At 40.7% G+C, this 113,763-nt stretch carries 128 protein-coding genes, 1 tRNA gene, 1 other RNA gene and 4 pseudogenes (1 of these 134 only partly in view); 21 read left to right on the top strand and 113 right to left on the bottom strand.

Annotation, left to right across the window (positions count from 1 at the left end):
- From ACUW6H_RS07730 to ACUW6H_RS07715, 4 genes are all read right to left on the bottom strand, one after another.
- On the bottom strand, positions 1-478 hold the 5' end (the start) of the coding sequence (locus ACUW6H_RS07730; RefSeq protein WP_454363645.1) for an ISL3 family transposase. 845 nt of this gene lie to the left of the window's left edge; 478 of the gene's 1,323 nt are visible here — the first part of the coding sequence; the start codon lies at positions 476-478; its stop codon lies off the left edge, out of view.
- A 159-nt stretch (positions 479-637) separates the two neighbouring features.
- Positions 638-2,296 carry a mercury(II) reductase gene (gene merA / locus ACUW6H_RS07725; RefSeq protein ID WP_454363644.1) on the bottom strand — a complete coding sequence of 553 codons (1,659 nt, stop codon included), beginning with the start codon at positions 2,294-2,296 and terminating at the stop codon, positions 638-640.
- A 28-nt stretch (positions 2,297-2,324) separates the two neighbouring features.
- Positions 2,325-2,717 carry an Hg(II)-responsive transcriptional regulator gene (merR, locus tag ACUW6H_RS07720; RefSeq protein WP_454363642.1) on the bottom strand — a complete coding sequence of 131 codons (393 nt, stop codon included), beginning with the start codon at positions 2,715-2,717 and terminating at the stop codon, positions 2,325-2,327.
- A gap of 303 nt (positions 2,718-3,020) precedes the next feature.
- Positions 3,021-4,331, bottom strand: a complete 1,311-nt coding sequence (locus tag ACUW6H_RS07715; protein WP_454363640.1) for a hypothetical protein — start codon at positions 4,329-4,331, stop codon at positions 3,021-3,023.
- A gap of 296 nt (positions 4,332-4,627) precedes the next feature.
- Here ACUW6H_RS07715 and ACUW6H_RS07710 point away from each other — a divergent pair, with 296 nt between their 5' ends.
- From ACUW6H_RS07710 to ACUW6H_RS07675, 8 genes are all read left to right on the top strand, one after another.
- A complete protein-coding gene (locus ACUW6H_RS07710; RefSeq protein ID WP_454363638.1) occupies positions 4,628-5,059 on the top strand; it encodes a sigma-70 family RNA polymerase sigma factor in 432 nt (143 codons plus the stop codon).
- A gap of 147 nt (positions 5,060-5,206) precedes the next feature.
- Entirely contained in the window at positions 5,207-5,521 is a 315-nt protein-coding gene (locus tag ACUW6H_RS07705) for a hypothetical protein (RefSeq protein ID WP_454363636.1), read from the top strand.
- A complete protein-coding gene (locus ACUW6H_RS07700; RefSeq protein ID WP_454363634.1) occupies positions 5,521-6,597 on the top strand; it encodes a cell division protein FtsK in 1,077 nt (358 codons plus the stop codon). Before ACUW6H_RS07705 ends, ACUW6H_RS07700 begins: the two co-directional genes overlap by 1 nt.
- On the top strand, positions 6,597-7,289 hold the full coding sequence (locus ACUW6H_RS07695) for a hypothetical protein (RefSeq protein WP_454363632.1): 693 nt from the start codon (positions 6,597-6,599) through the stop codon (positions 7,287-7,289). Before ACUW6H_RS07700 ends, ACUW6H_RS07695 begins: the two co-directional genes overlap by 1 nt.
- Positions 7,290-7,452: 163 nt before the next feature.
- Positions 7,453-8,103: a replication protein gene (locus tag ACUW6H_RS07690; RefSeq protein ID WP_454363630.1), complete on the top strand. Its 651-nt coding sequence runs from the start codon at positions 7,453-7,455 to the stop codon at positions 8,101-8,103.
- On the top strand, positions 8,100-8,360 hold the full coding sequence (locus tag ACUW6H_RS07685) for a hypothetical protein (RefSeq protein WP_454363628.1): 261 nt from the start codon (positions 8,100-8,102) through the stop codon (positions 8,358-8,360). The genes ACUW6H_RS07690 and ACUW6H_RS07685 overlap by 4 nt, the downstream gene beginning before the upstream one ends.
- Before the next feature lie 90 nt (positions 8,361-8,450).
- Positions 8,451-9,716, top strand: coding sequence for a tyrosine-type recombinase/integrase (locus ACUW6H_RS07680; protein ID WP_454363626.1), 1,266 nt, complete (start codon positions 8,451-8,453; stop codon positions 9,714-9,716).
- Between the two features lie 187 nt (positions 9,717-9,903).
- A complete protein-coding gene (locus ACUW6H_RS07675; protein ID WP_454363624.1) occupies positions 9,904-10,425 on the top strand; it encodes an HXXEE domain-containing protein in 522 nt (173 codons plus the stop codon).
- 36 nt (positions 10,426-10,461) lie between these two features.
- Here the strand turns inward: ACUW6H_RS07675 and ACUW6H_RS07670 are convergent, their stop codons facing one another.
- The 11 genes from ACUW6H_RS07670 to ACUW6H_RS07620 all read right to left on the bottom strand — a co-directional run bounded on the left by ACUW6H_RS07670 (position 10,462) and on the right by ACUW6H_RS07620 (position 23,129).
- Positions 10,462-11,709 carry a toxic anion resistance protein gene (locus ACUW6H_RS07670; protein WP_454363622.1) on the bottom strand — a complete coding sequence of 416 codons (1,248 nt, stop codon included), beginning with the start codon at positions 11,707-11,709 and terminating at the stop codon, positions 10,462-10,464.
- Positions 11,710-11,730: 21 nt separating this feature from the next.
- A complete protein-coding gene (locus tag ACUW6H_RS07665; protein WP_454363620.1) occupies positions 11,731-12,537 on the bottom strand; it encodes a hypothetical protein in 807 nt (268 codons plus the stop codon).
- Positions 12,538-12,756: 219 nt separating this feature from the next.
- A complete protein-coding gene (gene rpsD, locus ACUW6H_RS07660; RefSeq protein ID WP_000092756.1) occupies positions 12,757-13,368 on the bottom strand; it encodes a 30S ribosomal protein S4 in 612 nt (203 codons plus the stop codon).
- A gap of 202 nt (positions 13,369-13,570) precedes the next feature.
- Positions 13,571-14,605 carry a sensor histidine kinase gene (locus tag ACUW6H_RS07655; RefSeq protein ID WP_454363541.1) on the bottom strand — a complete coding sequence of 345 codons (1,035 nt, stop codon included), beginning with the start codon at positions 14,603-14,605 and terminating at the stop codon, positions 13,571-13,573.
- On the bottom strand, positions 14,602-15,300 hold the full coding sequence (locus ACUW6H_RS07650) for a response regulator transcription factor (RefSeq protein WP_000751223.1): 699 nt from the start codon (positions 15,298-15,300) through the stop codon (positions 14,602-14,604). The genes ACUW6H_RS07655 and ACUW6H_RS07650 overlap by 4 nt, the downstream gene beginning before the upstream one ends.
- Before the next feature lie 80 nt (positions 15,301-15,380).
- Positions 15,381-17,915, bottom strand: coding sequence for an SSURE domain-containing protein (locus ACUW6H_RS07645; protein ID WP_454363539.1), 2,535 nt, complete (start codon positions 17,913-17,915; stop codon positions 15,381-15,383).
- Between the two features lie 158 nt (positions 17,916-18,073).
- Positions 18,074-18,739: a potassium channel family protein gene (locus ACUW6H_RS07640; RefSeq protein ID WP_454363537.1), complete on the bottom strand. Its 666-nt coding sequence runs from the start codon at positions 18,737-18,739 to the stop codon at positions 18,074-18,076.
- Positions 18,740-18,752: 13 nt separating this feature from the next.
- A complete protein-coding gene (locus ACUW6H_RS07635; protein WP_454363535.1) occupies positions 18,753-20,132 on the bottom strand; it encodes a TrkH family potassium uptake protein in 1,380 nt (459 codons plus the stop codon).
- Positions 20,133-20,165: 33 nt separating this feature from the next.
- A complete protein-coding gene (locus ACUW6H_RS07630) occupies positions 20,166-20,930 on the bottom strand; it encodes a nucleoside phosphorylase (protein WP_454363533.1) in 765 nt (254 codons plus the stop codon).
- Positions 20,931-21,055: 125 nt separating this feature from the next.
- Entirely contained in the window at positions 21,056-22,288 is a 1,233-nt protein-coding gene (locus tag ACUW6H_RS07625) for a carbohydrate-binding domain-containing protein (protein WP_454363531.1), read from the bottom strand.
- Positions 22,289-22,565: 277 nt separating this feature from the next.
- A complete protein-coding gene (locus tag ACUW6H_RS07620; RefSeq protein WP_454363529.1) occupies positions 22,566-23,129 on the bottom strand; it encodes a sugar O-acetyltransferase in 564 nt (187 codons plus the stop codon).
- 175 nt (positions 23,130-23,304) lie between these two features.
- On the opposite strand from ACUW6H_RS07620, the gene ACUW6H_RS07615 reads away from it, so the two are divergent.
- From ACUW6H_RS07615 to ACUW6H_RS07605, 3 genes are read left to right on the top strand one after another with little or no spacing between them, the layout of a single operon-like run.
- Entirely contained in the window at positions 23,305-23,613 is a 309-nt protein-coding gene (locus ACUW6H_RS07615; RefSeq protein ID WP_454363527.1) for a rhodanese-like domain-containing protein, read from the top strand.
- Positions 23,614-23,633: 20 nt separating this feature from the next.
- Positions 23,634-25,289: an FAD-dependent oxidoreductase gene (locus tag ACUW6H_RS07610; RefSeq protein WP_454363526.1), complete on the top strand. Its 1,656-nt coding sequence runs from the start codon at positions 23,634-23,636 to the stop codon at positions 25,287-25,289.
- Entirely contained in the window at positions 25,279-25,575 is a 297-nt protein-coding gene (locus tag ACUW6H_RS07605; RefSeq protein WP_454363524.1) for a rhodanese-like domain-containing protein, read from the top strand. The genes ACUW6H_RS07610 and ACUW6H_RS07605 overlap by 11 nt, the downstream gene beginning before the upstream one ends.
- A 40-nt stretch (positions 25,576-25,615) precedes the next feature.
- Here ACUW6H_RS07605 and ACUW6H_RS07600 read toward each other — a convergent pair.
- The 16 genes and pseudogenes from ACUW6H_RS07600 to ACUW6H_RS07525 all read right to left on the bottom strand — a co-directional run bounded on the left by ACUW6H_RS07600 (position 25,616) and on the right by ACUW6H_RS07525 (position 39,184).
- Positions 25,616-26,106: pseudogene (locus ACUW6H_RS07600) on the bottom strand (prolyl-tRNA synthetase associated domain-containing protein).
- A 42-nt stretch (positions 26,107-26,148) separates the two neighbouring features.
- A complete protein-coding gene (locus ACUW6H_RS07595; protein WP_096405797.1) occupies positions 26,149-26,406 on the bottom strand; it encodes a metal-sensitive transcriptional regulator in 258 nt (85 codons plus the stop codon).
- A 196-nt stretch (positions 26,407-26,602) separates the two neighbouring features.
- Entirely contained in the window at positions 26,603-27,145 is a 543-nt protein-coding gene (locus ACUW6H_RS07590) for a DUF3592 domain-containing protein (RefSeq protein WP_096405796.1), read from the bottom strand.
- A gap of 69 nt (positions 27,146-27,214) precedes the next feature.
- Positions 27,215-27,862: a hypothetical protein gene (locus ACUW6H_RS07585; RefSeq protein WP_454363891.1), complete on the bottom strand. Its 648-nt coding sequence runs from the start codon at positions 27,860-27,862 to the stop codon at positions 27,215-27,217.
- Positions 27,863-27,888: 26 nt separating this feature from the next.
- The gene (locus ACUW6H_RS07580; RefSeq protein ID WP_454363521.1) at positions 27,889-28,557 is read right to left on the bottom strand and encodes a hypothetical protein; all 669 of its coding nucleotides are present in this window, start codon (positions 28,555-28,557) and stop codon (positions 27,889-27,891) included.
- Positions 28,558-28,672: 115 nt separating this feature from the next.
- On the bottom strand, positions 28,673-29,341 hold the full coding sequence (locus ACUW6H_RS07575) for a hypothetical protein (RefSeq protein ID WP_454363519.1): 669 nt from the start codon (positions 29,339-29,341) through the stop codon (positions 28,673-28,675).
- 1 nt (position 29,342) lies between these two features.
- Positions 29,343-29,915 (bottom strand): hypothetical protein, encoded by a 573-nt coding sequence (locus ACUW6H_RS07570; RefSeq protein WP_454363518.1) that lies wholly within the window; start codon positions 29,913-29,915, stop codon positions 29,343-29,345.
- Positions 29,916-30,228: 313 nt separating this feature from the next.
- A complete protein-coding gene (locus ACUW6H_RS07565; RefSeq protein ID WP_454363516.1) occupies positions 30,229-31,083 on the bottom strand; it encodes a VOC family protein in 855 nt (284 codons plus the stop codon).
- Between the two features lie 107 nt (positions 31,084-31,190).
- The gene (locus ACUW6H_RS07560; RefSeq protein WP_454363514.1) at positions 31,191-32,228 is read right to left on the bottom strand and encodes an aldose epimerase family protein; all 1,038 of its coding nucleotides are present in this window, start codon (positions 32,226-32,228) and stop codon (positions 31,191-31,193) included.
- A 145-nt stretch (positions 32,229-32,373) separates the two neighbouring features.
- Positions 32,374-33,369 (bottom strand): tagatose-bisphosphate aldolase, encoded by a 996-nt coding sequence (gene lacD, locus ACUW6H_RS07555; RefSeq protein ID WP_454363512.1) that lies wholly within the window; start codon positions 33,367-33,369, stop codon positions 32,374-32,376.
- 10 nt (positions 33,370-33,379) lie between these two features.
- On the bottom strand, positions 33,380-34,546 hold the full coding sequence (locus ACUW6H_RS07550; RefSeq protein WP_454363510.1) for an SIS domain-containing protein: 1,167 nt from the start codon (positions 34,544-34,546) through the stop codon (positions 33,380-33,382).
- Between the two features lie 229 nt (positions 34,547-34,775).
- Complete coding sequence (locus ACUW6H_RS07545; RefSeq protein WP_004239567.1) at positions 34,776-35,180, bottom strand: PTS sugar transporter subunit IIA; 405 nt, start codon at positions 35,178-35,180, stop codon at positions 34,776-34,778.
- 3 nt (positions 35,181-35,183) lie between these two features.
- On the bottom strand, positions 35,184-36,005 hold the full coding sequence (locus ACUW6H_RS07540) for a PTS system mannose/fructose/sorbose family transporter subunit IID (RefSeq protein WP_000185285.1): 822 nt from the start codon (positions 36,003-36,005) through the stop codon (positions 35,184-35,186).
- Positions 35,992-36,897, bottom strand: a complete 906-nt coding sequence (locus tag ACUW6H_RS07535) for a PTS mannose/fructose/sorbose/N-acetylgalactosamine transporter subunit IIC (protein WP_000616995.1) — start codon at positions 36,895-36,897, stop codon at positions 35,992-35,994. Before ACUW6H_RS07535 ends, ACUW6H_RS07540 begins: the two co-directional genes overlap by 14 nt.
- Before the next feature lie 26 nt (positions 36,898-36,923).
- Entirely contained in the window at positions 36,924-37,400 is a 477-nt protein-coding gene (locus ACUW6H_RS07530) for a PTS sugar transporter subunit IIB (protein WP_000156956.1), read from the bottom strand.
- Positions 37,397-39,184, bottom strand: coding sequence for a glycoside hydrolase family 35 protein (locus ACUW6H_RS07525; protein WP_454363506.1), 1,788 nt, complete (start codon positions 39,182-39,184; stop codon positions 37,397-37,399). Before ACUW6H_RS07525 ends, ACUW6H_RS07530 begins: the two co-directional genes overlap by 4 nt.
- 321 nt (positions 39,185-39,505) lie before the next feature.
- On the opposite strand from ACUW6H_RS07525, the gene ACUW6H_RS07520 reads away from it, so the two are divergent.
- Positions 39,506-40,222: a GntR family transcriptional regulator gene (locus ACUW6H_RS07520; protein ID WP_454363504.1), complete on the top strand. Its 717-nt coding sequence runs from the start codon at positions 39,506-39,508 to the stop codon at positions 40,220-40,222.
- A gap of 304 nt (positions 40,223-40,526) precedes the next feature.
- Complete coding sequence (gene strH, locus ACUW6H_RS07515) at positions 40,527-44,558, top strand: LPXTG-anchored beta-N-acetylhexosaminidase StrH (RefSeq protein ID WP_454363502.1); 4,032 nt, start codon at positions 40,527-40,529, stop codon at positions 44,556-44,558.
- 54 nt (positions 44,559-44,612) lie between these two features.
- Here the strand turns inward: strH and purB are convergent, their stop codons facing one another.
- The 28 genes and pseudogenes from purB to ACUW6H_RS07375 form a co-directional block, all read right to left on the bottom strand.
- Positions 44,613-45,911, bottom strand: coding sequence for an adenylosuccinate lyase (gene purB / locus ACUW6H_RS07510; protein ID WP_454363500.1), 1,299 nt, complete (start codon positions 45,909-45,911; stop codon positions 44,613-44,615).
- Between the two features lie 23 nt (positions 45,912-45,934).
- Positions 45,935-46,702 carry a restriction endonuclease gene (locus tag ACUW6H_RS07505; RefSeq protein WP_454363498.1) on the bottom strand — a complete coding sequence of 256 codons (768 nt, stop codon included), beginning with the start codon at positions 46,700-46,702 and terminating at the stop codon, positions 45,935-45,937.
- A 23-nt stretch (positions 46,703-46,725) separates the two neighbouring features.
- Positions 46,726-48,531, bottom strand: a complete 1,806-nt coding sequence (locus tag ACUW6H_RS07500) for an AAA family ATPase (protein ID WP_454363497.1) — start codon at positions 48,529-48,531, stop codon at positions 46,726-46,728.
- On the bottom strand, positions 48,521-48,769 hold the full coding sequence (locus ACUW6H_RS07495; protein WP_454363495.1) for a phosphoribosylaminoimidazole carboxylase: 249 nt from the start codon (positions 48,767-48,769) through the stop codon (positions 48,521-48,523). The genes ACUW6H_RS07500 and ACUW6H_RS07495 overlap by 11 nt, the downstream gene beginning before the upstream one ends.
- Positions 48,770-48,778: 9 nt before the next feature.
- The gene (gene purK, locus ACUW6H_RS07490; RefSeq protein ID WP_454363493.1) at positions 48,779-49,870 is read right to left on the bottom strand and encodes a 5-(carboxyamino)imidazole ribonucleotide synthase; all 1,092 of its coding nucleotides are present in this window, start codon (positions 49,868-49,870) and stop codon (positions 48,779-48,781) included.
- A complete protein-coding gene (gene purE / locus ACUW6H_RS07485) occupies positions 49,857-50,348 on the bottom strand; it encodes a 5-(carboxyamino)imidazole ribonucleotide mutase (protein WP_454363491.1) in 492 nt (163 codons plus the stop codon). The genes purK and purE overlap by 14 nt, the downstream gene beginning before the upstream one ends.
- A 31-nt stretch (positions 50,349-50,379) precedes the next feature.
- Positions 50,380-50,496, bottom strand: a complete 117-nt coding sequence (locus tag ACUW6H_RS07480; RefSeq protein WP_454363489.1) for a phosphoribosylaminoimidazole carboxylase — start codon at positions 50,494-50,496, stop codon at positions 50,380-50,382.
- 94 nt (positions 50,497-50,590) lie between these two features.
- Positions 50,591-51,853, bottom strand: coding sequence for a phosphoribosylamine--glycine ligase (gene purD / locus ACUW6H_RS07475; RefSeq protein WP_454363487.1), 1,263 nt, complete (start codon positions 51,851-51,853; stop codon positions 50,591-50,593).
- Between the two features lie 176 nt (positions 51,854-52,029).
- The gene (locus ACUW6H_RS07470; RefSeq protein ID WP_454363485.1) at positions 52,030-53,007 is read right to left on the bottom strand and encodes a DUF4435 domain-containing protein; all 978 of its coding nucleotides are present in this window, start codon (positions 53,005-53,007) and stop codon (positions 52,030-52,032) included.
- Between the two features lie 78 nt (positions 53,008-53,085).
- Entirely contained in the window at positions 53,086-54,459 is a 1,374-nt protein-coding gene (locus ACUW6H_RS07465) for an AAA family ATPase (RefSeq protein WP_239665095.1), read from the bottom strand.
- 126 nt (positions 54,460-54,585) lie between these two features.
- The gene (purH, locus tag ACUW6H_RS07460; RefSeq protein WP_454363483.1) at positions 54,586-56,133 is read right to left on the bottom strand and encodes a bifunctional phosphoribosylaminoimidazolecarboxamide formyltransferase/IMP cyclohydrolase; all 1,548 of its coding nucleotides are present in this window, start codon (positions 56,131-56,133) and stop codon (positions 54,586-54,588) included.
- An 18-nt stretch (positions 56,134-56,151) separates the two neighbouring features.
- Positions 56,152-56,775, bottom strand: a complete 624-nt coding sequence (locus ACUW6H_RS07455) for a hypothetical protein (protein WP_454363481.1) — start codon at positions 56,773-56,775, stop codon at positions 56,152-56,154.
- Between the two features lie 38 nt (positions 56,776-56,813).
- Positions 56,814-57,368, bottom strand: coding sequence for a phosphoribosylglycinamide formyltransferase (purN, locus tag ACUW6H_RS07450; RefSeq protein ID WP_454363479.1), 555 nt, complete (start codon positions 57,366-57,368; stop codon positions 56,814-56,816).
- Positions 57,365-58,387: a phosphoribosylformylglycinamidine cyclo-ligase gene (gene purM / locus ACUW6H_RS07445; protein ID WP_454363477.1), complete on the bottom strand. Its 1,023-nt coding sequence runs from the start codon at positions 58,385-58,387 to the stop codon at positions 57,365-57,367. Before purM ends, purN begins: the two co-directional genes overlap by 4 nt.
- A 214-nt stretch (positions 58,388-58,601) precedes the next feature.
- Positions 58,602-60,044, bottom strand: coding sequence for an amidophosphoribosyltransferase (purF, locus tag ACUW6H_RS07440; protein WP_454363475.1), 1,443 nt, complete (start codon positions 60,042-60,044; stop codon positions 58,602-58,604).
- 161 nt (positions 60,045-60,205) lie between these two features.
- Positions 60,206-63,931 carry a phosphoribosylformylglycinamidine synthase gene (locus ACUW6H_RS07435; protein WP_454363473.1) on the bottom strand — a complete coding sequence of 1,242 codons (3,726 nt, stop codon included), beginning with the start codon at positions 63,929-63,931 and terminating at the stop codon, positions 60,206-60,208.
- Between the two features lie 56 nt (positions 63,932-63,987).
- Positions 63,988-64,056, bottom strand: a pseudogene (locus ACUW6H_RS07430) (phosphoribosylaminoimidazolesuccinocarboxamide synthase); the annotation flags it as partial.
- A gap of 76 nt (positions 64,057-64,132) precedes the next feature.
- Positions 64,133-64,840 (bottom strand): phosphoribosylaminoimidazolesuccinocarboxamide synthase, encoded by a 708-nt coding sequence (gene purC / locus ACUW6H_RS07425; protein WP_454363472.1) that lies wholly within the window; start codon positions 64,838-64,840, stop codon positions 64,133-64,135.
- A gap of 168 nt (positions 64,841-65,008) precedes the next feature.
- Entirely contained in the window at positions 65,009-66,358 is a 1,350-nt protein-coding gene (gene comB, locus ACUW6H_RS07420; protein WP_454363470.1) for a competence pheromone export protein ComB, read from the bottom strand.
- Between the two features lie 12 nt (positions 66,359-66,370).
- Complete coding sequence (comA, locus tag ACUW6H_RS07415) at positions 66,371-68,524, bottom strand: peptide cleavage/export ABC transporter ComA (RefSeq protein ID WP_454363468.1); 2,154 nt, start codon at positions 68,522-68,524, stop codon at positions 66,371-66,373.
- Between the two features lie 165 nt (positions 68,525-68,689).
- Positions 68,690-68,884, bottom strand: coding sequence for a hypothetical protein (locus ACUW6H_RS07410; protein WP_454363466.1), 195 nt, complete (start codon positions 68,882-68,884; stop codon positions 68,690-68,692).
- Positions 68,885-69,092: 208 nt separating this feature from the next.
- On the bottom strand, positions 69,093-69,281 hold the full coding sequence (locus ACUW6H_RS07405) for a hypothetical protein (protein ID WP_049519176.1): 189 nt from the start codon (positions 69,279-69,281) through the stop codon (positions 69,093-69,095).
- Between the two features lie 9 nt (positions 69,282-69,290).
- Complete coding sequence (locus ACUW6H_RS07400) at positions 69,291-69,458, bottom strand: class IIb bacteriocin, lactobin A/cerein 7B family (protein ID WP_096405760.1); 168 nt, start codon at positions 69,456-69,458, stop codon at positions 69,291-69,293.
- A gap of 17 nt (positions 69,459-69,475) precedes the next feature.
- Complete coding sequence (locus tag ACUW6H_RS07395) at positions 69,476-69,664, bottom strand: class IIb bacteriocin, lactobin A/cerein 7B family (protein WP_454363463.1); 189 nt, start codon at positions 69,662-69,664, stop codon at positions 69,476-69,478.
- A gap of 443 nt (positions 69,665-70,107) precedes the next feature.
- Positions 70,108-70,344: an acyl carrier protein gene (locus ACUW6H_RS07390; protein ID WP_454363461.1), complete on the bottom strand. Its 237-nt coding sequence runs from the start codon at positions 70,342-70,344 to the stop codon at positions 70,108-70,110.
- Between the two features lie 5 nt (positions 70,345-70,349).
- Complete coding sequence (plsX, locus tag ACUW6H_RS07385) at positions 70,350-71,342, bottom strand: phosphate acyltransferase PlsX (RefSeq protein ID WP_206284117.1); 993 nt, start codon at positions 71,340-71,342, stop codon at positions 70,350-70,352.
- Complete coding sequence (recO, locus tag ACUW6H_RS07380; protein ID WP_454363459.1) at positions 71,339-72,109, bottom strand: DNA repair protein RecO; 771 nt, start codon at positions 72,107-72,109, stop codon at positions 71,339-71,341. Before recO ends, plsX begins: the two co-directional genes overlap by 4 nt.
- Positions 72,106-73,275, bottom strand: coding sequence for a pyridoxal phosphate-dependent aminotransferase (locus ACUW6H_RS07375; RefSeq protein ID WP_454363457.1), 1,170 nt, complete (start codon positions 73,273-73,275; stop codon positions 72,106-72,108). The genes recO and ACUW6H_RS07375 overlap by 4 nt, the downstream gene beginning before the upstream one ends.
- A 151-nt stretch (positions 73,276-73,426) precedes the next feature.
- Here ACUW6H_RS07375 and ACUW6H_RS07370 point away from each other — a divergent pair, with 151 nt between their 5' ends.
- Positions 73,427-74,437, top strand: a complete 1,011-nt coding sequence (locus ACUW6H_RS07370; protein WP_454363455.1) for a YeiH family protein — start codon at positions 73,427-73,429, stop codon at positions 74,435-74,437.
- Positions 74,438-74,465: 28 nt separating this feature from the next.
- On the opposite strand, the gene ACUW6H_RS07365 is transcribed toward ACUW6H_RS07370, so the two are convergent.
- The 8 genes from ACUW6H_RS07365 to tadA form a co-directional block, all read right to left on the bottom strand.
- On the bottom strand, positions 74,466-74,903 hold the full coding sequence (locus ACUW6H_RS07365; RefSeq protein ID WP_454363453.1) for a CoA-binding protein: 438 nt from the start codon (positions 74,901-74,903) through the stop codon (positions 74,466-74,468).
- 119 nt (positions 74,904-75,022) lie between these two features.
- Positions 75,023-75,991: a ribose-phosphate diphosphokinase gene (locus tag ACUW6H_RS07360; protein WP_000010174.1), complete on the bottom strand. Its 969-nt coding sequence runs from the start codon at positions 75,989-75,991 to the stop codon at positions 75,023-75,025.
- Between the two features lie 214 nt (positions 75,992-76,205).
- Positions 76,206-76,700, bottom strand: a complete 495-nt coding sequence (locus ACUW6H_RS07355) for a beta-class carbonic anhydrase (RefSeq protein WP_172842365.1) — start codon at positions 76,698-76,700, stop codon at positions 76,206-76,208.
- Positions 76,701-76,772: 72 nt separating this feature from the next.
- On the bottom strand, positions 76,773-78,134 hold the full coding sequence (gene radA, locus ACUW6H_RS07350; RefSeq protein ID WP_096405749.1) for a DNA repair protein RadA: 1,362 nt from the start codon (positions 78,132-78,134) through the stop codon (positions 76,773-76,775).
- Positions 78,135-78,147: 13 nt separating this feature from the next.
- Positions 78,148-78,663, bottom strand: coding sequence for a histidine phosphatase family protein (locus ACUW6H_RS07345; RefSeq protein WP_172842364.1), 516 nt, complete (start codon positions 78,661-78,663; stop codon positions 78,148-78,150).
- 1 nt (position 78,664) lies between these two features.
- Entirely contained in the window at positions 78,665-79,108 is a 444-nt protein-coding gene (locus ACUW6H_RS07340; RefSeq protein ID WP_096405746.1) for a dUTP diphosphatase, read from the bottom strand.
- Between the two features lie 54 nt (positions 79,109-79,162).
- An RNA gene (gene ffs, locus ACUW6H_RS07335) (signal recognition particle sRNA small type) lies at positions 79,163-79,261 on the bottom strand.
- 32 nt (positions 79,262-79,293) lie between these two features.
- Positions 79,294-79,761, bottom strand: a complete 468-nt coding sequence (tadA, locus tag ACUW6H_RS07330) for a tRNA adenosine(34) deaminase TadA (RefSeq protein WP_096405661.1) — start codon at positions 79,759-79,761, stop codon at positions 79,294-79,296.
- Positions 79,762-80,041: 280 nt separating this feature from the next.
- Between tadA and ACUW6H_RS07325 the strand changes: the two genes are divergently transcribed.
- Together ACUW6H_RS07325 and ACUW6H_RS07320 are read left to right on the top strand one after the other, a co-directional pair.
- Positions 80,042-80,191 carry a hypothetical protein gene (locus tag ACUW6H_RS07325; protein ID WP_173390505.1) on the top strand — a complete coding sequence of 50 codons (150 nt, stop codon included), beginning with the start codon at positions 80,042-80,044 and terminating at the stop codon, positions 80,189-80,191.
- A 142-nt stretch (positions 80,192-80,333) separates the two neighbouring features.
- Positions 80,334-80,513 (top strand): helix-turn-helix domain-containing protein, encoded by a 180-nt coding sequence (locus ACUW6H_RS07320; protein ID WP_084881505.1) that lies wholly within the window; start codon positions 80,334-80,336, stop codon positions 80,511-80,513.
- Positions 80,514-80,615: 102 nt separating this feature from the next.
- On the opposite strand, the gene ACUW6H_RS07315 is transcribed toward ACUW6H_RS07320, so the two are convergent.
- The 40 genes and pseudogenes from ACUW6H_RS07315 to ACUW6H_RS07120 form a co-directional block, all read right to left on the bottom strand.
- The gene (locus ACUW6H_RS07315) at positions 80,616-81,620 is read right to left on the bottom strand and encodes a GH25 family lysozyme (protein WP_454363448.1); all 1,005 of its coding nucleotides are present in this window, start codon (positions 81,618-81,620) and stop codon (positions 80,616-80,618) included.
- Positions 81,621-81,629: 9 nt separating this feature from the next.
- The gene (locus ACUW6H_RS07310; RefSeq protein ID WP_454363446.1) at positions 81,630-81,908 is read right to left on the bottom strand and encodes a phage holin; all 279 of its coding nucleotides are present in this window, start codon (positions 81,906-81,908) and stop codon (positions 81,630-81,632) included.
- 14 nt (positions 81,909-81,922) lie between these two features.
- Positions 81,923-82,204, bottom strand: coding sequence for a DUF7365 family protein (locus ACUW6H_RS07305; protein ID WP_015997071.1), 282 nt, complete (start codon positions 82,202-82,204; stop codon positions 81,923-81,925).
- 9 nt (positions 82,205-82,213) lie between these two features.
- Entirely contained in the window at positions 82,214-82,849 is a 636-nt protein-coding gene (locus ACUW6H_RS07300; protein WP_454363444.1) for a hypothetical protein, read from the bottom strand.
- A gap of 2 nt (positions 82,850-82,851) precedes the next feature.
- Positions 82,852-83,052: a hypothetical protein gene (locus ACUW6H_RS07295; RefSeq protein ID WP_454363442.1), complete on the bottom strand. Its 201-nt coding sequence runs from the start codon at positions 83,050-83,052 to the stop codon at positions 82,852-82,854.
- Positions 83,033-86,473: a phage tail spike protein gene (locus tag ACUW6H_RS07290; RefSeq protein ID WP_454363440.1), complete on the bottom strand. Its 3,441-nt coding sequence runs from the start codon at positions 86,471-86,473 to the stop codon at positions 83,033-83,035. Before ACUW6H_RS07290 ends, ACUW6H_RS07295 begins: the two co-directional genes overlap by 20 nt.
- The gene (locus ACUW6H_RS07285) at positions 86,474-87,196 is read right to left on the bottom strand and encodes a phage tail protein (protein ID WP_454363438.1); all 723 of its coding nucleotides are present in this window, start codon (positions 87,194-87,196) and stop codon (positions 86,474-86,476) included.
- Positions 87,190-89,943: a phage tail tape measure protein gene (locus ACUW6H_RS07280; protein ID WP_454363436.1), complete on the bottom strand. Its 2,754-nt coding sequence runs from the start codon at positions 89,941-89,943 to the stop codon at positions 87,190-87,192. Before ACUW6H_RS07280 ends, ACUW6H_RS07285 begins: the two co-directional genes overlap by 7 nt.
- Positions 89,944-90,221: 278 nt before the next feature.
- On the bottom strand, positions 90,222-90,641 hold the full coding sequence (locus ACUW6H_RS07275; RefSeq protein ID WP_070837058.1) for a hypothetical protein: 420 nt from the start codon (positions 90,639-90,641) through the stop codon (positions 90,222-90,224).
- A gap of 11 nt (positions 90,642-90,652) precedes the next feature.
- The gene (locus ACUW6H_RS07270) at positions 90,653-91,231 is read right to left on the bottom strand and encodes a major tail protein (protein ID WP_454363434.1); all 579 of its coding nucleotides are present in this window, start codon (positions 91,229-91,231) and stop codon (positions 90,653-90,655) included.
- An 11-nt stretch (positions 91,232-91,242) separates the two neighbouring features.
- Complete coding sequence (locus ACUW6H_RS07265; RefSeq protein ID WP_454363433.1) at positions 91,243-91,566, bottom strand: hypothetical protein; 324 nt, start codon at positions 91,564-91,566, stop codon at positions 91,243-91,245.
- Positions 91,563-91,922 (bottom strand): HK97 gp10 family phage protein, encoded by a 360-nt coding sequence (locus tag ACUW6H_RS07260; RefSeq protein WP_454363431.1) that lies wholly within the window; start codon positions 91,920-91,922, stop codon positions 91,563-91,565. The genes ACUW6H_RS07265 and ACUW6H_RS07260 overlap by 4 nt, the downstream gene beginning before the upstream one ends.
- A complete protein-coding gene (locus ACUW6H_RS07255) occupies positions 91,919-92,218 on the bottom strand; it encodes a phage head closure protein (RefSeq protein ID WP_454363429.1) in 300 nt (99 codons plus the stop codon). Before ACUW6H_RS07255 ends, ACUW6H_RS07260 begins: the two co-directional genes overlap by 4 nt.
- Positions 92,205-92,486: a phage head-tail connector protein gene (locus tag ACUW6H_RS07250; RefSeq protein WP_042902961.1), complete on the bottom strand. Its 282-nt coding sequence runs from the start codon at positions 92,484-92,486 to the stop codon at positions 92,205-92,207. Before ACUW6H_RS07250 ends, ACUW6H_RS07255 begins: the two co-directional genes overlap by 14 nt.
- A gap of 2 nt (positions 92,487-92,488) precedes the next feature.
- Entirely contained in the window at positions 92,489-92,779 is a 291-nt protein-coding gene (locus ACUW6H_RS07245) for a hypothetical protein (protein ID WP_454363427.1), read from the bottom strand.
- An 11-nt stretch (positions 92,780-92,790) separates the two neighbouring features.
- Positions 92,791-93,954, bottom strand: a complete 1,164-nt coding sequence (locus tag ACUW6H_RS07240; protein ID WP_454363425.1) for a phage major capsid protein — start codon at positions 93,952-93,954, stop codon at positions 92,791-92,793.
- Positions 93,939-94,529 (bottom strand): HK97 family phage prohead protease, encoded by a 591-nt coding sequence (locus ACUW6H_RS07235; RefSeq protein WP_454363423.1) that lies wholly within the window; start codon positions 94,527-94,529, stop codon positions 93,939-93,941. The genes ACUW6H_RS07240 and ACUW6H_RS07235 overlap by 16 nt, the downstream gene beginning before the upstream one ends.
- Positions 94,513-95,715, bottom strand: coding sequence for a phage portal protein (locus ACUW6H_RS07230; RefSeq protein ID WP_454363421.1), 1,203 nt, complete (start codon positions 95,713-95,715; stop codon positions 94,513-94,515). Before ACUW6H_RS07230 ends, ACUW6H_RS07235 begins: the two co-directional genes overlap by 17 nt.
- Positions 95,716-95,734: 19 nt before the next feature.
- Positions 95,735-97,510 (bottom strand): terminase large subunit, encoded by a 1,776-nt coding sequence (locus ACUW6H_RS07225; RefSeq protein ID WP_454363419.1) that lies wholly within the window; start codon positions 97,508-97,510, stop codon positions 95,735-95,737.
- The gene (locus ACUW6H_RS07220; protein WP_045763065.1) at positions 97,503-97,892 is read right to left on the bottom strand and encodes a P27 family phage terminase small subunit; all 390 of its coding nucleotides are present in this window, start codon (positions 97,890-97,892) and stop codon (positions 97,503-97,505) included. Before ACUW6H_RS07220 ends, ACUW6H_RS07225 begins: the two co-directional genes overlap by 8 nt.
- A gap of 110 nt (positions 97,893-98,002) precedes the next feature.
- Positions 98,003-98,329, bottom strand: a complete 327-nt coding sequence (locus ACUW6H_RS07215) for an HNH endonuclease (RefSeq protein WP_454363417.1) — start codon at positions 98,327-98,329, stop codon at positions 98,003-98,005.
- Between the two features lie 117 nt (positions 98,330-98,446).
- Positions 98,447-98,686 carry a hypothetical protein gene (locus ACUW6H_RS07210; RefSeq protein WP_454363415.1) on the bottom strand — a complete coding sequence of 80 codons (240 nt, stop codon included), beginning with the start codon at positions 98,684-98,686 and terminating at the stop codon, positions 98,447-98,449.
- Positions 98,687-98,850: 164 nt separating this feature from the next.
- Positions 98,851-99,393 (bottom strand): site-specific integrase, encoded by a 543-nt coding sequence (locus ACUW6H_RS07205; RefSeq protein WP_033585091.1) that lies wholly within the window; start codon positions 99,391-99,393, stop codon positions 98,851-98,853.
- A gap of 192 nt (positions 99,394-99,585) precedes the next feature.
- Complete coding sequence (locus ACUW6H_RS07200) at positions 99,586-99,987, bottom strand: transcriptional regulator (protein WP_454363412.1); 402 nt, start codon at positions 99,985-99,987, stop codon at positions 99,586-99,588.
- The gene (locus ACUW6H_RS07195; RefSeq protein ID WP_454363410.1) at positions 99,984-100,322 is read right to left on the bottom strand and encodes a helix-turn-helix domain-containing protein; all 339 of its coding nucleotides are present in this window, start codon (positions 100,320-100,322) and stop codon (positions 99,984-99,986) included. The genes ACUW6H_RS07200 and ACUW6H_RS07195 overlap by 4 nt, the downstream gene beginning before the upstream one ends.
- Positions 100,313-100,564 carry a hypothetical protein gene (locus ACUW6H_RS07190; protein WP_454363408.1) on the bottom strand — a complete coding sequence of 84 codons (252 nt, stop codon included), beginning with the start codon at positions 100,562-100,564 and terminating at the stop codon, positions 100,313-100,315. Before ACUW6H_RS07190 ends, ACUW6H_RS07195 begins: the two co-directional genes overlap by 10 nt.
- On the bottom strand, positions 100,564-101,091 hold the full coding sequence (locus ACUW6H_RS07185; RefSeq protein WP_454363888.1) for a DUF1372 family protein: 528 nt from the start codon (positions 101,089-101,091) through the stop codon (positions 100,564-100,566). Before ACUW6H_RS07185 ends, ACUW6H_RS07190 begins: the two co-directional genes overlap by 1 nt.
- 224 nt (positions 101,092-101,315) lie before the next feature.
- Entirely contained in the window at positions 101,316-101,603 is a 288-nt protein-coding gene (locus tag ACUW6H_RS07180) for a hypothetical protein (RefSeq protein ID WP_454363406.1), read from the bottom strand.
- Positions 101,604-101,613: 10 nt separating this feature from the next.
- A complete protein-coding gene (gene ssb, locus ACUW6H_RS07175; protein WP_454363404.1) occupies positions 101,614-102,030 on the bottom strand; it encodes a single-stranded DNA-binding protein in 417 nt (138 codons plus the stop codon).
- 86 nt (positions 102,031-102,116) lie between these two features.
- Positions 102,117-102,440: a 3-dehydroquinate synthase gene (locus ACUW6H_RS07170; RefSeq protein WP_454363893.1), complete on the bottom strand. Its 324-nt coding sequence runs from the start codon at positions 102,438-102,440 to the stop codon at positions 102,117-102,119.
- Positions 102,437-102,586 carry a hypothetical protein gene (locus ACUW6H_RS07165; RefSeq protein ID WP_180364490.1) on the bottom strand — a complete coding sequence of 50 codons (150 nt, stop codon included), beginning with the start codon at positions 102,584-102,586 and terminating at the stop codon, positions 102,437-102,439. The genes ACUW6H_RS07170 and ACUW6H_RS07165 overlap by 4 nt, the downstream gene beginning before the upstream one ends.
- A 14-nt stretch (positions 102,587-102,600) precedes the next feature.
- The gene (locus tag ACUW6H_RS07160; RefSeq protein WP_454363402.1) at positions 102,601-102,867 is read right to left on the bottom strand and encodes a hypothetical protein; all 267 of its coding nucleotides are present in this window, start codon (positions 102,865-102,867) and stop codon (positions 102,601-102,603) included.
- A 1-nt stretch (position 102,868) separates the two neighbouring features.
- Positions 102,869-103,360, bottom strand: a complete 492-nt coding sequence (locus ACUW6H_RS07155) for a MazG-like family protein (protein ID WP_247942306.1) — start codon at positions 103,358-103,360, stop codon at positions 102,869-102,871.
- A 215-nt stretch (positions 103,361-103,575) separates the two neighbouring features.
- Positions 103,576-104,350: pseudogene (locus ACUW6H_RS07150) on the bottom strand (DNA methyltransferase).
- A gap of 21 nt (positions 104,351-104,371) precedes the next feature.
- Positions 104,372-105,046 (bottom strand): DNA-methyltransferase, encoded by a 675-nt coding sequence (locus tag ACUW6H_RS07145; RefSeq protein ID WP_454363400.1) that lies wholly within the window; start codon positions 105,044-105,046, stop codon positions 104,372-104,374.
- Positions 105,046-105,237 (bottom strand): hypothetical protein, encoded by a 192-nt coding sequence (locus tag ACUW6H_RS07140; protein ID WP_454363398.1) that lies wholly within the window; start codon positions 105,235-105,237, stop codon positions 105,046-105,048. Before ACUW6H_RS07140 ends, ACUW6H_RS07145 begins: the two co-directional genes overlap by 1 nt.
- Positions 105,237-106,106 carry a phage replisome organizer N-terminal domain-containing protein gene (locus tag ACUW6H_RS07135; RefSeq protein WP_454363396.1) on the bottom strand — a complete coding sequence of 290 codons (870 nt, stop codon included), beginning with the start codon at positions 106,104-106,106 and terminating at the stop codon, positions 105,237-105,239. The genes ACUW6H_RS07140 and ACUW6H_RS07135 overlap by 1 nt, the downstream gene beginning before the upstream one ends.
- 14 nt (positions 106,107-106,120) lie before the next feature.
- Complete coding sequence (locus ACUW6H_RS07130; RefSeq protein WP_084911229.1) at positions 106,121-106,330, bottom strand: hypothetical protein; 210 nt, start codon at positions 106,328-106,330, stop codon at positions 106,121-106,123.
- Between the two features lie 80 nt (positions 106,331-106,410).
- Positions 106,411-106,668 carry a hypothetical protein gene (locus ACUW6H_RS07125; RefSeq protein ID WP_049543927.1) on the bottom strand — a complete coding sequence of 86 codons (258 nt, stop codon included), beginning with the start codon at positions 106,666-106,668 and terminating at the stop codon, positions 106,411-106,413.
- Between the two features lie 12 nt (positions 106,669-106,680).
- Entirely contained in the window at positions 106,681-107,394 is a 714-nt protein-coding gene (locus tag ACUW6H_RS07120; protein ID WP_454363393.1) for an ORF6C domain-containing protein, read from the bottom strand.
- Between the two features lie 59 nt (positions 107,395-107,453).
- Between ACUW6H_RS07120 and ACUW6H_RS07115 the strand changes: the two genes are divergently transcribed.
- Positions 107,454-107,663: a hypothetical protein gene (locus tag ACUW6H_RS07115; RefSeq protein ID WP_454363391.1), complete on the top strand. Its 210-nt coding sequence runs from the start codon at positions 107,454-107,456 to the stop codon at positions 107,661-107,663.
- A gap of 11 nt (positions 107,664-107,674) precedes the next feature.
- Here ACUW6H_RS07115 and ACUW6H_RS07110 read toward each other — a convergent pair whose 3' ends face one another.
- Both ACUW6H_RS07110 and ACUW6H_RS07105 read right to left on the bottom strand, forming a co-directional pair.
- Positions 107,675-107,905 (bottom strand): hypothetical protein, encoded by a 231-nt coding sequence (locus ACUW6H_RS07110; protein ID WP_454363389.1) that lies wholly within the window; start codon positions 107,903-107,905, stop codon positions 107,675-107,677.
- A gap of 3 nt (positions 107,906-107,908) precedes the next feature.
- The gene (locus tag ACUW6H_RS07105) at positions 107,909-108,118 is read right to left on the bottom strand and encodes a helix-turn-helix domain-containing protein (RefSeq protein ID WP_454363387.1); all 210 of its coding nucleotides are present in this window, start codon (positions 108,116-108,118) and stop codon (positions 107,909-107,911) included.
- A gap of 303 nt (positions 108,119-108,421) precedes the next feature.
- On the opposite strand from ACUW6H_RS07105, the gene ACUW6H_RS07100 reads away from it, so the two are divergent.
- The 4 genes from ACUW6H_RS07100 to ACUW6H_RS07085 all read left to right on the top strand — a co-directional run bounded on the left by ACUW6H_RS07100 (position 108,422) and on the right by ACUW6H_RS07085 (position 110,957).
- The gene (locus tag ACUW6H_RS07100) at positions 108,422-108,787 is read left to right on the top strand and encodes a helix-turn-helix domain-containing protein (protein ID WP_454363385.1); all 366 of its coding nucleotides are present in this window, start codon (positions 108,422-108,424) and stop codon (positions 108,785-108,787) included.
- 12 nt (positions 108,788-108,799) lie between these two features.
- Entirely contained in the window at positions 108,800-109,183 is a 384-nt protein-coding gene (locus ACUW6H_RS07095) for an ImmA/IrrE family metallo-endopeptidase (protein ID WP_454363383.1), read from the top strand.
- Between the two features lie 44 nt (positions 109,184-109,227).
- Positions 109,228-109,635, top strand: a complete 408-nt coding sequence (locus ACUW6H_RS07090; RefSeq protein WP_015997028.1) for a DUF4429 domain-containing protein — start codon at positions 109,228-109,230, stop codon at positions 109,633-109,635.
- 173 nt (positions 109,636-109,808) lie between these two features.
- Entirely contained in the window at positions 109,809-110,957 is a 1,149-nt protein-coding gene (locus ACUW6H_RS07085) for a tyrosine-type recombinase/integrase (protein WP_454363381.1), read from the top strand.
- 264 nt (positions 110,958-111,221) lie between these two features.
- Here ACUW6H_RS07085 and ACUW6H_RS07080 read toward each other — a convergent pair whose 3' ends face one another.
- From ACUW6H_RS07080 to ACUW6H_RS07065, 4 genes and pseudogenes are all read right to left on the bottom strand, one after another.
- Entirely contained in the window at positions 111,222-112,508 is a 1,287-nt protein-coding gene (locus tag ACUW6H_RS07080; RefSeq protein ID WP_096408773.1) for an adenylosuccinate synthase, read from the bottom strand.
- Positions 112,509-112,753: 245 nt separating this feature from the next.
- A complete protein-coding gene (gene comW, locus ACUW6H_RS07075; protein ID WP_096405660.1) occupies positions 112,754-112,987 on the bottom strand; it encodes a sigma(X)-activator ComW in 234 nt (77 codons plus the stop codon).
- A 341-nt stretch (positions 112,988-113,328) separates the two neighbouring features.
- Positions 113,329-113,489, bottom strand: a pseudogene (locus tag ACUW6H_RS07070) (transposase); the annotation flags it as partial.
- 197 nt (positions 113,490-113,686) lie between these two features.
- Positions 113,687-113,760 (bottom strand) — tRNA-Asn (locus tag ACUW6H_RS07065).
- Positions 113,761-113,763: the final 3 nt, after the last annotated feature.

Genomic DNA, 113,763 nt, shown 5'->3' with positions numbered 1-113,763 from the left:
GTCTACGGATAATATGTATCTCGTCTATCCCAAGCCACTTAGGAGTTTCAAACTGGTATTCACGTTCTTTGAGTGCCACATAGTCCTTAAAAACGTTCCTAATGGTTTTCTCGTCAACACCAACGCTTTCTGCGACTTCTACAAAGGTCTTAGACATGGATTGCTCTTGAATGGACTTTAAAAGCCTTTTGGTCATACTACGCTTTTCATCTACAGATATTAGGCGTTCCCAGAAGGTAGATCCGCATTCACGACACTTGTATCGTCTACGGTTCAATTGTAAGCCCACTCGCTTTAAACGAATGGGCAAATCCATAATTAGTTGATTTCTTGAACTGTGTTTGTACAACTTGTCAAAACCACATTCAGGACAACGTTCAGGTGGTCCGACTGCTTCAACTTTAAACATCATATCGGTTTCATTTTCTTGTGGCAGTTCTATTGTTTTAATGTCTGGTAGGGATAATAAGTCTGACATATTATTCATCCTTTATTACTCTGCGGTGTTAAGGTATCAATTATAGATTTGATGTCGAAATCATCAGTGTTAAATTATTTTTGTGACCACAAATGCACTTAGAAAATCCCTTAAAGCATTAGCTGGTTCACTTGAATAGGGAGTTGTAAAAAAGTTCCCTTAGCCTGCACAACAAGATAATTTCGAAATATCTTTATCGAAAGTTAGGACAGCCAGCTTCAATCCTTCTGCCATTGTTAGATATGGAGCCATCGTTTCTCTCAGATCTCCAACAGTTAAACCGAATTTCACAGCTAATGTTGCTGCATAAATTACGTCTCCTGCGTTTTCTGCCACTACATGCGCCCCTAACACTTTCAATGTTTTCGCGTCTGCCACTAATTTGAAAACACCTGTTGTTTCCCGATTAACGAGCGCTCTTGGAACAGCATCCAACGGCAATACCGATGTTTTCACTTCATATCCTTTTTCTTTTGCCTGTTGCTCCGTTAAACCAACCGTTGCAATCGATGGAGAAGTAAACGTAACGCCTGGAACCACTTCTAAATTGACCTTTTGATTTAGTCCTCCGATTGCATTACGAGCAGCAAGTCCACCTTCATAAGCAGCTACATAAACAAATTGGGGACCGAGAGTGACATCTCCAGCTGAATAAATTCGGGAATTGGTCGTTTTAAGATAATCATCAATGACAATTTCACCACGGGAACCAACTTCAACGCCTGCTGCATGTAAGTTTAATGATTCTGTATTTGGTTTTCTTCCAGTGGCAATTAGCAATTGTTCTGCTTCAATAATTCGCTTTTTACCATTTATCTCAACATGAACTTTTTTAATGTCTCCATCTTGCTCAACTCGTTCATAGGTTGCACCTGTTACTAAATTAATTCCCTGTTCTGTTAAGGCCTTAGTAATGGCTTCTGAAATTTCAGGATCGTATTCTTTTAATAGACGCTCGCTTCTTTGAATCAAAGTGACTTCTGACCCGAGGTTATGAAATAGTTGTCCTAATTCCATGCCGATATATCCTGAACCAATTACGGTAAGACGATTTGGAACCTTCTTTAATTCCAATAAGCTAGTGCTTGTTAAATAATCTACTTCATCTAATCCGGGAATATTAGGTGCAGTTGAAGAAGCACCTGTAGCTATTAAAAATCTTTTGGCTGTGATTTGATTGCCATTTACTTCAACTGTATTTTCATTTACGAATTTTGCTTCACCTTTTATTAATTCAAAACCATAATCATCAATTAAATTCACATATTTTTCATTTCGCATCTCGGTTACTAAATCATTCTTTTGTTTTACTAATGGCGCTAAATCAACATTTGAAGCCGAAGTGTGTAATCCCACAAATGGATTATTTTTTGCTAGATGATTGATTTCCCCTGCTCTTAATAAGGTCTTAGAAGGAACGCATCCGACATTAACGCAAGTTCCACCCACCGTTCCACGCTCAATCATAGCCACTTTTGCGTTCAAAGTAACGGCTTCAATGGCAGATGAAAAGGCAGCTCCACCAGAACCGATGATGATGTAATCATAATCATAGTTACCTTCATCATTTAAACTTACATCTGTCCTTTTTTCCGATTGCACTTGTATTTCTTCTGCTTCGCCCGGTTGATATTGTGCGTCAGTAATCGCTGTTTTCGCGATATCAATGTCTACATCATACGGTAGTTCAAACAGTGCTTCTCCGCGACGATAACTAGACTTAATATTTTTAGCACCTATCTTTTCAAGTGCTGATTCTACGTGTTTTTCACAACCCGTACAAGTCATTCCTGAAATGTTTACCTTAAATTTATTCATAAAAAAGCTCCTTTCGTTAATTAATCTCTCATGTTAATGTTTCTATTATTGGACACGAATGTAATTTCTTTTCATCTGGACATCGTTGTTTTAAGCCGTCTAACATAGTTTCAATTCGTTTTAAATCCTCTATTTGTTTTTGCACTTCCTTTTGTTTTTTAGAAACAAATTCGAACATATCTTGACAACGAACTTCATCTTTATCTACAACACCAAGTAATTTATAAATCTCGCTTAAAGAGAAACCAAGTTCCTGTATTCGTTTAATAAACCCAACACGCTTAACGTCATCATATGAATATATCCGATAACCAGCTTCCGTTCGGTGAGGTTCTTGTAATAAATTTTTTCGCTCGTAATATCTGATTGTTTCTTTATTAACTCCACATTTATCTGCAAACTCACTAATGCGATAAATCATCTTATTTCACCCCCTGAATATTATAAACCATGTACCATAGTACACGGTCAAGTAAATTGGACTATTTTATTTTTTTCCCAAAGTATCACTCGTATGTGATTGATACTTTTATATAATACTATTGATTATCCTAACATCCCACCAGAAAATCCGATTTAAACACCAGTTGTTTTTAAACTATTAAGAAAGTAATTCCACTATATATTCCGAAGACCCTTTGTTACTTATAAATCTCATAATCAATGCAAAATAATTTGAATAAATTATAATACAACATAGTTTATTATCGAAAAACATCTTAAATTATTTGTGTTTAAATTTTCTACTCTCTGTTGAAATATAACTATCTGGATGTTGTTTTTTATACATCTCTTTATTTAAATCATGAAACTCTCCATAAGATTTAACTGTTTCTTTGATTAGTTTTCTTAAACAAGACAGATTCCCATTTTGAAAATAATCGAGTATTTCTTCTCCATGTTCATATTTTTTAACGTATCCAAGATAGTTCCCATCCCAATGGGCATTATCTTCTATTTCACTTTGATATATCGTTAACTCCGTAAGAATACAATCTATATAATTTATTATCCTAGTTGCATGAAGCAACTTTGCTTCATCATCATAAAATTTTTCATCTTTATTTTTATCTTCAAGTATTGATAAAAATATTTCTTCCTCTGGGGAACAATAAATATCCATATACTCCAAGCGACCAGAATCAATTATAGCTTTTTGAATCTCTGTCATTTTTCTTTGTATTGAAATAATAGAATTCAAACTATAATATTCTACATCGATAAATTTATCTACATACTCTTCTAATTTATCCTTCAAAACATCATCATAGTAGGACATTAATACGTTTTCTATTTTTGCTAATCGGTTCTCACCTTCATATTTGACAGGAAAGTTTGAGTTATAGTATTGAATAAAATTTTCTATGTCTATCGAAAAAATATTACCATTATGGAACAAGTAAAATCGATTAATAAACCTAAAAACTCCAGTCATTAGAAGCTCCCAGTGATCCCTAATTAGTATTTGATAAATTTTCTTCACATCATTTACATCTATCATCAATTTTTCAAATACTATGTTCAGTGGAACGTATCCTAAAACTAATCTCCATAAATTTTCATCGTACTTTTCATATAGAATATCAAGAACAAACGCAGTAGGGAAAAATTTGTCTAAGTAATGCTGCTCTTTTGAACTTCCGAAAAAAATTTCATCATAAGATTCATACATTAGATTACTTTTTCGGAATCTGAGCAATTCATCTTTTCTTAAACCTACACTAGATTTACAAGGATTAAATTTACAATTATTGTAAATATCTATTATTGTCGTCGGAGTAAATAGATAAGGATTTTTTTTATTAATTTTACCACTTCTAATTTGTCCTATTAACGGAGCGTTAGTCGGACAAATTTCTCGGTTAGATAACATGGGATATCTAGGTTTTGGTTTCTTTTTATTTTTTCTCCCATATTCCAAAAAAAATTCTGTATTAGCTATTTCCCGACGTTCTTTGTTAATAGCATCAATCTTACAATCAAGTCTTATAGAAGCGGACTCTATTAAGTATTTTTTACAATTCTTAAATTTCATTTTTTCAAAAACGTGGTATTTTTTCGACTTTCTTTTTTGTTATTAACCATAATTATACCACGTTTTTCTATTTATAATTTTAATAAGAGGTAGTTTTACCTCAAAAATTTACAGTTCTTTTTGATGCGCATCAAATAGACGGATTGAAACTGATATGACGATATGATAACAATGATTATATCTTGCATAGAATTGTTTCGCCGTTTCTTTGGTGTGCCATCACCATCTTTCGGCATTCGATGTTTGCTCATAAATGTTTCTTTCTATCTAATTTGGACTGTTAGAAAAGAGACAACATGGGAAAAATTGAAGAACGTCGCAATACTAAACTGCTAGAGGCCGCCAAAAAGAATGACTGGAAAACAGTATCACATTTGCTTGATCAAACGCTTTCTAATCTTGAACGAAAAGACAGACAAAATCATTTATGTAGTTTAAGTATATTAGTTGTAACTGAAGGGAAAGATACAGAACTCTTAGATTTATATACTGATAACACGTATAACCCACTTGAACAATTGCTGGTCAACGAACGCAATGAATATCTAGTTAATGCATTATCTAAACTCCCTAAAGATGATTTTCATATCTTTTTAGGAAAAGCGCTTTATGGAAAATCTGATTTACAGCTGGCTAAAGAAACATCTTTCAAGAGTCATAAAACAGTTAAAAATCATTATGAAGCTACTTGTAAACTTTTGAAGGAGGAGCTAGGAAAATATTTATAAAAAATTATTTGCAGGAATTACCAATTTCCTGCTTTTTTTCTCCTAATAGATAGGAGGTAAGAAATTATGATTTAGCGTAAACCCATATCAGGACTATAAATGAAAATATTATTTCAAATTAAAAAAGAAAGATAAATGGTGAAATCTATGAAAACACGTAACCGTAAAAATGGCTATTCCGCCAACACAGCTAAGCAATATGTTGATCAGAAGCAAGCGACTCATTGCTTGAGTACTGAATTTGAACCGCAAATCAAGTTTGAAGATGGTCAACCAACTGGCGAGATTATCGGTCACAAAGCCTGGTTCTCTCAAAAAGGGTTGCCACCGTTTCAAGTGAAATTTGAATCTGAAGTTGCTCTTCCGTCTTATCTAGCGATGGTTGACTTTGATGGATTAGAAGCCTGTGAGGTAGGCTACAATGTCTATTTCCGTGCGGATGGCATTAAAGAGGTCAAATAATGACTACTAAAGAACTTGCTCAGTATTTGCTCCAAGCCCTAAATATGGGGCTTGGCAGTATTATGGAGGGAGAAACAAGCTATACTAACTCTTTTACTATAAAAAATATGCAAAATGGTTTTCTATTTATCCCACGATTACCGGCTGGATATATCATTGACGATGAACTTTATCAGAAGATTTTTCTGATTGCTAATGCAGCTCTTTATCCTCGTTTTACTCTCCTTAAACAAAATTCAGCATATTTTGTGGCATTAGATACAGATGACATTCATGTCCAGCGTGGGCTCTTCTTTCCTTGGAAAAACGGTATATCTGAACGCCTAGTAATTTCTGATTTAGAAGAATTCGTAGGTAATCAAAAAGGGAATTTTATTCCAATCATGAAAAATCTTACTCTTGACTACAACAAAGTAACTTCGATGGCTATTGCAGGAAACAGCGGTTCTGGTAAGTCTTATGCTCTGACCTATTTTATGACTATGCTCAAAAATATTTCTGACTTGATTATTGTGGATCCTAAGTTTGATACACCTAGTCGTTGGGCCCGGGAAAATGGATTTCCTGTTCTCCATCCTCAAAGAAATCGATCTAAGTCAGATTTTGTATCAGAGATAAATGAAAATCTAAGTTCATGTTTGAATCTTATCCAAGAACGTCAAGAAATTCTCTATGATAATCCAGATCAAGAGTTTAAACATTTAACTATTGTAATAGACGAAGTTCTCGCGCTTTCTGAAGGTGTCAATAAAACGATAAAAGAATCTTTCTTTTCCCTCTTATCCCAAGTTGCACTTCTCGGACGAGCGACCAGAGTACATCTTTTATTAGTTAGTCAGCGTTTTGATCATAACACAATCCCGGTCTCTGTTCGAGAACAAATGAATGTACTCATTCAAATTGGGAATATCAACCAAAAAACAACACAATTTTTATTTCCAGATCTGGATCCAGAAGGGATTGTGATTCCTATTGGGAAAGGTACAGGATTAATTCAAATTATTGATAATGAGCATCCTTATCAGGTGCTACCTTTACTGTGCCCAACGTATTTTACTAAAAAAGGAATTTTATAATGCAAAAGGCTTTTTATCAAAAGACATTTAACATAATACGATATTTGTCTATTTATGCAATTCTCAGTATCGTCTTAAGTTTCACTTTCCACATCTTGATTTTTTTGCTTAACAATGAAATTTTTTCCAAAAGAGTTACTATAATCCAAAGTAAGCTACATTTGATTTCTATGCTATTATTATTAATCGGCATTTTACTGTTTATGCTACTTTCAACTTTATTAATAATTGAGCTGATAGATAGGTATAAAACAGATAAAATATCTAATTATATTGAATCAGTGAAACAAACTATGAGATTACGTTATTTTTTAATACAACACGAAGCTTCATCACCTTCTGCAAATAGTTTTCAAAGAAATCAAATTTTACGGGATTTCAATAAATCACTCTCAAATTGTATTGTTGATGTACGAAATGAGAGTGTCATAGTTGCTCTAAAATATCCTGCATCTCAGCAATCACAGCAAATTTTTAGAAATATGGAATCACATGTTAAGGAAGAAATCTCGAATTACAATCCTAAATTCTATTTTCATCTCCAGAGAGAATTGGAAATAGACTGTTTTACAAAGGTTCAAAAAGATAGTGAAAATAGAGTGTTTGACACACGTAGTGAATGTCAAACACACTCTATTTTCCAAAAATATTTATTCCTATTGGGGCTACTACGACAGCCCCCAATAGAGTAGTAATCAATAATCAAAAGGTTTGATTGTTGCATTTAAATATTAGTAATAGGTGAAAATGATGTTAAGCTACAAATCATCTGACAAATATTTCTCACTATTGAATAAAGGGAGTCCCTATAAATGAATAATAGAGAAAATTAAATCAATAAAAGAGGAAATTTTTATGACTAAAATTAGACGTGCTAGTAAGTGGACCTTCTTACTTTATAAAGATAGTATGCCAGAAAACTATCTAGATATTCTTGAACGTATGCGAACTCCATACGCTTTGAGTCCTTGGCATGACAAAGATGTAAACAAAGAAACGGGAGAATTTAAGAAACCTCATAAACATGGTGTGCTATTCTTCGATTCTCTCAAGAGCTACTCTCAAGTTTCTGAATTGTTGACTGAAAATTTGAATACTCCAGCCCATATTGAGATTGTGATGTCCCCATCAGGGTTGTATAATTATTTCACACATGCAGATAATCCGGAAAAAACTAGATATGATGTTAATGATATTGAATGCGGTTGTGGATTTGATCGAGAAAAATTTATTTTAGAAAATGATCATGAATTCTTCTTAGCTCAGGCACTTGATGTGATTGATACAATGGGATTTGTAGAATTTGGTAGTTTAGTAAGCTATGCTCGCGCACATGATCCTAATCTTTTGCGGTTGATCATGAATAAGAGCTATTTCTTTTCAAGGCTTATCGATTCAAAGAGGTATAGTAACTACGAAAAACAATATAAAGAACTTGAAAAGAATAAGTTACGTCCACGACTTAAAAAAACTCAAAAAGAACGGAACGGAGAGCTAGATAGGTGAATTCTAGTGAATTAACAAAATTGAACCAAATTGAAAATTTATTAACTATTTTGTTGAGTCTAATTCAACGTTATAATCAAAAGAGTATGTATTGTAATATTTTAACTCAGAAAGAACTACTTTCTATTCTTCATATTTCTCCCAACACTTTAAAAACTTGGGAAATGACAGGGCTAAAAAGATTAGAACCACCGATTGAGGGAACTAGAACCATTTTTTACAAAATGGAGGATGTGCTGAACTATTTAACTCCCTAATTATAAAATTGTGCTAAAATAGTAATATCACATGGAATAATGTGAGGTTGTTATTTTAGCCTTTTATATATCCGAATGTGAAAGGCTACTATGCAGAAAGAAACTATCATTCATAACAATCGAAAAGTCATTAAAACTACCAAGAGTAATGGAACTATTAGCTATACGCAACGTGGTGTGTATATTGGTGTAGACGTCAAAACTGGAAAAAAAGTTACATCCTCTATAACTGCTAAAACTCTAAAAAGTCTTGATAGGAAAATCATTCAAGCTCGACTTGAATTTGAAGCGAAGGGTTCAACTTTAAAAGAGACTTTGTTGATTAATAACTTCGAGGAGTTAGCTGAAGCCTGGTTTGTCAGTTTTATAACTTGGGTGACTTCTCAGAATACGATCAATCGAGTTCGAAGTTATCTTGATACCTATATCATCCCGAAGTTTGGTGAATATAGACCTGAAGAGATAAAATCTGCAGATATTCAGATTTGGGTTAATAAATTAGCTCAACAATCTAAAAAGTCAGTTGAATCAGGTGTTAAAAAATCCAAAAAGGGACACGCAAAAGATTTCGGTGCAGTTATCTATAAGCTTAGTGATATTTTTGATTATGGAATCACGAATTTCGAACTTTCTCATAATCCAGCTCGAACAGTAAAAATCCCTCCAAAACCGAAGGTGGTAAAGGAGAGAATTATGGTATTGCATGGAGATGACTTGGCTACTTGGCTGAACTATCTTGATACTCTTCCTGATACTCGAGCAAATCGACGATTCAAAGTTATCTGCGACACGCTGTTAGCTTCTGCGCTTCGAATCAATGAACTTCTTGCTTTATCAATCCATGATCTCGACTTTGATTCCAATGAAATCATCGTTAACAAGACGCTGATGTGGAAAGCTGGAAATAAGAAACTTGGGATTAAGGGTGAGATTGTTTGTAAGAGCAGTGCCAAAACTGATTCTGGTAACAGAAGAGTTGCAGTTCCAAGACAAGTTTTGGATAACTTGAAAGCTTTTCATGCTGAGATGAGTGATTACTTTGCGAGTCACGATTTACCAACTGTGGATCTAATTTTCCCGACAATTTACGGGAACTATATGTGTGACAGAAATGAACGTGCAACGCTTAAAAAGCGTTTGACTGAGTTGGGACTACCAAACTATGGTTTTCACCTTTTTCGTCATACACATGCTTCTTTGATGCTGAATGCTGGTGCGAACTGGAAAGAACTCCAGATAAGAATGGGACATAAGTCGATTAAAACGACTATGGACACTTATGCTGAATTGGCACCGAAAAAGAAAGCAGAAGCAGTTGAAATCTACCTCAAAGAAATTGCAAAATTGACGGCTTAGCAAAATGACTACATTTATGACTACATTTTCTATAGAACAATCTAAAAACGTTGATATAACGGCGTTTAAAGGGTGCTAAAATAACATTCACAACCTTTACAGAGGTTAAATAAGCATAACTCAAAACGCCTTACTGGGCGTTTTTTGCTTTATTGGCTGGCAGTCTATAGCTTTTCAGGAGAGATTTATGGCATTTTATCTTTGGATGTTTCCTCTACTTTTTATCTTTCACGATATGGAAGAAATTATCGGTCTTGTCCCTTGGATTCATTTCAACGAAACCTTGCTGGCCCAAAAGGCGCCAACTATTCTCAAAATCCACAAAGGAGTTACAACAGAGGGATTTGCCCTCGCTGTTTTTGAGGAATTCATCCTTGTCTTGTCCATGACTTTCTTAGCGTATTTTAGTCAATCTAGAGTTTTCGAATTAATTTGGTTAGGGGGATTTGTGGCCTTTTCACTCCATCTCTTGCTCCATATTGGACAATCAATTCTTCTCCGTAAGTATATTCCTGCTCTGATTACTTCTATCCTTTGTTTTCCTGTCAGTGCTTATTTGATTACAGACATCGTACATTTGTGGCAAGTTTCGACTAGCGAATTTTTCCTATTTTCACTGGTCGGTTCAGGAATCGTCGTCATCAATCTCCTCTTTGCTCTCTGGCTTGGGAAAAAGTATTCCACCTGGCTTGTTCACAAAAACGAATAAAATCCCCTGCAAATCTACATTGCAGAGGATTTATTTTTATTCTTGTACTTCTTTCTGAGCAGCCTTTCCTTGGTCTAGAAGGGCTTGGACGATTTTTTCATCGCGGAGTTTAACAGAGTCGTTGATCATTTCTGCAGATTTGACGATGGTTGTTTCTAGTTGAGCACGTTTCTGGCGGCCCAACTCAATGGCAGCAACGATACCTTGGTTTTGAGCGACTAGACTTTCAGCAAGTTTAGTAACCGATTCAACAGCTACTGTTGGACTTTGAGCAATTCGTTCCATCTGCGGAATCACTTCCTTGCTGGTTTCAGCTAGCATCTGAAGGGCAGCATTGTTGGCATTGACAATGGCATCTGCCACGACACCTGATTTCATCGATTGTTGCAAAATACCAAGTTGGGCAATCGAAAGCTTCATGGTTGGAATGGTATTGCGACGAAGCATGCCCAATTTTTGGCGCATATCCGATGAAACTTTGACGAGATTACGCATTTGTGGAGTCGTCGTCCAAGCTACGTAAAGGCGGCTAACATACTCTGTATGTTGTTGTTCCAGTGTATTGACCACTTCTGCCATACGAGCTAATTCTTGGGCCTTGGTTTGATATTCTATCGTACTTGAATCTAGTTGATCTACTTGAGTCTTCAATTCTGCAGCGCGATTCCCAGCTTCTGCCTGACTGGCCTCGATAAAGGAAATAACTCCCACTAGATTTTCAATGGATTTGGTATTGTCCTCAATCAGCATTTCAGCAGAAACAATATTTCGCGCCAGCACATCTTCTTGCTTGACCACAGCAGCAGCCATACCATCTAGCTTTTGCTCAACTGTTTTTGAGTCAAAATAAAATTCTTGCAGACTGTTCTGACTTTTTTTAAACAATTTTTGCAAAAAGTTTGGCTTTTCTTCCAATTCTGCAATTTCAGCATTTTTGTATTTGGCTACAAAACCTTGGAGTTCACGGTTGGTATTTTTCAGCAAGTCATCCACCTGCGGAATTTGCAGTTTCTTCTGCTCGGTCAAGATACGGTTAACGGTACCATTGACACCTTCCACCGCTGATTGACCAAAGTCCAAGAGAGCATTTTGGTCTGTGACAAACTGATCTACCAACTGAGGCACGCGCCCCTTAATCTGCTCTTGTTGCTCAGGACTTAGCTTTTCAAGAAAAGTGATCGTCTGGGCTGAGCCTGTATTGGTCTCGATGATTTCGGTTGTCTTGTCCACTTTGGCCACTGTATTATTAGCAATCTGATCAATATCAAAATTAAATTCTGTCATGGTTACTCCTTTGTGTCTACCCTATTCTTTGCGATCTTTTCCTAAGATACGCAGGCTAATATCAAAATCGCGCATATCTGTTTCATTGAGCTCTCTCAAAACTTGGTCTAGCTCAAGGTCAAATTGTTCGATAGCTGCTTTAGCTTGTTCCAAGCGTTCTTCCGCCCGATTATAATTTTTGGGATTTGCCTTAATCTTTAAATAGCCCTCTAAAATCGTTTGGAATTTCTCCATTTTTAAACTATGAATAGCCGTCAGCTCTTCTTTGGCTCCAACATCCGAAGACTCGATTTTGTCGAGAATCGCTTGATGGTCCGCAGCAATATTTGCCAAGGTCTGAGACAATTCAGGCGCCAATTCTTCGGGCTCCTTATTGTCGATGTCTACCAGACTCTCTCTTTCTAGTCGCTCTAGCTGGACGTCTATGGTCGCCCTTACTGAACGAACCTTTTTATCAATGCGACTATAAACAGCTTCGTCAATATAAGATTTTAAACGATTGGCCTCTTGATGAATTTCTTGAAGTTCAATCAAGACCTGATTAGCTAGGCTTTTATAGGCTGCTGATCCTTTTTCAGACAAGGTCTCTTCTAACTGCTGGATATCTTTATCGGTCTGACGAATCCGCGCTTTTAAAAGCTCAATCTGATCTTCCAAAGAACGATCCTTCAAGAGAGGATAACGCCAACGCTTATAGACTAGATAAGCCCCGAAACCTATCAAGCCACAAATTGCCAAAGGCAGAGCTACCTGAACCAAGAGACCTAGTAAAAACAAGCCACCCCAGAAATAAAGGCATCCTTTCAATAATACATTACCCGATTTCATAAACATTCCTTATCTTAAGTTTATAAATCTATTTTAGCACAAAAGCTGAAAATGAGGGCGGAAAAGTCAACTAAAACACGGATTTCTTTACACTATAACTAGAAAGATTCTCGATGACTAAAAGCACTCCTTCCGACAATGCCCAAACCCAGAATTCAACGGTTTAAGACAAAGCAAAAAGCCCATAACCATGGGCTTTTCGTAAGATATTTCTTAAAATTAAAGCATTTTGTTGTAGAATTCAACGACAAGCGCTTCGTTGATTTCTGGGTTGATTTCGTCGCGTTCTGGCAAGCGAGTCAATGAACCTTCCAATTTCTCAGCGTCGAATGATACGAATGCTGGACGTCCAAGAGTAGCTTCTACTGCTTCAAGGATAGCTGGAACTTTCAATGATTTTTCACGAACTGAGATCACTTGACCTGGAGTTACGCGGTATGATGGGATATCAACACGTTTTCCGTCAACAAGGATATGACCGTGGTTTACGAATTGACGAGCTTGACGACGAGTAGTCGCAAGGCCAAGACGGTAAACAACGTTATCCAAACGACGTTCCAAAAGAAGCATAAAGTTGAAACCTAGGATTCCGCCTTTGATTTTTGTAGCTTGTACGAACAAGTTACGGAATTGTTTTTCACCTACACCGTAAGTGAAACGAAGTTTTTGTTTTTCAGCCAATTGCAAACCGTATTCTGACAATTTAGAACGGTTGTTTGGTCCGTGTTGTCCTGGTACGTAGTTACGACGTGCCAATTCTTTACCTGTACCTGTAAGTGAAAGGCCAAGGCGACGAGCTTGTTTCCAAGATGGTCCTGTATAACGTGACATATGTATGTCCTCCTGATATAAATAATATTTCGGTGGAAATAGTCACTTAGAAAGCCCTGATTCGTGCAGATGCCCTTCGCCTAAACAGCCAAGGTTACTTGTCATAAGACACCTGTTGACGAGCTTCATGCTTTCCTGCTGCTATTTCACACAAAGGCTATTGTACCATGAAAAGCTAGATTTGTAAAGGGATTTTACAGCTTTATTTCAAATTGAGGCTGAATGTAAACTTGCTTCCTAAGCCATACTGACTTTCTGCTGTGATTTCGCCACCAAGCTGATGGGCTAGTTCGCGTGCAATCGCAAGACCTAAGCCATGTCCACCTGTCTTCATATTGCGCGAAGTTTCTACACGATAAAGTCGTTTAAAGATCTTTTCCAAATCCTCAGGAAGGATCCCCTGACCCTCGTCTTTCACACTGATTGTCAGCTCTTGTTCTGTTAATTGGGCAAGAACCTCGATTCTGGTTCCTGGTTCTGAATATTTAAAGGCATTGTTTAACAAATTGACTAGAATGCGAGAAAGTTTGTCAGAATGGCTCTTGATTTTCGCTGACTCAGGTGATACTTGAATGTAAACATCCCGCTCCTCTTGTTCAATCTGGAGTTGAAATTCACTCATTGACTCAATCAGCAACTGATCTAAAAAGACCTCTTCGACTTCTTCATCAGTAGTAACTTGAGGTTGGGTGTTCAGAGTCAAAACATCCAATTCCTCCACTAGCTTGTTTAGACGCTCAGTTTGCCGGCCAATCGTGGCTAAGTAGTGGAGCCGCTCCTCTTCCTTGATCACTCCATCTAAAATTCCCTCCACAGTAACCTGAATGGAGGTAATGGGAGTTTTAATATCGTGAGAGAGTTGCGCAATCATCATTCTCTTTTCTTGCTCGCTCTCATCAAGTGATTGAAAGGTAGCCTGCAAATTGTGAGACATGTCATTAAAAGCCTGCCCCAGCTCTTGAAATTCTAATGGGCCCTTGGTTTCGATTTCTGTGCTGAAATCCTTGCTTGCTATATCCTGAGCTTGTTTTTTCAAATGTTTCAGAGAAGAGAACACAGGCGACAAAAGAAAGATGCTCACTGCAGCGCCAATGAAACTAGCAATCAAGGTCATTCCAACTAGAAAGTAAACTTCACTTTTCTCAATCAACATTCGTTGGACTGCCCAGAAAACGACCAAAATCGTTAGTAGAGTCGACACTAGATACCCCACTAAAATATAGTTTTTTAATTTCATTTTCTACCTCTTGGTCTTTCCATCTTATAGCCCAAACCCCAGACAGTTTTGATAGCGGGAGCATTTGAATTTGTATACTTGGTCAACTCTTGCCTCAAAGCATGGATATGAACATTGAGTGTATTGGTATCATCCACATAGTCCTCTTGCCATACCTTCTCGTAAAGTTCCGTCTTTGAAAAGACTCTCTCGGGATTGCTGGCTAATATCCATAGAAGTTCAAAGGATTTTACTGTCAATTCCAATGGTTGCTCCCCAATGCGAACCTCATGAGTCACATGGTTGATTACCAAGTCACCAAACTCGATCTGTTCGGTCTCTCCTCCACGGCTAAGGCGACGCAAGATATTATTCACTCTTAAAACCAATTCGCGTGGGCTAAAGGGTTTGACTATAAAATCATCTGCCCCCAAACTTAATCCATAAATCTTATCCTGTTCGCTTGTCTTAGCAGTTGTAAAGAGGAAGGGTTGATCCGGAGCGATATATTGAACTTCACTGATAAAATCATAGCCATCCATATTGGGCATCATGATATCTGTGATAATGAGGTCGATAGATTTTTTTCTGAAAAGTTCTAATCCCTCCTTACCATCATGGGCGACCAAAACATCGTAACCTGCCTGTATAAGATAGCGGTTTTGAATATCTAGAATATCTATCTCATCATCAACCAGCAAAATTGTCTTTTTCATCTGACACTCCTTCGATAAAAACAGTGTTATACTTGCTTTAGTATAACACTATTTTCCCTAATGTTTAAGTGATTTGAATCTTAATCTTCTCGTTTGGTTGTCAAACCTAAAAGTCCAACAAGACCTGCCAAGGCTAGACCAAAGATACCAAGCCCAGCTGTAGCTGTTTTAGCTTCCCCAGTATTTGGTAACATCGCTTTATCATCTTTTTTCATCATATTAGCCATTGGGCTAGAAGCTGGTTGATCTACTTTCATATCTGACATATGGTGATTTGTACCCATCATACCCTCAGTCATACCTGTAGAGCCTGTTTCAGAAGGCTTCGTATTCATCTGACCTTGTTGAGATGGTATTGTCGCCATTTCTTTTCCACGAAGTCGAATCGTTACTTGACGAGTAGCAATCAGATTGGTCAAATCAGGTTTGCCGTCTTTAGAACCATACACTTTGACAGTAGCTTGGTAAGTGTGAGTGCCATTGGCACGAAGTTGGTCTAGAAGGGCTTGTCCTTCTTTGCCTGTCGTGTTGCCATTCAAATCCACTTCGTAGAAATATTGGCCTTTAGCCAAGCCTTCAAGTGGCAATAGAGCAGGATTTTTAGCTATTCCATTGTCTGACCATGGGGCTTTGTCTGAGGCTTTTAACAAGAGGCGAGTCAACATACCATCTCCACCAAAAGCTTCGTATGGAATAACTTGGTTGACACCGGCCAAGAATGGACCTGGAACATTTGCTTTGTCAAGGTAGCTAGCTGGGACATCAATCATGTCTTTGACATTGTTAACAACAGAGTCTTTAACCTGATTTGGTGTGGTTGAAGCGTTCAAATTAACAGTCAAATCTTTAGTCGCTACCAGATTAGTTAAGTCAGGCTTGCCGTCTTTTGAACCGTACACCTTGATGGTGGCCTTATAACTTTGAGTGCCGTTTTGTTTTAAGAGGTCAAGAAGCTCTTTATCAGATTTTCCTTGAGTTCCGGCCAAATCCACTTCATAGAAGTAGAGGCCTTTGCCCAATTTTTCTACTGGTTGGAGGGCGGGATTTTTAGCTGTTCCATTGTCTGACCATGGGGCTTTGTCTGAGGCTTTTAACAAGAGGCGAGTCAACATACCATCACCACCGAAAGCTTCGTATGGAATAACTTGGTTGACACCGGCCAAGAATGGACCTGGAACATTTGCTTTTTCAAGGTAGCTAGCTGGGACATCAATCATGTCTTTGACATTGTTAACAACAGACTCTTTAACCTGACTTGGTGTGGTTAAACCATTCAAATTAACAGTCAAATCTTTAGTTGCTACCAGATTAGTTAAGTCAGGCTTGCCGTCTTTTGCACCGTACACCTTGATAGTAGCTTTATAGCTTTGAGTTCCATTTTGTTTCAAGAGATCAAGCAACTCTTTATCTGATTTTCCTTGGGTGCCTGCTAAATCCACTTCGTAGAAGTAAAGGCCTTTGCCCAATTTCTCTACTGGTGGGAGAGCAGGATTTTTAGCTGAGCCGTTGTCTGACCATGAAGCCTTGTCGGATGCTTTCAAGATAAGGCGTGTTAACATGCCATCGCCACCAAAAGCTTCGTATGGAATGACTTGGTTGACACCAGCTGTAAATGGTCCTGGGAAATTAGCTCTATCCAAGTAAGAAGCTGGGACATCTACTGTATCTTTGGTGTTATCAGCCACACCTTTTTGCACTTCAGCTGGGGTGGTCAAACCATTCAAGTTGACATCCAAATTTTTAGTCGCTACCAGATTAGTTAAGTCAGGTTTGCCGTCTTTTGCGCCGTACACTTTGATGGTAGCCTTATAGCTTTGTGTACCATTTTGTTTCAAGAGGTCAAGCAGCTCTTTGTCTGACTTACCTTGAATACCTGCCAAGTCTACTTCATAGAAATAGAGACCTTTGCCTAATTTTTCTACTGGTGGGATAGCAGGATTCTTAGCTGTTCCGTTGTCGGACCATGGAGCCTTATCAGATGCTTTCAAGATAAGGCGTGTTAACATGCCGTCACCAGCGAAGAATTCGTATGGAATGACTTGGTTGACACCAGCTGTAAATGGACCTGGGAAATTAGCTCTATCCAAGTAAGAAGCTGGGACATCTACTGTATCTTTGGTATTGTCAGCCACACCTTTTTGGACTTCAGCTGGAGTAGTCGCTGGTTGCGCTTCACTGGCTTCAAGGTCTTGTCCAGAAACTGTAGACTCAGGACTTTCCACAGGTTTAACTGCATCTTCTGTTTGTTTCTTAGAGTCAGGTTGTGCTTGCACTTCTTCTTTTGGTGCTACTACCGGCTCTTTAGCAGTTGCGTCCGCTTTTTCTGAAGAGCTTGTGGTATCCACACTTGCTTTAGGTGTTGGAATAGACTGTTCTGAAGGAAGAGCTACATCGACTGCTTTTTTGAGAACCTCTGCTGGTAAGTCGCTCTTTTCACTCACCGAAGTTGCGTCTGGCACGACTTGGGTAGGAGTCGGATTGACGACATCAGCACGCGCAGAACTTGGTTGACCAACTAGGACAAAGAAGCCACTGGCCACAACAACTGAAGCAACACCGACACTGAGACGGCGAATAGACCAACGAGTATATCTCTGATTTGGATTGAATTTCATAGGATTCTCCTTAGAGTTTTCTTTTTTTTTGATGACTCTAGTATAATCTCCTAAAATTAAAAAGGATTAAGAAAAAGTTAAAATTTTTCTTAAATCCCTCTTATAAAATACTTATATTGACTCGTTAATTATTAGGAAAGAGAGTAGCCCTTCCTCTCCTACTCACTCAGTTCAGCCAGGGTATCCAGATGTTGGTTATTAATGACGGCCATGATATAGGCATCTGCCTGCAAGAGGTCATTGGGTCCGAATTGGACATCCAGAGGAGCATTTTCGTAGGCACGAAAACCTAGTACGTTGAGGTTGTATCGCCCACGTAAATCTAGCTGACTAAGGCTTTTACCTGTCCATGATTGGGGGATTTTCATCTCGACAATCGATATATTCTTATCCAGCTGAAGGACGTCTACGCTGTTATGAAAGAGGATTGTCTGTGCTAATGAGCGTCCCATTTCAAACTCTGGTGAGATGACTGCGTCCGCACCAATTTTTTCCAACACCTTTTTAGCTGTATGGCTTTTGACCTTGGCAATGACGGTCGGCACTCCTAGACTCTTGCAGTGCATAACCGCAAGAACACTGGACTCTAGATTTTCACCTGTTGCGACGACTACGGTATCACAGGTGTCAATCCCCGCTGATAGAAGGAGTTCTTCATCCGTGATATCTCCAACTACTCCACGCGCCAGCACAGGTTCAAATTGATTAATGCGTTCCTCGTGGTCATCAATAGCGATGATATTCATGTCATGCTTGGCTAGGGCAGCCAAAACACTGCTCCCAAAAATTCCCAAGCCTAAAATTCCAATTGTCCGATCTGACATCGTTCTTCCTTTCTTATCCGATAGTGATATCTGCTTTCATATAGTGAATCGTATCTTTCTTGTCTGGCTGGTATTCCGCTACACTGACCAGTAGTGTCAAGGGACCAATACGGCCGATAAACATCAACAACATAACGATACTGAGGGCCAACTTACCTAACTCCGGCGTTAAATTTGCCGTCACTCCAACTGTCGCAAGGGCTGAAATGGTCTCAAACATGAGGTAAATAAAACGCGGATTTCCCTCTGCTGTTATCCCTAGTAGGATCAAGCCCAGCAAGAAGGTTAGCAAGAAAATAATAAAGACACTGAAAGATTTTTGCACGGTTCGGGGTTCAATGGTCCTCCGAGCAACATTGGCATGAGGCAAGCCCAATAGTTCACTACGAGCAAAGACCAACAAGACAAAGAAGGTCGTAATCTTGAGCCCCCCTGCTGTCCCTCCAGGTGCCCCGCCCAGAAACATCTGCAGGATGTAGATCAGTAAGGTAACTGGTCGAGCCTGGGTGTAGTCAATTGAAGCAAAGCCTGCCGTTCTCATGCTGACGGTCTGGAAGAAACTAACCAGCAATTTCTCTGGAGCGCTGAGATTTCCAATCGTTCCAGGATTGTTCCACTCGATTAAGAGAGTCGATACGGTTCCAAAGAGTAAAATTCCCGCCGTTAAAAAGAGAACCAACTTGGTATGGAAACGCAGACGGCGTTTTTTCTTTTTCCCAAACTGGGTCGCTAGGTCAAACCAGACCATAAATCCTAGACCACCTGTGATAATCAAGCCTGCAATCACTAGATTGATCAAGGGATCCGTTTGAAAGGCTACCAAACTCGTACTTCCAAAATTATCAAATCCAGCATTACAGAAGGCTGAAACAGCCAAAAAGATAGAAGTTAACACCCCTCGTCCCCATCCAAATTCAGGAATGAAGCGAAAACTCAGGAGAAAGGCACCGATTCCTTCCACCAAAAAAGTCGTCAAAAAGATCGAGCGGATAAAGTCCTTTAAGGACTGGGTTTCTCCATAACTGAAACTTTCTTGAATGGTCTCACGACCACGAAGGCTGAGCTTTTGCTTGCCTTGGATATAAAAGATTCCGATAAAGGTCATGAGCCCCAATCCACCGATCTGGATCAAGAGCATGCAAATCAACTGGCCCCATATATTGTAAGTAGAGGCTACCGGCTGGGTAAAGAGCCCTGTCACACAGACCATAGACACAGTCGTAAAGAGATGGTCAAAGTAGGTCGCTTGTGACGTTCCTGCTTGCACAAAGGGGAGGCTTAAAAGGAGAGAACCCAAGAAGATTACTAGAGCAAAACTTAAAAAGATGCGACGAGCTGGCGATAAACGTCCCAGATTCGTCTTGATTTTTTCCAAAAAAGATTTGAATAACATAACTACATTCTACCATAAAAACAGCAAGAACACTCACATGTGGTGCACAATGGCAAGACAGAGTTCGAGTGCCTTATCAAAAGCTTCTGAGCCCCAGTCACGACTGTCGTAGTTGTCCAGATCTGCCAAGGAATCTGCGGTAAAGAGCAGTTCTCCCCAGACAACCCCACGTAGTTGGGCAACTGCCGCAAGAGCAGAGCACTCCATCTCCACAACAGCACAGCCTTCTTCCTTGCGATAGGCAACCTTTTCAGCTGTCTCTCGATAAAAACCATCTGTCGTCCAGGTCATGACCTCCTCGTAAGGAATGCCTCTTTGCTCCAAGACTTGCTCAATGGCAGAGACAGCCTCAATCTGCATCTCCATATAACGAGAAGGCGCTACATAATGGTAGCTGGTCCCCTCATCTCGCAAAGCGCGAACAGGAACTAGAAAGGCATTTTCCTCTATATCGGCTAGGACTCCACAAATACCAGTGGAAATGATTTGCTCCACACCATAGCCAATCAACCAATCCATAAACTGGGCCGCTGGGGCAGAACCAACGGGCGCTTGGGCCAGACAAATCTCCTCGTCCTTGTAGTTGATGACATATACTGGATAGGTTTTGGTGGCCGAAACGAACTCACCAACACAGTCCGCCCCTACTTCCTGAGCATAGCGGTCAATCTCCTCCTCCAAAAATGCATAGATACACTTCTTTGGCAACTTCAAGTCTAACCCCTCATGTGTTGGCATAAGGACCGCTTGGGGGTTATCATCAAACTCTAAAATAGGAATCGCATGCTTCTGAATCATCGCCCACCTCCTCTAATTTTGTACTATTGTATCAAAAACTGACGGAGTGTCAAGGAGTTGTCTTTACATTTCCTCTAGTAACAACACAAAAATCTCCCTTCTCTCTCGAGAAAGGAGAATTTTGCTTATCCTTGTCCGCCAGGGGCTGGACCGTCACCTTGAGGAGCTCCATTCGGCCCACCGCCTCCAGGCATAGAATTGACGATTTCCGTTTGTTTCTCACCGTTGAGATAGATGTCCCCACCTGTGTAGGTCGCAGTTCCATCAAAGTCAAAACCTGTTTGACCAATCATTTTAATGGTTCCGCCGGTGACAGTGATATTCCCATTCGAGTCGATTGGGTCTGTATCTCCTTGACCAACTTCTACAGTCAGGTTCCCGCCATTCATGGTGAAGAAGATTTCACTTTGTTGGGCATTTTTGTTGGCCGCATTGACTCCATCATCTGTTGAATAGATGCTAATATCCCCTCCGTTGATAGTGATGGATTTCCCTTCAAGTCCTTCTGTCGAATTCTTGACAGTGTAGGTCCCACTATCGATGACGAGGTCTCCAGAAGCATGGATGCCATCATCCCCTGCTGTAACGGTAATCTTGTTGTTAGATAGGTACATGGTTCCGACTGAAGTATCTTCATCATTGTCCACCTTGACTCCATCTTCTTTGGCATCGATAGTCATGGTCGTACCAGTGATGTTGAGCTCATCATTGACATTAAAGGCATCGCCAACTGCGGTGATGTTATAGGTTCCACCCGTGATGTGGAGGGTGTCGTTGGCCTTAATACCATTATTTTTCTTTCCTTCTACATTAAGAGTTCCTTTCCCGTTGATGGTTAAATCCACCTTAGAAAAGAGAGCTGCATCGGCTTTTTCGTCACTGTTCGAGCTTGAGTCAGAGAGACTGTTGGTGGTCCCTTCTGCCAGAGTCAGGTAGACATGCCCAGCTGATGTCGCAGATATCGCTGCATTGGTGTTGGTCATGGTGACACCTTTTAGGACTAGGTGAACATCTGCCGACTCATCTGCCTCGACCTTGATCTGCACTCCGTCAGACTGACCTGAAATCACATAGGTGCCAGATTTTGTGATGGTCACTGTTGAGCCAGAGACTGTTACCCCATCTCCAGAGACATTTGCAGATGAGCCAGATAGCTCAATCTTAGAAGCTGTGCTTTCATCATAAGAAGTATCATAGTCCTTCTCAGTAAAATAGGAAGTTTGGTTTGTCTTTGTTGAAGTTGTTGCATTATTTGTCGTTGCATTGGTATTAGATGTAGTTGTTGACTGGGAACATGCTGCCATCAGCACCATTGCCGTTAAACTCGTTGCGAGTAGGGTCCATTTCTTTGATTTCATACCTTTTTCCTCTCCTTCGTATGATATAGCTAGACAGTCTACAGAAGATCCCTGAAACAAAACTAAAACTTTTCTGAAAGTTCCCTTAAATTCAGTTTCACTCAGTATTCTTTTGAAAGGGCTACTAGAAACAATTTGAGAGTACTAAAATGCATTTAATAGTTTTTAAAAGCAACATCCCCAAGTGCGATGTCGCTCTATTCAAAAAAGCCAAAAAGAAGAAAAATCTATAAGACCAAGATAAAGATTACAAAAAGAACAGTCCCAGCTGTTCTTTTTAATTTTCTTTCACAGGGATTTCCTTGATAACTCGCGCAGGATTGCCAGCTAGGACAACATTATCTCCGAAGGATTTGGTAATCACAGATCCAGCTCCAGCAACGACATTATTGCCCAGTGTCACTCCAGGAAGGACAATGACGCCACCTCCAGCCCAGAAATTGTCACCGATGGTGATGGGCTTGCCATATTCGACCCCTAAATTTCGTTCATGCGGATCCAGTGGATGGAGTGGGGTTAAAAACTGACAGTTGGGGCCAAGCATAGCATTGTTACCGATGCGAATCGGACAAACATCTAGCATGGTCAAGTTCCAATTAGAATAAAAATTTTCCCCTAGATGGATATTGATTCCATAATCGACCACCAGGCGTGGATTGACATAGAGATTTTCTCCAGTTGAACCAAACCAAGTCTTGATAATCTCTGCCCCTTTCAAGGGATCTAACTCCTGGTTGAAGGCAAACTGTTTTTGGCGAGAAGCCTGCGCCAAGGTCCGTAATTCAGGATCCGACGGACGGTAAGGCTCCCCTGCAATCATTTTCTGGTATTCACTGGTCATCTTAATACCTCACACTTAGTTTGAGGCCATCATATCAAAAAGACTTTGAAAGGTCAAGAATAGCCTGCTTTCTAGGCTCTCGAAACTAATTCCCTCCCAAGTCAAAACAACTTACTTGACAAAAGTTTGACTTCATGGTTTAATATACCCCATAAGGGTATATTTGGAGGTGCCTATGTTTCACTTATTATTTACAAAAATTGACAGTATTTCGACCAGCGAGTTAGAAGCTAAACTCAGAGAACCGATTCAGCTACTGGATGTTCGGACGCCTATGGAATTTCGTAGAGGTCATATCAAAAATGCCAAGAATGTCCCTCTATCCGAAATCGGATCTTATGCACCAGCGACAAAAGAAACACTCTATGTCATTTGTCATTCTGGTGTGCGAAGCAAACTAGCTGCGAAGAAGCTAAAGAAAAAAGGCTACGATGTCATCAATGTACGAGGCGGTATGAGCGCTTGGACAGGTAAGGTCATCTAGAAGCATAAAGGAGAAAATCAATGAAAATTATCATTGTCGGGGGAGTTGCAGGCGGTATGTCAGCAGCAACCCGCCTCAGACGTCTCATGGAAGACGCTGAAATCACTATTTTTGAGAAAGGTCCCTTTGTTTCCTTTGCAAACTGCGGACTTCCTTACTATGTTTCAGGAGAGATTGCAAATCGTGATAGTTTATTGGTCCAAACTCCTGAAAGTCTCAAAGCACGCTTTAATCTCGATGTGCGACCATTTCACGAGGTCATCAGCATTTCGCCAGCAGAACACACTGTGACCGTACGCCATGATGGACAGGAATTCACAGAAAGCTACGATAAGTTGATCCTCTCCCCAGGAGCTAAACCATTTGTTCCTAGCATTGAAGGTTTGGCAGAAGCTAAGAATGCCTACACGCTTCGCAATGTTCCCAATCTTGATGAAATTATGGTGGCCTTGGACAATCATTCAAAAGAAGCTGTCGTTATCGGTGCAGGCTTTATCGGGCTTGAAATGGCTGAAAACCTGGCCAAACGTGGATTGCAAGTTACCATCATTGAGAAAGCACCCCATGTCTTGCCACCATTAGATCACGAAATGGCAGCCTTTGTCCAAGCAGAATTGCTGGCAAACGGCGTTCGCGTTATCACTTCTCAGTCTGCGACTCGATTTGAAGACCAAGGAAAAGTCATCGTTCTCGAAAACGGTCAAAAGATCACTTCTGACCTCACCATCCTTTCTGTCGGTGTTGAGCCTGAAAATGGACTGGCTAAAGCTGCGGGGATTGAACTGGGACTTCGTGGTGGAATCCTGGTCGATGAACATTACGAAACCAGTCAAAAAGATATTTTTGCAGTTGGGGATGCCATCGTCGTCAAGCAAGAGATTACGGGCCAAGACGCCCTCATCTCTCTTGCTTCTCCTGCCAATCGTCAGGGACGCCAAGTGGCGGACATCATCGCAGGACTTGGTCGTACAAACAAGGGAAGTATCGGCACTGCGATCGTTCGTGCCTTTGATATGACAGCTGCTTCGACTGGTCTCAGCGAGCGTATCCTTAGCATGAATCAACTTCCTTACAAGGCACTTCATGTCAGTGGAAAAGACCACGCCGGTTATTATCCTGGCGCTACTGATATGACCTTGAAGCTCCTCTTCGAACCAAACACTGGAAAAATCTATGGTGCCCAAGGAGTTGGGAAGAAAGGTGTTGACAAGCGAATTGATATCCTAGCAACTGCTATCAAGGGAAATCTCACCGTCTTTGACCTACCAGAGTTAGAGTTTACCTATGCGCCACCTTTTGGTTCTGCCAAGGATCCCGTCAATATGCTGGGCTACGCAGCCTTGAACCTTATCGAAGGTCTCAGCGACAATATCCAGTGGTACCAACTAGAAGACGAACTGGCTGCTGGAAAGAAATTCCTAGACGTGCGGACCAGTGGCGAATTCCAAAGTGGTCGACTCAAAGTCGACACCATCCACATTCCCCTAAACGAACTACGGGAACGCTTGGACGAACTGGACAAGAACCAAGCCTACATCGTTAGCTGCCACAGTGGTTTGCGCAGCTATATCGCAGAGCGTATCCTCAAACAAGCAGGATTTACCGTCCAAAACCTTGACGGCGCTTATTCACTATACAAAATGGCTAAGCCAGAAGGAGTAGAATATGCTAACTAATATCAGCATGGCTGACTTTTATGAAAAATATCAACATGAAAATCTAGATCTTATCGATGTCCGTGAAGTACATGAATTCCAAGCAGGACATGCACCGGGTGCCAAAAATCTTCCGTTAAGTACCTTGGAGCAAGGCTACAAAGAACTCAAACCTGACCATGAATACCATGTCATCTGCCAAGGAGGAGTGCGTTCTGCCTCTGCCTGTCAATTTCTCAGCGCCCAGGGCCTCATCGTTACCAATGTAGAAGGTGGTATGAATGCTTGGCCCGGTCAAGTAGAATAAGCAAAAAACCGATTAAGTTCCTTAATCGGTTTTTTCGTTTTTACAACTCAATGATATGGGGCTCGTAACCAATCGCTTCTAAAAAACGAAGCAAATCTACGGTATCCAAAAAGAGGGTTTTCTCGTTGGTATTGGGGTGAAAACTCATCCGTTTTTCCGACATGATTTCTTTTTCGAAATAAACTTGAATGTCCTTGTCGGTATTGTTGAGCAAGCCAAAAGGCGAAACAACTCCTGCGGGCAAGCTCATTTTTTCAAACAAGCTCTCAGGCGAGGCCATCCGAATTCTATTAGCTCCTATTAGTTCTTTCAAGAGGTCCATATCCAGACGCTTTTGATCATCCATGATTAGCAGATAATAGGCTGTTTTTCTTTTTTGTTTGTGAGAAACATGGTCTTGGTACGGATACCTTCGATTTCCTCGATAAAACTATCTGCCTGCTCCGTGGTTAAGGCCGGCTCGTACTCCACGATTTCAAAGGGTCTATCTAGCCCATTTAGTATTTCTACTACTTTTTCGTATGCTTCCATCTTCTAGCCTCCCTTATCAACTTGATAGTCCCCAAAAGTGGGTTATTTTCGTTTGATTAGGTACTGAACAGCCTTTTCCAAGCGTTCCTTTTGAGCCTCAGGGTCCTCTAGCGGTTGGTTGATGCAAGCAGTGAGATTTTCGGTAATCATCATCTCAATCACGCGCTCAACACTGGAGCGCACTGCAGTCAACTGGGTAATGATATCTGCGCAGTCACGATCTTCTTCTATCATCTTTTGGATCCCACGCAACTGGCCCTCTGAACGTTTCAGGCGTGTTATATACTTTGAGTTTGTCATTGATTTATCCTTGGTCACTTTTTCTTCATTATATCTCGAATAAGGTTCTTTGTCAAAATTCTCATCCTATCTGTCTTTATAGGAGACAACCTTTTCTTTGTATTGGCTAGAAAAGATTACTGAGCAGGAAAAAGGAGAACTAAAGCTGTTCTCCTTGAAGCATAATCGGGACATCAAGTTTCCGATTAGTTATGCCTTATATCTTGGACAAAAAGGCTAGGATTACTATCCCATAGACCAGGACTAGGGCCAGTCCAAATCCGATACCAAACCACTTGTAAAACTTGTCCATGCCGCTGTAACGTTCGACATAGGCCCTGGTCGGCTTGTCTGGATCATACCAGACCGTTAGCTCCGAATGAAGGGGGAAATGGGTCTGCATCAAGCTATCAAAGGAAACAAAGGAGTTGCTGTAGCGAGTGATGGAAGGCGCCAGCATTTCTTCCCTTGTATAATCATTTGAAACCTTAGTAGGCCCCCACGGAGTCGTGACCGTTTTGATCATAAAATACTGCAAGGTTTTCTTATAAGTAAGCCCATCCACCGTGTATTCAACGATAGGTGGATAACCCTCACGAAAACGACTATAGCCAACAACCGTTCCCTCTACAGATGACTGGGCAAGCCGTACCATCTTCCGTTCTCGAAGATAGAGGTAGAGAAAGGTGCCGCATACAAACACAAAAGATAGGAGAGTGACGACTGTCCCAACTATCAAACCAATCATTTCTTTAGTCATATGAACTCCTCCAGTTATTCTATAGAGTGAAAGCCCAAAGAAGGAACTCGTCCAGAATCGACATCGAATCTACTCTTCGGATTTTTCTTTTGACTGTTTTTCTCTTAAATCTTTCACAGATTTTGATATGATATCTCTCACCTGTTCGTCAGTAAGTCCTGGAATCTGGTAATAAGGATTATTGGATTCGCTTTTTGACGGCTTTGTTCCTGAACTTTCGGTTTTAGAACTTTGTTCAGTCGAAGACGAGGATTCCGACTCTGAGGAACTGGATTCTTTGGTCTTAGAAGAGCTGGACGACTCAGGCTCAGAAGACTTGGATGTTTCAGGCGCTTTAAAATCAATCTTAGGCAGCTTGTCTACTTGGTTCACCTTTACGTTCGACTGTTTCACAGGTTTATAGAATAGCCCAAAAGACAACAGCAAGGCTATCAAGATCCCAATACCAGCCAAGGTTCTTTTATTGGCTTCTGCTGAAGGAACTTTTACTCCCTTTGTACTGAGTTCTTTCCATTCCGGGTGCTCTTTTTCTATGGCTTTTTTCTGTCTCCTAAGAGGACCAAGTAGAAAATGATTAAAAGGCACAATCGTTACCATAGCCACCGTTACAAGCGGGACATAATTGGAATGACTTGATACCAGTAGAACATCGAGTATAGCGAGAAGAATGAAGAGGAAACGCCCCACAAACTTACGAACTTGATGCTCTTTTTTGATCTACAAATATCTCTCTTGTGACATTATCATTCCCTCTTTTCTATTTCTTCCTTAAATATCACTTTCCCCTGTTCATACTTTCGCACAGCTAAGAGCCAGCGGATTGGATTGTTTTGGAATAAGAAAAGGTACAACAAGGCAGGAAAGAGACCTATCAATAATGAAAATAAAATTTGTGCGTCAAATTCATCCTGATTTATAAATGAATTTATAATATTTAGTATGGTAGCGATTCCTATAAATGCTATAAATAGAATTACTAACTGTATTATTAAAAAAACTATCATTTTTGCAAACGTCGCTTTTTTCTCACTAAAATTTTCCCAAAGCAGATTTGAATAAACGGCTTTCGCGAACTGTTGAGAACTTGCCCCCTGAACCTGCTTCACTTCTTTATACAAGGCCTCTTCCATCATCCATATAAAGCCAAAGCAGACAAAGAACTGGGTAGCGATATATGGCGGAACCATCCAGCTGCTGTATCGAAAACCTGAAAATGCAGGTATAGCTACTAATCCTCCGATAATACCCAAAAAAACAAAAGCAAACATCAAAGGAATAATAGCACTATTGGTCTTCCTAGCCCCTTCTGTATTTAACAAGGCGCTCTTATCTGCTACAAGAGCTTCTCTCGTTCGCGTATTATAGTAAACGGCCTTATCACCGCTCTGTCCAATAAAAATTATTTTTCTCATATAAAATCACCACAGTTTCCACCAATCACTATAATCAGAAACTTCAATTTTATCATAGGTTGTTGATAAAACATCACCAACCACTGGTAATGGTACTAGCGTTTCTCTCGTGTTTCTAGTTCTTCTCTTCCCCAAATATCACTTTCCCCTGCTCATACTTCCGCACGGCTAAGAGCCAGCGGATTGGATTGTTTTGGAATAAGAGCAGTACGACACTAATTGGGACGATCGTTGCTCCGATTGGTACCATGAACATGGACGGCTCAAACCATTCATGTTCATAGTAGGGAATGAAGGTCCCAGGTATGGCAAAGAACACAACAATAACAAAAACAAATAGAAGAACGAGGATAACAAATAGATACAAGATGATTTTATCGACTGTTGGTTCCTTATCTGGTGACTTCCTCCAAAAAGTACTACTTTCAACCGCATCTTTAAACTGTTCTTCACTTGCTGGGACAAGCGACTTAGCCCCACTGTAGAACAGTTTTTCAAATCCATAAACACTTCCGATAAAAACGAAAAGGATTGCGGCTAAATGGATCGGAGCCATCCACTCACTCAATCTAAAGGGCGCTATCAAGGAACGAATCCAAATACTGATGACAGCAACTAGCAAGAAAGCAAAGAAGAGAAGCCAAGGCCACTTGGATTTCTTTGAACTGATAGCACCATCAGTGTCTGAAACGGTGCTAGATTCTGTCGTTAAAGCCTCTCTCGTCCTTGTGTTATAGTAGACGGATTGCAGGCTTCCTTGACCTATATAAATGATTTTTCTCATCTTACATTTCTCCCTCTTTCCCTCGGCTACCGTCCTGTAATGTCTCCATCAGCTCTTTGAACAGTCGTTTGCGTGTTTTCATCCGAAAATCATAGACTATATATGTAAGAATACCAATCCCTAACATGTACATAATTAAAAATTGAAAATCAGAAACAGCCAGATAACGATAGGCTGAAAAAATCGTTATTAAAACAAAAATGTAGCCAACTACTGTCAACGCCCTAGATTTTCTCCTAAGGGTTTTGATATTGGCTTTTGTCAGTCGAACTTTTCTAAATCTATCTGTCTTCATGTTGCGTCGAGTAGATTTGGCAAGGAGAATGGTCCCGAAAATTAAAAACAGAGACATCAAGATAAAGAAGATCAGATTGAAAGGGGAGGAGACATCTCCAAAGGTTTGGTTGAGCAATTTCGACAGCCGTTGCAAGGAATAGATTGCAATAGGAGCTGCAATGGCTGAATAATTCATGCCTTGTTTTACACTATAGAATACTTGATTCTTCAGATCATAATAGATAAAATAGTCCTCCAGAGGCCCCATACTGATTAATTTTTTTACACTTGTGTCCATCTTATTTCCCGTCTCCTAAACTCAATACGGATGTTCAAACAGAGTTCTACTTTCTCTTAAAAGCATCGTGACAACGATTGCGAGCAGTCTAACCGATTTTTCGGCATTTGCCTTTCTAGAGAAAGAAAAGTTTATTAGTATTATAGCATGAACCCCCAGAAAAGGTAAAATATCCCCGATAGATACATTGGCTAGAGTCAAAGAAGGCTTCGTCATTTCATACAAAAGCGAACAAGTCCGCGTTCTAAAAACAGAATGCGAGCTTGTCCGCCTTTTTCTATGTCTCTAAAATATATGATATGTTTTCCTCGTCTCATCGTTCCAAGCGAATGCGGGTCACAATGCCGTCTGGATCTACAAGATCCAACTCACTCGAATGTATCCACTTGATTGTTGCTTCTATCTCTTGCGCTTGCTGAACGATGGCTAAGAGTTCTTCCTTGCTTTCGACCTCAAGGACGTAGTAGGCCAAGCCAGGCATGCCTGCCTTACGTGGAGCCAGATTTTTTCCTCCCCATTCATTGACTGCTAAGTGATGGTGGTAGTCCCCAGCTGCAATCCAACTAGCACTAGGGATGCTAAATTTATCCTCTAGCCCTAACACCTTTTGATAAAACTGACTCGCCGCGCGACTATCCTTAACTGATAGATGGATATGCCCCATTCTCGTCCCTTCAGCTAGGATAAAGGGATCTACCTTTTCCCCTAACTCATAGATATCCTGAGCCGCAAGGGCCTCTGTCACACCGATAATGCGGCCGTCTTCTCGAATATCCCATGAGGAAACTGGTTTATCACGGTAGAGTTCAATGCCATTTCCTTCCAAATCCTCCAGATAAAGAGCCTCACTGTATCCATGATCTGCACCCCCGACCAGAGGAATCCGCAAATCACTTAGGTGTTTCAAGACATCTGCCAAGGCTTTTCGTGTCGGCAACAAAATCGCCAGATGGTAGAGCCCATAATGCTCCCTTACTTCGCCAGCCTTTTCTGTCGCAATCAAGTGAACCAAGGCTTTTCGACCAAGTCCCAAAATTGCTTCTGTCTCTGTTTGGGATAAAATCTCCAAACCAATAATCTGGTGATAAAAAGCCGTTTGACTCGTCAAATCCTTAACATTTAAAACCGCCTCCGCTAGGTAAATGTGGCTTTGGTATGCATAAGTCATCGGGTGTCTCCTTTTTGTTGTAACTTTATTAATTACATCAATTATACACTATTGAAATAAAATGTCAACGAAGACAACTCAAAAGAGCTGGAAACCAGCTCTTCTTTTTATTTAACAACAAGCTCGTAGCGAGTTTTGCTGGTAAAGGTTTGCCCTGCTTTGAGAATGACTTGGTCTTTGAAGTCACTGTGAATGGCATCTGGTAAAGCTTGCGCTTCAAGGGCAATGCCATTGTGCTGTACCATTGGCTGACCTCCTATGATGACACTCTCATCCACAAAGTTTGCTGTGTAGACCACAAAGCAAGGGGCCTCTGTCTTGAAAAGTAGGAAACGACCTGAGTTTTGGTCATAAAGGAAACCAGCATTGTCATGACCTGCAGGAAGGGCAAATGGGTGATCCAAACCAGATACCAGCTGGATTTGCTCATCGTCCTCTGAAAAGATATCCTTGAGCAAAGCACCATTGTAGATGTGTTTCACCACATCGCGATCAGCATCTGAAGTTTTTGCTGGCACACCGTCGGGAGCGATTGGGTAAATGCCCTCCGTATTTAGCTGGAAGACATGACGGTCAACTGTCTGCGTAAAATCACCAGACAAGTTGAAGTAGCTGTGATTAGTTGGATTGACCAGCGTATCCTGATCTGTCGTCACCTTATAGCTGACTTCGTAAGCACCAGTTTCTTCCAAATGGTAGCTAATCCAAATCTTAAGATTACCAGGAAATCCTCCTGTCCCGTCTGTACGCTCTGTGTAGAGAGTCAATCCATGGTCGCTCACCTCGACCAATTCAAACAAGCTCGAATCCCAACCTGTTGAACCACTGTGATTACAGTTGCTAGCGTTGTTGACTTCAAGATTATAGGTCTGACCATTGAGCTCAAATGTTGCACCTGCAATACGGCCCGCTACAGGACCTACACTTGCTCCATGCTTGGGACTATTGCCTACATAGCTAGCAAAATCATCAAAACCCAAAATCACATTGGCAAAATTTCCAGCCTTGTCAGGTGTGACATAGCGCAAGATGGTCGCACCATAAGTCATAACTTCAAGCTGGTAACCACCATCAGTCTCAAAGCGATAGGCCAAGACATCCTTGTCCTCATGATTTCCAAATACACGCTCTGTGTATGCTTTCATTCTTCTCTCCTTTGATCCATTTCTCTCAAGTAAACAAACCATAGAGAGTGTATGCACCATCTATGGTTGTAGTTTCTATTTTCAGAATCCTTTGTCAGAAAATCTAAGCATTTGCTTAACAAAAAGGGATTCTTCTATACCTGTTTTATGCTTCTACACGTTCTTTCCATGAAGTCGCTGTTGTTTGAAGAACCTTGTTGAGTTCGTCAATGTTCTCAAATCCAGTTGTACGCAACCATTCACGAGCTGCTGCTTCACCGTCTTTGATGTAGGCTTCAACTGATCCAGCCCATGTTGCACGGCCGCAAAGAACGCCGTTGAAGTTTGCGCCTGATTCGTGGGCAAAGACTAGTGTTTCTTGGAAAAGCTTAGCTGATACACCTGCACTCAAGTAGATGTATGGAAGATTTGTTGCTTCGTCTTGAGCTTTGAAGAAGGTTGCTGCTTCTTCACGTGTATGAACGATTTCACCATCGCCAAAGCCTTCAACGTATTTGACGTTGACTGGAACTTCTACTTTCAAGACATCGATGTTAAAGCGTGGGTCTGAGAAGACCTTCATAGCACCAATAACCTTGTGTGGTTTTACTTTTGCGTATTCTGCAGAACCTGCGTCAGCGATTTTTTCATCGTAAGCCAAGATTTCAAGGAAGAATGGAATATCTTCCGCCACACACTCAGAACCGATACGTTCGATGTAGGCTTGTTTTTCTTGGTTGAGTTCGTCAGCGCTGTCTACGTCATAGTAAAGCAAGAACTTAACAGCGTCTGCGCCTTGTTCCTTGATGCGTTTTGCAGACCAAACATCCAAGCAGTCAGGCAAACGTTTGGTGCTTGTTGTATCGTAACCAGTTTTCTCATAAGCAAGGAGAAGACCAGCATTGGCATCAAGCGCTTTTGTAGCTGGAAGACCATACTCAGGGTCAAGAAGCATAGATGATGCGTATTTTGTCAATTCATCTGCAACCAAGACTTTAAGTTCTTCCATTTGAGCCACTGTTGGCTCTTCTGTTTGGAATTGAGCCATGAGGCGTTTCAAAGCGCCACGTTGGTCAAAGGCAAGAGCTGAGATAATGCCGTTCTCGTCAGAGAGTTTTTGCAAGCAGGCTACTTTATTGGGACTTAATTGTAATTTACTCATAGACACTTCCTTACTTTTGATAGTCATGAATGATAACACCTTGTACCACACGGTTTACTGTACCTGTAGGAGACGGTGTATCTGGTTTGTTTTCCACTTTCAGCGAAGTCAAAAGGGCAAAGAGTTGGGCATAAACGATGTAAGGGAAGACACGGTAAATATCATTCAAGACTCCACCACAGCCAAGAGCTACTTCTTTGACATTTTCAAGACCAAAGGCTTGATCACTCAAAAGAACGACACGACGAGCAATCTGGTCACCAGCCACTTCACGAACCAAGTCCAAGTCATACTTGCGAGTGTAGTCTGTCGTTGTACCAAAGACCAAAACAATTGTATCTTCGTTGATCAGTGATTTTGGACCGTGACGGAAGCCAACTGGACTTTCATACATAGTCGCCACTTGACCAGCTGTTAATTCCAAAATCTTGAGCTGAGCTTCATGAGCAAGGCCAAAGAAAGGACCAGCACCTAGGTAGATAACACGGTTAAAGTCAAGATCAACCAGCTCTTTGACATCTGCTGCATTGTCTAGAACTTTACGGGCAAGACTAGAAACAACTTCAAAACGTTCAGCTTTAACAACAAATTCTGTAGGATCAAAAACCAAGAGCGCTGTCAACATCATGGACGTAAAGCTAGAAGTCATGGCAAACCCAGCGTCATTAGAAGCAGCCGGTTGCAAGAGCAAGAGATTGCGGTCATCGCCATGGGCTTGAAGAGCCAATTTTCCATCTGCAGCACATGTAATAGTCACTTGATAGAGGTCATCAACCAAGGCTTTAGCCAAATTAACTGTTGCCACACTTTCAGGTGAATTTCCGCTACGAGCAAAGGATACAAGGACAGTTGCCACATCTTTTTTCAGATAGGTTTCTGGATTTGCTACGATATCTGTTGTCGCAATGGCATTAAAGTTCCATTTGCGCTCGTCATAGACTTCCTTAAAGTATGTCACCAAGGTATCTCCCACATAAGCAGAAGTCCCAGCACCTGTCAAGATGACCTTGATATAGTCATGTCTATCAGCGATACCTTGCAGAAAGGCTGCAATTTCTTCACGTTTCGCTTGATAGACTTCAAAAGCTTCTTTCCATACATCAGGCTGTTGGTAGATTTCACGAGTCGTGATTTCTGCACCCAGTTCAAGTAATTCTTCTTTTGTGTAATTTAGCATAGAGTTCCTCTAATCTATTGTTGTTTCATTCCTATTGAAAATATGGGAATGAGAGTGACTCCCATTCCCATGTATATTCTATACAAGCTGTTCTAACGATTTTCACGTTGTCACATCTTATTGAATTGAGTTCCAACTAAAATCTTGGGGGAAAAAGACCGATTATCGTCGGAGCATCGCTCCGTCCTCCTATCGCCTATTTTCCCTGTGATTTTTACGTTGTCACATCTTATTCATCTTCGTCATCATCGAAGCCCGCTAACAGATCATTGACTTTTACAATGCTTTCTGCACCACGGCTCTTATAGTCCGCATCTGCACCTGTAAGGCTAGCATTGATAAATTCAATCACCATTGGCAGATTCATTCCTGCGTAGAGTTCCACGTTGCGACCTTCCATAATCAAGCGGCTCACCACGTTACATGGTGTACCACCGAGAAGATCTGCAAAGACTAGGAAATCATCCAATCCTTCGATAGCAGCTTCAAATTTTGCAGTAAATTCTTCTGGACCATCTTCTGGAAGAAGAGCCACTGCATGAATGTTGTCTTGTGGACCCATAATCATTTCCGTGCTACCTTTAAGTTCTTCACAGAAACGACCATGACTCACCAAAATTAACGATTTCACCATAAATTATGCGCCCATTCCAAGCAAGAATTTACCGATGAATGAAAGACCTACTGCAAGAACGATAATGATACCGATCGCTTTAGTAGAGTTCATACCTTTCTTACCAAGCAACCAGAAGATAAAGGCAGTAAAGATTGCTGGAAGCAAGCGTGGGAAGATTGAGTTCAAGATGTCTTGGAAATCAATCAATTTTTCACCGATTGGCAATTTGTAAGAAATCTCAAAGTTGATCATTGTTGCTACAAGAGCACCCATCATGAAGACACCAAGTACAGATGCAGCATCAATCAAAGCTGTCAAAGTACTTTGCATGTTGTTGATAAGGTTAACCCCTTCTTTGTAGGCAAATTCCAATTGTTTCCAACGGAAGATGTCATAAGCAACTGCAACTGCGATCCAAAGGAAGATACCCCATGGTTGGCCAGCGATAGCCATAGTTGCTGCGATAGATCCCATGATAGCAGGTACAAGTGAACCAAAGATTGTGTCTCCAAGAGGAGCAAATGGTCCCATCAAACCTGTCTTGATACCGTTAACAGCATCTTTTGAACCTACGCCATCTTTTTCTTCCATGGCAAGGTCAAAACCAGCGATAATTGTGTGGAAGAATGGAGAAGTATTGAAGAATTGAGTATGAACTTTCATCATTTCTTTCAATTCAGGAGTTCCATCCCCATACATTTTACGCAATTGAGGCAAGATCATGTAAAGGTAACCAGAAGCTTGCATACGCTCATAGTTCCAACCTAATTGGAAAGTAAACAAGCTACGTTTGTTGATTTGATTAAAATCTTCTTTTGTAAGTTTGTAATTAGAATTCGTCATCTTCGATTTCCCCACTTTCTGATGGTGTAGAAGGTGCTGCTACAGCTACTTTTTGGCTGTTCTTAAAGTGAACAACTGCAAGGAAGATACCTACGATAGAGATACCGATCATAGACAAACCTTTGAAGTTGTTAGCAAAGCCAATCTTTTCAGCAACATCAGCAGGAAGAGTACCAAGGATACCCGCAACAGCTCCACCAAGACCTGTTACATATGAGTAAAGAACAGTCAACATAGCTGTCAAACCGAATCCCATTGCAAGGTAGTGAAGGTTACGTTTAACTGGAAGGTAACGAAGCAAGATTGCAAATCCGAGACCTGGAAGCATACGTCCTGCAAGTGTCAAACCGTCTGCAACCCATTGGTATTCCTTAACAAGGTTTACAACACCTTGTACGAATTCTCCACCAAAAGCAAGAGCGAAGAATACTGGAAGGGCACGTGAAAGAGCCCAAGGCACTGCACCAAGTAGGTAGTTGCGCTCGATTCCTTTATAGTCAAAGCGTTCGATTGCAGCATCAATACGGTGTGCAAAGAAAGTAGTAGTCATACGTCCAAGAACGTCGAAGTATGTCAAAAGTGCTGCTACTGGTACAGCGATTGTTGTGATCGCAAGATCTGTATCAATACCTTGAGAGATAGAGAATGCTGTTGCAAGAACCGCACCAGAAGTTGCGTCGATACGAGAAGCACCACCGAAGGTACCAACCCCGAGAACGAACAACTGCAAGCTACCACCGATAAACAAACCAGTTGTCACATCTCCCATGATCAAACCGGTAATGAAACCAGCGAATACAGGGGAACCTGCAGATGAAACGATTGTCAACTCATCACAGATTTGATAAGCTGAGTACAAAGTGAGAAGTAAAATTTGCCACCATTGTATCATAACAATGACCTCCTAAAAATTTTTTTCTATTTTAATAAACTCAAAAAGTCTGATACGGGATCGTTTGGAACCATTTGAGCAGTGAGTTTCACACCTTTTTCTGCCAGTTTGTGGAAGTCTTCCACATCCTTATCTACCACGTTGATAGAACGTGTGATAGGGCGAGTTTCTGGTGTTTGAGACATATTGCCGACATTGAGTGTTTCAAGCGGAACGCCTGCTTCAACCAAACCAAGGAAACGGTCTGGTTTACGTGCAACGATAAAGAGACGTTGGCTATCGTATTTACCAGCAAGGATATTCGCTGCCGCTTTCTCAATTGGCAAGATACTAAGTTTCACACCTGGTGGTGTAGCAAGTTTCAAGCCACTCTTTTCAATATCGTTGTTAACGACTTCATCGTCTACAACCATAATGCGCGAAACGTTTAGTTTCCCTGCCCAAAGATTGGCTACTTGACCGTGGATCAAACGTCCATCGATACGGCATCCTACAATTGTCATAAGTTTTCCCCCTTTATGTGTTTTAGTGTAGGTTTACGAGTTAAATGAATCTCTTCTTTATATTCACCTTCAGTTTCAAAGATGATAATGCGGTTATCACCTTGCTTGAGATAGCTATGAGGGATATAAAGTGAGAGGGTCGGGCCGACATTCCAGAAACGTCCTAGGTGACGCCCGTTGACAAAGGCAACTCCCTTACCAAACTCAGATAAATCTAAGTAGGTATCCTTAGGCTCTTCAACGGTGAAGTCGAAAGCGTAAAAGGCCGGTTGTCCTTCTGTCCATCCTTTTGAAAAATCAATTTTCTCAGGATTATCCAATGGAAGTGGATATTGTTTCCAATTTAACATGAAGTGTAGATCCTTACAGACACCTGTACGAATTCCTTTACGTTGCGTATCTGCCAAGAACTTATGTCCGTAGTTAACACGCCCCATATTTTCGACCAAGATGTCAATCTCTGAAAAACCTTCTCGATTTCCCTGACAGTAGATATCTTCACCAATTTCTGTCTGGTATTGAGTGGCAATCCATTGACCATCTACATAGAGTTGAGCTCGGTCACGTCCATCGATGATACGGAGACGTTCCTCTTCTGCATCCCAACTTGCTTCGGTACGATAAAGAAGGTAGCCATAACTTTGACCAAGTTCTTCCATCGCTTTTGGATAGAGGCTTTCAGTTGGACTTGCCAAGCTATCCAGAGTTTCAAACAAGGAAACTTTTTCGACTAGTGGAATGGATTCCATTTCCATGCTTTCCTTGTAAAGTGGTTCCAACTGTGGATACTCTGGGAAGTGTGTTGCCATCATCTTCTTGACTGCTAGGTATTTAGCAGTTGGATTTCCTTCTTCATCGAGAAGGGCATCATAATCGTAAGATGTAACTTGTGGCAAATCTAGAGTTCCTCGAGCCGAGCAACCATTCATGAAACCAAAGTTTGTTCCGCCATGGAACATATAAAGGTTGATGGAGCCTTGCTCTAACACCTCTCGAACAGCTTCTGCCAACTCTTTTGGATCACGCGTGATGATTGGTTCTTTCCAACGGTTGAACCAGCCATCCCAGAATTCCATACACATGAGGGGCCATTTTTTGCCATACTCATCAAAGAATTCTTGCATCTGTGAAAAGTTATAAGGAGCCTTAGAGCCGAAGTTTCCTGTCACAAAGAGGTCATCTTCAATCAAGGTTCCAGCTTTCAGAGTAGCCCTCCAAGGACCGTCTGAAGTAAAGAGTGGGCAATCAATCCCTCGTTCTTCCATCAATTTTCGAATCGCTCTCAGATAAGACTTATCTTCTCCATAAGATCCATATTCATTTTCGACTTGCATCATGAGAATGTTTCCGCCATTTTCCAACAAGCGAGGCACAAGCCTTGGTAATAATTGGTCATAATAGCGAGCAACTGCCTCAACATAAGCCGGATCGGATGAACGGATTCGCATGTTCTTAGTTAAGAGCCAAGCTGGTAAACCACCGAACTCCCATTCCGCACAGATAAATGGAGACGGACGCACAATGGCGTAGAGACCCAAATCCTGTGCGATTTGGAGGAATCTCTCCAAATCCATAGCACCTTCAAAATTAAACTCACCTTCAATAGGTTCATGTAAATTCCATGCTACATAAGTCTCGACTGTATTAAAGCCAAGCGCTTTTAAGTTGTAGAGCGAATGATACCAATCCTCCGCTGGAATTCTAAAATAATGAATGGCGCCGGACAAAATCTTGAACGGTTTTCCATCTAAATAGAAATCGTCCTCAATTTTAAATCTTGTCATGTTACTACCTCTGACTAATTAAGTTTGCGCTTTCATTTATTATAATATTAAATATAATCAAATATTTTGCATTTGTCAATAGGTTTTAGAAAATTCTTTAAAATTTTTCTATTTTTTTACTTACCGTTTACCGAAACTATCAAAAAATCGCATGAAAGTCGTTTTTTTATGTATGATAATTCACAAGGCTAGAAAATGAAATTTTTTACATGTAACATAACATCTTTAGTCGATTATTTTAATTTTTTTTACCTAAATACTACTATTTTCTAAGTATTTGTGGTAAAATCAAGGTTGGAGAAAGAGAATCGAGGTGAAATTATGGCTATTCCAAAATACCAATATATTAAAGATGAATTAAAAAACAAAATCATCTCAGGTCAATTTGCGAGTGGAGATAAATTTTATACAGAAGCAGAATTGATTGCGATGTACGATGTTAGTTCGATCACCGTTGTTCGTGCTTTGAATGACCTTGCAAAAGACGGCTATATTGTCCGTCAACAAGGTAAAGGAACTTTCGTTTCACGTGCACGTAAGCACAAACTCGTTGAGTTTTCAGATGTTGAAATCTTTGAAACCAAAGACGATAAAGTTACTGTCCTTTCTATCGAGCGCGGAAACAAGCTTGAATATTTAGAGAAACTCGGCCTACGTGGAGATCAATTCTACTATAAGATTGAACGTATTCGTCAAACAAATGACGTTACATACATCTACCACACATCTTATGTTCCTGAACAATATATCAATGCCAACTATCCAAATCTTGATTATTATAGTTCTATCTATAAACGTTTCAAATTGGATTACCGCATTCACATGAGTGATGAGCATTTTGAGGAAATCAACGAGATTGCCTTTCCAACACCAGAGCATGCTGCTTCTGCACTTGGAATCGATACACAATTCCCAACTGTCTTCCAAACCAAGACTACAAAACTTGAGGCCACTGGCCAAGTCCTTGCCTATAGTGAAACTTATAAGCGAGCAGACTACTACAAAATCAAATTCATCTCATGTAACCGAGGTCATTAAGAAAAAGCCTGAGCCCAGCTCAGGCTTTTTCTGTATTTATTATAGCACGAGAAAGAAACTATGAAAATGCCATGAAAGGTTCTTATTTAATTAGTAGCGTTTTTACTAAAAACAAGTTAAATACTTGCTTCATTTTTCCTTCTATCTTTATCTTTTATTGGCAATTTTCTCCTAAATCTTATGTTTTCCTCCATTTATTATAGTTCTTATATAAACCCTATTGACATTTTACCCCTTAGATAATAAAATAAAATTGGTTTTACGTAAACGCTATCATATGCGATAACAACAAGGAGGTTTTGTCATGAAACTAGAAAAGAAACAGCGCTTCTCCATTCGTAAATACGCGGTTGGAGCAGCTTCTGTACTTATAGGATTTGCTTTTAGCGCACAAGTCGTAGCTGCCGACGGGATTACTCCAGCTCCAACAGCTGAGGAAACCGTTCAAACTGTCCAGGAGAGTCCTCAAGCAGTCAAAGAAGCTGTAGATTCCAAGGTTCCAGAAAAACTGGAAGAAAAGGCTGAAGAGCCTATAAAAGAGGATGTCAAAGAAGACTCGGAGGCTCCTCATACAGTTGCTCCAAAAACGGAAGAAACAACTGCACCAGCTGTGACAGAAAATGCTAGTCCTACTCCGACTACTGAGAAAGAAAGTCCTGCTCCAACTGAAGTTCCTGCAGAAAACTCTCCTTCAGAAAAGAAAAATGAAGCAGCCACACCTGCAGTAACCACTCCTAACACTGAACGAGCAGCTCAGGTAAATGAAAAACTGGCTAAAAGAAAAATGATCTCAATTGATGCTGGACGCAAGTACTTCTCGCCTGAGCAACTCAAAGAAATCATCGACAAAGCCAAACACTACGGCTATACGGATCTTCATTTACTAGTTGGAAACGATGGCATGCGTTTCATGTTGGACGACATGACCATCAAAGCCAATGGCAAAACCTATGCAAGTGATGATGTCAAACGTGCGCTCGAAAATGGAACTGATGCCTACTACAAGGATCCAAACGGCAACCACTTGACAGAGAGCCAAATGACGGACTTGATTAACTATGCTAAAGATAAAGGTATCGGACTAATCCCAACCGTTAATAGCCCTGGGCACATGGATGCCATTTTGCATGCTATGAAAGAACTAGGCATCCAAAAACCTAACTTCAACTACTTTGGTAAGGAATCTGCTCGTACCGTTGACCTTGATAACAAAGAAGCTGTTGAGTTTACCAAAGCCCTGATCAACAAGTATGCTGCTTACTTCGCTGGCAAAACTGACATCTTCAATATCGGACTAGACGAGTACGCTAATGATGCTACAGATGCCAAAGGATGGAGCGTTCTTCAAGCCTATAAATGGTATCCAGAAGATGGATTCCCTGACAAGGGTTATGATAAATTTATCGCCTACGCCAATGACCTTGCTCGCATCGTCAAATCTCACGGCCTCAAACCAATGGCCTTTAACGACGGTATCTACTATAATAGCGACACTAGCTTTGGAACCTTTGACAAAGATATCATTGTTTCTATGTGGACTGGTGGATGGGGCGGTTACGACGTCGCTTCTTCTAAACTTCTAGTTGAAAAAGGTCACCAAATCCTTAATACCAACGATGCTTGGTACTATGTTCTCGGACGAAATGCCGACGGCCAAGGCTGGTACAACCTGGACCAAGGACTCAATGGTATCAAGAACACTCCAATCACTTCTGTACCAAAATCTGATGGGGCTACTATCCCGTTCATCGGAGGTATGGTAGCTGCTTGGGCGGATACCCCATCTGCACGCTATTCACCATCACGCCTCTTCAAACTCATGCGTAGCTTCGCAAATGCTAACGCTGAATACTTTGCTGCCGACTATGAGTCTGCTGAGCAAGTCCTTAAAGAAGTTCCAACAGACCTTAACCGCTATACTGCAGAAAGCGTCGCAACTGTCAAAGAAGCTGAAAAAGCCATTCGCTCACTCGATAGCAACCTCAGCCGTGCCCAACAAGATACCATTGACCAAGCAATTGCAAAACTCCAAGAAGCTGTTAGCAATTTGACCTTCACACCAGAAGCTCAAAAAGAAGAAGACGCGAAACGCGAAGTTGAAAAACTTGCCAAGAACAAGGTGATCTCAATCGACGCTGGACGTAAGTACTTCTCAGCTGAACAACTCAAACGTATCATTGATAAAGCTAGTGAACTTGGATATTCTGATGTGCATCTCCTCCTAGGAAATGACGGACTTCGCTTCCTACTTGATGACATGACTATCACTGCTAACGGCAAAACCTATGCAAGTGACGATGTCAAAAATGCCATCATTGAAGGAACAAAAGCTTACTACGATGATCCAAACGGAACCACTCTTAGTCAAGCAGAAATCACTGAATTGATTGAGTACGCAAAATCAAAAGGGATTGGACTCATCCCAGCGATCAACAGCCCAGGTCACATGGATGCCATGCTTGTCGCTATGGAAAAATTAGGTATCCAAAACCCTCAAGCCAACTTTGACAAGGTCTCTAAAACAACCATGGACCTTGAAAATGAAGAAGCGATGAACTTTACAAAAGCCCTTATCGGCAAGTACATGGACTTCTTTGCGGGCAAGACTAAGATCTTTAACTACGGTACAGACGAATACGCTAATGACGCTACCAACGCTCAAGGTTGGTACTACCTCAAATGGTATGGACTCTATGGCAAGTTTGCTGAATATGCCAACACTCTTGCTGCTATGGCTAAAGAAAGAGGCCTTCAACCAATGGCCTTCAACGATGGTTTCTACTACGAGGACAAGGATGATGTTGAGTTTGACAAGGATGTCATCATCTCTTACTGGTCTAAAGGATGGTGGGGCTACAACCTTGCATCTCCACAGTACCTTGCAAGTAAAGGCTATAAATTCCTTAATACCAACGGAGACTGGTACTACATTCTCGGTCAAAAACCAGAAGATGGCGGTGGCTTCCTCAAAAAAGCTCTCGAAAATACCGAGAAAACTCCATTTAATCAACTAGCATCAACTAAATACCCTGAAGTTGACCTTCCTACTATTGGTAGTATGCTTGCTATCTGGGCAGATAGACCAAGTGCTGAGTACAAGGAAGAAGAAATCTTTGAACTCATGACTGCCTTCGCAGATCACAATAAAGACTACTTCCGCGCTGACTACAATGCTCTCCGTGAGGAACTTGCTCAAATCCCTACTAACTTGGAAGGATACAGCAAAGAAAGTCTCGATGCTCTAAATGCAGCTAAAGAGGCTCTCAACTACAACCTCAACCGCAGCAAGCAAGCTGAGTTAGACGCTCTCGTAGCCAAACTCAAAGCAGCCCGCCTAGGCCTCAAACCAGCAGCAACTCACTCAGGAAGCCTCGATGAAAACGAACTAGCTGCCAATGTTGAAACCAAACCGGAACTCATCACAAGAGCAGAAAAGATTCCATTTGAAGTTATCAAGAAGGAAAATCCGAACCTTCCAGCTAAGCAAGAAAAGATTGTCACACCAGGTGTAGATGGCGAACGCACTCATTACATCTCTGTCCTTACTGAAAATGGTAAACAAACAGAAACCGTTCTAGACAGCCAAGTAACCAAAGAACCTGTGACCCAAGTGGTTGAAATCGGTGCACCTATTACCCACAAAGGGGATGAAAGCGGCCTTGCTCCAGCTGCCGAAGCGAAACCAAGACTGGATATACAAGAAGAAGAGATTCCGTTCACTACTGTGACACGTGAAAATCCACTCTTGCTCAAAGGGAAGACTCAAGTCGTTACTAAAGGCGCTAACGGTCGTCGCATCCATTACTACTCTGTGAGCACTAGTGCTGACGGTAAGGAAGTGAAAACTCTTGTAGATAGCCTTGTGACCCAAGAAGCAGTGACCCAAGTTATTGAAGTCGGAACCCTTGTAACCCATGTAGGAGACGAACACGGTCTTGCTCCAGCTGCAGAAACAAAACCGAGATTGGACATTCAAGAGGAAGAAATTCCATTCACTACTGTGACACGTGAAAATCCTCAATTACCAAAAGGACAAACGCAAGTTGTTACTAAAGGAGCTAACGGCCACCGTACTGCCTTCTACTCTGTAAGCACTACTGCTGATGGAAAAGAAGAAAGAACTCTTGTCAATAGCGTGGTAACACAGGAAGCAGTCACTCAAGTTGTTGAAGTCGGCACTGCCGCTGAGAAAGCTGAGCAAACTGCACCAACTACTGCCAAAGCAGATGAAAAACAACTCCCTGCAACAGGAAGTCAAGACTCTGCAGGCTTGGTCGCAGTAGGACTTATGGCCACACTAGCAGCCTACGGACTGACTAAGAGAAAAGAAGACTAAACCTCTTCGATAAGCATACAAAAAAGCGAGATTCAATCTCGCTTTTTGTTATGATTAGTCACCAAGTCCGATACGTTCAAAGATATCCTCTACTCGTTTGGTGTAGTATGCTGGGTTGAAGATTTCATCAATCTCCTCTTGAGTCAGGCGTGATGTCACTTCTGGATCTGCTTCCAGAAGTGGTTTGAAGTCTACTTGGTTGTCCCAAGAGTGTGCTGTCTTAGGTTGAACAAGGTCGTAAGCTTGCTCACGTGTCATACCTTTCTCAATCAAGGTCAACATAGCACGCTGGCTGAAGATGAGACCGAAAGTTGAGTTCATGTTACGGATCATGTTTTCTGGGAAGACCGTCAAGTTCTTGACGATGTTTCCAAAACGGTTGAGCATGTAGTCGATCAAAATGGTCGTGTCCGGTGTGATAATACGCTCTGCTGATGAGTGAGAGATATCACGTTCATGCCAGAGAGCGACGTTCTCATAGGCCGTCACCATGTGACCACGGATGACACGCGCAAGACCTGTCATGTTTTCAGAACCGATAGGATTGCGTTTGTGAGGCATTGCTGAAGAGCCTTTTTGCCCCTTGGCAAAGAACTCTTCTACTTCGCGTTGCTCAGATTTTTGCAAACCACGAATTTCAGTCGCCATACGCTCGATAGAAGTTGCGATGCTGGCAAGAACTGCGAAGTACTCAGCGTGAAGGTCACGAGGAAGCACCTGTGTAGAGATTTCTTGAGCACGGATACCGAGTTTGTCGCAGACGTATTTTTCAACGAATGGTGGGATGTTGGCAAAGTTACCAACCGCACCAGAAATCTTACCAGCTTCCACACCAGCAGCCGCATGCTCGAAACGCTCGATATTGCGCTTCATTTCGCTGTACCAAGTCGCCAATTTAAGACCAAAAGTTGTCGGCTCAGCGTGCACACCGTGGGTACGCCCCATCATGATGGTGAACTTGTGCTCCTTAGCCTTATCAGCGATGATGTTGGTGAAGTTTTCAAGGTCACGACGGATGATGTCGTTGGCCTGCTTGTAGAGGTAACCGTAGGCCGTATCCACCACGTCGGTAGAAGTCAAACCATAGTGAACCCACTTGCGCTCTTCACCAAGAGTCTCAGAAACCGCACGTGTGAAAGCCACCACATCGTGACGAGTCTCTTGCTCAATTTCCAAAATACGGTCGATGTCAAAGTCCGCTTTTTCACGAATCAAAGCCACATCTTCCTTAGGGATTTCCCCCAACTCAGCCCATGCCTCATCAGCCAAGATTTCCACCTCAAGCCAAGCACGGTATTTATTTTCTTCACTCCAAATGTTCGCCATCTTAGGGCGAGAGTAACGTTCGATCATTGTTTGTTCTCCTTAATTTAAGATCATAAGTAATCATTCTTTATAACGTCAGAAGATACGATAATTCCAGGGAATTCATTTAAATCTACACTATCCAAAGAATACGGGAAAGGAAATAATATAAATTGTAAAGATTGTAGTTCAGCTAACCTAATAAGGCTTCTCAATTGGAAATTAGAAACTCCACGTATACAATAATTCTCTTTGTCAGGTACATTGTCATAATAATATTGAGCCATCTTTTTTGAATAAAATAACGGTAATGTTACATGTGAATCTTGTATATTTGGATATTGATAAAACGATCCTGTAACTTCTCCATTACGTTGTTCCATCAACATCCAAAAGGGTTCCCCCTGTACTTTCTCATCAGGCAAAAATCCTTTTTTAATTGTTCTAGCTACTATGTCTACTATTGTCGGCAGTTCGTCAACCGTCATCAATTTAATACCGTTTGATTCTGCAAAAATTTTTGTTCCTTCTTGAAAACCAACCTTTGAAATCATTATTCCAATTATATTACCAAATCCAACATCTTGTAACTTTGTAGAAAAATCACGTATTTCCTTTATTGACACTTTATTTTTCCAATCTTTACATTCTATAGCTACTCTACACTCTATATTTAAATGTGTGAATTGATAGTAAACATCAAATTCATTAGTCGCTCCACTCTGACCTTTAATGGTTACTTTTGTTGATACTAATGTATTTTCATAATCATTCAATTCTAGTAAGCGAGAATATACATACTGGGCATAATCCTCTAATGATTTTCCTGTATTAACCATAAATTTATAAACTTTTCCCCTTATTACTCAACTAAAGATAAAAACTCTTTGACAATTTCTGTTAATTCAAAATGTTCTATGCCGTCTTCATCTATATATTTTTCTTGTTCATGAATTTGGTCTACTGTCATCTTTGGCCAGTTATTTTGTAAAACCTTATTTTCATTAGTTTGATTAAAATTCTTAACCTCCTCTTTCACATCGTTATAATCAGTTATATTTACGTGCCCACCAAAGATATCTGGATGAAGATAATTTTCAGCCTCACGTTTTCGAGTACAAAATGCAGTTCTTCCATGTTTTCTATTCTTTTCAACGGTAGAAGTATTTTTTGTTCGGTTGGCGGGAGAAACTCTATCTGAATCTAAAAATATTCCAAAAGGAAGACCAAACTGATCTACAGTTCTCATTGTAATCCAAGATTTTAAATTATCACAACCACCAGTAGGTACTAGTGCGATATTTGCCTCCTGAAAAGTCCTATCTATTTCTCCACTTTCTTTTAAAACCTTGCATAAATGATTAAAGAAAATTATATCTGTTTTACCTTCTATTAAGATTAATGCCTTTGTTTCTTTTGAAATTGGGTCCGGTAAAACACCTAAAGTTTCTGTGATTTTTTGTAAAACCTCATCACCTCCACTACTAACTTGTGACTTATCCGATTTTTCTACTAATCGAAGACTAGCAGTGGGTAATAGTCCACCTAGAGCTGGAGTATGGGTTGTTAAAATTATTTGAGTATTTTCCTTGGATGCTAACTCTAGAAAAGCTTCTATGAGTAATTTTTGATGCGATGGGTGTTGAGAAGTCTCCGGTTCTTCAAAAGCATAAATTATGCTCTTATTCCTCTCTGCTTCTGATAATTTTCTTTCTGCCTCTGCCCGAAAGAAATTTAGGAGAATTAAACGACGAACTCCACTTCCTCTTTTATTGATAGATATATCATCATCCGATTTTATTGATAATTTAAAAAGCGAATCAAACTTAGGTTCTGATTTAAACTCTGGAATTAGAGAAGCAGCCAAATCCTCATCCATCTCTTGCAACTTAGCTAATGTACGTCCTGCAGTTTCAATTGCTTTCCGTTGAACTTCACTTTTTATTTTATTAATCTCAGTTTGCAACTCTTGTAATGCTTGAGATACCGCAACAGACATAGGATCTGCAATTTCTTTATCTGAATCTGAACTACTTCGATCTGATTGAAACAAAGCATAAATTGGTAAAAAAGTCTCAATTACTCCATATACTTTTTTTGCATCCTCTTTTGTAACTTCTAATTCAACCTCTTTAATTATTAAATCTCTTTTAGAAGATAAAATCGCCTGTCGAATAGAGACATTACTTCTTTTATCGTATTTATCCTCATCAATACCTAAATCAACCGCACGCTTTTTTAGATCAGCTTGTTTTAACAATAACAGATCATTGTAGTTATCATCTATAGGATGATTACAAATAATTTTCGTCTCCGGTTTTGGTTTTGCAGATGAACATTTGAAAGTTTTTTTAATTTCCAAATCACCATTCGAATTCAAAAGATTTTCATCTTCCAAGCTAGTTTTAGAAGAAGCATCAACTACTATCTCATCTGGTAATTCATCAAAAATACATGTTATAAAAATAGAATCCGAATCCGCTCCAACAGATAAATCATCCCTCTCACAAACAACTAATTTGTTATTAAAAAAGATTTCTAATGCTTCCAATATTGTTGATTTCCCTGCATCATTCTTACCTATAAAAGCTGTCAAATTATCAAAATCAACAATTGTTTCATCTTTATAACCGCGAAAATTTTTAATTTTTATTTGCTTAAGCCTCATAATCTGTTTTCTCCTCAAACTCCTCTTTCCCAATCCATACTGATGGGTAGTGATCAAGTGTGTTCAAATCCGTATCCAGTGGGACATCATAGATGGCTAAATAGTTTTCAGGATATTGTGCAACTAGCTCTCCATACTTTGCTTTCACTTTTTCGTGATCACTACTAGCATACAAGACTTCTACGACAGCTCTAGCTTTATCCTTTTCAATAAAAGCATTCACGATAATTTGAATCATAGATTTCTCCTAAAAATCAATTCCTTTCCCAAACTCTTTCACACTATCCGGTACATCGCTAAACAAAGTCACATGTCCCATCTTGCGGTTGTGCTTCGCTTCTATTTTACCATACATGTGAAGGTGGGCGCTTGGATTTTCTGTGACATATTTTTCAGCGGCCTCGACATGCTGGCCGAGAACATTGAGCATGACAGCTGGCGCATGCAATTGGATAGCTGGCAATGGTGCCCCAAGAACGCCTAAAATATGAGTGTCAAACTGGGAGAAGTCGCAAGCTTCAATAGAGTAGTGCCCAGAGTTGTGTGGTCGTGGAGCAATTTCATTGACAATGATGTCATCAGCTGTCGCAAACATTTCCACGCAAAGTGTTCCAGAAAGATTGAGTTGTTCTGCAATTCTAACCGCCATAGCTTTGGCCTTGAATGCTAAACTCTCAGAAATGCGAGCTGGCACAATAGTCTTAGACAGAATGTTGTTGCGGTGGATATTTTCCTGCACTGGGAAAACCGTCACGTCCTTGCCATTCCCTGATACGATGACAGAAATCTCCAGATCAAAGTTGACAAATTCTTCTAAGACACAGTCTGCTGAGTCAGCTAGTGCATAGGCTTCTTCCAAATCGGCTTCTGAGCGAATGACCTTTTGGCCGTGACCATCATAACCACCAGTCGCCGTCTTGAGGACATAGTTTTTCGACAGATCAATATCTGCCAAGTCTTGGCTAGAAGTCACGACCTTGTGAGGTGCCACCGTTACTTGAGCTTTGTTTGAGAGAAAATCCTTTTCAAAGATGCGATTTTGCGAAATACGGAGCAGGTTTGTCCCTTGAGGGAGTTGTCCATCCTTGATGACAGCATCCAAACCATCGGCGTCGACATTTTCAAATTCATAGGTAAGGACATCGCAACTCTCAGCCAACTGACGAAGAGCGTCCACATCATTATAAGGAGCCACGATGATTTCCGCCACACGAGAGGCCGGGCAATCCGCCGCAGGATCCAGCGCGATAACCTTGTGCCCCATGTAAATAGCAGAAATGGCCATCATCTGCCCCAGCTGACCGCCACCAATAATTCCGATTGTTTTAGATGAGCTCATTTGTAGACTCCTCTGCGATTTTCCCTTGTTCTTCTGCGAAATCTGCCAAAGCTGTCGCGATAGCCTGATCCTCTACTGAAAGGAAACGGAGGGCAAAGAGAGCCGCATTGGTCGCACCTGCCTCACCGATAGCCATTGTCGCAACAGGCACACCACCCGGCATCTGCACGATAGAGTAGAGCGAGTCCACGCCACTAAGGGCACGAGACTTGACGGGCACACCAATGACCGGAAGGGTTGTTTTTGCTGCGACCATACCTGGCAAATGGGCTGCGCCTCCAGCACCTGCAATAATAATCTTGATACCACGGCTACGAGCTTCTTCGGCATGCTTGAACATGAGGTCTGGTGTGCGGTGAGCAGAGACAACTTTCTTTTCGTAGGCCACGCCGAAGCGGTCGAGGACTTCTGCTGTTTTTTGCATGGTGACCCAGTCGGATTTTGAGCCCATGATAATGGAAATTACTGGTTTAGTCATAATATTCCTTTGCTTTCCTTTCTGTTTTCAATCACCTTAAGTTGTGAGGGACGGCAGCAGCCACCAAAGGTGTCTCATGCCTAAATCGGAAGCCCAAGGTCTTCCAATTTCCCTGAACGATTGGCTTATCATCCAATCGTTCTTTCACAACGGCGGTGATTGTTATTTTATTGCTCGCTAATGCTCGCAAGTTATGCAACCATTATCGTATTTGGCGACTTCGTCGCGTTATTCTTATATCTTTACTTAATTGCCTTGCTTCCGATATCTGTTCGGTAGAAGAAGCCTTCTGTGTTTTGTTGGGAGAGTTCTTGGTAGATGGTTTCTTGGGCTTCTTTAACGGTATCGGCTGTGGTGACCAGCATATAAACTCGTCCGCCGTTGGATAGCAGTGCTCTGCTATTTTCCGCAAACTTAGCCCCTGCATAGTAGGTGATGATATTGCCTTCTGTCTTAGTTGGCAACTCGACACCCTTTGCATAATCTAACGGGTAGCCCTTGGATGCGACAACCACACCAAGTGTCACACCCTTATCTGTCCACATGATGTTTGGCTCCTTACCATCAAGGATATCCGTAATATTTTGTGCAAAGTCAGATGTCAGACGAGGCAAAATAATCTGAGTTTCTGGATCTCCAAACCGAGCGTTGAACTCGATAACCTTAGGTCCGTCTACTGTCAAGATAAGCCCCGCGTAAAGGACACCAAGATACGGACGACCTTCTTTGATCATCCCTTCAAGAACTGGCTTGACAATAGTCTCAACCGCTGTGTCAACCTCGCTCTGTGGCAAGTGAGGAACTGGCGCATAGGCACCCATCCCGCCAGTGTTAGGTCCCTTGTCGCCATCGTAAGCACGTTTGTGGTCCTGAGCCGTTGGCATGATGTAGAACTTGTCCCCATTGACAAAGACAAAGAGGGAGAACTCTTCTCCGTCAAGGAATTCCTCGATAACCACACGCGCACCAGAGTCACCGAATTTATTGTCCAAAAGCATCTCGTGAGCAGCTTCGACCGCTTGCTCAACCGTCTCGGCAACGACGACACCTTTCCCAAGTGCCAATCCATCTGCCTTGACGACGATAGGAGCGCCTTTCTCCTCGATATAAGCCTTGGCCTCCTCGAAATCTGAAAATGTGCCATAGGCTGCTGTCGGAACGTCATATTTGACCATGATTTCCTTAGCAAAATCCTTGGACCACTCCAGCTCCGCTGCAGCCCTAGTCGGACCAAAGGCCTTGAGACCAGCTTTGTTAAAATCATCCACGATACCAGCAGCAAGGGCATCATCTGGCCCGATGAAGGTCCAAGCAATATCGTTGGCTTTTGCAAACTCAATTAACTTAGAATGTTCGGAAATAGAGATATTTACCAATTCCAAACCATCCAGAGTCATCCCGTCATTTCCAGGAGCTACAAAGACATTTTCAACGTCTTTTGATTCAAGCAACTTCTTAGCAATCGCATGTTCACGACCGCCCGAACCGACAACTAACAGCTTCATCTCTTAACCTCTTTTGCGAATTATTTACTAATATTATAACACAAACGTTCGTTTTAATCTTGTTTTGCTTTGCGTTTTTACGCAAAAAAAGGAAAGAAACTGTTTTCTTCCCTTTTGTCTTCTTAATGTCTAAAATGTCTCACGCCAAGTTATAACTACTTTTATAATATAATCCACTAGTTGAATATCAAACAACATTTTCTTCTCAAATATTCATTCAATCCTTCAGGCGTATCCGCACAATTAGTAAACACTGTCATTATATTTTTATCATCAATCAAAAACTGATTTTTCAGAATACCGCCTTCTTTCCTCGTTACTGATAGCAAAAACTCTTTTAAAAACCACAACAACTGTTTACCTCTGGAATATTCATCTATGTGTCTTCGATATTCTTCTAATGGACTCTCAAAGGTGATTCGTATCTGTTCCTTTTTATTAATGTAATCGGATAGCTCTAAATTATAATTTCTACTACTCAGTCCACTACTATTTTTAATTTTTTTCCTCAATCCCTTTTCGTACATGCTCTCAAAATAACTGAAACTTATATCTTCAACCAACAATTCTAGTTCACTATAATTAATTCTCAAAAATTTAGCTGCTGTGCTTTTTAAGCCCAATAAATCAAAGTCTATTTTGACTTCGTTCAAGTGACAACAAATAGCCCAAAGATTCATGGTAGTTAGGTAATTTAAAAATTCCCTATACCTATCATTAAAATACTCTAATACCGTACCAAACTCTCTGTCATCTTCATTTATTCCGAAGTGCATATTTAATATTTTCTCGATTACTGTCGGACTCACATAAAAGTTCTCGACTGCATATTTTGGAGTCATATATATATCAGAATTAACTTGGTGATGTCCATAGTCTTTATCTATAAAAAATAATTTATTTTTTAATTTATAACCCTCCTCATGAGTAAATTTGTTAACTAATTCCAATACCTTACTCTTGCCGCCAACTTCATACGTGTTAAAATTTTCAGCAAACTGTTGTATTCGACAATCATAATATTGCCTATCTTTTCCTTCATAAAACACAAAATATCTATTTGGATTATTTTTTACATCTCTCGTATACTTTTCCCATACAACTGAAGGTTCTTTTAAACTTTCTTGATGATTTTTTATTGTTACTGATTTCAAATTATTCTCCCCTTACTTAAAAGGTGATCCACCATTGCCTTCATTTTCTAATTGGAACATGATTTCATTCTTATGAATTTATTTAGATTCTACAATATACTTATCAATTTCCTCTGCATAATCTAGCATATTACTATAAATAAATGGAGAGTGTGTTACTGCGACTAGAAATACACACTTTTTAGCTTGAGAAATATCATAGATAAACTCCTCTTGCCAAGGTACTGATAAAGATATTTCTGGTTCATCAAATAGAATTATAAGATCCTTTTCATCCTCTAAGAAAATTTTGGAAAAAGTTGAAATTAATTGTTTCTCTCCTGATGAAAGATTTCTTAATTTAATAAAACTTTCAGTACTTTCTCCTTTGTTATTGGTTCTTTTTATTACTAACTCTAATAACTGTGGATTGTAAAAATATTTTTTCCCAAAGAAATATTTATTCACTCTCTCAGTAAATTCATTAATTCTGCTGTCAATATTTTCTAAAGCTTTATAATTATCAATAATACTCGTGACTAAGTAATTTAGATATACATCACTATGCAATTCTCCGTTTTTAATTCTATCTAAAATATTAGATTTAGTTTCATCGGTGATTTTTTCTCCTAATCTAGAAAGTGCTATTTCAACTTTATGTGAATCAAAATCCTTGCTAGGTATATCTTTTCCTTTATTAGCATTAGCAAATAGCTCTAACAATCTACTAATCATAATATCGTAACTTTTATTGGTTTCCTTGCTAATTTTGTTTAATAAACTATCTATTTTTTCTTCAACATCTTCCATACCGAAATGTATTAATTCTCCGCTAGATTTATTATTAAACGCCCTTATACCTGGTGCCTCTCTAGAAATAATATTGAATTCTTTTAAATCTTCCTCAATTCTTCTATAGGTTGGAAAGTATAATATTTTGTACCTATTTTTAAAATCTTCTATCTTAAGTATTAACTTCATGTAGCCAGAGGGAAAGACTCTGCTCAAAACTTCAGGTAACATTACTACAATCATTTGCAAAGGATATTTTTGTAAAAGATGATATCTATTATAAATTGATGATACTTCATCAAACTTTAAATTTTTAGATTTATCTAGTCCTGATAAATCCGACACTAAATCCTGATTTTGTTTAATTCTTTCTACTAAATCAAACAACTCACGTTTAATATCTGAGGTTATATGGTTTGAATTCTGTATATTTATCTGAATAATTTCTTTTTTAGTAATCTGCAGTTGTTCTTCACCTTCAAATGTAATCTCGATACTATCAAAAACGAAGCTTTCTAATTTTTTATAATTTAAATCTAGTAAATAGTAAAGCATCGCAAGAATAGTAGTCTTACCAATGCCATTTTCTCCAATATAAATAGTCTTATCATTCTTAAAATCCAATTCAACATCATAATAATTATAAAGATTATTAATTTTAAATTTCTCAATTAAAGGCATACAACTACTCCTTAATAGTTTTATTTATTACAATTATACCAGAAAGCAAGCCTTAAGGCTTGCTTTCTGCAAATATTATTATAACTAATTTTTATGATTTCACTTTATCTTGAAACTGTTGAAATTTTAATGTCTAAAATGCCTCACGCCTGTGAAGACCATGGTCAAGCCATATTTGTCCGCTGCTTCGATGGATTCTTGGTCACGGACAGAGCCACCTGGCTGGATGATGGCCTTGATACCTGCTTTGGCGATTTCTTCCACATTATCGGCAAATGGGAAGAAGGCATCTGAAGCCAGAACAGCGCCGTCAAGGCGGTCTTTGGCTTGTTCAATCGCAATACGAACAGAAGCCACACGGTTGGTTTGACCAGGGCCAACGCCAAGTGTCATGTGGTCATTAGTCACGATAATCCCGTTTGATTTCACATACTTGATAGCCTTCCACGCGAACTCAAGAGCAGTTGCTTCTGTCTCGGTTGGCTGGCGTTTGGTCACCACTTGCCAGTCAGCTGGGCTTTCTTTGACCACGTCTTGATTTTGCACCAGAAGTCCACCGACAACACCTGTGTATTCTGCTTCCACTTCGCTAGCGTCTTGAGCATCAAATGGCAAGGCAAGGATACGCAAGTTTTTCTTTTTATTGGTCAAAATAGCTAGCGCTTCATCTGTATAGCTTGGCGCAATGATGATTTCAAGGAAGACACCGTGCATCTTCTCGGCTGTCGCAGCATCCACCTCACGGTTAAGGACGACAATTCCACCAAAGATAGACACTGGGTCAGACTCATAAGCGTAGTCCCAAGCAGTTTTGATGTCATCTGCCTGACCGATTCCACATGGGTTCATGTGTTTGAGAGCCACAACGGTTGGACGTTCTTTGAAGTCACGGATGATACGGATGGCCGCATCCGCGTCACGAATGTTATTGAAGGACAATTCCTTACCGTTGAGCTGTTTGGCTGATGCAATTGAGTAGTCAGTCGGTAAAGCTTTTTGGTAGAAGTCCGCATCCTGCTGAGGATTTTCCCCATAGCGCATAGCTTGTTTGAGGTCATAGGTCAAGGTCAACTTTTCAGGCTTGCTTTCGCCGACCTGAGCTGTGAAATATTCTGCAATCAAGGCATCATAAGCCGCTGTGTGACGGAAAACTTTTGCAGCTAAACGTTGGCGAGTTTCATAACTTGTTTCATCGTTAGCTGACAATTCATCAAGAACCACAGCATAATCCGCAGGATCTACCACAACTGTTACGCTAGCATGGTTTTTCGCTGCTGAACGAAGCATTGATGGACCACCGATATCAATGTTCTCAACCGCATCAGCGTACGTCACGTCTGGTTTAAGAATGGTTTCCTTGAAAGGATAGAGATTGACCACAACAAGATCAATGAGCTCGATTTGATTGTCTTTGGCCGCTTCCAGGTGACTATCCAAGTCACGACGAGCGAGGAGTCCACCGTGGATATTTGGGTGGAGAGTCTTGACACGACCATCCATCATTTCTGGGAAACCAGTTACATCATCGATGGCAATGGTATCAACACCAGCATTATCAAGGGCAACTTTGGTACCACCTGTTGAGATGATACCCCAACCAAGTTTCTTGAGTTCTTGGGCAAATGCAACAATGCCCGCTTTATCTGAGACTGAAATAAGTGCTCGTTTAGTCATGTTTGTTCCTTTCATTGATTATATTTTCGTTCCAGCTGGATCTACATACCAAAAATGCTCACTATTTCTTTTACATTCTAAAGCTGGCACTCTCTTAGTAATTTTTCTTTTTTTAAAATTTCCATTCTCGTCATATTGATCAACCCATTTATATGGCTTATTATAGTATTTCAATTCTCCACCACACTTTGGACAAGAGTCTATATGTAACCTTTCGATATTCAATCTCTTATTTACACCACTAATAGCATAATTAAATCTTAAAGGATAACGGGTTTGATTTTTAGTAATTCTTCGCAAAGAAAAAATGAAAACTGAAAAAATAAATAAACCTAAAAAAATAAATAAATAAATTTGCTTCCCTTGAACATTAGGAATATCCCCATTAAAAGAATTTGTAGCCCATTTTACAATCGGTTCAAAAAAGTTGTAAAGTGGTAATAAACTTCCTATTGAAGTGAAGAAACCAATCCAACTCAATACTGCCATTGTAATTGGACTTCTCCAAATAGGTTCAATATCGTATTCAGCAACCGATTGCTTGTCTTGAGGATTAATAATATTAATTGTTTGATTGCCACCTGCTAAATTTCCTGAACCAATATTATGCCCCCCATTAAAACTGCTACTATTATTTGTCATATTTTTCTCTATTTCCTCCATTCAATAAATCCAAGTTTTTACTGCCTTCTCCTAACTTCCAAGCTATCCAGCACCTCTGGATACAACTTATACTCCGCTTCATGAATACGTTCTTCAAAACTTTCGATGGTATCATCAGATAGCCGTGGCACACGGACTTGCTTGATAACCTTTCCTGTATCCACACCAGAGTCCACCCAGTGAATGGTCACGCCACTCTCAGCGACACCAGCATCCCAAGCATCCTCAATCCCATGAGCTCCTGGAAATTCTGGTAGGTAGGCCGGATGAATGTTGATAATTCGACCTTCATAAGCCGCCAATAAGGTTGGGCCGACGATTTTCATATAACCCGCCAAACAAACCAAGTCAATCTGGTGTTCTTCCAAGAGCTCGACAAGAGCTGCTTCGTAGTCCGCCTTGTTCTCAAACTCTTTGAGTTCAAAAGCATAGGACAGAACGCTGAGCTTGTCTGCACGCTCGAGCACATAGGCGTCACGATGGTCTGAAAAGACAAACTCCACCGGAAATTCTTCAGCAATCACCTGAAAATTTGAGCCGTTACCAGAGGCAAAAACCGCTATTTTTTTCATTTGATGATGACACTTTCGTTTTCTTTCTTGACGATGCGACCAATCTCATAGACTGGTTCATCCAGTAATTCTTTAACGCGACCTACATTTTCAGGGTTGACTGCCAGCATGAGTCCCACACCCATATTGAAGATTTCAAACATTTCCTCATGCTTGATTTCACCGTATTTTTCAAGGGCTTTGAAAATCGGAAGGACTGGAACCTTGTCTTCTTCAATCTCTGCAGCCAGGTCATCCGCAAACATACGAGGGACATTCTCGATAAATCCACCGCCTGTGATGTGGGCAATCCCATTTACCAAGCCTTCCTTGATGAGTGGCAAGACAGCCTTGACATAGATACGAGTCGGCTCAAGAAGGACTTCTTTGAGTTTCTTGCCTTCCAATTCTGGCAAGACTTCCTCACCTGTGTAGTCGGCAAAGACACGACGAACAAGTGAGTAACCATTTGAGTGAATCCCACTGGAAGCAAGTCCGAGAAGAACATCCCCTTCTGCCACCTTTGAACCATCGATGATTTGAGATTTTTCTGCCACGCCAACCGCAAAACCAGCCAAGTCATAGTCATCTTCGCCATACATACCAGGCATCTCAGCAGTTTCTCCACCGATGAGGGCCGCACCTGCTTGTACACAACCTTCAGCCACACCAGCAACCACTTGTTCTAGTTTGGCTGGCTCATTCTTCCCAGTCGCGACGTAGTCGAGGAAATAGATGGGCTCCGCACCTGCAGCAATGATGTCATTGACGCACATGGCTACACAGTCTTGACCTATGGTATCGTGCTTGTCATACTTGATGGCTAACATGAGCTTGGTTCCAACACCGTCCGTCCCTGAGATCAATACAGGCTCTTTAACACCTGTTTTTGAAAGGTCAAACATGCCACCGAAGCCACCAAGAGCTCCCATGACACCTGCACGCTCCGTACGTGCCACATGCTTTTTGATCCGTTCAACAACTTCATAACCCGCTTCAACATCCACACCCGACTGGGCGTACGCATTTTTATTTGCCATTTTATTTTTCCTTTTCTTTGAGAAGATTGCGACGTATTTTTAGATAAACAATTATTTTATCTAAAAATACTAGTCAGGGCTCTAGCTTTGGTCCCATAAGGCAAAGCGTCTACTGACAAATGCTTTAGCTTTTAGTCAGTAGCGAGACGTGGAGCATAAGCATTTTTACTTGTCATCTTCTCTTCCTTTCCTTTCATGGAGAGTCTTTATCCGTCTATTTGTAAAAACTGGTCTTATCCCCCAAGCTTCTACGATATTCTTCCTCATAGTCATAGAGAGGAGTTGGGTAGTCTCCGTCAAAGTAAGCAACACAGAGACCACCGTTCGGCGCATCTGTTTCGATGCCGATAGAATCAATCAAGCCATCAATCGAAAGATAGGTGAGACTATCTGCACCAATGATTTGACAAGTTTCTTCCACCGTATGATTGGCCGCAATCAGCTCCTGACGTGTCTGGATATCAATCCCGTAGAAGCAAGGATAAGCTAGCGCAGGACTCCCAATGGCAACATGGACTTCAGTCGCACCTGCTTCCTTCAAGAGCTGAACGATACGGCGAGAGGTTGTCCCACGAACAATAGAATCATCAATCATCACTACACGTTTGCCTTTGACAACGCCCGAAACAGCAGACAGTTTCATCCGCACCCCTTGCTCTCGCAATTCTTGAGTCGGTTGGATAAAGGTGCGTTGAGTGTATTGATTCTTGATAAGACCCATTTCATTTGGCAGACCAGATTCTTCTGCAAATCCCATGGCTGCGCTGAGTGAGGAATTTGGCACACCGACCACGATATCCGCTTCGTGCTTAAATTCACGCGCTAATTGAGCCCCCATACGTTTGCGAGCTGTATGGACATTAACACCATGGATATTAGAGTCAGGACGGGCAAAATAGATATACTCCATAGAGCAGATCGCCAACTGGGTATCATTCGTATAACTATCGTACTGGATACCATTGTCATCCACAATCACAATTTCCCCTGGTTTTACATCACGAATCCACTCAGCACCAATGACTTCAAAGGCACAGGTTTCAGACGAAACGACCACCGCTCCGTTTGCCATTTTTCCGATAGAAAGAGGACGGAAGCCATTAGGATCAAGCGCAGCAATCAACTTGTCCTCAAACAGCAGGATATAAGCAAATCCACCTTTGACAAGGCTGAGCGCCTCCTTGATTTTGCCCATCAAGTTCGGATTGTGACTCCGGCGAATGAGGTGAGCCAAGATTTCCGAGTCCGAAGTTGAACTGAAAATAGCTCCTCTTTGTTCCAATTCTTTCTTGAGCGATTCGGCATTGGTCAAGTTTCCGTTGTGAGCCAATCCAAACTGCATATCATGAAAGCGAAAGAGGAAGGGCTGGATATTATCTACAGAAGCTTCGCCAGCAGTCGCATAACGAACATGCCCAATCGCGCTCGCTCCAGTCAGTTTATCCAAATTAGCTGGATTTCTGAACACTTCTGATAAAAGCCCCATGTCACGATGACGCTTCAATTGCCCCTGATCATTAGAAAGGATTCCCGCCCCCTCTTGACCACGGTGCTGAAGACTGTGGAGACCAAAATAGGTCAATTTAGCAGCATCTGGATGGCCCCAGATACCAAAAACACCACATTCTTCATTAAGAGATTTTACTTCGTATGTCATTTTTTATACCTAATTTTTATTTATGTATCATTCCTTTAGTAGAGCCGAATGATACGGTAGAAGCTCGTTTCACTCGCAAAACAAACCTTTTGCAATCACCAAGAACTAAATCTACATGACTTTTACATTACAGATACTATCTATTAGAAAATCTGTAAGTCTTATTTCCCAGTAAAGTATTTAACTGCTGATGCAAAGAGATATTGATCTTTATTCCCTGGAATATTTTGGAAGAGACCGTCTTCATAACGTTCTGAGTGTCCCATCTTCCCAATGATTTGACCATTCTTGCTGGTAATTCCTTCGATGGCATTTACAGAACCATTTGGATTGTACTTAGAATCCATACTTGGTTTGCCGTCAAAGTCTACATATTGACTGAAAATTTGTCCATTGTCTCGGAGTTCAGCAAATTCCTCAGCCGTCACAACAAACTTCCCTTCACCGTGCGACACTGGGATGGCATGGATATCACCCACTTGCACCCCAGTCAACCATGGCGAGTTGGTATTAGCAATCCGAGTTTCCACCATCTTCGCTACGTGCTGGTTGGCATCATTGTAGAAAAGGGTTGGACTCGTACTGCTGGCATCCTCGAAGTTCCCGTATGGAAGAAGACCTGATTTGACAAGAGCCTGGAATCCATTACAGATACCGATAATCAAGCCCCCGCGAGCGATAAAGCCATCAATGGCCTCACGCACTTTTTCATTGAGCAGGATATTGACAATAAACTTAGCTGATCCATCCGGCTCATCCGCAGCTGAGAAACCACCCGCGAAGAAAAGGATATTAGCCTTACCAATGTTGTCAACCATGGTTTCAACCGACTTGACAATGGCCTCTTCATTCAAGGTCACGAATGGCACCAAGTTAACCTCTGCACCTTCTTTTTCAAATGCCTTGGCTGAATCATATTCCGAGTTGGTTCCTGGGAAGACTGGGATATAAACGACTGGTTTTTCAACAACTTCTTTAGATTTCACAACTACTTCAGAAGCGACAGCTGGTACTTCTTCCAGTTCTTTGGCTTGGGCAAATTCAGTTGGGTAAACTGCTTCCAATGTTCCTTGGAAGGCACTGTCAAGCTTGTGTCCATCTAGCTTCACACCGTTGACAGTCAGTGTAAAGTCTACGCTTGTTTGACCGATTTTCTCTACTCCAGCAATTTCTTCAAGAGAAGTAAAGACAAATCCGCCCAATTGAGCTGTCAAGGCTGTTTCAAGTTCAGGTAAGGTCACCTCTGCACCAATATGGTTTCCAAAAGTAGCAAGAGCCAAGCTTTCAAGGACACCACCGTATTTGACAGCTGATGCAGATGTCACTTTGTGGTCAGCTTGGATGGCTTCAAACTTAGCAAAGTTAGACTTGATAAGATCAAAGTCAATTTCTTGTGCCAAAGCTTGACCTGGGATGTAATAGATATTTTCACCAGCAGCTTTAAATTCTGGAGAAAGGACCTTACGACTATCTGCCGTCGTCACCCCAAAGGCAACCAAGGTTGGTGGCACCGTCAATTCTTCAAATGTACCAGACATAGAATCCTTACCACCGATAGATGGCAAACCAAGCTGGATTTGTGCTTCGATAGAACCTAGGAGAGCAGCTACTGGCTGACCGAAACGTTCAGCTTGTTTGTCCATCCGCTCAAAATACTCTTGGTAAGAGAATCGAGCCTTAGACCAGTTGGCACCAGTAGCAACCAAACGAGCAGTTGCTTCGATAACCGCATAGGCAGCACCGTGATATGGAGACCATTCTGCCACATAAGGGTTAAATCCTTGCGCCATGACTGACGCAGTGTGAGTCACACCGTGTTGAACTGGCAATTTCTGCACAGATGCCTCAGTTGGTGTGAGTTGGTAGCGACCACCAAGTGGGTGGTTGACCGTAGAACGACCGACTGAACAGTCAAAGATAGTCTGCAAGCCTTTTTGACTCGCATGGTTGAGGTCAGATAGTACCACAAGAGTATCAGCTTCAAGGGCTTCAGTACTTGTCTTGCGCTCTTCTGGGAGTTTGACATCCTTGTCCACAACCTTGGCATCGACAACGACACGCACACCGTTTGTATCAAGGAAACGACGTTCCAAGTCGACAATCGTTTCGCCATTCCAGTGCATGACTAGATTTGGTTTTTCAGTCACTATCGCAACCACAACAGCATCAATATTTTCTTTGTTACATTCTGCAACGAAGGCATCTACATCCTCAGGACGAACCACCACAGCCATCCGTTCTTGTGATTCAGAGATGGCAATTTCGGTTCCATTCAAGCCTTGGTATTTAAGAGGAACCTTGTTGAGGTCAATTTCAAGACCGTCTGCCAATTCACCGATAGCTACACAGACGCCACCAGCACCAAAGTCGTTGGATTTCTTGATAAGACGAGTGACAGCGCCATTACGGAAAAGACGTTGAATCTTGCGTTCTTCGATGGCATTCCCTTTTTGAACCTCTGCTCCAGCAGTCTCTACAGACTCAACTGTTTGAACCTTAGAAGAACCTGTCGCACCACCGACACCATCACGGCCAGTCTTACCACCGAGGAGGATAATGACATCTCCCGCTTCCGGTTTTTCACGAACCACATTTTCCTTTGGAGCTGCACCAACAACGGCACCCAACTCCATGCGTTTAGCTACAAAGCCTGGGTGGAAGTACTCACGAACGTAAGTCGTTGCAAGACCAATTTGATTCCCATATGAAGAATAACCATGAGCCGCTGTTTTAGAAATGACTTGTTGTGGCAATTTCCCAGCACGAGTTTCAGAAATCGGTGCTGTAATATCTCCAGCACCTGAGATACGCATAGCTTGGTAGACATAAGAACGCCCTGACAATGGGTCACGAATAGCTCCACCGATACAAGTAGCCGCTCCACCAAAAGGCTCAATTTCCGTTGGGTGATTGTGGGTTTCATTTTTAAACATGAGGAGCCAAGGTTCCTTGACACCATCAACGTCCACTTCGATTTCAACCGAGCAGGCATTGATTTCGTCAGACACTTCCATATCGTCCAAACGCCCATTAGCACGCTCATAACGACCGAAAATAGTTGCCATATCCATCAAGGTTTGCGGTTTTTCAGAACGGCCCAACTCCTCGCGCATAGCGATATATTTGTCGTAGGTCGCCTGCAATTGTTTTTGGAATTTAGAAGCTGAGAAATCAATCTGCTTCAACTCTGTCTCAAAAGTCGTGTGACGGCAGTGGTCAGACCAGTAAGTGTCCAAGACCTTGAGCTCTGTTTCCGTCGGCACACGCCCGATTGACTTGAAATAATCTTGGATAAAGAGCAAATCATCCACTTCCATGGCCATCCCTTGCTCGGCCTTGTAGCGGGCAAAGTCTTCTGCCGTATAGCTTTCAAAGAAGGTCAATTTCGGAATGGTCTTGTCTGACTCAGAAAATTCCTGCTTGGCAATTCCTGTCGTGATGTCCTTGAAACGAGAATCCACTGGATTGAGCAGGTAGTTCTTGACCGCTTCCAACTCAGTCACATCAATATCTTTATTAACCAAGTACAATTGTGCTGTGTTGACCGTTACATCACTTGAGCTACCAAGCAAAAGCAAGGCTTCCTGTGAAGAAGCTGCACGCTGGTCAAATTGTCCTGGCAGGCTTTCAATGGCAAAGAAAGCATAATTGACAAGATCAGCCTGCATAGCCGATTCATCCAAGACATGGTCTGTCACCTGCTCAGAGAAGATGTGCTTCTCTGCAGGTGCAAACAAGTCCTCTGCCAAATCAAAGACATCATAAACCTGCACAATGCGAATACTTTTCAAAGTTGACAATCCCAAGTTGTGCTGGAGCTCTCTCACCAAACTCTCTGACTTAACCTGAAAATCAGCCTTTTTTTCAACAAAAATACGTTTATTCATCAATTCTTATTCCTTTATTTCAGCTCTTGCAATATTCCCAAACGACTTCTAGGTTGTTATTTCAATTCCTGCAACTTTTCCCAGACAATCTCGTAAACATCTGTTAGTTCTCCCAAGCCACGACGGAGTGTAAAGGTCCGGGGGACCTTTTCAGCCTGAGTCCTTACATCTGAGAGACGAAGGTTTTCCGTTTATAACAGCTTATTTCAAAGCCTGCAATTTCTCCCAAACAATCTCGTAAACGTCTGTTAGTTCACCTAGACCTCTACGGAAAACATCCTTATCCATGTGGTTGCCATCTGCATCCCACAAACGGCAGTTATCTGGTGAAAACTCGTCTGCCAAGATAATCTTGCCATCCTTGTCAAAACCAAACTCTAGCTTAAAGTCAATCAATTTAAGACCAATCTCAGCAAACCAATCCTTCAAGAGCTCATTGATACGACGGGTTTCTTCTTTCAAGTAAGCAATCTGCTGGTCATCCGCAATTTTTAGGAATTTCACATGCTCGTCATTGATAAAGGGATCATCCAAATCATCATTTTTATAGTAAAATTCGACAATTGGAGTCTCAAATGCGATACCTTCTTCTACGCCAAAACGTTTTGAAAAGGAACCAGCCGTGTAGTTGCGAAGCACGACTTCCAAAGGAATAATCTCCACCTTTTTATTGAGTTGTTCCGTATCTGAAAGCTTCTCCACAAAATGAGTCGCTACACCAGCAGCATTTAACTTTTCAAAAATAAAAGATGAAATCTGATTATTCAAGACTCCTTTACCCGCAATCTGCTCCTTCTTAACACCATTGAAAGCAGTCGCCTGGTCCTTGTAAGTTGAAATAATGAGATTTTCATCCTCAGTTGTATAGATATCCTTGGCTTTTCCCGAATAGATCAATTTTTTTGACATTTTAAAGTTCGCCTTTCGTATTACTTGAGCACATTCTACCACAAAACAAACAAAAATTCAAGATTTTTACGAACTATTAACAAAATAGCACTTGTTGCGTAAAGAAAAAACTGCAAAACACCTTTGTCTTACAGTTTTTCAATCAGTTATCTCGAAAAAAGACGAACATTATTCTCTGTTCAAAAATTGATCCCAATAATAGCGCAAATAGCTTTTCTTCCCTGTGATTAGCGTCAAACGTCCTTCTGAACCGTAGCGAAGACTTTCTGCCTGCTCAGGAGTCAGACTGGTCTCCGCCTCTATTTTAAAGAAACTGCCCTTTTCAGTCTTGGTAGCTGTCGCGTCAATATTCGTAATGGCAGAAACAAGTACGAGCTCTTTATTACCATCCTTGCTTGTAGTGAAACGAACAGAATCACCGACCTTGAGCCTTGCAACATCTTTTGAAGTAAGATAAGCCGTGAGTTTAGTTTTACCTTCTCGTTCCAAGGCTGGGTAGAGTTGGGCTAGCAATGTCCCCTCTGCAACCATTGTAGAATCACTAGTTTCAGGATTAAGGTGAAGCACACCATCCTCACTTGCTGTAATTTTGCCCTTGTCCAGCAGACCTCCTTGGACTTTCTTACCAGACTCCGCCTCCAAAATTTTCTGATCTAGAAGAGTTAATTCCTGACCGACTTTGACTAGGTGCTGAGATTTGAGCGATTCCAGTTGACTATCCAGTCCCGTCGCGTAGGCTTGTTGAGCTCCAGATCCAGCATACTGCACACGATAAGTAGCTAAACTAGACTCTAGCTGGGTAATTTGTGCATCCACCTGTGCAATAACTTGCGATTTAGCTTGCGGATCTTCTCCAGCTTGGTTTTTATAAGTCTGATAAAATGAGTAGGCTGCATTTTGACTATCTAGTTGAGCTCCTGTTTCAATCGCCGACTTAGCTGTTTTGTAATCTCGAATTTTATCCTCTGTTTGGCTGATAAGATTGCCAATCTCGGCCTGGCTCTGACTTGCTGCCGCATTCTGCGAGGAGATGCTGGCATTTTGCTGCGAAACATTGCTCCTAAGACTACTAGCTTGGCTGAGATAGTCTCGAAACATCTCCTGATATCCAAACTTATCCACCTCTGGAAATTGATCACTCCCCTCTTTCAAACTGGATTGCAAATAACCCAACTGCTTTTTTTGATCCTTTAACACCTCCAACTGATTGGCGTATGCTTCAGCTTGAACAGCTTCCGCCCCTTGCTGGTACTCAACGAGTAGATCCCCCTGCTTGACCAACTTGTTCTCTTCCAGATAATTTGCCACAATCCTTTGATTACTAGTCGACTGGATGTTGGCAATGATTCGACTAGGTTCGACAGTAGCTCGGGTAGACAAACTAATCTCTTTCTCAGCAAAGACTGCAAATCCAAACAGAAACACGAGCAGAAGCGACATGGGTACAATCACCCGACTGGAAAAATTATGGTAACGACGATGGTAAAACTCTGCGCTTTCTAAAAATTCTGGTTTCATCTTCTCCTCTTTCTAGCTATTGACCAAATGGGCGTAAAATTCACCTCGGGCAAGCAAGTCCGCATGGTTGCCTTCTTCGACAATCTTGCCCTGATCCAAGACAACAACCTTCTCTGTCCGCTCAGCAATGGTCAAGCGATGGGCTATGAAAATCAAGGTCTTATCTAAAGCCATGAGATTATCCACGATCCGCTTTTCTGTCAAGATATCCAGACTACTAGTCGCCTCGTCCAATATCAGAACAGGCGCATCCGTTAAGAGAGCACGCGCCAGAGCGATTCTCTGCCGTTGCCCACCAGAAATTCCAGCCCCATCCGAAGTTAATTCTGTCTGATAATTCAGGGGCATGCGCTCGATATCCTCCCGAATCTCGGCCAATTCGACTGCCCGTAAGATATCCTCCTGAGTCGTCCCCTCCTTGGCTCCAAGGAGAAGATTCTCCAAAATCGTTCCGTTAAAGACATAGGGCTGTTGAGGCAGATAGTTGATATACTGGCGCAAGGCTTTTTTATCAATCTGATTGAGATTGACACCACCCAGACTAATCTCTCCCTGACTAGGGTCGTAGAAATTAACCATCATCTTTGCCAAGGTGGTCTTACCCGAACCTGAAACCCCCACAAAAGCCATCTTAGACCCTTGCGGAATGGTCAAATTGATATCCGACAAGACATCACGCCCATAGCCATACTTATAGTGAACCTGCTTAAAGGTCATATCTCCCTTCATCATACTCAGATCTTCTACCGTTTTCTTCTCCTCAAACTCCGAAGCTACCAGATAAACCTCATTTAAGCGATTATTGGCAACCTGCGCTGTTTGAAGTTTGGTTTGCAGATTGATGATATTTTCCAAAGGATTGGTAAAGTAAACAAGCAAAGTATTATAGGTAATCAATTGCCCCAAACTCATCTTGCCATCCATGACCAGAACAGCTCCCATCCAGAGAACGGCAACATTGAGCAGGAGCTGAGCAACTTTTTTCAGTGCCTTTTGCTGACTCTCTGCCCGACTGTAGGTAAAGGATTTTTTCAGATAAGCCACAAATTCCTTATCAATCTTTTGATAGCGCGAACTTTCACTGGTCAAAGACTTAATGGTCTCAATACCGTTGATGTCCTCGATGATAGAAGAAGACAGAACCGCATTGGCTTCCATGGTATCCCGATTCATCTTTTCAAACGGCTTCATAAAGGCAAAGATAATAACTGTATAGATGGGAAGCGCAAGTAGACTAATGAAAAAGAGCGTTATATTTTGTGAAAACAGGACAAGCGAGATAATCAAAATCGTCGACACATCTAGGAAAATCGACAGCATGGTCGACGCCAACGCATCGATGATACTATTGGCATCTGTAAAACGAGACACGATTTCCCCTGTCCTGCGTGTCGCGAAAAAGGACATCGGCAGGTGAAAAACATGCTTGATGTAGGACAAAATCACATCGATGGACAACCGTTGCCCCAGAACAAGTAAAAGGTATTCCTGCGCATAGGACAAAATCTGCTGGAGGATATAGACGATGACTAGTCCTATTGAGATGATACCCAGCGTCGAACGCATCTGGTCTGGTACGTAACTATCAATGATAGACTGGAGATAATAGGAACCCACGATATTGATCAAAGTCACCAACAAAGTCGCTAGGACGATATTAGCAATCAAGCCACGCTGTTTGAGTAAGATTGGCAAGAAGGATAGGAGCCCCTGTTTTTTCTCCTTATGGGGTTTATAGTCTGGAGACGGAGCCATAAAGAGACTGACCCCTGTCCATTCTTGCGCAAATCGCTCACGAGAAATCTTGGTCAGCTTGACACCAGGATCTGGATCAGCGATATGGATTGTCTTCTTGTCCTGACCTGTCACCACATAATAGTGGAGCAATTTCCCTTCCTTGAGCACATGGGCCACAAAAGGAAAAGTCAAATCAGGCAGATCAAAGAGCGTCATATCCGCCTTGATAGCCCGCGTTTCAAAACCAATCTCCTCTGCTACCTTTACAAGACCCAGAGCAGTCGTCCCATCCATGGTCGTCTTGGCTAACTCTCGCAAGTGAGCCAAGGAGTAATAACTACCATAGTAGCCAAAGATCATAGCCAAGGAAGCCACGCCACAATCCATCTGGTCCACCTGGGGACGATAGTGCCTTTTCCTAAATTTCATATCCATCTCCTTTTTTCTAACAATCTCTTAAAAACTTTGTAAGATTATTTTAACCAAACGAAGAAGAAATAAGGGAATTGTTTCTGAAAAAACAATATCCACACCTAAACAGCACTTTTTGTCAAAGAAAAGAGGCAGAACAAGAGTCCTGCCTAGAATATTCAATTACACAGATTTCTTGCCTTTCCCACTTCTTTTATGAATGGCGTATAAAACGATAAACGCAAACACCGGGGGCACCATATAACTATTTTCACTCATTGTTACTTGAAATCCAAGAGTTGCTAGTATCCCAAAGATGAAAATATTCATCAAAAATAGGAAAGTGAATAGTAGAACATATTTTACAATCCTATTCATTCTATTCTCCTTTTCTTTCTCCTTGGCCCCGACACAGTAAAATAAAAACCACTAAAAACAAGGAAATCGTAGGTAGATTTATTTTGTTTACGTTAGCCACGATTCTAATAATTAGATAAGCCATCGAGCTAAATAATACAGTGGTCTCTGGCCAAGTGTTTCCTAGTAATTGAACAACTTTCATCTCAAACTCCAATCTGATGGTCCATCAATTCCCAATCGTACTTTCTTTTGTTTTGTACTTGTATCCTACATAAAACAGACCAAGCAGAATTGGGTAGGTTTCTGGATAAAACAAGGTATTGATCGGATTTTTCATAATCATATACGTTGCGATATAAAGAATGATCGATACGACAAAATACCCCTCAGCAAATCCTAATAAGATTTTTTTCATAGCAGACTCCTATTTACCTGAAAAGAGTGCTCGAGTTGTTAAAATAGCCCCACCTGTATATACAAATCCTTTTACAAAACCGACTGCCACAGGGATAAGAAGGGGAAAGGCTCCCCCTTGAATTTCCTGCAAGTCCGTATTAGTCATTGTTTCAAATTCTAAAATAGATTTTTCCATATCATCTCCTCCTTCTATTACCATCTACCCGTCACATAATTATAACCTGCAATTCCTACTGCAGTAATTCCACCAGCAATTTTAGCTGCTGTCACAGGATTAGCAATCACCCAAGCTACAATCGGCCATGCTCCCCCATCCACATCCATCAACTCTTCTTCAGTAAGAGCTACAAAGTTCTGTTCCATTTTGTCAAAGTTTTTCATCTTTTTTCTCCTTTATTTTTATTTTTTTAGTTTATGGTCTCTAGGCTTTAAACCATTTTAAAAACCAGATTGGAAAAATAACTGAAATCATTTTTTCTCTCCTTCCTTTTCTTCTCACTTATCTATTCGAGAAGTGATTTAAAATGAACAGGTAAATTTCATTTATTTTAAATACCATTTAATCAACCATGGCAATAAGATTGGTAAATACATCGCGTAGTCTCCTTCCTTTTCTTCTTACCTATCTATTCGAAAAACAATTCGAAAATGAACAATTCATTCATTTTTATTTTAAAAACCACTTAATGAACCACGGATAAAAACCAATCACATACATAAATGTTCCTCCTTTTTCTTTCTCATCTCTTTATTCGCAATTTCTACTAAAAGTTTTTCTTTTTTCTGCAAATAAAAAAACAACATGACTTGCATGTTGCTTTTGGCTATTTTTTATCTTTAATAATCGCTACTACATCCGCTACACTTTGAAGTTGGTCGATTTCCTCATCAGTGATTTCGATACCAAATTCATCTTCTAGTGTCAAAACAAACTCCATCAAATCCACTGAGTCCGCATCTAGATCGTCTTTCAGACTCAAGGCCTCTGTTACGGCAAAGTCTCCTCCCTGTCGCTCTTGGACAATGGTTACAATACGGTCAAAAATTTCTTTTTCTGTCATCTTTTTTATTCTCCTGAAAATTCACGCGCAGTTTGAGCAACTACGTCTGTTTCTAGCATGGTACGAATCTGACGAATCGTACTGTACACAGCCTTGGCATCACTTGAGCCATGAGTTTTTACAACTGGCGCCTTGACGCCAAACAAGACTGCTCCTCCAACATCTGAATAGTTGAGCTGTGTCTTCAACCCCTTAAGACTATCCTTGAGAAGTAGAGCACCTAGCTTCGCTCGAAGGCCACCTCCCGTAATAGCATTTTTAAGTAAACCCATGATTCCCAAAGCTGTACCTTCGATGGATTTTAGAACAGCGTTTCCCGTGAAACCATCTGTTACGACAACATCCGCAACGCCATTCATCAGATCACGCGCTTCCACGTTTCCGACAAAGTTCAAACTTTGATCAGCTACTAGCAAGTCGTATGTTTCCTTACGAAGCGGATCTCCCTTGCTGCTTTCTGTTCCATTGTTGAGCAAACCAACACGTGGTTTCGAAATCCCACGAACATTTTTCGCATAGAAGGAACCCAAAACAGCGTATTGGTGCAGATGATGGGCTGTATTTTCCGCATTGGCTCCAAGGTCTAGCATGTCAAACCCTTTTCCATCAATGGTCGGCAAGGTAGACATGAGTCCTGGACGATCGATATTTTTGATACGACCCACAATAAAGAATCCTGCAGCCAACAAGGCACCTGTGTTACCAGCAGAGAGGACAGCGTCTGCTTCTCCCTCTTTAACAGCCTTAGCTGCCAATACCATGCTGGCATTTTTCTTCTTACGGATAGCTTTTGTCGGCTCATCGTCTGAGTTAATTTTCTCATCCGTATGGATAATGCTGACACGCTCTGTCGCCGTTAGATATTGCTTGATCTTGCTTTCATCTCCGTAGAGTTGAATCTCAATATCTGAAAAGTCAGCAAGGGCTTGGTTGACACCCTCAACGATGGCTTGAGGTGCGTAATCGCCCCCCATAGCATCTACTGCGATTTTTTTCATTTGTCTTCCTCTTTTAGTAATTGTCCCCAGTCTGCTAGGGAATCAATGAATTTCTTTGATTTTAGGTGAATCCCAACATACTCTTCGTAGAGTTGATCCATGAACTTGCACAAGTCTTGCTTGATTTCTGCCTTAAGCGAAATAGTCTCCAAGGTTTCAAAATCAATAGCCTGAAATTGATTGAGCAGATAAGGGATATTGGGATTGAGATGGCAACGTTTCTCGTCTTCATGATAATGCTCTGGGCAAAGGCAGGCTCCATATTTAAAAGAAAAGTCAAAGGCCTGACCGACCCGATGGCAAAAGACACACTCATTAAAATTAAGGCTGATTCCAAATCGAGTCAAGATTTGAATTTCAAAAATATTGGTTAAAACCTGATAATCCAAGCCTGCTTCCATAAACTCCAGAGTCTTCCTCAAGAAAGCAAACAAGGGAGCATCCTGCTGATTATCCTGCAAACTAGCATCTGCAAGGGCAGCCACATAGGTTGCATAGGCCATGACAAAGAGATCACTATTAATCTTGGGAAAGGTCATCACCTCATGGTAGTCCTCGATGTAGCTAAGCCCGTCATCATTGATTCGCAAGAGAAATCGTGCCAACACCAAGGGCTGAATAACCGGAGCTAGTTTAGATTGACCAGCGTGTTTGACGAAAAACATGCGCTTGCCAGCCTGCTCAGTGAAGATTTTGACTAGCTTATCATCCTCCCGAAAGTTACGATTGTAGAGTACGAGACCTTGACTCGTTATAGACTGGATCATGCTTCGCTCATGTACTCCTCAAGTCGTTTCATGGCCTCTCTGATTGTTTCCATGCTGGCGGCATAAGAGAGGCGAACGTAGCCTTCTCCGTAACGCCCAAAGGCAGCACCCGGGATAAAAGCAACAGCCTTCTTCTGAGCAAAATCCTTCAGAAAAGCAAAGGAGTCTTGATTGTAACCTGCTGGAATCTTAGCAAAGATATAGAAGGCACCTCCTGGTTTGATAATCTCAAAACCAAGAGTAGTCATCTTCTCAATAATATAATCCCGACGCTGGATGTATTCCTTCTTCATAGGCTCTGCATCGTTTTTACCAGCAGTCAAGGCTTCTACTGCAGCATGTTGCGCCATGGTGTTTGCCGCAGTAACCAAATATTGGTGACTCTTGATTAACTGAGCTGTGAAAGCTGCAGGAGCAAAGATAAAGCCTAAACGCCAACCAGTCATAGCATGCGATTTAGACAAGCCATTGATAATAATAGCCTGGTCTCTCAGCATAGTTCCCAGAGACATATGAGTTTCCCCTGTATAGGTCAATTCTGAGTAAACTTCATCACAGACCACAAAAATCTCATACTTGCGTAAAACGTCTGCCAAGGCTTCCAACTGCTCCCGACTATAGGTAATTCCTGTCGGATTGGCTGGATAGTTGAGAATAACTGCTTTGAGTTTATCCCCTTGCTCCAGAATGGCCTTTTCCAACATCTCAGGAGTCAAGACAAAACCATTTTCAGTTGTATCAATCTCAACAATCTCTGCCCCAACCAGATTGACAATCGGCTCATAACCTGGATAGGCAGGAGCTGGCAAAAGAACCCTGTCTCCTTCTTCTAAGATAGCTGTCAAAGTAGCAGATAAGGCCTCTGTCGCTCCGATAGTAACCAAGATTTCATTTTCAGGATTGTAGTCCAACTGGTATTTTTCTTTTACAAAATCACTAGCTGCCTGACGCAAGGTCAGTAAACCGCTCATCCCTGTATAGTAGGACTGGTTCTGGTCAATCGCTCGCTTGGCTGCCTCCTTGATATGATCTGGCGTTGTAAAATCAGGTTCCCCCAAGGTCAAACGCAAGACCCCAGGAATCTCCGAAATAGCCTGGTCAAACTGGCGAATCAAGGAAACTTGAATCTTGTCTAACTGTTTATTAAAGCGCTTGGTTAAGTCCATAGATATCCCCCTTGCTTACAGAACATAGTACTATTATACTACAAAAGCTCCCTGACCGCAAAATCCATCTGAACCCCGCATTTTTCACTTTCTGTTTTACTTTTCTTCTCAACAGGACTATAATAATAAGTGCTTATTTTCGGAGGTTTATATGTCATTTTTATCAAAAAATGGAGCAGGCATCTTGGCCTGCCTTCTCATTTCTATCGTATCTTGGTTCCTGGGAGGATTTTTCCCCGTCGTGGGTGCACCTGTCTTTGCAATTTTTGCTGGAATGCTCCTCCACCCCTGGCTCTCACCCTACAAACAACTAGACGCAGGTTTGACCTTTAGTTCCAAGAAATTGCTCCAGTATGCCGTTATCTTACTCGGTTTTGGTCTCAATATCTCGCAAGTCTTTGCAGTTGGACAAACTTCACTCCCTGTCATCCTTTCCACCATTTCGATTTCCTTAATCGTCGCCTACCTCTTCCAGCGTTTCTTTGCGCTAGACACAAAACTAGCTACCTTGATTGGAGTGGGGTCTTCGATCTGTGGTGGCTCTGCAATTGCTGCGACAGCGCCCGTTATCCATGCCAAGGAAAAAGAAGTTGCCCAAGCCATTTCCGTTATCTTTTTCTTCAATGTCTTGGCTGCGCTCATCTTTCCAACGCTAGGAACCTGGCTTCACCTATCCAACGAAGGCTTTGCCCTCTTTGCAGGAACCGCAGTCAACGATACTTCTTCTGTAACGGCCACAGCCAGCGCATGGGACAGTCTTTATCAGACCAATACCCTTGAGTCTGCAACCATTGTTAAACTCACACGCACCTTAGCAATCATCCCCATCACGCTCTTTCTCTCCTATTGGCAAAGTCGCCAACAAAAAAACAACCAAGCTTTCCAACTAAAAAAAGTTTTCCCACTTTTTATCCTTTATTTCATCCTAGCCTCTCTCCTAACGACTCTTCTCACCTCTCTCGGTGTGTCTAGTAGCTTCTTCACCCCTCTCAAACAACTCTCCAAATTCCTCATTATCATGGCTATGGGTGCCATCGGTCTCAAAACCAATCTAATTGCTATGGTCAAATCCAGTGGTAAATCCATTCTTCTCGGAGCACTTTGCTGGATTGCCATCATCCTCACCAGTCTTGGCATGCAAGCATTGATTGGTACTTTGTAATACAAAAAGGTAGCCCATGGCTACCTTTTTATTGCTCAAGAATTAAGCGAGTATGTTCTCTCTTAATACAACGATTCATCACGATGTCATCGCATCCTCCAGCACGCAAGATTTCTTCCGCTTCTAGGCTTTCAAGTCCCAGTTGTGCCCAAAAAATCTTGGCATCAGCCTTGAGAAAATCACGCGCCACATCTGGTAAAAACTCGCTACGTCGGTATACATTGACAATGTCCACAGGAAAAGGAATCTCAGCTAGACTCTCATAAGCCTTCTCTCCCAAGATTTCCCCACCTACAGCCTTGGGATTAACTGGAATGATTTTATAGCCCCGAGCTTGCATTTCCTTGGTCACTCGATTACTAGTTGTTTCCTCACGGTCAGACAAGCCCACTACCGCTAACGTTTTACTGGTTGCTAGATACTGACGGATCATACCATCACTTGGATTGATAAATTCTTGGCTCATAGAAATCCTCCTTTTTTCTCAGTATAGCACATTTTGAAAAGGCTTGCAGATTTTGACTATAAAAATCTCCTAGCAAGAAAAGAAACCTGCTAGGAGTTCTGTCTACTTCAAGTGAAAGATTAAATCTTTTTCTCAATACAAAATAGGGGAGAAAGAGGACGTTTTTCGTGGATACGGATAATAGCATCGCCCAGAAGATGAGCAATCGAAATTTGTTCAATCTTATCAATCAAACGCTCTTCTGGTAGGTAGATCGTATCCAAAACAACCAATTTCTTAATAGCTGATTTTTGGATATTATCCATAGCAGGGCCAGAAAGTACTGGGTGCGTACAGCTTGCATATACTTCAACAGCACCTGCTTCAGCAAGAGCATCTGCCGCATGACAAATGGTTCCAGCTGTATCAATCATATCGTCAATCAAGATACAAGTCTTACCTTCTACCTTACCAATGATGTTCATCACTTCACTGGTATTCATCTTATCTACACTACGGCGTTTGTCAATAATCGCAATCGGAGTTTTCAAAAACTCTGCCAATTTACGAGCACGAGTCACCCCACCATGGTCTGGGCTGACAACCACGTAGTCAGAGCCAACCATGCCGCGACGTTCAAAATAGTCCGCAATCAATGGAGCACCCATCAAGTGATCTACGGGAATATCAAAGAATCCCTGAATCTGTGCAGCGTGCAAATCAATCGTCAACAAACGATCTACCCCAGCAACTTCTAGCATGTTTGCAACGAGTTTTGCAGTGATTGGCTCACGCGCGCGCGCTTTTCTATCCTGACGTGCATAGCCATAGTAAGGCATAACAACGTTGACAGATTCTGCACTAGCTCGCTTCAAGGCATCTACCATGATCAAAATTTCGAGCAGATTGTCATTTACAGGTGAGCTCGTTGATTGTAGGATAAAGACGTGTTTTCCACGGATTGATTCTTCGATATTGACCTGAATCTCCCCATCTGAAAATTGACGAACAGTCGATTTCCCCAACTCTATCCCAATCTCTTGCGCCACACGCTCTGCCAATTCTCTATTTGAAGAAAGGGCAAACAGCTTTAAATCAGAAAAAGACATGATTTCCTCCGGTATCTATGTATCACTTGTTTTTTACACAACATTTTCCATCTACCATTGTAGCGCTTTTTCTTTTATTTTTCAATCAAAAATAAAACAAGAGTAAACATTTATACCCTTGTTTTTTGCCAACTTATATTAGTTATATTAAAATTAAAATCGCTACATTTGAAGTAACGATTTTATGCTAGGATTAGAATTCTGCAAGATGAAGTTAGTATACTTCTCTCATACTCCCTGTATCCACATCGTAAACCGCACCTGAAATAGCCACATCATCAGGAATCAGTGGAGATTCTCGAAGCAACTGCATATCCTCTCTCACACTCTCTTCAACATCCTGGAATGGTAAAAAATCTTGACCAGAAACATCAACCCCGAGCTCGTGCTTCAAATGCTCTTGAAAAGACTCGTTTTGAAAGGTTTGAGCTCCACAGTCTGTATGGTGAAGCACCACAATTTCACGTGTACCCATTTGTTGCTGGGAGATCACCAGAGAACGAATCATGTCCTCCGTTACTCTGCCTCCAGCATTCCGCAAAATATGAGCATCCCCAAGTGCTAAACCTAAAGCTTGCGCGACGTGTAGCCGTGAGTCCATGCAGGTCACAATTGCTACTCTTGTTTTCGGCTTAAGTGGCAGATTTAATTTCCCATGAAGGGCAACATAAGCCTGATTGGCTTGCATAAACTGTTCAAAATACGACACGATTTCCCCCTTAAAAATTTGATAATCAAATATTTCTCCTATCTTATCATTTTTAAGAAGATTTGTCACAGATTAAGCAAAGACCATTTTCAAAACTTCCTGGATAGTCGTCACTCCTATCGCCTGAATTTCTTGAGGTGGTTTAATGCCTGTCAAGGAATTTTTGGGTACATAAATTTTTGTAAACCCAAGTTTTGCCGCTTCATTGATACGTTGTTCGATACGATTGACCCGTCGAATCTCTCCTGTCAAACCCAATTCTCCCACAAAACATTCCTGAGGATTGGTTGGCTTGTCCTTGTAACTCGAAGCAATCGCCACTGCAACAGCTAAATCAATAGCAGGCTCATCCAATTTGACACCACCAGCAGATTTGAGATAGGCATCTTGATTTTGCAAGAGAAGCCCTGCACGTTTTTCCAAAACAGCCATAATCAAACTAGCACGATTGAAGTCAAGCCCTGTCGTCGTACGCTTGGCATTTCCAAATATGGTCGGTGTCACCAAGGCTTGAACCTCCGCCAAAATCGGACGTGTCCCTTCCATAGTTACCACGATTGATGAACCAGTGGCCCCATCCAAACGCTCTTCTAGGAAAACTTGACTCGGATTGAGCACCTCAACCAAGCCACCTGATTGCATCTCAAAAATGCCAATCTCATTGGTCGAGCCAAAACGGTTTTTGACCGCTCGTAAGATTCGGAAGGTATGGTGACGCTCCCCTTCAAAGTAAAGCACCGTATCCACCATATGCTCCAACATACGCGGACCTGCTAAGGTCCCTTCCTTGGTCACATGCCCTACGATAAAGATGGCAATGTTATTGGTCTTGGCCAGCTGCATAAGCTCAGCTGTCACCTCTCGCACCTGAGACACAGACCCTTGCACCCCTGAAATCTCAGGAGACATAATAGTTTGTATAGAGTCAATGATGAGAAAATCTGGTTGGATGCGCTCTACCTCAGCTCGAACACTCTGCATATTGGTCTCGGCGTAGAGATAAAACTCACTATCAATATCCCCCAATCGCTCTGCTCGTAGCTTGATTTGCTGGGCAGACTCCTCCCCACTGACGTAGAGAACCGTACCCACTTGAGACAACTGGGTTGAAACTTGTAAAAGAAGCGTTGATTTCCCGATTCCAGGATCTCCCCCAATAAGTACGAGACTCCCTGGTACCACTCCGCCTCCAAGTACACGGTTAAATTCCTCCATCTCGGTCTTGGTTCTATTGACATTGATAGACGTTACTTCAGCCAGTTTCATAGGCTTGGTTTTTTCACCTGTCAAAGACACACGCGCATTTTTGACCTCGACAACCTCGATCTCTTCTACAAAAGAAGACCAAGCTCCACAGTTTGGACAGCGTCCTAGATACTTAGGTGAATTATATTCACAATTTTGACACACAAATGTCGCCTTTTTCTTTGCGATAATAAACCTCTTTCTAAATTTCTACCTCACACTCAATTACTTGGCAAAAATCAATCTTCTCATTTGGCACAAACTGGCGCATGAGCATTCGATGAGCGACAACTAGCACTGTCTGGTAGTCTCGGTACTTTATCATAGTTTCCAAAAAACGCGCCTTCATCTCTTCAGCTGTCTCATACTGAATAGGACTATTAGGAAGCAACTCCCCCTTGTTTTCTAAAAACAGAGTACGTGCTTTTTCAAAATTCTCTATACCACTTTCGTAAACCTGCCATTCATGCAATAAAGGCTCTACTCTTAAAGGAAGGCCCGTAGCACAAGTAAGATAAGAAGCCGTTTCTAATGCTCGCGTCACTGCAGAAGACACCAGTATATCAGCTGAGCCAAGCAAAGGATTTTGACAAAGTTTCTGAACTTGTTGCCGTCCTTCCTTAGATAAAGGTGCTAAATCCATCCCAAAACCTGTATAAAAACGTTGCTCTAGCTCACGGTAGTCTGGTTCTCCATGACGTACAAAGATAATCTTCATCTTAGTGCCCTGTCGATCCAAATCCACCTGTCCGAACACCGTCTGCCTCATCTCCGTCTGCGATTAAGAAAGGCGCAAAGACAGCCTGAACCACACGTTCTCCAACTTCAAGAACCACTTTCTGGTCCGTAATATTTTTCATCTGAGCAAAGATATGTCCCTCATTCCCAGGATTGCCATAATAATCCCCATCAATAACCCCAACTGAGTTAATTAAAACCAAGCCCTTTTTACGAGGGTTTGAAGAGCGATCATAAAGGTAGAGGACCTCAGTTGGTTGCATATAAGCCTTAACCCCTGTCGGAACTAAGACAATCTCTCCTGGCGCGATCACCGTACGCACGGCAACCTTTAAGTCATAGCCAGCCGCATGCGCTGTCTCACGCTTGGGCAATAAATTTTCATCTGTAAAACTCGAAACCAATTCAAAACCACGAATTTTCATATTTTTCTCTTTTCTATTATCATTTATTCTAGGCTATTTTATCTTATTTATTCGAAAAAAGCACGAAAAAAGAGCACACAATTCACATCGCTTAGGGCTGCTGGATTCCTCCCCTGACCCGCTTCACGCAGAACTGTTGCTCCACTGTTTATTATACCACATTCCCCTCTATTTTTAAAGAGAAATTATTTTTTCCGTCGATTTCGGAAAAAGTCCTGCATAATCGCTGCACACTCACTCTCCAAAACTCCCGTTTCAACCTCTACACGATGATTGAGACGTTCATCTGTCAAAATATCGTACAAACTTCCAGCTGCACCAAATTTCTGATTCTTAGCCCCATAGACCACCTTTGGTATGCGAGCTAGCCCAATTGCCCCACTACACATAACACAGGGCTCAATGGTCACAAAAAGCGTACAATCGAGCAGACGCCAACTCTCTTCACTCGCATTCGCATTCTCTATAGCCATGATTTCTGCATGCATAACCGCCCGTTGCAACTCCTCGCGCGCATTATGCCCACGGCCAATGATTTCTCTATCCTTGACAATCACACAGCCAATTGGAATTTCATCGTGTTCTAGAGCAATTTCTGCCTCCTTCAAGGCCTCTCTCATGAATCTTTCTTTTTCTTCAACTGTATAATTCATCAATTCTTCCTTTTCCTACTTGTCGATTTTATTATTATATCATGATTCTCAACACAAAAAAAGCCACCGAATGCGGTGACTTTATAGGGAGATTATTATGAAAAAGGTAAAATAAAATCTTATTAAATCAATGCTTTTGGAGGGTGTCCCCTCCAACTCCCCGACCTCTGGACAAGGTCTATTTTTTTTGAAAAAATTTAAAAAAACTTCATCAAAACGCTTGACTTTCTCGGTATACCGTGATATAATATAATCAAGATAAGGAAAGGAGGTGAGGAAGTTGAACAAAGAAGATTGGCTTAGGTTACTTGAAAAGGCGATAGATAATATCCCTGAAACGGTAACTGCTATAGCAAGTCTGGTGACTGCAATAACAGTCGCAAGGCAAAACAAAAAGCGTAAACCCGAATCCCGCAAAAGAAAAAGGTAAACGCTAAGAGGTGGGGGCGAAAGCCCCTCACACCTCTATTTTATCAAATGAAAAGAGGAAAAGCAATGGTTAGTGCAATAGCTATTTTTATAATTGCAGTCAATGTATATATTTATCTAAAAAATAAAAAGGACAAATAAGTATGAGAAAAATTATTCAAGAATTATTAGACAGCCCGATGTCTACATCTGCTATTTCGCAAGGCGCTGGAGTTCCTTGGACTACTGTTTCTGACCTCCGAAAAGGAAAAACAAGCATGGACAAAATGGCGCTTCTAACGGCAGAAAAGCTCTATGAATTTGCTACAGCTGATAAGCAGTGATTTCGGTCACTGCTTTTATTATTGCAAACAAAAAACCGCAAGCTACTGCCTGCGGTTACAATTCGAACAATATTTTAGAAATTTTCCTTTCTATTAAAAAAATTATTTAGTGGTAACAATTAGTCCATCAGGTAATACGTCGAGTGCTGGTTTGTCTGAGCGGCTACCATCTTCATTGACGTAGTACCAGCCGCCTTCAACTTTAACAAGTTCTTCTGAAGACATTGCGCCATTCTCTTCTTTGAGATGGTATAGTTTGTCCTTGTATTGAACCCAGCCAGTGACCATTGCTCCTGAAGCATCAAGATAGTACCATTTTCCATTCACAAGAGCCCAACCAACGGCCATTGCGCCGTTTTCTTTGAGGTAGTACCATTTTCCATCATCCTTCAACCATCGAGAAGCTATTGAATAACCTCTCTCGTTGAAGTAGTACCAGATACCATCAATCTTTTCCCACTTCTCTTTTGGATAATCACCATTGGGGTATTCATACCACCATCCAGTATCATTTTTTTTCCATTTGGGTTTAGCTTCTTCATCATCTAGTAAAACAATGTTCTTGTCATACGGATTTGAAGAATATTGCCACCAGCGAATTCCGTCCATGGATGGGAAATATTCAAAGTTAGCTGTACCATCATTCAAACCATACCCGGCAATCCAAAGGCTATTTGGAAATTTCGCAAGAATCTGCTCATAATAGATATTATTGAGCGTGAATGGCTTGTAGCTGTAATATATTGGCTCATAACCATTTTCTTTGAGGATTTCCATGAAGCGAATACAAGCATCTGTATTTGCCTGTTTATCTCCGCTAGCGTGATCTTCGTAGTCAAGACACAAGTATTTTACTTTTTGAGGAACATTGTCAAGGAAATAGCGTGCCTCTCGCTCGGCTTCTTCAATATCACCACCAAACCAAGCAAAATGATAGAATCCAACAGGATTGGATTGCTCAATTTGAGCAGATAAGCAAGGGTTTAGATAATTTGTACTTTCAGAAATTTTGATAATAGTATTCTGTGTACCCATGTCAGCCAAAATACCTGTAATATCGTATCCATTGTGGCTAGATACGTCGATGAATAAGTCGTTTTTCTTCATTATTCTCTCCTAATCCTCACTTGGTTCTGAGTATTCCAATGCTCTTTTACTATCAGAGATTCCTGATGTTGTTGGGTCTGGAATGATATTTAGGATATTTACAATCGTCAACCCAACAAGATAAGGGTTCGCAAAGAATTTGCCAAGTAAGTCTAAAACGACTCCCCAACTGACCAGGTCCTCCAGTTTAAGATTGAAATATGCGAGAATTGGCAAAGCTAGTGCGAATGCCACTCGCAATAAAAATGTTTTGTTTTTTAAATTAAAACGTACTTTCCAGTTGATCATGTGTTATTCTCCTTTTACTGTTGTTTGTTTTGAATCAAATTTTTAAGCTCTCTCACATCCTCACCAAGTGATTTCACTTGCTCAGCTAGTACTAAGATAGCCTTATTCTGTTCATCATGGTTATCGAGCCGTTTGTTGGCTGATGTCTTGAATTCGTTCAGATTTTCGATATCTTTCTCTAAAATCGTAAGACGATTCTCTTGCTTGGTTGCTTTATCCTTCATCGAAAAATAAAGACCAATCACAGGGATGAGGGTGATGAAGATCTGTACGAGAAATCGTTCATATCCTGGCATACACACCTCCTATTCTTTCCCTTCAAATTTCCAAGCGACACCCGTTCCGTTTTGCTCCAGAGAGCCATTTGTCACAAATGCGCTGACAGGCTCACCGTTGTAGGTAAATTCCTTATTAAGCTGAACCAAGATGCGCTTGCCTTCACCATTTACTTCAACGTGCTCAGGATCTTCAATGGTAATCAGGTCATGTGGTAAGTAGGTCTTACCAACTTCAGCCAGAGGAATCAACTCAACTAACTCCTTGTAAGTCATGCCATAAGCAATATTCTTGCTCATGACCGAGTTCAAGACCATGATATGAAGCAATTTACCGCTCAAACGAGCGTTCTCTTGAGTCTGCTTAACAAGCGTAGAGAGTCGATTCTGTTCACTCTCATTCTGAGCAATCTTCTGATTGGCCTGTTCAAGCTGCGCCTGTGTTTTGACGATTGCTGCTCCTGGATCTAGCTCAGCTTTTAGGATGTCCAGCACATCTTGAATCAAGACATCTTCTGGTTCGTTTGTACGATCTCCAGGGAACGATCGTGAATTAGTGCTGTAGCGATTTCCTTCTGATAATTGAATTTCTACCACGGTCTCAACGTTCGAGCCAGAAATTCTTAAGTACGGTTTTGTTGATAAGTTATAGCCATTGATTGCCATGTCTATTCTCCTTCTGCTGGTTTAGTTTGTTCATCAAGCAGAGCTTCCAGCTCATCCACTCGTGCCTGAAGTCTTTGATTTTCTGCCACTTGCTCATTCAACTGAATGCTCAAGAGATTACTTGTAATCATCGAATTTGTTGAAGATGTTGACATTTCACTAATTGTCATTTGTAAAGCTTGGTTAAGCTGTTCTGCGTTCATTTTCTAAGTTCTCCAATCTTTGTGTAAGTTTTTTATTTTCAAGAGCAAGTTCCTGAATTGCTTTGAGTGCGATATTAGTTAATCTGAGATTGTCTAGATTCAACGTATCTCCGTTTTCGTAAACAAGTGTAGGATCTACCTCTTGAACTTCCTGCGCAATCAAACCAATCTTTGTGTGTGCTTGTTGTGGTCTATCCTCTTGCTTCTTCCAGTCATATTCCTTAAACTGGAATTGATGGATATAATCAAGAGCCTTATGCTTGCAATCAACGATATTGTCTTTCAGACGTCTGTCTGAGAAATGCTTATTAATAACTGACCACAGGCTATATGCTGTGCTGTTATAACTATAATAAATGTCATTACTTGAACCACCAAAACTCAAATATACATTGTCAGAGTTCCATAACCCAATAGTACCGGTTGTTCCACCGTCAATCCTTCCGTTTCCTGTCTTGAGCCAGCCGATTCCTTTTGCTTTAATGTATCCTCTCACTGTCAGTAGGAATTCATCACTATCACTTGCGTAACCGCCAGTAGTAAAATCGGAGTCCTTGTAAATGAAAATGCCATAAGGAACATCTTCGCCGCGACCATAAGAACCAATGAACTGCACTCCTAACCCATCTTTAGTATTATGGCTTCGTGGTACATTAATCTGTAAACCGCCATTTGTAGTATCGAATGAGCCATAAGAACCTAGTTGGATTTTAGTGTGTCCTGTTAAGGTTCCACCATAGATGTTTGAACCTGTAATGGTCCCACCGTAAATCCTATCACCACTCAAAACACCTGACTGAACCTGACTTGCATCTATCGTGATACTTTTAACTCTGTTAATGAAGGCTTGCTTGGCAAATAGCTGACTTAAGTAGGCTTCATTTGCCACCAGTTTGTTAAAGAAAGCCTGGTCAACTCTCAACTTGTCAGCGGTTACTGCTTCAGCATCTAAAATCGTAGTCGTGACTGATCCTGCTTCAAAATTAGCGGTTTTAAGCTTGTCTATCATAGCAGATTTAATGACTGCATTATCAATCAAGGTTTCACCAGTGATATGAGTCAATTTACCGTCAAGTCGATTGTGACCATTAGCTCCAAGATTGAGACCTGAAACCAAATCGCCTGCGTTATTGATATTCTGAACGGCCCAAGAGCCAGCGAGCTGAGTCATTTTTGTTTGAGTCGCTTCAAGAGTCTTGTCTGTTTCCAAAGTCGCATCTTCGGGAGCTGGTTGCCATTTACGGTCAGTCGTTCCTTCGTAGAAATCAAGTTCTGTCATGAAGAAGCCGCCCCATTTGTTAGGATTGTTACGGTCGTACTCGAATTGCAGATAACATTCATCGAATTCACCGACGTTGAATGTAATGGACTTTTTGATCGCTTTCGTATTATCAAAAACTGGACCATCAACCCTTTTAGGCTGACCATTGAATATCAGCAATCTCTGTTGATAGTCTGAGACATAGCCTTTTACGCGTTTACTAATATAAACTCTAAAATATTTTGAGTTGTTGTCAAACCCTAAAATATTCAACGTATAATCAGTATTTCGCTTGATAATGAACCGTGGGCTTTTAACAACTGCGCCTGGTCTCAACTCAAACATGCGCTTCTGCCCGTTGAAATAGTACACGTGCGATGTGAAACTCAAACGACCATTCGCTTCCGTCCAGTATTTCAATCCGTCGTCTGCTCTCGAGTTTCGGAGCATGTTAGGTCCACCGACCGTCGAATACTTGGCTACCTCGACTTGAAAAAGTTGATTAGTCAGAGCCATGCGAGCAACCTTATTCGAAATGTCATTCTCGTTGCTACCGATAATCCTCTCATAGAGTTTGCTTGTTTCTTGTACACGCTGAAAATCTACAAGATTAGCTTTGCCGTCAAGTTGAGAAGATAAGCTTGTGAATCGGCCATCTACTGATTGCTTGTACCCAGCGATTTGAGTAGCAATTTGGCCATTCGTTGATGTCTTCACTTCCTCAATTCGTCGCTCAATCCCACGAATTCCTTCTTGGTAAGTATTCTTGCCGACATATCCATCAACGACCTCGTTTTTTAATTTGGTTATATCAGCGGTTGCCTGCTCGCTGATTCGCTTAGCCTCTTGAGCTAGCAAACTACCTGCACCAGCGTTTTTCAAAGCTTCATCAGCTCTACGCTTGACTTCTTGTAATGGGCCATTGTCAAAGCTGCTGAAGCGCTGGTCAATAGTGTCAGAGAGTTGTCTCTTGACCTCTTCGGCTCTGGCTTTGGCAAGTTCGATACCGTCCAAAATTTCCTGTCTAAGCAATCCAGCTTGATGATCAAAGTCTAAGTCAGCATTTTGAAGAGCCTTTTCAAGGGCGACTTCTTGTGCAGATTCTGTTACTCCAAGGATGGCATCAGCTGCACTAGATAGCCCACCAGAAGTTCTAGAACCACCAGTTCCTGCCTTATCATCAAAAGTCAGAGAGATATATTCTTCCTTCAAAGCGTCGAACTCGTAAGCAATAGCTTTCTTTAATGAATCGACATTGTGCTTCCGACTCTTAAGGTTAACTGTGTCACCCATGTGAACCACTTGGCCATCAAGTTCGTAAGCTTCAATCTTGATAGCATCAGAGACCTTATCAATGCCCTCATTTGAAAACTTAGCCTGTGCCCACTTCTGCAACTCTTCAACAGTCTTTGCGTTATTGTTCTCATACTCTTTTTCATTGATATAAGGGTATGAGTTGATAAGAGGACTATCAACAGTTACTCTGATGGTTGTTTCTTTTTCGGCGCCTTCAGGCTTAAACGTCGATTTAGCATGGATTCTTGTGACAACATTCTGACTGTTCCTTGTGCGTTGGTAATCCTTCAGATTCTTGTGCGTTGTGATAACAACACCACGATTCTCACCACGACTCTTCTTCACTGTCAGAGCGAAGTTATCACGAACCAGCTCGCCTTCCCACGTTCCGACGATACTATGCTTGCCGTCTAGCAATACAGAGTACAAAGTTTCTGTCTCAGTCGTGTTGAATGTCCTACGGTCCTGAATATCACTGTTAAATGAGAAGTCTCCAAGAGCCGTTTTGGTGTTTTGTACCATGCGAGAAAGAGCCATGCCGCAGCTCTGACTAGTCACACTTACTGGTGTGATAGACCGCTGCATCACATCGTCTGAAATGTGATAGGCTGTGATTTCCAGATGATTATTGTGTTCAACAGGTTTCTTAATGCGAAATAGCTGCGCACCAAGAACAGGAGTCGGCGCTTTTATCAACATATCTTCTTGGATGATCTGATAGATACCAGAGTCAGAAATAGGATATTTCACAGTTAGGGTGAAATCGCCATTCATGGTCTCTTTAACAATTGCAGAAGTCGCTTCATGAAGTGGCTCTCCATTCCAACGAACAGTCCTCACATCTTTATTAAGTAAATAAAGCAATTATGCCCACCCCCAAACAGTTTCAATTTCAAGCGATTGAATACCTGAACCTAGAATAACCCCAACATTCTTCACTTTTGCTGGATCAACTGTGATAAAATCCCCTGACCATTTCACTGGCTTCCCTGTTGCCGTTTTAAAGCTAGGATTGTCAGGATTGTTGACCATCACAAGCGACTCAGTGAGTCGTTCAAGACGGATGACCTGACCAGCGATTGTAAACGAAGTCTCAGCAGCGCTCTGACCAACGATTGTGATTTTAGGAAAAGCAAGAGCAGAACCTTGAACGGTCAAAGTCCCACTTCTTGTCAATCTCTGTGTATCGGTTTCTTTAAAGTATTTGGTAGGGTGGCAAGTAAAAGTTGCTTTAGTCATATAAAGACCAGGTTTCACTTCTTCAAGGTCGGTCACATTGACCTTATAGCACCAGAGTCGAGTTGTTTTGACTCGCTCACTCTCTAGCCAGAACTTCTCACGGATAAACAGACTCATAAATTGGTTCATCTGCTCCTCAGTCGGTTTGACCAAGTAAATCGTATAGGATTTCTTGACCAATTCCCTATGCTTGTTCGTCTGAACAATTGCTCCACTGATACCACTATGCTCCAAGAGGGCCGTCTTGCTCTCTCCCAGAGCGATTGAGGGAGAATCGTGGACAATAACTTTGAAAGGAAAAGACGATGTTCTCACACCGTCAATCACAAGTTCATTATGTTTTACCATGCAACCCCTCCTCTCAATTGTGTCTTACGTTGCAATTCGTCAGCAATACGTTGAGCCACCTCATCAGCAATCCGACTGATGTCAGATTCTTCTCTGACGGTGTTACCAGTAATAGTAATATTGATGGTCGGTGAAGTTCCACCCATCGTCTGAGCAATTCCACGACCAATGGCTCCAAGTGTTTTATCATTGAGTGGTAATACCGCCTCATTCCCAGCTTCACCACCAACCATAAGATTATTGCCATTCATTCCAAAAATGGTCGGTTTCGTCATAATACCGCCTTTGGCATACCATTCGATGCTGATGCTTGGCACTCCTTGGCTCAACCAATCTAATGGATTGGCCGAACCACTTACAGAGAAATGAGGTAGTGGGATGTGTGGCCAACTAATGCTGAAGTTGAACAATCCTTTGATGGTGTTGATAGCCGTGCTGACAAGGTCTTTCGCCCCATTGATAGCACTGCCGATGGAATTTTTAATCCCATTCCACACGCTTGAAACAGTGCTTGAAATACCATTTAATACATTTGAAATTGTACTTGAAATTCCATTCCATACATTTGAAATTGTGCTTGAAATGGCGTTTATCGTATTTGAAATGTACGATTGGATAGCTGTGAAGATGGTCTGAACAACATTTTGGATAGCATTCCATACAGTAGAGAATACCCCCTTAATAGTTTCCCAAGCGCCTGACCAATCACCATTGATGATCTGCATAACTGCTTGAATGATATCAAGGACAACGTTTATTGCAGTCTCAACAACGGTCTTGATGATTTCCCAAGCTGTTGTAATGACAAGTTGGATATTATCCCAACCAGCTTGAATGAGTGGACCTAAAATTTCCAGAATTGTGCTTATAACCGTATAGATAGCATTCCAGACAGTCTCAGCACTTGCTCGAATAAGTTCCTGGTTCTCCGTCCACCAAGCAACAACCGTTCCAAAGATGCTCATGACAAAATTAGAAATTTCTGATACGACTGCATTGATAACTTCAAGAATCGCATTCCAAACGATCGTGACCGCATCTCGAAAACCCTCGTTAGTTTCCCAGAGATATTTCACAATAGCAACAATCGCTGCTATGGCCACTACAACTCCTGAAATAATTCCAATGATTGGTAATGCTGCTGCAATCATTGCGCCAAATGAGGACATAAACACAGCTTGCAGGGTTAAGAATATGGGGGCTAAGGCTCCTACAATTGTCAAAACCACACCTAAGATGACAATGAAATCTTTTACTGGAGCAGGTAAGGAATTAAACAGCTCAGCTACACCTTTCACAATCGTTGCCAAGGTTTGGAAAACAGGGATCATCATTTCCAGAAGAGGTTGACCAATAGCAGATAATGCATTGGTCCCAGCTTGTTTCAGATTCCCCATCACGTTTTCTAATCCGTCTGATTCTCTTGCAGCCTGTCCAAGAGCTCCTGAGAGTTTATTTCCGTCTTCGACCATCTGAAGCAAGGTCAGTTGCTTCTGCGCTTCGCTCAAGTCCTTGAATGATTTGCCATACAGTTTATTTGCAGCGGCATTCCTAGTTGTCTCTGTCGCAGAGATTCCAAGAGCGGCATCGTTAGCAAAGTTTCCCTTCAAAAAAGATTGTAAGCTCTCTGTCACGCTCTCAATAGACTTGTCATAAAAAGCTGCGCCATCTGCTGCTGCCCTAGTTGCACGAGAAGTAAGATCCAATGCTTCAGCGGTGCCTAACCCTGAAGTTTTAGCAAATGAAGCCATCTGAGTAAACGAACCCTGTAACCGTTCAGGAACGATATCCATTTCCTGACCGATAGCATTCAGAGCTTCTCTTGCTTGGGTTTCCATATCTCCAAAAACAGTAGTAAATTGAGCATTACTAGCTTGCATTTGAGCAGCAGCTTCTAACGCTTCTTTTCCTACTTCCACAAGCTTTTCTGAAATAGCACTCAACTTCTCACTAAACTGTTGAAGTAGTTCTGCCCTTAAATTTCTCGAGATTTCACTCAAGCTTTCTTGAGTGCTATCAGCGGTGGACTTGGTTCCCTTCATCTCATCATTGAGATGATTAAAAGCGGTCTTTGCCTGATTGAGCTCAGCTTCCATCTTGTTAGCTTCTGTGGAGTTCTCACCAAATTCTTTTTTAGTGATTTCCAATTGCTGTTCTAGATTTGAAATCTGTTTACTTACAATCTCAGACTGGGCACCAATCTTTTTCTGAGCAAGAGCATTTCTCTCGGCTTCACTAGCATTTGAACCCAAAGCACTTTCTTGCAGTTTGAATGAGCTTGTCACCTTGCTCATCTCTGAAGCAAGTTGACTCTGTTCGCTCTGCAATTCTTTCAGTTGCGTTTGGTTGCTTTTAGTTGCATTCCCATTTTCAGAAAGTGCCTGGTTCACACTTGCAAGCTTACCCTCATATCCTTTTAGGACGTTTTGAGTAACTTCGACTTCGCGTTGAAAGGCACGGTACTGATCAGCACCGATATCACCATTTTTGAACTGTTGCTCCACCTGAGACTGAGCTTGTCTCAAGGTTTCCAGTTTCTCCTTAGTCGTCGCAACTTGCTTTTGTAAGACCTCTTGTTTCTGATTCAGGAGCGTTACATTTCCTGTATCAAACTTCAAGGCCTTGTCAATCTGTCTCAACTCCTGACTTGCATCAGTAGCAGCCTTATTGACATTCTTCAGGGCCTTCTGTAAAGGTTGCGTGTCCCCATCAATTTCAATTTTGATACCTTTGATATTTCCTGCCATATTTCCTCCTTTCTCAAAAAATAGAAAAGCGCTGAGAGAATTTCTACGACTGATAATGCAGCCAGACCAACGAACTTGGTCTCAGAATCGCTCTCTCAGCACTCATTTTTTTATTTAAAAACTGTCAAAATCAGCTTGCGTGGCTTTCCGTTCGCCACCCTTATCCTCACTCCGTAAATTCACATAATCCGTCTGATAATCCAGAGCCATTCCGATTGAAATGTGCTTTAGATCATCAATAGACAGACCGGTTTCTTTACAGCAAGATAAGTATGACTCTACTGTGAAGATTTCTTCGCTAGCTGATTCTGATTCATCTGGTGCTTTTTTGTCGTCATGCTCGCATTCAGCATTTCCATCAACACAGGACCAACTTCCTGAATCGGAAAGACTTCCATTTCCATGAAGAATTGTTCATAAGGTTTGATGTGAGGATTTGCAGATTTAGCAAAGGTCCAAAAAAGACGGTTGAAAAAGGTCATATCAAAATCTGACAACATCGAAACGTCAATATCAGTTGCTGTCAACTCTTTGTCATTTTCCAGCTTGTTCAATTCATTCATGAATGATTGATTTTTCAACATTGAGAACAAATCTTGAAAATAGTCTTTCCCAAATTGTTGCTTGTAGGCGATAGGAGTATAGCCGTTGGTCCCCAACTCATACTCCTGATTACCAACCAAAACGATTTTACGCATAGATCTTCTCCTTAAGCTGCCACCACAGTAGGTTCATACACTTTCTTGAACCAGTTGTCATAGATTTCCTTATTATCAGCTGATGTGATAGAACGTTTAACAACTGAATCCAGAGGACGAGGACTTGCCTTAAAGCCAAGTTCACGCTCGTTGACGTTTGTACCATTTTTGGTTTTTGATCCATTGCCTGGACGGCTTGCTGAACAGTAGTAAAGGACGTGACGTGTTTTATTCTTGTCCCCTGAAAATTCAAACATCAAGGCAAATGATGTGAATTCTGCATCAGCTTTTTCAGTCAAAACACCCGTCTGAGCATCTTTGATTTCCCCCAAAATCTTAGTCGCAAACATTTCAATAATGTGAGAGATTTTGAATTTCCCTTCATACCCTTCATTTGAGTTCATGAAGTGATAATCGATGTCGTCTGCTTTGATTGGTGTTGATTCACCCTTTGGATCCAATGTCAATTCCATTGCTCCAGGAAAGCGGAAAATTTCATCGTAAGCAATCACTCCATCTGCACCAATTGATTTGATTGGCGCAACGTGAACATTTTTTAAACCAAAGGTTACTTTATTTTCTTGAGTCATGTCATTCCTCCTTAATATAGATAGACCGTATAAGACTTGACATAGAGTCTTTCAGTCTCGATAAATGTTTCTTCTTGAACATCGAAAAAGAGCTCGTGGGTTGTCCACAGCTCTTCCAGACGTTCTTCCAAATCTTCATCCTTACTCTCAAAAGCCAGCTCAACTGTCACGCTCTTAATCTGATGATTAACCGTGTTGTCAGCTGCATTGATGACTGGACTTGATTCATAATAGACCAGGTAAGGTAGGTCAGGAGCGTTTCCAATTTTAAACGCTCGATAGGTGACAGGCAAGTTTGCCTGTTCCAAAATAGCAGCAAAGTCTGATTGCTTCATTTCCCGATCTCCTTGATTCGCTTTTCAAAGTTTTCTTTAACTTTCTCCTCAACAGGTTTAATATGTGGAAATGCCCGACTACGACCGCCATTTCTCAAAATATGGCCATTTTCTAGTAAGTGAGTTAAACGATAGGTTGGAGCCGCGTTGTAGATGACGTATGACCCCTTAGCATTTTTCTTGAAGCGCCAATTTCTAGCATACTTTCCATAACGTTTTGGACTAGTCGCTTTTAATTCCGTAACGGCTTCGTTTACAACGTCCTCAGCAATCAGGTCAATCTTATCTTCTACCTCAGCAGAGTACTCTGCCATTGCCTTTGCAATTTCATTCGCTAAATCACTTGTTAAGCTCATTTCAATACCTCTAATAAAGTCAACTCTAAAATTTCAGAATCGATAGGATAGGTTTTTAAGATGCGATATTGCTTGCCTTCAAACTTCGCAAACTCCTGATTCTCGTACTCAAAATTTCGAATCTCAACGACCAAGCTCGGTTTTAGCCCTGCTTGGTTCGCCTGATAAAATTCAGAGCGAGTAACCCTCTTTTTTTGACACAAGAGAGTAACTTCAACATCTTCAGAGATTGGTTGTAATAACTTGTCCTTACCTGTGACTTTTTTAGAGATCAGCGTGATTTCATGATTCCACATTCTTGACCTCTTTCTTTGATGCTATCTGTAAATTATGCAGTCGCCATTGAAGGTGACGTGGCATATCCACCCCACCCTCATAGCGATAAGCAGCATAGTCAACGATAAACATTTCATGGTCAGCACGCTCACCAACAAGCTCGATACCGAGGTTATCGGTCAATTCAGTGATGACACTTGAAATGATTTTTTTTAACGGCTTGTCTCTCAAGTCGGTTGAAATACCCAACTTAAGTTTCAGCAATTCCAAAAGCTGACCTTCGTCCATGTTTACTCCTCAACTTCCTTAGCAGGCTCTTCAGCAGTTCCCTCAACTGTTTCTTCCTGCTCAACTGCGGGCTCTTCTTTCACTTCTTTTGTTTCAGGAGCTGGTTTCTTAGGTTCATCGTCTCCCAAAACCTCAATGAAGATAGAGCCAGCAGTGTTGGCACCAGTCAAAAGGCCATTGGTAAAGCTATCTGTGGGCTCATGTCCTTCACGAGGAAAGACATCGCCAACAGCATAGTCATGTTTTTCAGGATCAGCCAAGTCCTTGAAAGGACGGATTACTTTATAGCTCATACGCTACCTCCTTAAGCTACAACATCAGTGTAGGTTCCGAATACTCCCGCATCTTCATCTGTCTTCTTGATATCAAAACGAAGGTATGATGCAAGGTTCTTACCAAATTTATGATTATCTTCCCAATTCACGGTCAATTCCATACGGTCAAACAATGTAAGGAAGTATTCGACATCACCGATGAAGAATTTCATTTCACCTTCTTGACCTAGTAGTGTATCTTCAACTGGATAAATTGTTTTACCTGAGAATGAGTATCCAGTTGGTGAAGTGATGTCGGGCTGCATCATGTAACGGCCATCTTTGTCCTTGATCTTATCCAGTGCATTGAACATGGTATCTGTAACAACAAGTGATTTTTTGTAGACAGATGAAATTTTAGTGTTTAAAATGTCCTTGATTCCATCAAGTCCACTAGCGTTTACAACTTTTGCGGATTTCATAACATCCGCAACAATTGCCAATTTTGTTTGTTCGTCTTGGTCTTGGATATCTTCTTGAAGGATTCCGATGAGATCGTATTGCGCATCTTCAATAGCTTCACGAGAAATAGGAAGTTCACCACGATAGGTTTTGATTTTGTAATCAACTTCAGTGATTTTTGTTTTTCCTAATTCTGGATTTTCTTCAAGCTCACCAACTTCTGTCATCTTACGATTTGATTTTTTCAGAACTGGGTAAGTACCTGAACCACTTGTTACTTTGACAATATGAATAAGGTTGAGCAGTGGGTTCTGACGTTCAGGTGTTTTTTGTGGCTCCAAAACCTCTTTCGGAATAATCGCTCCTACATCTGTTGTTTTAACACCTGTGCGTTTTTGTCCACGAGAGCGGATGAATTCTAGTACTGCGTCACGTTGTTCCAATTTTTGTCCTCCACGATGTTCTTTGCTTGGGTAAGTTGGTGCTTTACGATTTAGTTCTTCAACTTGATTTTTCAAATCTTCGATTTCTTTTTCAAGTTGTTCTTTTTCTGCTTCCTTTTCATCCAATTCTTTCTGGATGTCTTCAAGGTTCTTTTCAACCGCTGAAACTTCTTCTTCAGTTCCAGCTTGTTCCAATTTCTTAGCTTCAAGTTCAGAGCGCTTGTTCAATTCTTTAATTGATTCTTCAAGCTCTACCACTTTGTCTGCTTTGTTGCGCATACGAGCGCCTAAAATCAATGATTTGTGCATAGGTTAAATTTCTCCTTAATTTCTTTCTTGCGCTTGTCCAGCGCTTCACGATTAGCACGCTGTTGACTTTCAAAGTCTTTCTGTCGTGCAGCAATTTCCGTTTGCGGATAGGCTGGGAAAGTACATGGACTTACTTCAAAGATTTCTAATTCTAAGATAGTATCCAGGTACGAACCATCTGCTTGCTCTTCCGTGTTGATTTTGATTGGGATAAAACCAAAGCTACATCCAATTACATCGCCACGTTGAACACGAGCATAGGCTCCAACAGCTTGCGGATCATCTTTGTTTATGATGACATCACCGTAAAGCCCGATGTCATCAACTCCCAAAATGACCGTCCCGTTACCAGTACGACCAAGCACTAAACTATCATCATGGTTAAACAATGCCCTGATGTCAGCTCCTTTGATGGCTTTTTCAACACCTTCTCGCTTGATTACCTCAAAGTAACCTGGCCATAGTTCAGTAACTTCATCAAACTTGATAAAGTACCCACTCAAAATCAAATCACCAGTATCACTTTCTTCTCGTGTCTTGAACTGAGCAGTACGATAACTATTCCGTTTGTTCATTCTCTTCCTCACCCCCTTTCAGTTTCTTTTGGTCCCCAAGTCTGTCTTGCGGTAGATAATTTTCAAGAGCGAGGAGCTCATCCATATCAGGATCAGGCGGCATCCCGAGCCAATCCCTCCACTCATTTCGACGCATTGCCATGCTTTTAGTCATCTGTTCAGCAACTGAAGATAACTCTGTAATGTCATACGAATAAAGCGAGCGAGCATTAAGTTTGAAATACCGATTATTTGAAACGAGTAAGTCTCTCGTTAAGGTCTGAGTGATCGTCGTAGCGATACTCATGACTGTTGTATTGACAAAGTTGTTGTATTCTTCTTTGTCAAAGCTACCAACTCCCAAAATAAAAGCTGGCACTCCCAAAAGCCCAGCAACTGTTTTCTTGTCAATTTCAACAGATTCATTGATAGCAATATCTTTCAAACTTAATGGCTTGACCTGTTCAACCTCTAGCAAGGCATCAGGAATAATCCACGGCTCGCCTGCCTGACTTGTTGTTAAGTATTTCTTAGCAACCTTGTCTCGTCCCTCTTGCGTGCCCAATTCTCCATTCGAAGAATCAACCTTAACAATTAGGCTAGGAACGTTCTTTCCATTCATAAAGCCTTTTTTGATTTGAGTAGCAAGGTTTAAATTCCTAACAATATCTCTCAGAGCAAGCCTATATCCAGTCCCTACAAATGGATTGTCTGGATCAGGATTGATTACAAAGTGCACGATTTCGCTTGAGTTGTAGTCAATGCCACGATAATTCACAACATAACCAACATCGTCACTCTTGAACGATACTTCGCTCATTGCGAATGGTCTCAGGTTCAAAATATAATCATTCACAGGATCATATTCGACATGAAGAACTGAATTACCATCACCAAATAACAACAAGTCACGCACAATCTTGAAAATCCAAGTCTTACGAGTCATGTTGTCGCATGGATTTACATCAATCTTGCGAGCCAATCCGTCTTTAATTCGGATGTCGCCCTTGTCGGTATTCTCCATCAAATGAATGGTCATATTGGATACCATGTCAGCTATCTTGTTGACCGCAGCAATCACATCAGGATTTCGAGCCAAAGGCACATAGCTATCACCGTCAATATAAAGCCCAAAATCTGAATGAGTGATAACATTCGTTCCACTTCGACTCTTACCACGTTTCAAAATTCTATCTAAAAGCCCCATCTTTCCTCACCTCCTTTCTCTAATCAAAGAAGCTCATGACATTCTGATTCTTACCAAGATTAGCAAGAGCCTGAATACAAGCAAAAACGCTGGCATCGAACAAGTCAATTCTTGCAGTACCACCGTCACCATCTAATTTTTCATATTGCACAGCATCATCCACCTTTTCAATTGCTCTAACATTGCTCACACAGTATTCGTAAGCGTCCGAATGAAGATAGTAAAATTCTTTATTCTTAACTTTGAACTCAATCCGTCTAAATCCTTCAGATTTCAGATAGAAAAGCTGTGGTTGGTCAATCATCTTAAACCGAGCTTGTTTCATCTTCGTCAGAAACTCACGGCCAAACTTCCTATCCATCCCAACAGCAGCAATCTTGAACCCTTTCTCCCTCATCTTGATGAACCATTTAACAATATCATCATAGAGAACGGTCGGAGTATTGCTCATTGTTAACCACCCATCAGACTGCCAGCCAAAGAGTGGAATCCCGTCATCATTGGCTTTCTTTTGAGCGTTGACACGAGGAAAGAAAGCGTGTGTGATGCAAATATCAACATCTTTCTCACCATCATGGTAAACCCCATAAAGAGCAGCAGCGGTCAAGTCATGCAACCTTGACAAGTCAGCTCCACCATACCACTGGATAGGCAAGCGTGCCAGCTCCTCTAAGGTCCAATCGTATTGACTATCTGAAGCAATGAACTCATCAGGATTGAAATAAGCGTTCATCGAGTTAGTAAAGACATTCAATGTCTTGTTAAAGAACTCATTCCTAGTCTGTGGATCATTCATAGCCTGCTCTGCTTCCGCTCTCAAAGCAGGCATGGACACCGTGACACCCCAAGACGGATTTGCCATCTTCAAAACATTATCATCAAGATAGTCACCAACATCGCCATCCGTTGTCTGATTGGCTTTACAAATAAAGATAAATAAAGCCTCATCCTGTACCAACTGCTTGAGCACTTTCTGACAGTATTTCAAGCGGTTAGCAAGAAATCCAGTAGGAATATCACCAGCCGTAGAGATAACAAAAAGCATACTGTTTCGGTATGCTGACATTGTTTTCTTCATAAGACCATACTTCTTACTATTCCTCATCGTGTGAGCTTCATCGATGACCGTGACATTGCCATTGAGAGAGTCCAAACGGCTCTCATCGTTGGCCAAGGCCTGAATATAGAATGACCCATCATCTCCAAAATTAGCTGTGATAGAGTGTTCTTGGTTATTGTCCTTGATACGGATAGATTTCTCATTCCATCGTTCCACGTTGAACTTGATGAAATTAAAGGCTTCCAGCGCTTGCTTGACAGAATTGGCCACGATATAGCATTTTGAACCACTATCGGCATCCAAAATCTGATAAAGCAAAGCAATAGCAGCAGTAAAGCTGGTCTTGCCGTTTTTCCGTGCCAGCATTATCAAGGCTTCTTTGAACCTACGCTCGTTCGTACCAGCGTGATAGAACCCAAAGAGATTGACAACCGTGAAATGTTGCCACGGTTGCAAAATCAAAGGCTTGTTACGGATAGACATGGCAAACATGTCATCTCCTTGCTGATGAACAATTGAGTTCTCAATGAAGTGAACAGCAAAATCCACTATATCCTCATCAAGCTCATATGCTGGATTTTCCAAATCCCTCAAAAAGCGTTCAGCAGCCAAAATCCGTTCTTCGTTATGTTCCTCTTGATAGCTCAGGACATAATCAACATAGGCTTTAGCTTTTCCAAGATTGGTTGTAGCGTGGCGAAAATCGGCAAAACGTTTTTCAAAGTCTTTATCCATCTTTCACTCGCTTCTTTTTCAGTTCATTCTTAAACTTCAGGACCTCAGTAAGAACTGACTCACCCTCTTGTTCTACTACCTCACCAAGCGACTTAGGATTCATCATCAACTGATTAGAGTAGCTGAGGATGTCTTTCCTCAAAATTTCCATCGCTGTCAAGATTGGAACTTTGCGCTCATTTTCAGCACCAGCCTTATTGACGTAGGTGTCTGTTACTGGATAACCCATGTCAGCATAATCTTGAGCAAGTTTCTGATACTGGTATAACATACCTGCAAAGATGTCAATGATCATTTCGAACTCTTTACGATAAGTGCCCAAGTCTTTCATCTGCTTGACCACTTTTGACTTAATCGACTTCGCTGTAATTGGTTTAGCCAAAAACTACCTCCTTTCGTCAAAATCGCTTAGTTTTTACCCCCTTTTTGTTTGAAGGCCCCCGACTTGGAAAAAGTTCCCTTCACCGGTACCCTACTGCCCAAAATGAATTTTCAAAGAGGTGGGGGGTATCCATAAAATTCTTCAAATTCCTTTTTTCTCTTTCTTTGCCAAAATAATCCTTGATTGATAATCTTATCATTCTTTCTATCATGAAACGTATTGTGTTTCTTGTTTGTTAGTGGCAAACAATTCCACTCGACGAATTCAAGTTCAGGATATTCAGATACTGGGAAGATATGATGTACCATTTCAGCTGCTACCGAAATTCCATACCTCAAACTTTCTTGACAAAGATAGTCGAACTTCCGCATAATCTTATCACGGAACTTCTCCCACTTCTTGGACTTCAAGGTTGGTCTGATAGGTTTGTTATACACTTCAAACCTCCTTTCTCAATACAAAAGGGACAGGCCAGTGACCTATCCCTTCTCATACAAGAAAACCATGCTACCATAATAAACCTTTTTTTGTGAGACTTCAAGATGTCTTTTGTCTCATTCTTTTTTATTTTTGTATTCGCCAATATAAATGATTTTGTTATTGTCTTTGATATGCTTATAAAATCTAATTGATTCTGGGTGAATTTCACTAACCACAATTTCCCCTTGTATCCCTATGTCGCTTACTTCGAGGTTTAAAGTCTCATCGCCAACGCTTCCTAAAATTTGAATTTTATCTTTGCTTGATATTTTTTTAGAAATCAAATTCAAAATTCTTTTCAGTATTTTTATCATAGTCATACCTCTTGTAACTATACCAATTTCATCCCTCACCTTCACATATCTTATATTTTGTTAAACTCACTCTAAATCTCAAACCCTTACTAGGCATAGGTTTTAAAGAGTTGTATTTTTTCAGTTTATGCTTAACTCATTATGTGAAAGTAATATCTAAAAAATTAAATGACAAAGTTCCGTAAAGCATCATCAAGCTCTGCTTGTTCTATTCCTATGTATCTCAAGGTTATTGCAGGTGATGAGTGATTGAACATTTTCTGTAATGTTCCTACGTCCTTTGTCTTGTTGTAATATTTATAGCCGAACGTCTTGCGCATTGTGTGTGTGCCAACATTATCAATGCCAAGTTCTTCAGCTGCTTCATGTATGATTTGATAGGCTCGCTCACGAGTGATCGCTTTATTCTGACCTTGCCTACTTTTGAATAAGAAATGATGAAATGGTTTGCCCTCGACATATCTCCTCATTTCTTTCTTGAGTTCTTTTGTCATCCGTCTTGTTATCTGCTTGCCAGTCTTCCGTTCTCTCAGTTTGATGTGCCAGCCTTGAACATCTTTAACTTTCAAGGTAAGTATATCTCCGACTCGCAATCCAGTATTCAGACCAGTGATGAATAGCATGTAGTACATCTCATTCCATTCTTTGAGATAATCTTTCATTGCCTGAATATCATCATTATCTTTTATCGGTGATACAAATTCCATATTCTACCTCCTTTCCACAAAACAAAAAGCCAGCATTTGCTGACTCTTGACGATACTTCTGTTGGGCAACTTTTCTGACTAGAATTAAGGATGATTCCTAAAGTGTGATGTGTGTTTTTGTTTCAGAAGTTCATGCTATCATAATAGACCTTTTTTCGTGAGACTTCAAGATATCTTTTGTCTCAATCTTATTTACAACTCACCTTTCAGTATAGCGTACTGTTCTAAGATAATCCTCCTCCTTCTATAAATTGTGGCTTTGCTCATGAATTTCTGTTCAGCTATTTCTTCCCATCTCAGTTGAGGATATCTCCAGCGCAGATTAAAGATTTCCTTATCTTCATCAACTAGACTGATCAGGAGTTTGTTAATAATAGCTTTGAACCCTTCGAGAAATTTTAAGGTTGGATCATCTGCGATTCTGATTGCGATAGTTTCGGTAGGTTTGCTTATTCCTACGCTAGGACCACTCTGAGTATCTGGGTTTCGAGTTTCTAATTCTAGCCTTCTCAAATCTATTGTACGTTGAATGTTTTGAAATTTGAAAAGTTCTCTGTCTAATGTTTTGAGGTCTTCGTCGCTTAATTTCTTCAAATCCTACCTCCTCGAAATCTTCGTGACTGCTTCCACTTGATAATCTTACCGTCATTATTGTTATTGTGATAACCTGGCAATCTTGCTGTTGGACTTTCTTTGTAGATGATTCTTTCAATGACCTGGACTTCAGGTATCATTTCATCATCTATCCACCCAACAAGCCAAGCAGGATTTACATCATAGGTTTTAGCAATCATTTCAATTTGTTTAATAGACGGATATCCACCACGTTCATACAAATGAATTGTGTTTTGGGAGACACCTGTATCTCTGGCCATATCTTTGACAGAGATACATAGGTCCTCTCTAAGTTCTTTCAATCTTAGCTGCATCTTACTCTCCACTTTCTAGTATTAGCTTTTATGAACGCAGCCTGCTTTTTCATCTGCTCCCATTCATAATCCATGATAATTTCAAGTTGGTTGTTACAAAGGTCTTTTAAGAAATCATTTTGAGCTTCTAGTTTCTCAATATCCTTATAGGCCCTTTCATACAGTTCATCTTCCAGAAATCTAATGCGCTCTGACATTGCTTCTTGGATGATGATGTAAGTTGGTTTCTTGTACTTTGTCATTACAATCTTACCTCATCTCCTATTTTTAGAGATTCATAGCTTGTTTGAGTAACTACGAATATTCCGTAATTTTGCACTGTGATAGTGTACATGTCGCCAATCTTCTCCTTGTGGGTGACTCTGCCTTTAATTTCTGCGCCTGAGTTATCAGCTTTATAAACGATAATCGGGCGCTTTTCTTCTAGTTCTGCAATCCTGCACATCTGCCAAATATTCAATCCATTTGTTTCTTTCATCACTACTGTATAACGCTTTTCATTCTCTACTGTGTAGCCAAACATCCAAGCAAGAGCAAAAATTTCTTGATTATCTGGATCATCCACCCAGCTATTAACTTTCTCTGGTGTGTATAAGAGAGCTCTAAGCAAGTTTTTTCCTTTCGCTTTGCACTCCTCAATCCAAACCGCCACAAACTGCGGTATCACTGGTTTATTCAATTCTTGCCGAATCTTATCAGCATCCTTCAATTGATTGCCAACCCATGCTCCCTCAAGTTTTCCTTGTTCGTAACCACTACGGTATTTCATCGAACCGTAGTCGTCCCCTAACTCTTTTAGAATGTCATTAAGCCATCTGGTTTGAGTTGTTGGATCAAACCCTCTAATTCGACGAACGACATCTTTTAATTTGAACGGAAACGGTTCTGGTTCGTCTAAAGACCGTAAGTCTTTCAAAACTAAATCAACCGAGGTCATTTTTTTCTTGCTAGCTTTAAATTTTTCGTATCGCTCAATTAGTCCCCGAATGTTCATTAAAATTCCTCACTTTCAATTTTTCTGATATCAACAACCTCTTCAAGATATTCCTTTGAACACCAGTCGTATTCAACGCATTGTCTAATAAATCTTTTTTTATAAAAACAATGCTCTATGTATGCGATTGGAAATAGCAAAGTAATGAAAGGTGAACAAATGATTAAAAATAAATAAATAGCAATTCCACAAACTTTTGAGTCTGCAATATATTCATAAAAATCTACTAAATCTTTTATTCTTTTAAAATGCCTGATAAAAATAATATAGTTTTTTCTTTTCATCATTCACAACTCCCTAAAACGGCAATCCATCATCTGGAATATCCATCGGATCACTAGCTCTGAAAGTTGGTGGCATCTGATTTTCCATACTCGAATGGTCCGCAGTCTTATCTCGCTTTTCCAAAAGCTGAAAGCTCTCAGCTACAACTTCCGTCACATAGACACGTTGTCCTTGCTGATTATCATAGCTACGAGTCTGGATGCGGCCTGTGATTCCTACCAGGTTCCCTTTTTTGCACCAATTTGCGAAATTTTCAGCCTGCTGGCGCCACATGATGCAACTGATAAAATCAGCTTCACGATCACCTGCCTGATTCTTAAAATTGCGATTCACTGCCAAACTGAATGTCGCAACTGCAACATTTGATGGTGTGTATCGTAACTCAGGGTCATGAGTCAAGCGACCTACTAACACAACATTATTGATCATCTTTCTTTTCCTTTCCTGTCACACATTCAACAACTGAGTAACCGATAAAAAAGCACAGAAAAGTTATTCCAAATTCTTTAATAAATTCAATCATTTTCTTCCCCTCCTTCATTTTCTGAAACGGCATTTTGTGTAAAATTGTTGCCAATTTCGTAATACTTGTATTCCTTAGCCGTCACTTCAAATGTTTCTTCGATCTGCTTATTTCCTGCATATCCTGAAATGACCAGGATGTATTTTCTTTTGGTTCTGGTTGGCACAAGTACAGAATTTTTACCTGTTGTAACAGGTATGAACGTTGTGTGAGGTTCATCAATGTACTTATCTACCACCGTCCCACTCGAAATCTCGTGACATGCTACGAGGAAGGATGCGAGTAAAACAACACATATGATTTTAAAATATCTCACTCCTTGTCCTCCAAACTAACAGTTATAGCTTGTTTAGCTTCTTCGGAGATAAAAATAAGTGTTTCTCCTTTTTTTAAGTTTTTTAAATCCTTCTTTGTGAATTTCACTTTATGGACTTCGTAGTTTTTACCATTTATTTCAATCATCTGGCAGAACCTCCTTAGATGAACAAACTAGCTAGCCACAGAACAAATGCAAAATATATAATCTTTGAAATGGCCTGAGTAAGTTTTTTTGAAATCTCTTCATCTTCATGGATTGTTGGATTTATGAAGGTTAGTAAAGCATCTACTCCCAAAGCCTGCCAAAACGAAATCTTTCCGACTGGGAGAATTGTCGTTACAATCTCATTCCAACCAAATTGAACAACAAGCGGTGAGACAATTGTTACGAGTAATACACCAATAATAATTCCTAGTCTTTTCATTTTATAAATCCTCCTCTTTGACAAACACCCCGTCAATCATCTTACCTTTGCGGTCCTTGATGACTTCATAAGCTTCTTCTAAGCAATTTTCAGCTGTAGTTCCATTACAAAATGAAACCGTACTAACCACACTGTCAAGAAACATCAAGTCTGCTTTGATTAAAGGAATCTGTGTCTCATTGTGACAGACATGAGCGTATAGCTTCTGAGCGATATTACCTAGACTAGAAACCATCAGAAGCAATTCAAGTTCCTGTTGATTGGCTGAAATCTGAGCACCGTTCTTGATCTGCTGATCAAGCCCAATCAAAACCACCTGAATGTCACCAAGCGCATCGTAAATCAGTTCAGATTTATCCTTTGCAATGCCTTCAAACAATTCTCCTGACTCTTCCATCAACTTCAAGAACTGTTTGACAGGATTTGCTTCATGCAGGTTTCTGTCAACAAACCACTGTTGAACCTTTTCTTCCAAATTCATTTTTGTATTCATCTTACTTTTCCTCTCTTTTCTTCGTAATCAAGTAGTAGCAGTCAACTGCTCCGTAATCAATCCTGATGTTTTCTCCACTCATGCTTTTCCGAAATCGTGGATCGTTAATAGCGGAATAGCTGGCTTGATGTTTCTTTAATTCATTGATTGCGCTATGTATATGGCCAAAACTCCCAATGAGTATCTTGCGGTGACCGTTATAAATGAAGTAGAGCTCAATCATCTTTGCAAAACTCCTTGTAGATTTTTTCGAAAATTTCTGACACCAATTTTTCAGGTATATTAGATCTCTCGTTGTATGATTTTGAGAAGTTATTCCACTCTATGTGCTGCTTGATAATTTTATTCTTAAGATTAAGTTCAACATTGCTTCCAAAAATCGTCCGCTTTTGTAAAGGATAATCATAATTATTGTATCTAGCTAGGTTTTTGTATGGAATTCTGAATCCAATAATATCCTCAATGTAGGGCCATAGTCTGTCAGCTGCTGGATTCTCAATAACCCAAAATTGTGGTCTATATCTTTTTATGATTTCTATTGTGTTGAAAGCTGTTAACTCGCCATTGACCCTTTTTAAAAATTGCCTGTCGTACTGATAATTTATATAGGCTGACTCGTAATCCTGATTTGCCCTGATCGTGAACGGTGAAGGTCTTACTTGTGGAGCAAACAAGCTATCAGACACATCATTGCGTTTCCAACACGCATTCCCATTTTCCATTGCAGAAGCATTTGACCATGATTCACATGGCGGACTAGCTATTACAAGGTCAGGTTTTGGCAGCTTGTCAAGCTCGTCAAAGAGCGTGTTATCTCCAAATAAGCGCTTGTAATCTGCAAGGTCTAGATTTATGAAATGATTGCTCTTGTTTTCTATATCCATTCCGATTGAATAGATTTCAATATTCGCCCCCCCCCGAACTATTCAGAGAGTTAGCACCCTTGAAGCAAGAACCATTCCCACTATCAAAAAGTGCCCAAACTGTCATTTTTTTAATGATCAATACCTCCTAAAATAACTTCAACTGCTTCTCATAAGCATCAAGTCTCTGTTTAGCAAGGTTGAAGATGTCTCCGTCTAACTCACAACCTACATACTCAAAACCTAATTCTTGACAAGCGATCAAACTACTTGCTGAACCGACGTGAGTATCGAGTATTTTATCTCCTTCTTTTGCGTAAGTTTGAAGTAACCAAAGATAAAGATTTATCGGTTTTTGTGTTGGATGGATTCTAACCTCATTCAATGCCTTATTTCCTTGCTGAATATGACCTTCAGATATTGACTTGCCTTGCATCATACCATTCCACATATAACGAAATAGTCGTGTGCTATCATGTAAGCTGCAGTATGCTATCTCACAATCTGAAAAACTTGACTGGCCATTAACTTTATCCCAAACGATACGGCCGGGTCCGAAAGCATAATCAAAATAATTCACACCCCAAATAATTTGATTTTTAGATACCCTGAAAAGTTCGTCGAAATAATCTCTATTTGGAATTTGCCACTCTGAGGTTTCGCCATAAAGCCTATTGACACCAATCGGACTGACTTTTCGACCATAGTATTTTCTTTTTTCTGGACCAGAAAAATATGGCGGGTCGACAATAGCTAGGTCAAAGTAATCATCAGGATATTGTTTCATGATATCCATACAGTCACCGTTTAAGAATTTCATCATCACTTCACCTGAATCACATAAAAATTACCAAACGATCTAAGTGCTTTGGCCACCTGCATTGCAACCGCACGAGAAACAAACCGAATAGCTCCCCTCTCTTCTGAAAAAGAAATATCAATGCCAGTCACACCGATACTAGCAGACATCAAGTACGGTTTTTCTTCTTTTGTCCCATGTTTCAAAATAAACATCAGCTACCTCCATTATCCAAACGCTTCAGCATTTCCTGTTTCCGTTTTTCAAGCTCTTCCTTGGTCTCATCACTCGTAGTATTCACATAGTTAGGTTGAGACCACTCAGGAACATTTGATTTTTCATTACCAGGACGCTTGCTGACTTTGCTTTCTTTGTACGCTCGCTCACGTTCATCGACTGCTGCAATCGTCAAAACTCCATCGTTTTTCCAATTCGTCAAAATCGCTCTGATATAACTAAAATTCCTTTTACCATTATCAGCAGCAAGACCAATTGCTTTCAAGACAACCTTTGCTTCTATGCCATCCAAAGTGACGAATTCTTTCAAGATTTCAAATTGAGTTCCATCCAACTGAGCAATACGAGATTGATATTCTTCGACAATGAGTGCGACTGGATTTTCATCTACATCTTTCTCTATATCTGTATCTATATCTTTCTCTATATCTATATCTCCGTTGCAAGTTGTTGCAATGGTGTTGCAATGCAACCCCCTCAACTCTCTATGTTTGCGACTTCTGCGAGTGCTCGCTGTCTCACTGCCCACCATTTCAGGAACCTGTTCTAAGAAATAATCTCTGTCATTTATTTTAGTCAGCAAGCCCTTACTCTCTAAGAAAATCAGAGTGATTTTAATATCTTCAACATTCTCATCAATGACAAGAGCGATTTCTTCAGCTAGATTGTCAGCAAGCCCATCATAGTAGATGTGCCCGCCATCCTCTAAACTAATCAACATCATTTTGAGATAGATGATAGTGTGCGTATCGCCACCTGCAATCTTACGAAGCAATTTCATTTCTTTAGATTTGAAAAAATCCTGAGCCAGTTGAATCCAGTAGTATCGCTTGTTTTTAACTACCATTGATACCCTCCGTTTTAATCCACAAATGTTTCTTTTCGTGTCACGGGATCAATGTCCACACGTCGCCCTGTTTTAAAGTCGATAAACCCTTTTTCAACTTGTGGCGCTTGAAATTGGACCTTCTTCGGTTTCGTGGCCATTTTAAGCTTGATATTCATCATCAGCGATTCAATCAATACCACTGAAACTACTGTGCATACTGCGATAATTTGTAAATTGTTCATGTTTTTTATCCTCTTTTTGTGCTATAATATAGTCAAATAATTTTGCTAAGACCTTGTCCAGAAGCCTTTTAGTAAAGTTATTAGATTTGATTTGAGAGCCATTCTTTGATGGCTCTTTTTGACCATTTTTTACCCGGGAGTTCTTTTGGAAATCCCTTCATGTAACGATAATTATTTGAAAATGTGTCATAGTTGATTCCTAGAAATTCGCAGGTAGTGCCTACATCCATCAACTCAGGATAGTGGTCACTATCTTTTTCTATTTCAACCAACCTTGTGATCGTGTCCTTGATAATGGATTTGATCCAGTCCGTTAATGAAAGTAGAACATTATCCATCTTTTGCCCTTTCTAAATTTCGTCAAATGAGTTTAATTTCATGATTTTCATTTTAGTATTGGTGCTTGGTTCCCAAGTCATCCAATATTTCAATGCTGCTTCTGCAAACTTTTTCGGTAGCAAGTCATAGCGACTAATATTAAAATGGTCCTTGAAATCAATCTCAGCTTGTCTAAATACCGACTGAGCAAAAATCTTATCAGCATAAGCTGGACTATCAATCCCACCCAAGCAAGCCACAACCCTAGCCTTACGCTTCTTCAGTAATGATTGAGCATAGCTCGGATGAATCGGTTGCTCGCTCTTGAGATAGTCAATATCTTCCAGCATAGTAGCCTGTTGCTCGCGCAATTTCTTCTGTCCAGTAAATAGAGCAATAAAGGCATCCTCGTCCAAGTCCTCACGGATGAAACCACCCTGCTTGCGAATAGCTGGCAAGACCTCTGATGTCACCCATCGTTTAAATTCTTTCGCTTGTGGAAGCTTACTTGAAAGAATGAGGGAGTAGAGCCCAGATTCATTGATGATGATAGTTTCTTGAACCCTTCCTAAATTATCTGTGAGGCCCTGTTTTAGGGCGTCATCTTCATCAACATGAAGAGCAATAGCATTTCTAGCCTTGCTATATCCTAGGATGTCTGCAACATCTTTCCCGACAAACCAAGGCTCGTCATCAATTGTCAAAGTACGGACTTCCTGTCCGTGAAAATTAAAAATTTCGTTCATAATATTCCTTTCTACGCTCTCTCCTTCTGCTATAATATAAGCAGAAAGGAGGTGAGAATATGAAACAATTCATCAAAGATTGTTTTGATGAGAGTGATGAGAATGATTCAATCACAATCACTTTCTCAAATGGTGATAAAATTGACTTTTTCCAAGTATATGATGATTGCTCTGACACTGAGAATCATATAGTTCTTGTCGAAGTTAAAACGGATTTTCGACATCTAGTCAATCTTGATTATGTAGTACACATTCGTTCAAATGCGTAATCTTTCTGCACCTAATTGTCATGATTAGGTGTTTTTTGTTGCATAGCACGTTTTCTGATAGCTTTCCTCAAACAATCAGCTAGGTGAATCATATCAGGAATATTGCATCCCTTGATGGAACCAATAGCTCCTAAAGCTTCATAATAGGTTTCTGTATGTGCCAAAACATCGTCAACCATATTTTCAAAATGTTTCTCAATGATTTCTTTGATGAGATCATTATTTTGTCTTGTATTGTTCATTTCTTACTCCTCAAATTTTTCCCAAGGCTCGTTAATTCGTAACTTTTTATTGATACGAAGTTTCAAGTCATCACTTCCTTTACCATCTTTGAAAAGTTGTGTAATAGTTGATGGACTGACTCCGACTACGATAGCTAAATCAGTCTGCGACCATCCACGTTTTTCAATTCGCTCTTTTACAAGCTCTATCCATTTGCGATGTTGTTGGCTCATGTGGACTCCTCCTTTTATTTTTAATAGAGTTAAAGAGTTAGTAAATTATTTCATAAAATACTTGACACATTTTAGCGTATCTGCTAAAATGAAAGCATAATTAAAAACCTTGATAAAATCTCATATCTATCAATTTATACTGCTCGGCAAAGCTATTTAATTTTTAGATAAGTTTTTATTAGTTTTTTAACTAACTCTTTAACTTACAAAAACTATTTTAGCGTAAACGCAAAATAAAGTCAACTGTTTTTTGCGTATTTTGTAAAATATTTTTTGTCATGTCTTAGAAAGGCTGATAAATCAATGTTTTCTACATTTGAAATCGTAAAGGATTTATGCGAAAAACAAGGGATTTCACTAAATACCTTGGAAGAAAAACTAGAATTAGGCAAAAATTCTTTGTATGGATTAAAAAGGAATCAACCTTCTGCTGAAAGATTGCAACAGATTGCTGACTACTTCAACGTGTCCACCGACTATCTTCTCGGTCGTACGGATAATCCGAATATAGCTGGGGATACAAAAGGGTATACATGGCAAGGGAAAGTTCTAAATGTTGAAGAAATGGCATCAAATGTCATGATGTTTGGCGGTCGAGAATTAACAGACGAAAAGAAGAAAATCATCCAGTCTATCATTGAAGGCTATCTCAAAGAAGCTGGTGATTAGAGGTATTGCTTAGTGACTGAAAAAGAAATTATAAGTCATTTTCAGATTCGTATTATCGATTTTGACGGCAATCTAATGCCAGACGAACTTGGATTTTATGAAAAAGAAACCAATACAGCTTTCTTGTCGAGTAAGCTCAACAAAGAAGAGAGAGTTAAGGTCCTACTTCATGAACTGGGACACAAGGATCACACACGCTCAGAGTACCAAAACGCTCGCCTACGATGTGAAAACGAAGCTGATAGAATGATGATTCATTATCTTGTAAAAGATGCACTAATCAGACTAGAAGATCCATCTGACTTTGACTTTACGAAATTCATGGATTACTATAATTTAAAAACCATGACTTATGAAATCATGGTCAAAGAAGAATATCAGACGTTAGTTGGTTAAATATGTTTATAAACTGCTAAAGCAGAAAAAGAAAGGAACTACTTATGGCATTGTTTGGTAAGAAACAAGATGAAGTTTCAGAGGTTGAACTATTCACTGAAGAACCTAATGAGCGAGTTTTTGAGTTTAAGAAATCAAAAACTGTTGTAAGAATCGATGATTATTTTATCAGAATTGCAAGAAAGTCAAATGTTTCAAATGTTTTACTTCACGGATTGGATGGAGAAAAATCTATTCTGTTATCAGAAATTACTGCTTATCAATTAAAAGAGCCAGGTGCAACTGTTGGTTACCTTCAATTAGTCTATCCTGGATCATCTGATACAAAAGGTGGTGTTTTTGATGCAGTCAAAGATGAAAATACAGTGACTTTTCTCAAAGAAGACAAAGCAGCTATCTTAGAATTAAAACAAGCTATTGAAAAAGCTTTAAAAGATAAAGTCAAGAAATAACAAAAAGCCCCACAATCGCCCTCGCCAAAGTTTGATTGTGAAGCTTACCTTAGATAAAAATCAGCCATTAAAAAGGCCTCTTTTCTATATTCTATTTTACACCATGAAAGGGGTGATGTCAATATTCTCAACGTTTAGACCTTGTCCAGAAGCCAATAAACAAGGAGAATACAATGAAATATAATAAAACAAAATACCCAAATATCTATTACTATGAGACTGCCAAAGGCAAGCGCTACTATATCAGACGCTCTTTCTATTTTCGTGGTAAAAAGAAAGAGATTACTAAAAGTGGTCTCACAACCCTTCCACAAGCTCGTGCAGCCTTGACAGAGATTGAGCAGCAAATCCACGATCAGGAATTGGGTATCAATACGAATCTAACACTTGATCAGTATAGGGGTATCTATTCTGAAAAGAGATTATCAACAGGGCGCTGGAATGACACTTCCTACTACCTCAATGACAATCTTTATAAGAACCACATCAAACCAAAGTTTGGTTCTGTTCTGCTTAAAAATTTGGATAGAAATGAGTATGAACTCTTTATCGCTGACAAGTTGCAGAACCATACCAGATACACTGTTCAAACCCTCAATTCCAGCTTCATGGCATTGTTGAATGATGCAGTAAAAAATGGAAATCTGCTCTCAAATCGCTTGAAAGGTGTCTTTATTGGCCAAAGTGATATTCCTGCTGCTAACAAGAAAGTGACTCTTAAGGAGTTCAAAACTTGGATAGCAAAGGCAGAAGAAATCATGTCAAAACAATTCTACGCTCTAACCTATCTGACCATTTTTGGATTGAGAAGAGGAGAAGTCTTTGGATTGCGCCCGATGGACGTCACTCAGAACGACAATGGACGGGCTATACTGCATCTTAGAGATAGTCGAAGCAACCAGACCTTGAAAGGGAAAGGAGGGCTTAAAACGAAGGATTCGGAGCGATACGTCTGCCTAGATGACATCGGAACAGACCTTATCTATTATCTGATAGCTGAAGCTTCTAAAATTAAGCGAAAGTTAGGGATTATCAAGGAGCAACAAAAAGATTATATCACCCTGAACGAAAAAGGTGGTCTCATCAATCCAAACCAGCTAAATAGAAACTTCAATCTAGTGAATGAAGCAACAGGTCTACATGTAACACCTCACATGATGCGCCACTTCTTCACGACTCAAAGCATTATTGCAGGGGTTCCACTTGAACAATTAAGCCAGGCGCTAGGTCATACAAAGGTTTATATGACGGATCGTTATAATCAAGTTGAGGACGAATTAGCCGAAGCGACAACAGACCTATTTCTTAGTCATATTCGCTAAAAAAGTCCCCGCCAAAACCTCAAAAAGTCCCCTCCAACTCCCCGACCAAATTCCAAAAACTACCGAAATTTATCGGAAAACGATGTTTAGGAAACTCCCGAAAAGCTTGAAATAAAGCAAAAAAACTCCACCTGATTGGGTGGAGTTAAGGGAGATTATTATGAAAAAGAAAAGTTTAGGAAATTTGTTACAACAAGTTAGGAGGTCTTCTTGTAACTGTCTATAGTATATCCAACCTGTCTTAAACAAATCTTAAAAAATCTCCTATGACCAAACACTTTCTAAAATATTTGTCTGTTCACGACCAGGACCTACTGAGAATGTTGAAATACGAACACCCACCAATTCGCTAACACGACGAACATAGTTACGTGCATTTTCAGGAAGATCTTCCAAAGTACGTACTCCAGTGATATCTTCAGACCAACCAGGCAATTCCTCGTAGATTGGCTTGCAACGTTTCAATTGTTCGAGACTAGCTGGGTAGTAATCAATACGTTGACCATCAAGATCATAAGCCACACAGATTTTTACTGTATCCAAACCACTCAAAACGTCAATAGAGTTCAAAGAAAGATTTGTAATACCAGAAACACGACGGCTATGACGCATCACAACTGAGTCGAACCAACCCACACGACGTGGACGGCCAGTTGTTGTACCGTATTCATGACCTACTTCACGGATGCGATCTCCCACTTCATCAAACAATTCAGTTGGGAAAGGTCCGTCCCCTACACGACTCGTATAAGCTTTACACACACCGACAACCTTGTCAATCTTACTTGGACCAACACCAGAACCGATTGTCACACCACCAGCGACAGGGTTTGACGAAGTAACAAATGGATAAGTACCTTGGTCAATATCCAACATAACACCTTGCGCACCTTCAAAAAGCACACGTTTCCCATTATCAAGCGCATCGTTCAAGATAACAGATGTATCAGTTACATATTGCTTGATTTGTTGGCCATATTCATAGTACTCTTCAAAAATATCATCAATTGAAATAGGAGTACTGTCATATAATTTTTCAAACAGACGATTCTTTTCCGCAAGATTACGTTCCAAACGTTCACGGAAAATATCCTTATCCAAAAGATCCGCAATACGAATTCCAACACGAGCAGCCTTGTCCATATAAGCTGGACCAATACCCTTGATAGTAGTCCCGATTTTATTGTCGCCCTTAGCTTCTTCTTGTAGACGGTCTAATTCAATATGATATGGCAAAATGACATGCGCACGGTCCGAAATGCGCAAATTATCTGTTGTCACACCTTCTTCATGAAGATAAGTTAACTCTTTCACAAGGGATTTTGGATTCACGACCATCCCATTCCCAATAACAGAGATTTTTTCAGGGAAAAAAATTCCAGATGGAATCAAGTGCAACTTAAATTTCTTGCCATCAATCACAATTGTGTGACCAGCATTATCACCACCTTGATAACGAGCAATTACTTCTGCATTAGCTGAAAGAAAATCTGTAATTTTCCCTTTACCTTCATCACCCCACTGGGTACCTACAACAACAACTGAAGTCATAATAAAATTCGTCTGAGCTACTAGGAGCTCGTCCTTTCTCATATACATGGCAGGAATTTCACCTGCAATTATATCTTACAATTTATTATAAGAAAAAAACACTATTTTATCAAGAAGAAACACTAGAAAAGATTTGGAATTTCTGTAAATTATAAAAATCAAATCCTTAAATTTTAAATAAAATCCTTAAATTTATAAATTAAATGTTCATTATTGTTCGTGATAAATGAAATATATGATCCTTACTAGTTTAGGACGGCACCTTCTTGAAGGAATTTATCAAGATACAAGCGATATGCCGTCTGAAAATGATATAAATTAAAGTCTTTAACGCTTGTAATTCTAAATCTTATCAAGTAATAAAGTAAAAAACGAAGATGAAGTGATTCCCACTCAGCACAACTCTGCCCTAAAGAAGCATATTCTTGTTCAACTAATTTCAAAAAAACAAATGCTCGATCATAAAAATTTTGAAGCATATAAAAAATCCCTTTCTTATTATTAACACTAGTCTAACAAAAAAAGGAACTAAAAAATCTTCAAATCCTATAAAAGTAGAATTTGAAGCCAAACGAACTAAAAATAAAATATAAAGACATTTATAGATGCAAAAATTAAGTTTTGAATTTTGAGAAGTTTACTTCATTTATAAAATCATAACCCCTCGTCTAAGGAGTGGTTTGCGCTAGGGAATATAAGCTCAAATTATCAGCCAGTACCTACAGACAATGACTTTCACGTTGTTATAGTCTCATTGCTCTTTACTTACCACTATCCCTGAAGGAATCCTCTCTACATATTCAAGGATCAGGTGACCCTATATAATCTCAATATCCTTATAATTTCACAAACCATGAAATAATACTCCTAGACTACTTCGATATGGATTATAGATAACTTTTCGTCAGTACTTAGGACTAAATACAATGTGATACTTACAGTGCCACTTTGTTTTTGATAACTATGAGCCTTTTGTACCATGGTTTCTCCTTTTACTCTACAATTTTTACTCTACAATCAGCTTGAAGACCTTTATTGTATAGCATTTGGATTTTTCTTGGCATAACAAACAACACACTCTCTCATAGCAGATAGTTTATTTATCTCACTCCGTTAGGTGAAACGGACTAATAGTAACATAAGAAAAAAGAACACCACCAGGTGTTCTTTTTATCTGACTCCGCCAGTAGGACTCGAACCTACGACATCATGATTAACAGTCATGCGCTACTACCAACTGAGCTATGGCGGATAA

It is taken from the genome of Streptococcus sp. 151470009-6 (assembly GCF_053628175.1).
This window is presented reverse-complemented; position numbering and strand designations above follow the sequence as displayed.

Bases quoted from the DNA above. Each gene is read 5' to 3' on its own strand.
- merA (WP_454363644.1), bottom strand. From the start codon at position 2,296: ATGAATAAATTTAAGGTAAACATTTCAGGAATGACTTGTACGGGTTGT.
- merR (WP_454363642.1), bottom strand. From the start codon at position 2,717: ATGATTTATCGCATTAGTGAGTTTGCAGATAAATGTGGAGTTAATAAA.
- ACUW6H_RS07715 (WP_454363640.1), bottom strand. From the start codon at position 4,331: ATGAAATTTAAGAATTGTAAAAAATACTTAATAGAGTCCGCTTCTATA.
- ACUW6H_RS07710 (WP_454363638.1), top strand. From the start codon at position 4,628: ATGGGAAAAATTGAAGAACGTCGCAATACTAAACTGCTAGAGGCCGCC.
- ACUW6H_RS07705 (WP_454363636.1), top strand. From the start codon at position 5,207: ATGAAAACACGTAACCGTAAAAATGGCTATTCCGCCAACACAGCTAAG.
- ACUW6H_RS07700 (WP_454363634.1), top strand. From the start codon at position 5,521: ATGACTACTAAAGAACTTGCTCAGTATTTGCTCCAAGCCCTAAATATG.
- ACUW6H_RS07695 (WP_454363632.1), top strand. From the start codon at position 6,597: ATGCAAAAGGCTTTTTATCAAAAGACATTTAACATAATACGATATTTG.
- ACUW6H_RS07690 (WP_454363630.1), top strand. From the start codon at position 7,453: ATGACTAAAATTAGACGTGCTAGTAAGTGGACCTTCTTACTTTATAAA.
- ACUW6H_RS07680 (WP_454363626.1), top strand. From the start codon at position 8,451: ATGCAGAAAGAAACTATCATTCATAACAATCGAAAAGTCATTAAAACT.
- ACUW6H_RS07675 (WP_454363624.1), top strand. From the start codon at position 9,904: ATGGCATTTTATCTTTGGATGTTTCCTCTACTTTTTATCTTTCACGAT.
- ACUW6H_RS07670 (WP_454363622.1), bottom strand. From the start codon at position 11,709: ATGACAGAATTTAATTTTGATATTGATCAGATTGCTAATAATACAGTG.
- ACUW6H_RS07665 (WP_454363620.1), bottom strand. From the start codon at position 12,537: ATGAAATCGGGTAATGTATTATTGAAAGGATGCCTTTATTTCTGGGGT.
- rpsD (WP_000092756.1), bottom strand. From the start codon at position 13,368: ATGTCACGTTATACAGGACCATCTTGGAAACAAGCTCGTCGCCTTGGC.
- ACUW6H_RS07655 (WP_454363541.1), bottom strand. From the start codon at position 14,605: ATGAAATTAAAAAACTATATTTTAGTGGGGTATCTAGTGTCGACTCTA.
- ACUW6H_RS07650 (WP_000751223.1), bottom strand. From the start codon at position 15,300: ATGAAAAAGACAATTTTGCTGGTTGATGATGAGATAGATATTCTAGAT.
- ACUW6H_RS07645 (WP_454363539.1), bottom strand. From the start codon at position 17,915: ATGAAATTCAATCCAAATCAGAGATATACTCGTTGGTCTATTCGCCGT.
- ACUW6H_RS07640 (WP_454363537.1), bottom strand. From the start codon at position 18,739: ATGTCAGATCGGACAATTGGAATTTTAGGCTTGGGAATTTTTGGGAGC.
- ACUW6H_RS07635 (WP_454363535.1), bottom strand. From the start codon at position 20,132: ATGTTATTCAAATCTTTTTTGGAAAAAATCAAGACGAATCTGGGACGT.
- ACUW6H_RS07630 (WP_454363533.1), bottom strand. From the start codon at position 20,930: ATGATTCAGAAGCATGCGATTCCTATTTTAGAGTTTGATGATAACCCC.
- ACUW6H_RS07625 (WP_454363531.1), bottom strand. From the start codon at position 22,288: ATGAAATCAAAGAAATGGACCCTACTCGCAACGAGTTTAACGGCAATG.
- ACUW6H_RS07620 (WP_454363529.1), bottom strand. From the start codon at position 23,129: ATGACCAGTGAATACCAGAAAATGATTGCAGGGGAGCCTTACCGTCCG.
- ACUW6H_RS07615 (WP_454363527.1), top strand. From the start codon at position 23,305: ATGTTTCACTTATTATTTACAAAAATTGACAGTATTTCGACCAGCGAG.
- ACUW6H_RS07610 (WP_454363526.1), top strand. From the start codon at position 23,634: ATGAAAATTATCATTGTCGGGGGAGTTGCAGGCGGTATGTCAGCAGCA.
- ACUW6H_RS07605 (WP_454363524.1), top strand. From the start codon at position 25,279: ATGCTAACTAATATCAGCATGGCTGACTTTTATGAAAAATATCAACAT.
- ACUW6H_RS07595 (WP_096405797.1), bottom strand. From the start codon at position 26,406: ATGACAAACTCAAAGTATATAACACGCCTGAAACGTTCAGAGGGCCAG.
- ACUW6H_RS07590 (WP_096405796.1), bottom strand. From the start codon at position 27,145: ATGACTAAAGAAATGATTGGTTTGATAGTTGGGACAGTCGTCACTCTC.
- ACUW6H_RS07580 (WP_454363521.1), bottom strand. From the start codon at position 28,557: ATGAGAAAAATAATTTTTATTGGACAGAGCGGTGATAAGGCCGTTTAC.
- ACUW6H_RS07575 (WP_454363519.1), bottom strand. From the start codon at position 29,341: ATGAGAAAAATCATTTATATAGGTCAAGGAAGCCTGCAATCCGTCTAC.
- ACUW6H_RS07570 (WP_454363518.1), bottom strand. From the start codon at position 29,915: ATGGACACAAGTGTAAAAAAATTAATCAGTATGGGGCCTCTGGAGGAC.
- ACUW6H_RS07565 (WP_454363516.1), bottom strand. From the start codon at position 31,083: ATGACTTATGCATACCAAAGCCACATTTACCTAGCGGAGGCGGTTTTA.
- ACUW6H_RS07560 (WP_454363514.1), bottom strand. From the start codon at position 32,228: ATGAAAGCATACACAGAGCGTGTATTTGGAAATCATGAGGACAAGGAT.
- lacD (WP_454363512.1), bottom strand. From the start codon at position 33,369: ATGAGTAAATTACAATTAAGTCCCAATAAAGTAGCCTGCTTGCAAAAA.
- ACUW6H_RS07550 (WP_454363510.1), bottom strand. From the start codon at position 34,546: ATGCTAAATTACACAAAAGAAGAATTACTTGAACTGGGTGCAGAAATC.
- ACUW6H_RS07545 (WP_004239567.1), bottom strand. From the start codon at position 35,180: ATGGTGAAATCGTTAATTTTGGTGAGTCATGGTCGTTTCTGTGAAGAA.
- ACUW6H_RS07540 (WP_000185285.1), bottom strand. From the start codon at position 36,005: ATGACGAATTCTAATTACAAACTTACAAAAGAAGATTTTAATCAAATC.
- ACUW6H_RS07535 (WP_000616995.1), bottom strand. From the start codon at position 36,897: ATGATACAATGGTGGCAAATTTTACTTCTCACTTTGTACTCAGCTTAT.
- ACUW6H_RS07530 (WP_000156956.1), bottom strand. From the start codon at position 37,400: ATGACAATTGTAGGATGCCGTATCGATGGACGTTTGATCCACGGTCAA.
- ACUW6H_RS07525 (WP_454363506.1), bottom strand. From the start codon at position 39,184: ATGACAAGATTTAAAATTGAGGACGATTTCTATTTAGATGGAAAACCG.
- ACUW6H_RS07520 (WP_454363504.1), top strand. From the start codon at position 39,506: ATGGCTATTCCAAAATACCAATATATTAAAGATGAATTAAAAAACAAA.
- strH (WP_454363502.1), top strand. From the start codon at position 40,527: ATGAAACTAGAAAAGAAACAGCGCTTCTCCATTCGTAAATACGCGGTT.
- purB (WP_454363500.1), bottom strand. From the start codon at position 45,911: ATGATCGAACGTTACTCTCGCCCTAAGATGGCGAACATTTGGAGTGAA.
- ACUW6H_RS07505 (WP_454363498.1), bottom strand. From the start codon at position 46,702: ATGGTTAATACAGGAAAATCATTAGAGGATTATGCCCAGTATGTATAT.
- ACUW6H_RS07500 (WP_454363497.1), bottom strand. From the start codon at position 48,531: ATGAGGCTTAAGCAAATAAAAATTAAAAATTTTCGCGGTTATAAAGAT.
- ACUW6H_RS07495 (WP_454363495.1), bottom strand. From the start codon at position 48,769: ATGATTCAAATTATCGTGAATGCTTTTATTGAAAAGGATAAAGCTAGA.
- purK (WP_454363493.1), bottom strand. From the start codon at position 49,870: ATGAGCTCATCTAAAACAATCGGAATTATTGGTGGCGGTCAGCTGGGG.
- purE (WP_454363491.1), bottom strand. From the start codon at position 50,348: ATGACTAAACCAGTAATTTCCATTATCATGGGCTCAAAATCCGACTGG.
- purD (WP_454363487.1), bottom strand. From the start codon at position 51,853: ATGAAGCTGTTAGTTGTCGGTTCGGGCGGTCGTGAACATGCGATTGCT.
- ACUW6H_RS07465 (WP_239665095.1), bottom strand. From the start codon at position 54,459: ATGCCTTTAATTGAGAAATTTAAAATTAATAATCTTTATAATTATTAT.
- purH (WP_454363483.1), bottom strand. From the start codon at position 56,133: ATGACTAAACGAGCACTTATTTCAGTCTCAGATAAAGCGGGCATTGTT.
- ACUW6H_RS07455 (WP_454363481.1), bottom strand. From the start codon at position 56,775: ATGACAAATAATAGTAGCAGTTTTAATGGGGGGCATAATATTGGTTCA.
- purN (WP_454363479.1), bottom strand. From the start codon at position 57,368: ATGAAAAAAATAGCGGTTTTTGCCTCTGGTAACGGCTCAAATTTTCAG.
- purM (WP_454363477.1), bottom strand. From the start codon at position 58,387: ATGGCAAATAAAAATGCGTACGCCCAGTCGGGTGTGGATGTTGAAGCG.
- purF (WP_454363475.1), bottom strand. From the start codon at position 60,044: ATGACATACGAAGTAAAATCTCTTAATGAAGAATGTGGTGTTTTTGGT.
- ACUW6H_RS07435 (WP_454363473.1), bottom strand. From the start codon at position 63,931: ATGAATAAACGTATTTTTGTTGAAAAAAAGGCTGATTTTCAGGTTAAG.
- purC (WP_454363472.1), bottom strand. From the start codon at position 64,840: ATGTCAAAAAAATTGATCTATTCGGGAAAAGCCAAGGATATCTATACA.
- comB (WP_454363470.1), bottom strand. From the start codon at position 66,358: ATGAAACCAGAATTTTTAGAAAGCGCAGAGTTTTACCATCGTCGTTAC.
- comA (WP_454363468.1), bottom strand. From the start codon at position 68,524: ATGAAATTTAGGAAAAGGCACTATCGTCCCCAGGTGGACCAGATGGAT.
- ACUW6H_RS07410 (WP_454363466.1), bottom strand. From the start codon at position 68,884: ATGAATAGGATTGTAAAATATGTTCTACTATTCACTTTCCTATTTTTG.
- ACUW6H_RS07405 (WP_049519176.1), bottom strand. From the start codon at position 69,281: ATGAAAAAAATCTTATTAGGATTTGCTGAGGGGTATTTTGTCGTATCG.
- ACUW6H_RS07400 (WP_096405760.1), bottom strand. From the start codon at position 69,458: ATGGAAAAATCTATTTTAGAATTTGAAACAATGACTAATACGGACTTG.
- ACUW6H_RS07395 (WP_454363463.1), bottom strand. From the start codon at position 69,664: ATGAAAAACTTTGACAAAATGGAACAGAACTTTGTAGCTCTTACTGAA.
- ACUW6H_RS07390 (WP_454363461.1), bottom strand. From the start codon at position 70,344: ATGACAGAAAAAGAAATTTTTGACCGTATTGTAACCATTGTCCAAGAG.
- plsX (WP_206284117.1), bottom strand. From the start codon at position 71,342: ATGAAAAAAATCGCAGTAGATGCTATGGGGGGCGATTACGCACCTCAA.
- recO (WP_454363459.1), bottom strand. From the start codon at position 72,109: ATGATCCAGTCTATAACGAGTCAAGGTCTCGTACTCTACAATCGTAAC.
- ACUW6H_RS07375 (WP_454363457.1), bottom strand. From the start codon at position 73,275: ATGGACTTAACCAAGCGCTTTAATAAACAGTTAGACAAGATTCAAGTT.
- ACUW6H_RS07370 (WP_454363455.1), top strand. From the start codon at position 73,427: ATGTCATTTTTATCAAAAAATGGAGCAGGCATCTTGGCCTGCCTTCTC.
- ACUW6H_RS07365 (WP_454363453.1), bottom strand. From the start codon at position 74,903: ATGAGCCAAGAATTTATCAATCCAAGTGATGGTATGATCCGTCAGTAT.
- ACUW6H_RS07360 (WP_000010174.1), bottom strand. From the start codon at position 75,991: ATGTCTTTTTCTGATTTAAAGCTGTTTGCCCTTTCTTCAAATAGAGAA.
- ACUW6H_RS07345 (WP_172842364.1), bottom strand. From the start codon at position 78,663: ATGAAGATTATCTTTGTACGTCATGGAGAACCAGACTACCGTGAGCTA.
- ACUW6H_RS07340 (WP_096405746.1), bottom strand. From the start codon at position 79,108: ATGAAAATTCGTGGTTTTGAATTGGTTTCGAGTTTTACAGATGAAAAT.
- tadA (WP_096405661.1), bottom strand. From the start codon at position 79,761: ATGAATTATACAGTTGAAGAAAAAGAAAGATTCATGAGAGAGGCCTTG.
- ACUW6H_RS07320 (WP_084881505.1), top strand. From the start codon at position 80,334: ATGAGAAAAATTATTCAAGAATTATTAGACAGCCCGATGTCTACATCT.
- ACUW6H_RS07315 (WP_454363448.1), bottom strand. From the start codon at position 81,620: ATGAAGAAAAACGACTTATTCATCGACGTATCTAGCCACAATGGATAC.
- ACUW6H_RS07310 (WP_454363446.1), bottom strand. From the start codon at position 81,908: ATGATCAACTGGAAAGTACGTTTTAATTTAAAAAACAAAACATTTTTA.
- ACUW6H_RS07305 (WP_015997071.1), bottom strand. From the start codon at position 82,204: ATGCCAGGATATGAACGATTTCTCGTACAGATCTTCATCACCCTCATC.
- ACUW6H_RS07300 (WP_454363444.1), bottom strand. From the start codon at position 82,849: ATGGCAATCAATGGCTATAACTTATCAACAAAACCGTACTTAAGAATT.
- ACUW6H_RS07295 (WP_454363442.1), bottom strand. From the start codon at position 83,052: ATGAACGCAGAACAGCTTAACCAAGCTTTACAAATGACAATTAGTGAA.
- ACUW6H_RS07285 (WP_454363438.1), bottom strand. From the start codon at position 87,196: ATGGTAAAACATAATGAACTTGTGATTGACGGTGTGAGAACATCGTCT.
- ACUW6H_RS07280 (WP_454363436.1), bottom strand. From the start codon at position 89,943: ATGGCAGGAAATATCAAAGGTATCAAAATTGAAATTGATGGGGACACG.
- ACUW6H_RS07275 (WP_070837058.1), bottom strand. From the start codon at position 90,641: ATGCGTAAAATCGTTTTGGTTGGTAATCAGGAGTATGAGTTGGGGACC.
- ACUW6H_RS07270 (WP_454363434.1), bottom strand. From the start codon at position 91,231: ATGACTCAAGAAAATAAAGTAACCTTTGGTTTAAAAAATGTTCACGTT.
- ACUW6H_RS07265 (WP_454363433.1), bottom strand. From the start codon at position 91,566: ATGAAGCAATCAGACTTTGCTGCTATTTTGGAACAGGCAAACTTGCCT.
- ACUW6H_RS07260 (WP_454363431.1), bottom strand. From the start codon at position 91,922: ATGAGCTTAACAAGTGATTTAGCGAATGAAATTGCAAAGGCAATGGCA.
- ACUW6H_RS07255 (WP_454363429.1), bottom strand. From the start codon at position 92,218: ATGTGGAATCATGAAATCACGCTGATCTCTAAAAAAGTCACAGGTAAG.
- ACUW6H_RS07250 (WP_042902961.1), bottom strand. From the start codon at position 92,486: ATGGACGAAGGTCAGCTTTTGGAATTGCTGAAACTTAAGTTGGGTATT.
- ACUW6H_RS07245 (WP_454363427.1), bottom strand. From the start codon at position 92,779: ATGAGCTATAAAGTAATCCGTCCTTTCAAGGACTTGGCTGATCCTGAA.
- ACUW6H_RS07240 (WP_454363425.1), bottom strand. From the start codon at position 93,954: ATGCACAAATCATTGATTTTAGGCGCTCGTATGCGCAACAAAGCAGAC.
- ACUW6H_RS07235 (WP_454363423.1), bottom strand. From the start codon at position 94,529: ATGAACAAACGGAATAGTTATCGTACTGCTCAGTTCAAGACACGAGAA.
- ACUW6H_RS07230 (WP_454363421.1), bottom strand. From the start codon at position 95,715: ATGGGGCTTTTAGATAGAATTTTGAAACGTGGTAAGAGTCGAAGTGGA.
- ACUW6H_RS07225 (WP_454363419.1), bottom strand. From the start codon at position 97,510: ATGGATAAAGACTTTGAAAAACGTTTTGCCGATTTTCGCCACGCTACA.
- ACUW6H_RS07210 (WP_454363415.1), bottom strand. From the start codon at position 98,686: ATGATAAAAATACTGAAAAGAATTTTGAATTTGATTTCTAAAAAAATA.
- ACUW6H_RS07205 (WP_033585091.1), bottom strand. From the start codon at position 99,393: ATGGAATTTGTATCACCGATAAAAGATAATGATGATATTCAGGCAATG.
- ACUW6H_RS07195 (WP_454363410.1), bottom strand. From the start codon at position 100,322: ATGCAGCTAAGATTGAAAGAACTTAGAGAGGACCTATGTATCTCTGTC.
- ACUW6H_RS07190 (WP_454363408.1), bottom strand. From the start codon at position 100,564: ATGACAAAGTACAAGAAACCAACTTACATCATCATCCAAGAAGCAATG.
- ACUW6H_RS07185 (WP_454363888.1), bottom strand. From the start codon at position 101,091: ATGAAATACCGTAGTGGTTACGAACAAGGAAAACTTGAGGGAGCATGG.
- ACUW6H_RS07180 (WP_454363406.1), bottom strand. From the start codon at position 101,603: ATGATGAAAAGAAAAAACTATATTATTTTTATCAGGCATTTTAAAAGA.
- ssb (WP_454363404.1), bottom strand. From the start codon at position 102,030: ATGATCAATAATGTTGTGTTAGTAGGTCGCTTGACTCATGACCCTGAG.
- ACUW6H_RS07165 (WP_180364490.1), bottom strand. From the start codon at position 102,586: ATGATTGAAATAAATGGTAAAAACTACGAAGTCCATAAAGTGAAATTC.
- ACUW6H_RS07160 (WP_454363402.1), bottom strand. From the start codon at position 102,867: ATGAAAAGACTAGGAATTATTATTGGTGTATTACTCGTAACAATTGTC.
- ACUW6H_RS07155 (WP_247942306.1), bottom strand. From the start codon at position 103,360: ATGAATACAAAAATGAATTTGGAAGAAAAGGTTCAACAGTGGTTTGTT.
- ACUW6H_RS07145 (WP_454363400.1), bottom strand. From the start codon at position 105,046: ATGATGAAATTCTTAAACGGTGACTGTATGGATATCATGAAACAATAT.
- ACUW6H_RS07140 (WP_454363398.1), bottom strand. From the start codon at position 105,237: ATGTTTATTTTGAAACATGGGACAAAAGAAGAAAAACCGTACTTGATG.
- ACUW6H_RS07135 (WP_454363396.1), bottom strand. From the start codon at position 106,106: ATGGTAGTTAAAAACAAGCGATACTACTGGATTCAACTGGCTCAGGAT.
- ACUW6H_RS07130 (WP_084911229.1), bottom strand. From the start codon at position 106,330: ATGAACAATTTACAAATTATCGCAGTATGCACAGTAGTTTCAGTGGTA.
- ACUW6H_RS07125 (WP_049543927.1), bottom strand. From the start codon at position 106,668: ATGGATAATGTTCTACTTTCATTAACGGACTGGATCAAATCCATTATC.
- ACUW6H_RS07120 (WP_454363393.1), bottom strand. From the start codon at position 107,394: ATGAACGAAATTTTTAATTTTCACGGACAGGAAGTCCGTACTTTGACA.
- ACUW6H_RS07115 (WP_454363391.1), top strand. From the start codon at position 107,454: ATGAAACAATTCATCAAAGATTGTTTTGATGAGAGTGATGAGAATGAT.
- ACUW6H_RS07110 (WP_454363389.1), bottom strand. From the start codon at position 107,905: ATGAACAATACAAGACAAAATAATGATCTCATCAAAGAAATCATTGAG.
- ACUW6H_RS07105 (WP_454363387.1), bottom strand. From the start codon at position 108,118: ATGAGCCAACAACATCGCAAATGGATAGAGCTTGTAAAAGAGCGAATT.
- ACUW6H_RS07100 (WP_454363385.1), top strand. From the start codon at position 108,422: ATGTTTTCTACATTTGAAATCGTAAAGGATTTATGCGAAAAACAAGGG.
- ACUW6H_RS07090 (WP_015997028.1), top strand. From the start codon at position 109,228: ATGGCATTGTTTGGTAAGAAACAAGATGAAGTTTCAGAGGTTGAACTA.
- ACUW6H_RS07085 (WP_454363381.1), top strand. From the start codon at position 109,809: ATGAAATATAATAAAACAAAATACCCAAATATCTATTACTATGAGACT.
- ACUW6H_RS07080 (WP_096408773.1), bottom strand. From the start codon at position 112,508: ATGACTTCAGTTGTTGTTGTAGGTACCCAGTGGGGTGATGAAGGTAAA.
- comW (WP_096405660.1), bottom strand. From the start codon at position 112,987: ATGCTTCAAAATTTTTATGATCGAGCATTTGTTTTTTTGAAATTAGTT.